The organism is Chryseobacterium shigense (genome assembly GCF_900156575.1).
Taxonomy (GTDB): Bacteria; Bacteroidota; Bacteroidia; order Flavobacteriales; family Weeksellaceae; genus Chryseobacterium; species Chryseobacterium shigense.
The window spans coordinates 519,043-634,385 of record NZ_FTNY01000001.1; the positions used below are offsets into that span (position 1 = coordinate 519,043).

The following is a 115,343-nucleotide window of genomic DNA, read 5'->3' on the forward strand; positions in this document are numbered from 1 at the left end:
GAATATCCAAAGTTGAAAAACTGATTGGGGGAATCTCCAAAACGTTGTCTTAAAAAATCCAGGCTAATAAGATATTTCCAGTAATGCTGTGCAGCAATTCCTTCCATATTGGTCATATCACCCGACTTTACATTTCTCTGATATTCAATCATTGGTTCGTGATAGTTTCCTAATTTCACTAAAACATTTTTCTGATTTTCAATCTTACATTCTATGGTTTGCTTCCAGAGTTGTTTTTTCAAAGGTTCACTGGCCTCCAGTTGATCTTTTACCCTATCAGAATGTTCTGTATGTCCATAAATTGGCAACATTATTCCAAGTGGTAAATGATGATTGTCACAACTGATTACCACCACATTATTTCCCATCATTTTCTGAATTAATTTATGTGAAATTGTTATTTGAAAATGATCCAACATCAGCAATCCCAAATCTTCAACAGGAACGCTCCCCTTCTCTGTCTTGGTTTCAGGACATAGGATTTTCATCTGCTCATCTTTGAGATTGAGATAGGCTGGATTGCCAATATAAATTGAGCGAGTGATCATTTTTATCAATTTTAATATTCGCCTACTTGAACAATTCTTCCAAGATGATTTAATCTTACTTTTACAATAGGCTTCAAATTATTGGAACTTTGAATTACTTTATATGATATATCTTTTAATTTTGAATTAACCTCTACACTGGTTTCTAAATGATGTCTAAACCAAAACCCAGAAAGTAATGACCCAAACTTCTGTACCCTAAACAAATTCTTAGAAATCAAACTCAAATTCTTATCATCAAACAAATCAATTTCTTTTGGATTGAAATCTTCAGACGGAAATAAAAACATTTCATTTTGCTTCATGGTAAAAAGAAACTTCCATCCTAAATCTTGGTTATAATCTTTATTAATAATGGTAAGGCCTTGATTTACTCTCTCAACGGCTTCATAGAAGCTCACCACTCTTTCCTGTAAGTTTCCATCTGCATCTTCATAAATAGCTACATGATGATTATTTCCTGTACTTACAAAGTCTGCAGCTATCTTTTTACCATTTTCGTCTAAAATCTCTTTTCCTAAATGATCTTTTTTATAATGTAAAGCCTCAGCATTATTAATTCCGGTAATTGTAACCGTTTTCACAACAATGCCTTTAGCCTTATTAAGCCAAATCGGATTCTTTTCCAAATCGGAAAAAGCTTCTTTAGAATTTCCGTTAAACGCTTTTAATCTTTCTGTTAAAATATCACGAATTCGTTTATCAGTAACCTTTTCAATATTTTTGTAATCTTTAAAATTATCAGGATTAACCACTTTTCTGATTGTATAACCTGTCTCATACCAAGCTAAACTGACAGTTTCAGGCAATTGTTCTGTTTTATCATCATTAAGAAATATCAGATTTTTTGAAATCACATTTTTCCCTGTAAATGCCTTTTTAGGATCTCCACCAAATTCCTGCAATCTTCCTAATAAAGCATTTCGGAATGTTTCATTCTGAACTTTATGAATAGTTTCCAGATCAAACTTTCCGGATATTTTTTCTTCTTTTGTTTTAAGGAATTTTGAACGTCCATAAATAGTTTCTTTATGAAGCTGTCCTCTCGGTGTCAGCTCTGTTTTTGCAACTACACTTCCCTTTTTCTTAATTTTATTAATGTTCTTAGTAACGACCTTATTTTTGGCTTTATGAGAAATCAGTACTTCATCCAAGTGCCTTTTAGCATCAACTCTTAAATTTTTAATCGGCTCAATAAATCTTCTTTCTTTTGAACCGTTTTTCTTTTCAATAACTTTTGTAATTGTGTTCTCAATCGCAAAAATATTTTGATGTTCCTTATGCTTTTCATCTTTTCTTGCATTCAGATAATTTAAGTATTGAATATGGCTATGCGTAGTAAAAGCAACAGTCAGAGCATCCATTGCATGATGGCGATGGTCGTTTCTTTTGGTCCAGTCTATAATTCTTTGTTTCTCTTCTCCTTTTGAATTAATGATCGTTTCGGTCAAACCTAATTTCTTGTATTTCTCCAGATTAAGCTCCTTCATTGTGTTGACAAGATTCCAGTCTTCCCGAAGCTTATCTGTTATTCTTCCTGAAGTAGAAACTACAGAATTGGTAATTCCAAAAAGTATTTCTTTAGCTTTTTTAGCGATATATTGAGTATTGCGCAAATCTCTTTCAATAAAACCATCGCCTATTTCGATGCCTTTTTTCTGGAGTTTTTCATATTTAGCTTTAGTAATAACTCCTTTATCATACAGCTCTTTGATAATATTAAGGAATTTTTCTAATTTTTCCTTTCCTTCAATTTCAAGATAATCGAAAGCCGTGAAATTTCCTTTTTTAAGATTTGCTCCTCTTGGAACTAAAACTTTATTGGAAAAACTGTCATCAAAGAATCGGGATTGTGGAATGATATGGTCTATATCATATTTCTCCGTGAATAAATTTTCTCTTTCAATCTTCACATCGGTGTATAAATCTTTATAGCCATTATTTGCTAATTCTAAGTATAATTTATATCGGATAATATCATTTCTTGAAGGACTTTTTATCCCAAATTCCCTTTGCAAAACCTCCGAATATTTCTGATGCTGTATAGTAGCCTTGTTAATTTCAGAAGTCATCGTAGCACGCTCTTCCGCATTAAGTTTGAGTTCTCGTGCAAGCTCTATTCTGATTTCAGCAAATTTGAAATGTTTAACAATATGCCCATCGTTATCTTTCTCACTATACTCATCAATTAAGAAGTTTACAAGATTGATCATTTGATTCAAAATCTTTTCAACGACTGGATTTCGTAAAGAATTTTTTGGAAGAATCTCTAATTGCTCTTTTAAAACTCTATTTTCTAATTGTTCTTTGGTCAATGAATTTTTAGAATGATGATAACCTGCATAATTACAAGCCACACTATATTTATGCTCCTTAATGTAAGGATAAATTTTTCGCATCGCCTTAGAACTCAGACTTCCATAATCCTGAGGAAAACCAATTTCAGCTAATATTTTGGAATGCTCTTTTTTCAAACCGAATTTCTTCTCCAACAATTCATAGAGTTTTTCGTTTCCAGAAGGAGAATCATCACCTTCATAAGAATACAATAGGTGCCAAAGCTGATAGGAAACCTGCTTTTCAAAATCACTTCCATCCAATTCAGGATTAAAATCCAAAATAGAAGTATTGATTCCTAATTCTGATAGTTTTTCTTTGACGAATAGTTTTATAGTTTCAGCAGAAGAATTGATCTTAGCCACCTTAATTTCATCGTCAATAGTTAATTTAAATTCTTTTGGAAATTCAATCCCCTCATTTGCTATAATTCTCAGGAAAGCATTATATAAATTCTCATTGGTATTATTACCTTCAATATCTTTAAAATTAGTTTTCCATTCTTTACCGGAGTACCCAACAATATCTAAAACTTCTTTTGCTGAAAGTCTTCCCTTAGTATTAACTTCATTGAAAATGGATTGTTTAAAATCTAAATCAATAGGAAAAATTTCTTTTGATTCTATATTTTGAAACTGTAAATTATTAAGAACCTGCCAGATTTTGAACTCCTGAAATAACGGAGAAGACTTTGGTGCTACTTTTAAACCAACTGTTTTCTTTTTTGTTTTTCCGCTTTCTGCTATTTCGATTTCTCTGTTTTCAAACTCACAAATACTGATTAATCCTTTTTGAGATTTGAGCTTTCTTTGATAAAAAATAACAATATCCCGAATTTCCTCCTTTAACTCTTTGGTCAATTCCTTATGATATTTTGATTGAATTTCCCATATTTTTTCAAATTCATCCAAATAATCCTGTCTGTAGAAAACCTGATTTTTAAGCTTCGTATGTGGATTTATTTTTAACTGGTGATATAAATATTCTCCAACAGTCTGATTATTGAAATACAATTCTTTGCTCCTGTCACTGATCGCGCCGAGATAACCACTGGAATTATTCAGATTACTGTTAATTTCCTGAAAAACAACAGCCAGACTTTCAAAATCTGATTGTTTTCTTACCGCTTCACTTCTCCAAAAGTATTTTTCTGATTTTTTCTCCTGCATCGTTCCGGTCTGCTTAATGCCTACAAGAGAAAATGGAATCTCTAATTCTTTCCAGGTTGCATTTCTATTCTTACCTCTAAGTCTTTCATAAAGTTCATTTGTGAAAATTTCAGGATTGAATTGTTTCTGAAAATCCCAGACTTTATCAAATTCCGCCTGTAAATCTGAACGGTAAAAATCAGGCAGTTGTTTTTTGCCCTGTTGTAAAAGTTGATATGAATATTCTCCGGGTGTCAAATTCTCTTCATACAATTTTTTGGCAACAGCCATTCCGTCTACGATCTGTCCATCGTCATCATTTTTAGCTTTACGGCTGCTTTTATATCCTCTTTTCTTATTGATAAGAAGCAGAACTCTGGCCAATTCTGAAAGTTCTATTTTTTCTTTTGCTGCCTTTGCTCTTAGTTCCTGAGTTTGAAATGTTGAGTTTTTGCCAACTTCTGCAAGGAGGTCGGTTTCTCTAAAAATATTGTTTTTCTTTAAAACATCAATAAGGTTGGACCTTCTTAACTTAAACCTCTGAAGATTTCTTCTCGCACTTCTGGCTAAAGTTCTTCCGGCATTGGTTGTAATCGGTTTTCCCTTTTCAAAATTTAATTGTTCATCAACAGTTAATGGATTTACACGAACTCCCAGTTTGATAATTGTATTGTTTTCAGAATTTTCAGAATCCTCCTGAACGTAAGCCCAGCCAATTGATGAAACTCCCAAGTCTAATCCTAAAATATTTCTAATCATAAGTATCAGTTTTTTAAAGCAAATAAAAATAACAAGAAAAAAATTATTAAAAATGAGGTTTTCCGTAAATCAACTATATAATTTTTCTCTTATATTTGTATCAATAATTTTGAAAAGCAATTCACAATAAGGATTATTCCGTTGTGAAAACATTCAAGGCGGGGCAACTCGCCTTTTTTCATTCCAAAAATGCTATTTTAGCCATCCGAAAACAAAATAATGACGACCGTAACCTTTATACAGCAACAGCTCGATATACCCGAAAAGAGCATCAACAATACCCTTCAATTACTCGCAGAAGACTGCACCATTCCGTTTATCTCCCGTTATAGAAAGGATAAGACCGGAAATCTGGATGAAGTTCAGATCGAGCAGATCTCTAAAATCAGCAAACAGTTTGAAGAAATTATCAAGCGAAAGGAAAGCATCCTGAAATCGATTGAAGAACAGAATGCCTTAAGTCCAGAACTCAAGCAGAGAATTGAAGAAAGCTTCGATATTCTGGAGCTGGAAGACTTGTACCTTCCATTCAAAAAACGCAGAAAGACCAAAGCGGATACAGCCAAAGAGAAAGGTTTGGAACCCTTAGCAAGGATTATTATGAGCCAGAAAAGCAATGATCTGCCGTTTCTGGCTTCCAAATACCTGAACAGTGACGTTTCATCTGAAGAAGAAGCACTTCAGGGCGCAAGAGACATCATGGCGGAATGGATCAATGAAAACATGTACGTTCGTAAAAACCTTCGCCGACTGTTTCAGCGCAAGGCTGTGATCACCTCTAAAGCTGTCAAGGCTAAAAAAGACGAAGAAGATGCCCAGAAATTCTCACAATATTTCGAATGGGAAGAAAATCTGAACAGAATCCCTTCTCACAGGCTTTTGGCAATGCTCAGAGCCGAATCTGAGGGCTTTGTGAAAGTGAATATTGGTATTGATAAAGATGAAGCCGTTGATTTTGTAGAAAAAGCCATCATTAAGTCCAATAATGAAAGTTCGGAACAGATCGCTATGGCCATTAAAGACAGCTACAAAAGGCTTTTAGAACCTGCTATTTCCAATGAGGCTTTACAGGAAGCCAAAGAAAAAGCAGATAAAAAGGCCATTGAAATATTCTCTGAAAACCTGAGTCAGCTGCTGCTGGCTCCGCCTTTAGGAGAAAAAAGGATTTTAGCCATTGATCCGGGTTACAAAAGCGGATGTAAAGTGGTCTGCATTGACGAAAAAGGGGACCTTCTCCACAATGAAACCCTCTACCCTCACGCTCCGCAGAACGAAAGTGGAATGGCGATGAAAAAAATCCGTTCTATGGTGAATGCCTATCATATTGAGGCCATATCCATCGGAAACGGAACAGCGAGCCGTGAAACAGAATTTTTCATTAAAAAAATTGCTTTTGATAAGCCTTTGCAGGTTTTTGTGGTTTCGGAAGCGGGAGCATCGGTCTATTCTGCAAGTAAGATCGCAAGAGACGAGTTTCCGTCTTACGATGTGACGGTGCGTGGAGCGGTTTCTATCGGAAGAAGACTGTCAGATCCGCTGGCAGAATTGGTGAAAATTGACGCCAAATCGATTGGTGTGGGGCAATATCAGCACGATGTAGACCAAACCCGGTTGAAAAACGAACTTGATTCAACGGTGATGAAATGTGTGAATTCCGTGGGAATCAATTTAAATACAGCCAGTAAATCATTGTTGAGCTATGTTTCCGGAATCGGAGAAAAAATGGCGGAAAACATCGTTAACTACCGTACTGAAAATGGTGCTTTTGAAGATAGAAAACAACTGAAGAAAGTTCCAAGACTGGGTGAAAAAGCTTATCAGCAGGCGGCAGCGTTTGTAAGAATTGCCAATGCCAAAAATCCTCTGGACAATTCTGCCGTGCATCCGGAAGCTTATGGAATTGTAGAAAAAATGGCTAAAGATTTAGGCATTAAAACCAATGAATTGATTGCCAGTAAAGAAAAAACAGCTTTGGTAAATCCTGAAAAATACACCACAGAGGAGATCGGAATTTTAGGGATCAAAGATATTTTAAAGGAGCTTGAAAAACCAGGCTTAGACCCCAGAAAAGCGGCCAAAGTGTTTGAATTTGATCCTAACGTAAAAAGCATCCGGGATTTGAAACCAGGCATGATTCTTCCCGGAATTGTTAATAACATTACCGCATTCGGGTGTTTTGTAGATATGGGAATCAAAGAAAGCGGGCTGGTTCATATTTCTCAACTGAAGGACGGATTTGTCTCTGATGTGAATGAAGTAGTCAAGCTTCATCAGCATGTGCACGTAAAAGTGACGGAAGTAGACGAAGCCAGAAAAAGAGTCCAACTAAGCATGATTCTGTAAGTCACACCTGATCAAATATAATAAACCCAAAACAATACATTTTGAGCTATAAAAATTTAATTTTCGATTTAGACGGAACGCTCTGGGATTCCAGAGCTACCATCATTAAAATCTGGAATCAGGTTTTAAATAAATACCAATTGATCGATAAGGATTTGAAGCCTGAAGATATGGACCAGTACATGGGATTACTGGCCGATAACATTTTAAGAGCTATCGTTCCCGGCATTTCCGATCAGCAGGTTCATGAAGTTCTTTCCGAAATCATTCAACATGAAAACAAAACCCTGCACCTTGAAGGTGGTATTCTCTATGACGGAGTGGCAGAAACCTTAAAGAATTTAGCAAAAGATCACCAACTTTTTATTGTGAGCAATTGTCAGGACGGCTATATCGAAGCATTTTTGGAATACTACCAGTTCAACGATCTGTTGACAGACATTGAATCCCACGGACGGACTAAAAAGCCGAAGGCAGAGAACATTCGGCTGATAATGGAAAGAAATCATTTAAGCATTGAAAACTCAGTTTATATTGGGGATACGCAGACCGATTACGATTCTGCAAAAGCCAACAGCCTACCTTTTATTTTCTGTGAATACGGCTTCGGAAAGCTGAGTACAGAAGATTACAAACCTTCCGTTTCAAAGTTTTCTGATCTGGAATTTTGTGTTTAATCTTCTATTTCTGAATCTTAATAAAATTAAGTCGGGAACTCGTCAGAACTATGAAAATATCACAACTCAAGGACAGAAGAATAATCCACAGGCCAACCCGTCAGTTTGATGAATTTGGATACAGGATTTATAATTCTTTTGAATATGATTTTCCCTACGAAACGACTTATAAAGGCAACGAAAGAGAAAGACTTTTCGCTAAGCTTATTGATATATTGCCCTTCTTTCTTATTTTCTTCTTTCTGTTTGGAAAAATAGCAATGATCAGCTTTCTGTATTCCATTCCGTGTGTCATTATTTCGGGGAGTCTATGCGAATGGTATTGGGGAACGACTTTAGGAAAGGCTATATTTAAAATAAAGGTAATTGATGATTTTGGAAACTTTCCCAGCCTGTTATTATCTTTAAAAAGAAACTTTTTGTGTCTCGCCAATTTCTGGCCTGTGTTTATAGATTATGTCCCACCAGCCAATCATGCATGGGAAAAAGAATTTACTGAGATGCATTTCAGCATGAATATCAACAACAAAATCTGTAAGACTTACATCGTTAAAGAAAATAAAAGGCAGGAAATAAGAAATCTCCTTTACCTACAAAAAACAAAGGCTGTACAATAATAATCTGTACGGCCTTTTATATTATAAAGGATTATAACAAAAGCAGAATTACGGGTCAATCATCCTATCAATCTCAACATTAATCTTAGTCTCAAACCCAATGTCTCATATCTGGTGTCTAGTATTTAACGTCTATCCCCACTATCTATACTCCTTAGAATCCCTCCTAGGTTCCTTAGCTTCCGGCCATTGTACCGTTCCGCCTTTATCGTCCTGAGGCATTACTCTTCTTTCTCTGCTTGTCAATTCAGGATCTTCTGAGGCCATATAGGCCAATGCAGCCGTTAAAACCACATTATTTTTCACCTCATCAAAAACGATTTTGTCGTAAGTGTCTTTTGTGGTGTGCCATGTATAACCGAAATACCCCCAGTTCAGAGAGCTCAGAGAAAATCCCGGTACTCCCGAGGCTACAAATGAAGCATGGTCAGAACCTCCGCCACCTGGCATTCCAGGGAAATCTGTTTTAATCTGATCTCTAACGGTTTTAGGAACTCCATTGAGCCATTTTCCAATATAACTATAAGAATCTACGAATCCCTGACCACTGATATTGATCACGCGCCCCGTTCCGTTATCCTGATTGAACACCGCCTGAGTTCCTTTCATAATCTGCGGATTATCTGCAACGAAGCCTCTTGATCCGTTTAATCCCTGCTCTTCACTGCCCCAAAGTCCTACAACGATGGTTCTCTTGTTGTTCGGGTAATATTTTTTCAGGATTCTCATCGCCTCAAGCATGGTAAGGGTACCTGTTCCGTTGTCTGTGGCGCCCTGCGCTCCGTCCCACGAATCAAGGTGAGCAGAAAGGATCACATATTCTTCCGGCTTTTCCTTTCCTTTGATGATTCCTATCGTATTAAAGTTTTTTGCATCGGGAAGAATCTTAGACTGTGCTTCTACTTTAATCTTGGGCTTAGCTCCATTTTCTGCCATTCTGTAAAGCATTCCATAATCCTCTACCTCAATGTCGATCATTGGGATCTTTGAGGTTTTGGCCCCAAAAATTCTGTTGGCACCCATAATTCCCGTCCAGTTGGAAATAGCTATTCCGGCTGCTCCGGCTTTTTCCAATGCTTCAGGAAGCGTATTATTATCATAGCCGATATTTTTCACATAATCGCGGAAATCTTTGGAAGCCTGTTCTTTTTCTGCTTTCAGTTTTTCGTACAGCTCCGGCGTGGCAAATTCTTTGATCTGCTCGTCAGAACGTCCTATTTTCTGGTATTGTGCGATAAGTACTATTTTTCCTTTTGCGGAAGGAAGCCACGCATCAAATTCAGCTTTAGTAGAAACTTTGGGAAGTACTACCACCTCTGCTTCCACTGCTTTTTTAGTGGCGGGGCTCCAGGCAAGCTGTGTTGCAGCCAATGATTTCACACGAGGATACGTCATATCTACATGCGTAATACCCCGCTGCCACCCTTTCCATGTTCCGAACTGCTGAAGGCTGGATTCTATTCCCCATGAACGGAGTTTAGCAGCGGACCATTCATTCGCAGCCAACATCTCCGGAGTTCCTACAAGGCGAGGTCCGATACCGTCAAGAAGCTCATACGCCATATTTTCAAGCTGAGAACTGTTGTTGATTTCATCTACAAAGCTTTTTACAATAGGGTCAAGTTTTTCTTTCGGATCTACTTTCACCTGAGCCCATGAGAACTGGGCAGCCAGCACAACTGCCGGAACAGCAAAAAATCTATTTATCTTCATAACATATATTGAATGCTTAAAGATAAAAGAATTTGTGGGAATGAAGAAGAAAACGGAGCGTTAAAAGGGGAAATTTGGTGATTTGATAATGGAATGTTGTGGCTCCATGTAAAAAATCACAGTGGCTCTTTAAATACAGAGTTCAAGAGAAAAATTACAACGAATGATTACTGAAGATCAGATCAAAAAAAAGCCGGCTCACTGAGCCGGCTGGAGAACGAATTATTTTTTAGCTTCGTCAACTGAAACTTTTCTGAATTCTTTGAACAATTTGCTAAGTTCTAAAGCTGATTTACGAGCTCTTGTACCTGCAGCTTTGTTTCCTTTTTCTGCTTGTTGGTTAGCCTCACTTGCAAACGCTTCGAATTCAGCGTTGATTTTTTCAATTAGTTCTTTCATTATTTTTAAAATTTAGGGTGCAAATATAGGTTTTATGGTAATTCCAGCCTAGCTCCGGATAAAAAATTTTGGTTCCAAATGCTATTTTTTTCTTTTTTTCCTCCACCGAACCGTCATTTTTTACGTTTATGTTAAAAATTCCGATCTTTTATTAGACCTGGTCGCTCTTTATAAGGATTATTCAAGGATTATATCATCCATTTGTCTTGTACATTTATTCTTATTCCAAAATTCTATGACCGTCATATATCCCTCATTGCAGCTGCAGGCCTTTTGCGGGTCAGAAAATGCAGAAGATTTTAAAACCGGATGCCGCTTCTTATCCAACCGGTAAGATTCATTAACACTATATTGACTTATCACTTGTTTATAACTTTCATCACCATCAAAATACTGATATTCTTCAAACAGAATATCGTTTTTATAAACTGACGAGAGTACCCGATCGTAATTGTGTTCTGTGTATTCGTAGGTATATTCATCAAATTCATTTCCTCTCTGGTGGAAAGAATAAGCCACATCACCGTTTTTATCCTTTAGATAATACCGAACTTCATAGTCTGGATCATTTTCTTTGTCGCTTCTGTAGAAGGAAAGATACTTATTCTTAGGATCGGGGCTGACTTTATCGGGAGAGAAACTTTCTATCTTTTCTGTACCTCTGTATACCGGATTCAGTCCATCATTAATGAAATACAGCTTTCTGTTATCTTCTTTCTTCTGTGCATAATAAAAATTTCCGTCATAGCTTGTTTCAAACTGCACTTTTTCCTCACATTTAAAATCAACTGTATTGGCTTCAAAAAATCGGGGCAACCGGATTCTTTCCAGGTCTTCAAATCTTCCGTATATGGCAACTGGTTTTTATATCACAAACCCATTATCAGAGCTGGGAAATTTGATCTCAGAAATCAATTTCTCATTATTAATACAGGTGGTTTTCAGCGATTTAAAAACACATTCCACCCCATAAATATATCGCTGTCCGAAAATAAAAACCGGGAATAAAGCAGCTAACAGTATATTGACTTTCATACCTCCTAAAATACAAAAAAGTATGCTTCAAACCGACAATCTTACAAAACCGTCTGCTTCCTGAAATTGATGCTTCCCATGAAATAAAACAACAAACTGAACAGCAATAGCGGACCCAGCATCGCCAACCAATGGATTGTGCTACGTTCATTATAATATTCCAGCTGAAATTGATTCCAATCGATGCTTCGCGTAGGTTCATTCGAGAAGATTTTGGGATAAAAGAAAAGTCTTTTACTTTCATGGAACCTTTCTGCTGCCTGTATAAACCTCAACTGATCAGCCAGTCCGGAACCCGTAAGATCACTCAACTGAACCTGTACGTGCAGCCCCGGAACAAAGTAAGAAAGCGTCCGGCTCATTTCTTCTCTTTTCCAAAGCTTGGCTTTCAGCTGATCCGACTGAATTTTAGATTCATCATCTCCCATCTGCTGCATGGCATAATACCAAAGCCAGTGGAAACTTTCTTTCGGAAAGCCATAAGACCGGAACTGAGGATAGTGTTTATAAAATTTTTCCAAAGTCGGCTTCTGATCGGTATCCCATTTTTCATGATAAGCTTCCCTCTGCCCGATGGCGGTATCCAATGCTTCCGGAATCGGGTATCGGCTTAAAATAAAATGATTGAGAACAGCCGGAAGGATAATCGTCAGGGTAATCCAGAAAGACAAAAGACCTGCTGCCCCTGCTCTGGAACTTTTATTCCAGGAAACGACCCAGAAACTTAAAGAAAACCATACAACAATATAGAAGAGCGACACTAAAACAAAACCTGCCAGTGCTCCATTAATAGTTAAATTCAAAAGAGGAACCGCCAGAATGATCAGCAACAGCAAAACCCCGGCAATAGCGGTAAAACGGACCACAAACTTTTTAAACAGAATTCTGAAAGGCTTTTGTGACTGTACAGACAGGAGAATCCATGTACTTTCTTCTTTTTCTTCCGACAGCAAATTATAGCAGAAGGAAATAATCACCAGCGGAAACAGAAAAATGATCACAAAACCAAGATCCAAGCTCCCCAAAAGCAGGCTGACAGGATTCTGAAGATCGGTATCATACTTCTGTCCTTCCAGATTTCGGATGGTCAAACTCCGGATGGAAGGATTAACATCTCTCTGCCCGATTGATAATGCATTCAAAGGATCTGTATGATTGACCAATCCAAATTTGAGATAATACAGCAAAAGTCCCAGATCTTTTTCTATATATCCCGTATATCTCTGAATATGCTCCTTCTGATACACTGCTGTTTGCTCAATATTGGCTTTCTGCTTATCTACAAACTGCCTTCCCACAAAAATACTGACGAGTCCTGATAATAACAGGAACAGCATTCCCAGATAGGCAGACTGGGAACGAATGAAGTTCTTAAATAATAAAAGGTACATGATTAATTTATTTTTAATGTTTTAGACATAAAATGAAGGATAATAAGAAGCCCTACAACCCATACCAGAAGGGAAAGCACGGATGCGATTTCATTCTGAAACAGATCCGTCTGACTAATGAACCGATAACGGAAATCAGGAAGCTCTTTCCAGTGATCTCTGCTTATGGTATAGGGCTTATCATCTGCCTGCTGCTTTTTATTGCTGATATTTTCCATCTGCAGCTTATTCATCAGCTGGGCCAGTTGGTACCTGTAGTCTTCCACCTGTTCCTGATAGCTGATATAAGAATTAAAATCTGATCCCGTAAGGGCGGTTGACAGGTCTTTAACGGCCTGAAAAGGATTAACAAAAGCGAGTGAACGGTTCACGCTGTTCTGTTGTTCATAAATATCAAGCTGTTTTTGCCAGTGTTTATTATAAATTCCTGAACTTATCTTTTCTCCTTCCGCCATGATATACCCGCTATAATTGAAAGGCAGTTCTTCTACTGTTTTCACCTGATAAGCCTGCAGAAGAGAATCTTTTATTCCTTTATAATAGATATCATTCGGATTGTGGCTGTCTCCGGTTTTTACCAGCTCATTTTCCACTTTGGTGTCAAAATCGATCTTTGACGGAGCCGGATACAGATATCCCCCGAAAGCCTGCGCAGTTCTCGGAATAATAACGATAAACAAAAGCCACAAACCAATCAGCCTGACTAAAGAAGATTTTGAAGTTTTGCTTATGGCAGAAACCATTACGCAGACACTGCACACAATAAAAAAGTAGATAAAATAAGCTGTTGCTATCCAAAAAAGGCGTAAAAATTCATCAGTGGTACTTTTAAAACCCATCAGAGAAAACCACATAACGGCAGACAGCATCATGACAGGTACGAAAACAAGACTGACCAGTCCAAGAAGTCCCAGTATTTTCCCCGCCAGCAGTTCTTTCCATCGGACTCCCTGACTGAGCAATACTTTCAACGTATTGTTTTCCCGTTCTGCCGAAATACAGCTGAACCCCAGGAAAAATATAAATAAAGGAATCAGGGTTTGTAGGATCATTGCCGTACTTACCTCCCCGAAACGCAGCATGCCGGATGAAAATCCCGCTTCTGAAAAATTAACGGTATTCTGCTTATGAGCTTCCAGAAATACTGAATTTCCCATATACCGTTCCAAACCATAATCAAAAAAGCTTAAAGGATATCTTGCTCTGAAAATCAAATAACCGTAATGGGCCATCCGGTGAGGATGTTTGTCCGGTTTTTCTTCCCACTGCTGGCGCACATCTACCTGATGTTTAACTCTGATATCTTCCTGCACTTTATAATCTTTCCAGCCTGTGTAGGCTGCAAATGCAAACAGCACACTCAGAATGAACAGAAGAAAGATCACTGCTCTGTTCTGTAATGACTGTTTCCAAAGCTGTATGGAAATCAGACGTATAATATGTATTCTCATATTCATAGATTTAAAATTTATAGATTGCTGTGAGCATTGCATTTCTCGGAGCTCCGGGAAACAGACGGAGATAATTTTGTGCGCCCAGCCAGTAAGTCGTGTTAAAAAGGTTGTTGATATTGAGAGATATTCTCACGGGTCCCTGCTTTGGGGTATAATACACCGCAGCATCAAAGAGGGTGTATTCAGGAACCAAAAATGAGCGGTTATACATCGGCACTTTATTGCCACTGTACTGAATGCCCACTCCTACCGCAATATCTTTTAGAAAAGAAGAGTCTCCAAAGCTGTATTTCTGCCAGATATTGGCGCTGTGAAAAGGGGTATTCTGTTTTCTGGCGCCTATCAGTGCGGGATCGGTATCGTCCATAATTCTTGCATCATTATACCCGTAAGATGCAAATACCTGCCATTGAGGGATGATAGTCCCGGTAATGTCTACCTCAAAACCGCGGCTCCGTTCCTGCCCTCTTGTTACCAGACGGTCTGGTTCAGCGGGATCATTGGCATTCAGCAATATATTCTGCTGGCGGATCTCATAGAAGGCTAAATCAATGTGGATCTTTCTATGAAAGAAATCAGCTTTCATCCCGATCTCTTTGGATTGGCTCCGTAACGGTTCAAAGGCTCTGCCTTCAGGAATAACAACCGGAGCCAGTGAAGCCGTATTCGACTGTGGCTGGAAGCCTTCAATATAGGATGCATACACATTGATGTTTTCATTCACATGGTATGTAAGACCAATTCTGGGGATCAGTTTGCTGTCTTTCACAACGATTTCATTATTCTCTTTATATCGGGTAATATCCTGAAACCATTCCTGTCTCAGACTTAGAAATAGATTAAAACGGTTCCATTTGATCTGATCCTGAATGTACATTCCGTTGGAACGTATCAAAGCAGGGGTCAATGCAATCTTTGAAAATACGTACTCTTCAGGATTTTTAATACTGTAAACAGGATTAGCCAGATTAAAGTGCTCTACATTGGGTTTCGGCATGGTAATCCCGTTGATTGTTACCATTTGATAGGCATCTGCATTCTGGGGATTATAGGAAGAAGCCGTCTTTCCATCCTTCAGAAGATATCCCCTTGCGGTATTTTGTGCCCTTCCTTTGTATTTATGGGTACTGATCAAATCATAACCTGCCAGGATTTTATGTTGAACAGGTCCCGTGTTAAGATTGAATACCAGATATGCATTGAGATTATCCGTATTCCAGAACTGATTTCGCTGTACCATCTGCATCCCGGCCAGTGTTGGAACAGGTTGATTATTGGCATCAACGGCAAAAGCATTGGTTGTTCTGTGCTCCTGAAGATCTTCCTTCCATGTCTGCTTCATATAGGAGGCATTAATGCTGATCTTATCATTAATACGATGGGTAAAATTGGACATGATGATCAGCTCCTTTGATTTAAAATAGTCATTCACCGCTCCCAGGTTGAAACTTACAGGGGTACTCTTCAGATCTGTCATTCCGTTTACCGCCCCGAAAATAGGCTGTCCCCTATCTATTTTTCCATTCAGATCGCTGTAGATCATTTCTACATTGATGGCTGTCCGATCATTGGGGATGTAGGAAAATGAGGGAGAAATCAAAACACTTTTCTGAGACTGTACATCCCTGAAACTCTGAGCCTGTGCATACCCGGCATTCAGTCGGTATAAAAGAGTTTTCTCCTTATTCAATGGTCCTGTAAAATCGAGTGAGCTTCTTATGGTGCTAAAGCTTCCTACGCTCATGCTGATTTCTTTTGCTGCTGTTTTCAGCGGTTTCTTTGTAACCAAAACGATGCTTCCTCCAGGATCTACACTGGAAAGAACAGCACTGGCCGGGCCTTTGATGACTTCTATTTTCTCTAGATTGGTCGTAATGGGCTGCATAAAATAATACTGCCTTGTACGCATTCCGTTAATGATGGTGCCTTCTTCATTCTGCGCAATTCCGCGGATGCTGAACTGGTTGTAGTAGCTTACGGGAGTTACACTGCTGGCCATTTTTACAGCATCACCAAGTTGAAAAGCTTGTCTGTCGTTAATCAGCTCCTTACTCACCGTAGAAATTGAAAAAGGAATATCCTTATTCTGAACCCCAATTTTTGTCGCTGAAAAAGAGTAATCACTATGGTATTTTTTTGATGCTCTGCCTATAATTTCTACTTCCTGAATGTTTCCTGCCTTATACAGGTGGACGAAGAGTTTTTTTGATAAAAATATGCTGTCTGCCTCTATGGGTTCAGCATGGGTTTCATAGGATTCGGCACTGACATTGATTTCATAGATCCCGGTTTTGACATCCGGGATGCTGAAATTACCATCCTGGGACGTTGTCTGATAGGTGTTATCGTTATTTTTAATGATGATTCTGGCATTTTTAAGCTTTTGCCGATTCTGGCCAACCACTTCTCCGGATAATGTCTGCTGCGCACAGACCTTCACACCGGCAGTAGCCAGTGCAGCTGTGATATACAAATACTTCATGAGTCTGCCTTTAAATGGTTTCCAGATAAATTGTCTGCAGCTCATCTGCGGTAACGGATCTGGCATCAAGGGTGTGAACCAAACTGCCTTCTTTCATAATGCCTATCCGGGTTCCCACATTCACAGCATTGAATATATCGTGGGTAGCCATCATAATGGTTTTACCTTTTGCTGCAAGCTCTTTGCAAATCCGTGTGAATTCGGCAGTAGCTTTCGGATCAAGTCCAGAAGTAGGCTCATCCATTAAAATAAGGTCAGCATTTTTGGCGACAGCAATAGCAATGGCCACTTTCTGCCGCATCCCTTTTGAATAGGCAGAGAGTTTTTTGTGATGGGCATCCTGCTGAAGGCTTGTATTCTCCAGAAATGTTCCCAATTCTTCTTTGGAATAGCGAAATCCGGCCATCTGGCTGAAAAAATCCAAATTTTCAATCCCTGTAAGATTAGGATACAGCTGTACCACTTCCGGAATATAGGCTATAAAATTTCTGGTTGTTTCTCCATTGACCTCCACAGGAACTCCATTGATAAGGGCTTGACCGGAAGTTGCTTTTAAGAATCCTAAAAAGAGATTAATGGTCGTGGTTTTACCGGCTCCGTTTTGACCGAGCAGACAGAAAATCTCTCCTTTCTGTACGGATATATTGAGGCCGCTTAGTGCAGTGACATGGTTGTATTGCTTACTAAGCTCGATTGCTTGTAATATTGACATGAAAATGTATTATGTAATTAAATAATTAAAATTGTTCAGCCCGCAAATGCAGGCATAGGATATTTAAAATTATAATACAGCCGGAGGACCTCTATCCGCTAAAGAAAAAAGAGCATAAGAAAATAGAAATTCGGGAGAAGAAGAAATCCTCCCGGTGATTTTTGTTAAGGCAAAGGCAACCTTGTACATTTCCCCCGTCCCTTCTTCACCCAGAAGTTTATGGTGGCAGATCGGACATTTGGTGTCACATGACGAAAAGGCCTTTTTGAAGATCTTCCCATGATCTCCTTTCGACTGCTGAAAAGAATTTCCTGCATTCTGACTGTGAAGAAAATGATGGTGGAGATATTCTGCCGGAGAAACCGCAAAAGCATAGACAGCAATGAATATTGCCGTTAAAAAGTTTTTAAAATGCCTCGTGATTCTCAATAGATAGATGTACTGATTGATATTGAATTCTGCGAAATTAAAAAATATTTAATTAACGGAAGGCTTTACTCAGATCAATTTTAAAATTTTTCTATTATGAATAGATTTTAACTGTACCGCATGGAGATGTAAATTTCAGGATCGCAATCATCAAAAAGCTTTATTTCTCTTTCCGGCTTTTACTACTTTCTCTTTAGAGCACTCAGCTCTTTTGCTTTTCTCCCTGCATTTTCCAACAAGACAAGGCTTTCCGGAGTAATACGGTCTGCAAATACGATCCGGAAATGATGGGCATACTCCTCTGTCAATGAAAATGTATTGCCTGGAGTAAACAGAATCCTGTTCCGGTCACAATAGTCAAAGAATGCTTTCATATCCGTTCCTTCCGCCAGCCTTCCCCAAATACTGTACCCTCCCTGAGGAGGATGAAAATAGGAATCTTCCGGAAAGTTTTTCCTTAAAGCATTCAACAGTTCAGCAGCCTGTAAATTGAGTTTTTTCCGGAATGAACGAAGGTGTCTGTTATAGCTGTTTCCCTGAAGAAGTTTCAGCATCAGCTCCTGATAAACAGGGGAAACCGATCTTCCTAAAGCAAATCTTGCCTTTTCCGAACGGGAATAAAAACGTCCGGTATCCAGCCAACCTAAACGGATTCCGGGTGCCAGTGTTTTTGAAAAAGATGAATAGGTCATCACAAGCCCGGAATGATCAAAGCTTTTGATGCATCGCGGTCTTTTTTCACCAAAATAAAGATCCCCATAAATATCATTTTCAAGAACCGGGATCTGGAATCTGGTAGCCACCTCCAGCAAATCTTTTTTGGCAAAATCAGTCATTGCAATACCTGTAGGATTATTGAAATTAGGAGTTACCACAATGGCATGGATATCATTCGACCTACAAACTTTATTCAAATAATCTGTATCAAAACCGTTTTGATAATGAACAGGGATTTCGATTGTTTTAAGTCCCAGGTTCGTCACAGCTTCGAGAACTGAAAAAACACAGGGACTCTCCACGGCTATAATGTCGCCGGGTTGGGTGACCGCTCCCAGGGCAATGGTTAAGGCCTGTAATGCTCCGTCTGTAATGATCAGTTCCTCAGGATTGAATAAACACCCATGCGCTGCCATCTGGTTGGAAATCTGCATTCTTAGCTCGGGCAGACCATTGGACGGATAATATCTCAATAATGCAGCTCCTTTTTCACGGATGACTTCCTGCATGGTTCTTAGGATCAGTTTTTGAGGGATCAGAAGATCTCCCGGTGCTGCTGCATTGAAAGAACTCACTTCAGAAGGTTTGTTTCGTGCTGAAGTAAGCATGACATTTTCCGCAAATACAGGATCTCTCACCACCTCAGGCAGATCTGTTTTGAGTTGAGAACCATTATTATCTGTGGAATAAGCTACAAAATATCCCGATCGTGGATGGCTTTCTACCAATCCTTTCATCATCAGATCATCAAAACCACTTTGAACAGAACTTGTGCTCAAATGGTATTTACTTTTGATCTCTCTCACAGAAGGCAATCGCTGTCCATGACTCAGAATTCTGTTTCTAATCTGATCTTCAATAACTGAAGTGAAAATTTCATATTTGTATGATTTCATGCTTATCTTATCCATCTGTACCGAACAAATTTACAAAATAAACAACTGTACCGATTAAATTAATGATCACTGTATCCCTTAGGAAGGCTATAATCTTCTAAATTTGAATAAAAAAGATTCATGAATATAATTTCAAAATTTACAGTGGGTTCTGAGGAGGGAATTTCTGATCTTATTAACATCATCGATGCTTCAGTTTACGCATTACATAAAGGACTTGTTCCTGAAACGGATATCAAAAAATATATTGAAGAGGAAATTGATCCCAGAAAGATGATCAATGATCTGAATGACCTCTCCAATCAGCTCATCATTACCTACGCAGATAATCAGCCTGCAGGTTACAGCATCCTTAAAAGCGGGTTGAGTCACCCTGCTCTGCCTGAAGAAAAAAAAGCTACAGAGATGAGTTTTGTGATACTTCCCGAATTTGACTCTCCGGAAACCAGAACATCACTTTGGAAAAAAAGCAAATCTGCAGCCAGTTTCACAGACGTTATCTGGATCAATATAATGGCGCATGATCCTCTTTCTGATTTTTTAAAAGAGTCGGGATTTTCTGTAGCTGCTGACGCTACAGCCGGACCTTTTCAACTGGCATCACACATTCTACAATTAGAAATCAGTAAAAATTAGTTTTTTAAAGAAAAGCGCCCATTTTTGGTCCTTTTACCTGCCCTTATTTTCACCACACAAAGCCAACGGTTTTCTTGAAAACTTAAGTGAACTTTTTCTTCGCAATTTATTTAACTTAAAAATAACTAAACTGTTCAAAAACTTTTGTGACTTTTGTGGTGAATATTCAATCTCACGCAGATTTCATAGATAACAAAGATCATAAAGTATCAAGAAAATTTAAACACTTTAGCACACTTTAGTTCAAAGTTTTAGAAACCTAGAGAAAGTAAGTAAACTTTAATAGAAAATCAATGATTTTCTTGAAAACTTAAGTGAACTTTTTCTTCACAATATATTTAACTTAAAAATAACTAAAGTGTTCAAAAACTTTTGTGACTTTTGTGGTAAATATTTCAATCTCCCTCAGATTTCATGGACAACACAGATCATAAAGTATCAAGAAGATTTAAACACTTTAGCACACTTTAGTTTAAAGTTTTAGAAACCTAAAGAAAGTAAGTACCCTTTAATAGAAAATCAATGATTTTCTTGAAAACTTAAGTGAACTTTTTCGTCGCAATTTATTCAACTTAAAATAACTAAAGTGTTCAAAAACTTTTGTGCTGAAAATTTCAATCTCTCCAAGATTTAACGGATGTAGATCATAAAGTTTTAAAAACCTGTGTAATTGGAAAAGGCTATTCAAAGGAAATTGAGAAAAACTATTTTACCCATTATCATTTCCCTCACAGAAAACAGATGTGCATTAACAGGGGTTTCCGTATCTTTGATTTTTATAATTTCTATATTATGAGTGATCAGCTGGAAACCATTGAAGATTATTACAAACGTCTCAGGAAGAATCAGATGAAAATGTTTGATTCGGATGATTTTGAAACGGGAAAGTCCCATTTCAATGTCTCTATGCGGAAATATTGTAGTTTTAAAAGCCCTTATAACCGCCGTGATTATTATAAAGTAAGCTTTATCCAGGGAAAGGGTACTTTTCAGTATGGTGCTCATGAATTGTATATTGACCGTCCTGCGCTGTTTTTTCCTTCGCCTCATATTCCGTATTCGTGGGAATGTGACGGGGATCTTCAGGAGGGGTATTTTTGCCTGTTCAATCAGGAGTTTTTTAATGGAAATACTGAATTCAATTTATTTAAGAAGACTTCTCTGTTCAAAGAATGGAGTAAACCTATTGTTTTTTTAACGGATGAACAGACGCAGCTGGCCACGCTGTATTTTGAGCAGATGTATAAGCTAAACAATTCGGCGTATCCCTTCCGGTGCAGCAGTATCAAAAGCCATCTGGCCTCTGTGATGCATCTTGCTCTGGAAAATCGTGTAGATGATATCAATCCTAATGAGCTTCCTGCCAATATCCGTTTATACCGTTTGTTTGATGAGCTTCTTAATAAACAGTTTCCATTGGATTCCCCGGCTTATCCGCTGGCTCTGAAAACGGCTTCTGATTTTGCGGAGCATCTTAATGTCCATGTTAACCATTTGAATTCATCTGTAAAATCGGTAACACAGCTTACTACGACTCAGATCATTAAAGAAAGGGTGTTTGAAGAATCTAAAAATCTGCTGAAATACACCAACTGGGATATTGCTGAAATAGGATATACCCTTGGATTCGACCAGCCCTCTCATTTCAACAATTTCTTTAAAAAACATGCTGAGGTTTCTCCGCTTAAATTTAAAAACACAATTTAAATCTTTGATTTTTGTAATTTTTACTTTGTCTTTTAAAATTCAACTGGGCATTTCTTAGTCTATTTTTGCCTGGTAAAATAACGAACGAATATGTTGTTGAAAGAAGCATCTGAGAAAAGAATCAGATTAATCACCATTATGGCTTTTGTGTCGATCCCGCTTTCGGGGTTTGTCACTGATATTTATTTGCCCTCATTTCCATCGATGGCTCATGAAATGCAGGTCTCTGAAAAAGATATCCAGATCACTTTAACATCTTACTTACTGAGCTATGGGATTTCTCAGCTGTTTGTAGGTGGAATTCTTGATAGCATCGGGCGTTACCGGCCTAAACTGATTGCCTTATTTTTTCTGATTATCAGCAGTATCCTGATTACAATGACAGACAGCATTCTATTGATCTGTCTGCTCCGCATTCTTCAGGGCGCAGCTGTTTCCATCCTTGTAGTATCTACCCGGGCTATTTTTGTGGATCTTTATGATTCTGAAAAGGTGAAACATTATCTGAGCTATTTCACCATTGTCTGGTCGTGCGGACCTATTCTGGCCCCTTTTCTGGGTGGATATCTTGAAAAACTGTTTAACTGGCATGCGAATTTTTATTTTCTTGCTTTTTATGCGGGAGCTTTATTTCTGTTTGAATGGTTTTTCAGCGGTGAGAGCTTACCGGAGAAAAAGAAACTTAATCTTTCTGAGAACATCATTCTTTACAAAATGATGCTTAAAAACAGAATCTTCATGCTTGGCATCTTTATTTTAGGACTGAGCTATTCTATTGTGATGCTTTTTAATATCACAGGGCCTTTTATTATTGAAAACACGTTTCACTTTACGCCGGTAGTTATTGGGTACTGTACCCTGATATTGGGATTTTCATGGATGATCGGAGGTTTTATAGGAAAACGGAGGCTTAAGCTTGACTTTAAGGACAGGATCTTACAGCCGATCATTTTACAACTGGTACTGATTGTGGGCCTGATTGCCACCAGTTTTTATGCGGAAAGCTTATTCATTATGGTTCCCTTTGCCTTTTTCATTCACATTTGTTCGGGAATTCTGTTTACGTCATTTTTCACAACAAGTATGCTTTATTTCCCTAAAAATGCCGGAACAGCCGGAGGATTGATGGGCGGACTGGTCTATGTGATCACTTCTATTACAAGTTTTATCATATCTGTCAGTGGAAACGTGACTGAACAGGGCGGCCTGGCCTGGCGCTACCTGGCGATTGCCATTATTCTTTTAGGAATTATTCTGGTGATGTATCAGGCGGTTAAAAAAGAAAAAGCAGAGAATTGATTCTCTGCTTTTTTTATGCTTATCAGATTTTCTCATTCATCCGGATAGGGTAATTTATTTTTATCTAATTTTAGGTACCTGTTACGGTAAGATATCTCTGTTAAAAAAGTAGTATTTTATCCACGCAAAACAGATCCGAAAAAAATTCAGGGACATGAAAAAATATATACTCTTAATCCTGCTATTGCCTGTACATCTTGTTATATTCGGGCAAATTCAAACCGAAAAGACTTATAAAGCGATCATCAGGCATCGCTGTGTAGCAACGACCAATGGAGCCTATGACGTCTATATCTTTCATGAAATACTGTTTAAAAACGGCTCTGCTTTTATAAAAGTATATGCGCTTCCTGATATGAATCTAAAAGGAGACAAAAAGGATCATCAGTCTAAAAAATATCCCTATAAAATAGTCGGTAAAAAAGTATACATTGACGGCTATGAATATTCACCGTTACTTGTTGACAAAGCAAAAATGATGACCTTTGATGGCAAAGTTTTTAAATTAAATCATTAATCATCATCTTTCGAAAGAAATTTTATCTTTAACAGAAATACAACCACTGTAAAATCAAAAAATAAAAAAGGCTCATGAGCTTACTTTTCCGGTAGCTTTACTACTATTGGTTACTGCTATCAATACATTGCGTCCTGTACTCCTTCTTGCGTATCACAATCATTGTTATGATCGCTGCCTTAGTCCTTTTTGCCGGGTGAGTAGACAAAAACAGAGCGGCAAACGATATCGGATAATGATATTTCCCTCTATTTTATTAACCTAAATAATTCATTTAATGTAAAAAAATACAAAAATAAACAGGACACAAAAAATCAGTGAAAGTATTATTAAATTTACAAATGACTTATTTTCAGTAAACTTCAAACAGCAATTGAATGACCTTTTAAATAAATATTGATTTACAATAAATTACAGATCACAAAACACAAATTACCTTTAAGTCATTACGGTCCCCAGATCATTACAAAGAAGTTTATCAGCTTTATCATTTACAATAAAAGTGGTTTAATTTTCGTATATTTATAAAAATATCTATTAATACTTTATAAAATGAGTTGTAAACATTCATAATTTTAAAATAATATAAAATGAAAAGTGTTTACATAGGCGAAAGCGATGGGCATGAAATCGGCAGTATACCGATGAAAACGATGAGTATTGCGTACTTAATTCTGGTACATCGCCTCCCTAATCAGTTTAAAAAACTTTTTACAGCCATTTACGAATCTACCAATTTTTATCTGATCCATATTGACAAAAAAGCGAGTCAGGAAATTGGCGAAGAGATCAGAACTTTCTTGAAAAATTATACAAATGTACATATCCTTGATAGCGAAAACGTCATTTGGGGCGGATACAGTATGGTACAGGCTGAACTGGACGGGATGCAATACCTTCTCAACATGCATGCAAAATGGGACTATTTCATTAATTTAAGCGGACAGGATTATCCTCTGAAATCACAGAAAATAATTAAAGAGTTTCTATCTAAAAACAACGGTAAAAGCTATATCAAAATAGCCGACCAGAAAAAATCAAGACCTGAAACCATGAACAGAATTGAAAATTATTTTGAGGAACTGGAGGATAAAATTTCAGATAAAACCCACAAAAGAACTTTCATGAAAGATGTGGTTCCCTATATTGGTGGCCAGTGGATGATTTTAACCAGAGATTGCTGTGAATTTATCACGAACAGTACGGAAGTGAAAAAGTTTGAGGAGTATTATCTGAATACTTTGATTGCTGATGAATCTTTCTTCCAGACCGTTTTGATGAATACCACATTTACAGGTACTCTGGTAGATGATGATAAGAGAGCTATTATCTGGATTCCGGACGGGGATATCAAACTGCGTCCCAAGACTTTCACAAAAACCGATTTGGATTTTCTTCAGAAAGGGAATCATCTTTTTGCCAGAAAGTTTGATGATAATGTAGATCATAGCATTATTGACTCTATTCAGGTGCAATATGATATGCCTTTTAAAACAATTGTGAAGATGATCGATGTAAGAAACATCAGTACAAGTGGGTCTCACTTAAACTAAAAGCCATTAAAATTATTATATGAACCCTAACCACTTTGCGGTTAGGGTTTTTTGTGGAAATCATCAAAACACAACATATCCAATTTTGGATATTTATTCAAAACAGGCTTTCCCATAGGGATGTTTTTTTAAAAAAAAACTGCCCATTATAAAAATTCTGATCTGCAACAGAATTACACTATTCACCAGCCTAAAAAATAGATTTGAGGGACGAAATAAATCGCTTTTACTATCACTGATGAACTATTCATTTGATTTCCATCAAAAAACACCTGGAAAAACAAGTCACAAAATGGTATAATTTAAGAAAAACCATAAACCAAAAGGAAAAATTATTGAAAACAAATAACCGAATACAAAAATTCAATTAAAATCAAAATAAGCGCGTATTTTTTATTAATTACACAATATAAAACCTAAATATTTCGTAAATTTGACAATAATGAAACTCGAATGTAATCATTTTTATGGAGATGAAATTGTAGTGTGATGAAACCCATTAAAAAAAATAAAAAATGAACACAAAAAGTAATTTTTTTAGAATTATGAGTTTAATTCTAATTCTTTTCGTAAGTACATCTTGCGAGAAAGCGAAAGACCAGCCAGTCCCTTTTGATCAAGAAGACATGATTGATGATGAGTTTTTAACTGAAAAATTTCAATCTCAATTGACGCCTGATTTTGTACTGGACGTCCTTAAAAAAAGAAACAAGGAATTTGTGGATGAGAAACTTACCATCCGTAATACCTCAGAAAGAATAAGAAAAGCTTCCCTTGGACAATATCCGGGAGCCGTTGTTCTTTCATGTCTAGATTCCCGTGTTCCTGTTGAAGATGTTTTTCATTCCGGAATCGGCGATTTGTTTGTAGCCAGGGTTGCAGGAAATATCAGCAATGAAGATATTATAGGAAGTCTTGAATTTGCCTGCAAAGTTTCCGGTGCAAAAGTAGTGGTGGTTTTAGGCCATGAGCATTGTGGCGCCATAAAATCTGCGATTGATAATGTAGAACTTGGCAATATTACAGCACTTTTGGCCAAAATAAAACCGGCTATTGACGCTGTAAATAATTTTAAAGGAGAAAAGAGCTCTAAAAATCCCGGGTATCTGGAAGCGGTAACGCAATCCAACGTCAAAGAAACCATTTCGAACATAAGAAAGAACAGCTCTATCCTGAAAGAAATGGAAGAAAAGGGTGAAATCAAAATTATTGGCGGAGAATACCATATGGAAACCGGCAATGTAGAGTTTATCAACTAATAAAATTGATACTGAAATCATAATTACAGCCCTGTCCGCATCCGGTCAGGGCTTTTCATTTCTGACCACAAAAAAAGCCTTCCCGGGAGGAAGACTTAAAAACACAAATGATGAAAAAAAATAATTTTTTCAAGCCAAATATAGTACATTTTTCACTCCCGAAAAGAGTGGCATTAGGACTTTATGATTTTTTTGTGACTCCAACATTTCAGTACTTTGGCGTCGTTATACTAAATAAAACTGATCAAGTTTTTCTTCACAAAGCACCTTTACGACCTCTATCCATCGATCTTCATCATTCAGACAGGGAATATAATGAAAGTGCTCTCCTCCGGCATGCAGAAACTGTTCTTTTCCTTCTACAGAAATTTCTTCCAGAGTTTCAAGACAGTCGGAAACAAAGGCGGGACAGACAATAGCCAGGTTTTTGATCCCCTTTGAAGGAATCGTTTCTAAAGTCTCATCAGTATACGGCTCCATCCATTTATCTTTTCCTAATCTTGACTGGAAAGAAATGATCGTCTTTTCTCTCGGCAGACTCAGTTTTTCAATCACTTTTTTTGTCGTATCAAAACACTGGTGACGGTAGCAGAACTGATGGCTCGGATTGGTTTCTCTGGAGCAGCAGTCATTAAGGTTACAAGTTTTAGTGGGATCCGTTTTGTAAATATGTCTTTCGGGAACTCCGTGATAGGAAAACTGCAGGGCGTCAAAATTTTCAGGAAGTTTTTCCTTGATACTTTCCGCCAGACAGTTGATATAAATATCTCTATGATAAAAAGGCTGAATATAATTGATCCTTACTTTTGGAAATTTCTTTTTTCTTACTTCCTCGGCTTTTTCAATGACAGATTCCGTTGTACTCATGGCATATTGCGGATAGAGGGGAAAAAGCACGATTTCAGAAACCCCCTGATCGACTAATTTCTGAATTCCGGTTTCAATACTAGGTTCAGCATATCTCATGCCTATTTCTACAGGGACATCTACAACTTTCTGGAGCTTTTTCTGAACTTTTTCAGTGATGACAATCAGTGGAGAGCCTTTATCTGTCCAAACGGTTTTGTAAGCTTCTGCAGATTTTGCAGGCCTTGTATTTAAGATAATTCCACGGACGAGTAAAGCACGAAAAATCCAACGGTAATCTATTACCCGTTCATCCATTAAAAATTCATCAAGATACTCCTTTACATCCTTTACCGCTGTAGATCTTGGTGACCCAAGATTTACCAATAAAATTCCTTTTTTAGCCAATGTTCTTTATTTTAATTATGAATGATTTTATAAATTGATCTTGTCAAGGGTTCAATTCAATGCTTTTTTATACGTATCCAAAGCTCTTGCTCTGGCAAATTTGTGCTCAACCAACGGCTGCTGTATCTCTTTACCCGGAAGCCATTTTTTGATGTATTGCCAATCTTTATCAAACTTTTTGGTCTGCTCTTCAGGATTGAAAATTCTAAAATAGGGAGCGGCATCGCAACCACAACCTGCGGCCCACTGCCAGTTTCCATTATTAGCCGAAAGATCATAGTCCAGAAGCTTTGTGGCAAAGTAAGCTTCTCCCCATCGCCAGTCGATCAGAAGATGTTTGGTCAGGAAACTCGCGGTAATCATTCTTACCCGGTTGTGCATGAAGCCTGTTTGATTCAGCTCGCGCATTCCTGCATCTACAATAGGATAACCTGTTTTGCCTTCACACCATGCTTTGAACTCTTCTTCATTGTTTCTCCAGGGAATGTCTTCATATTTTTTCTTAAAACAGTGGTTGACGACATGAGGAAAATGAAAAAGAATCTGCATGAAAAATTCTCTCCAGATAAGTTCACTAAGCCATGTTTCACTATGTTGAAGGGCAAATTTCACACACTTTCTCACAGAAATAGTTCCGAACCGAAGGGCAATACCAAGATGGGTGGTATGATCCATTGCTGGAAAATCCCTGTATTGCTGATAAGAATCGATGATTTTTTTATCCAGTGAAGGCCGGGTAAATTCGATGCCTGTCTTTTTAAAACCAATGTCATTAAGGCTGAGCATTGTTTTATGGTCTTCCAATGATTCAAAATTGCCAAAATCAACGGGATAAACTTCAATATCGCCTAGGTTTTCTCTCCATCTCTTTGAATAGGGAGTATAGACCGTATAGGGAGACTGATCACTTTTCAGAATATCATTTTTTTCGAAGATCACCTGATCTTTGAAGTCTGAGAATTTCACTCCGCTTTTTTCAAGAAAATCAGCCACTTCCTGATCTCTTTTGATCGCCTGTGGCTCATAATCTCTGTTGCAGAATACGGTATCAACCTCAAAATCTCCGGTCAGCTTTTTGAAGGTATCCAGTGGTTTTCCGTAATAGGTTTTAAGTCCGCTTTGATGGCTTTCCAGTTCTTTATTAATAGCATCAAGTGCCTGATGAATATAGTCTACTCTTTGATCTGATTTATCCTCCAGCTTTTCCAGGATTTCGGCATCAAATATAAAAACCGGAATCACTTTCAGTCCGGCCTTAAGCGCATGATACAAGCCTGCATTGTCTTCAAGCCTGAGATCTCTTCTGAACCAGAAAATATTAATTTTGCTCATTTCTTTTCAATTTTTGAAATAAATAAATGTTCCACAGAATCATTTCATAACCGTAAACGGTATCTTCTATTGGAATAGTCAGCATTCTGATTCCCATAAAATCCTGAGGATTGTAGTTGACAATCGGGGATTCAAGACCTGTGCCGGTAAGGATACCATTCACCAGGAGAAATCCGGGCATCAGCACCAGATAAATGAATGAAGCTTTGCCGATCCACCTTGATTTTAATACAAAATAAAGCGTGAACATACTTACCGCTGTGGATAAGAAAGTAATAAATGTATAGATCTTATCCTGAAAATAAAAAGCAATTCCCAATGCTGAAACAATGGAGATGATCACAAATATTTTTTCCGGCAGCGGTTTCCAGTCCAGTTTAAAAAATTGATCCAGACAGAAATACGTGAAAATACATGAAAAAGGAATACAGAAGAAAAACAGGATCTCTTCAATGGGAAGATGGTACACCCGGATTCCTAAAAGATAGGCATCATTGAACCACCACACTCCCCTTTTGGTAAACCAGATATCCCAAAAAATGAAAACAAGAGCCACAACAAATGCTGCCTTTAAAAAAGCAGGAAAATGCCTGTTGAATTTTATTTTAGGATGAAATGAAAAAACAAAACAGATGATGACCGTAAAAAAATTAATCAAAAGATAGGTGTAATGGAGCATGATCAGGCTTTATGTCGATTAAAATACATTTTAAAATATTTGATGGGAACCCACAAAAATCCGAAACACTCTCCTTCTTCTTTTCCGGTATGTTTATGATGCTGCTTATGGGCACGCCTGATGGCTAGTAAATATGGGTTTTCTGTATTGCGCAGGATTTTAAGCCGTTGATGGATAAAAATATCATGCACAAAAAAATAAGCCATCCCATACAGAGCGATTCCTACCGCAATATAAAACCAGAAATTAAAATTCTGTACCGTTCCGTAATACATCAGAAGAATCGTCGGCAAGGCAAAAATGAGAAAGAAATAATCATTTTTCTCCATAGCCCCTTCATTGCTGTGATCGTGATGATCTTTGTGCAGCATCCACAGAAACCCATGCATGATATATTTATGGATGAGCCACGTCATGCCTTCCATAATGAAAAAAGTACCTACTACAATCAGGAAATTCATTACTTTATTTTTTTATTGAAGCGTTCTTCTAAAACTTTATACCTATAGCTGAACACATGCTCAAGCTTTTTTTTGACAAAGATGGCATGGGCTATTTCACCCAAAAATCCCAAAGGAAGTTCATAATCTACTGTGTCCTTCATCAAAACTCCCTTTTCATTAACGATAAATTCGTGGTGGTGATTCCACAGCTTATAAGGTCCTTTTTTCTGAAAGTCTGTAAAACTCCTTTGAAAATCAACCTGGGTGATTTCGGTTTTCCATTTCATTTTTATACCTAATATTGGGGAAACATAATAGTCAATAATCATCCCTTCATAAATCTCATCATCCATCATTTGGGTCAGGACGATAAAATTCATATCCTTCGGTGTGATTTCCGAAAGGTTATTGGCAGAAGAAAAAAAAGTCCATGCTGTTGCGATATCGCAGTTCAGCTGCTGTTCCCTGTAAATTTTGTGTATCATTCTATTCTCTGAGATTTATATATTGGTGAGCTTACAGAAGCGATGCTTTATACTGTACATAACTGCTCATCATTAAAGATATTTTTTTTCCGTTGGAGATTCTTATTCTCTGGTTAATCATATTGCTGGCAGAAGTTCGCTTAATTTTCCGGAACAACGAAACATAATACCGATAAGCCAGATACACCCCGAATTTCGCAGAACCCGGAAGTTTCTTAATTCCTTCCAAAGCGATTTTAAATTCTTCTTCAATCTCTTTTTCAATATGAGATTTCACGGTATTGTCAAAATACGAAATATCGACATTCGGAAAATAGCAACGTCCCAAAACCTGATAGTCATCTTTCATATCCCGGAGAAAATTCACTTTCTGAAAAGCAGATCCCAGAATCATGGCGTATGGTTTCAGCTTCTCAAATTCTGCTGTATTGCCTTCTGTAAAGATATGAAGACACATCAGACCTACCACTTCAGCAGATCCCACAATGTATTCTTTATATAAATCTGAGTTATAGTCAATTTTCTGAAGATCCATTTCCATACTTTTCAGAAACTGATGAATAAGGCTGTAATCAATTTTGTATTGGTGTACCGTCTCCTGAAACGACTGTAAAATAGGATTCAGGGAGATTCTTTCTTCCAGCGCTTCAAAAGTTTCCGCTTTGTATCTTGATAAAAGTTTATGCTTATCATAATCATGAAAGCTATCCACGATTTCATCTGCAAGACGGACATATCCGTAAACCGCATAGATCGGATTTCTGATTTTCGGGGAAAGCGCCATTATTCCCAGAGAAAAACTTGTACTGTATTGTTTAGTTGTTTCTCTGCTCACTTTGTAAGAAAGGTCGTCAAACAATTTTTTCATAATTAATATATTTTACTGGCTTCGTTTGCTGCTATTTTTCCGGAAATAATGGATGGCGGAACGCCCGGACCAGGAACTGTAAGCTGGCCTGTATACAAGAGATTCTTTATCTTTTTATTCCGGATGGAAGGCTTTAAAACAGCCGTTTGTGATAAGGTATTCGCAAGACCATAAGCGTTGCCTTTGTAGGCATTATAATCTTGTTGAAAATCATTAATGCAATAGCTTCTTTTATATTCAATTTTTGAAATAAGATCTGAAGTTCCGGTATGTTTTTCCAATCTTCCGATCATTTCATTAAAATATTTTTCTCTCATTTCATCAAAATCTTCCATTCCGGGAGCCACAGGCATTAATAAAAAAATATTCTCACAGTTTTCGGGAGCGGTCCCTTGATCTGTCTTGGATGGGCAACACACGTAAAACAAAGGCTTGGTAGGCCATTTTTTGTCTTCATAAATTTCCTGGGTATGAAGTTCCAGATCGTTTTCAAAAAAAAGGGTGTGGTGCTTCAGATTGGGCACTTTCCCTCTAATTCCCAAATAGTAAATAAGACATGAAGGAGCAAAGGTTTTTTTCTCCCAATATGATGCCTTGTAGTTTCTATATTCCTCAGGAAGAAGCTGACTTTCTGTATGATGATAATCGGAAGAAGCAATGACAAGATCAAATGTCAAGACTTCTCCATTTACTATTAAAGCATTGGCTTTACCGTTTTCAACCGTTATTTTTTCTACATTTGAATTAAAGTGAAAATGAGCACCCTGTTCTGATGCAATCTGCATCATCGCATCAGTAACTTTTGAAAAACCGCCCATAGGATACCAGGTTCCCAATTTATATCCACCGTAATTCATCAAACTGTATAATGCAGGAATATTTTTTGGGGCAGCGCCCAGAAAAATCACCGGAAACTCCATTAGCATAATCAGTTTTGGATGACTGAAATATTTTCTTACAAACTGACTGAAATTGGTCAGTAGATCCAGCTTCAAAGCATTCTTTGCCATTTTGGGTGAAATAAACTCAAACCACGAATGGCAGGGTTTATTCACAAATTCTTTCATTCCGATTTCATATTTGATCTGAGCATCTTTCATGAAGTCATCAAGCTTTTTTCCGGCTCCTTTTTCCATGCTTTCAAATAAAGCCCTCATTTCCTCATACCGGTCCGGAATATTCATCACACCGTCTGAAAATACCATTTCAAACTGAGGATCCAGCGGAACAAGCTCATAAAAATCAGCTGACTTTTTTCCAAAATCCTCAAAAAATGCTTCAATAATATCCGGCATCCAATACCAGCTTGGCCCCATATCAAAAACATAGCCCTGTTCGGTACGAAACTTTCTTGCTCTGCCCCCTACGCTGCTGTTTTTTTCAAAAACATGGACTTCATTCCCCTCTTTTGCCAGGTAGGAAGCTGCAGATAAGCCAGAAAAACCTGAACCAATGACGGCTATTTTTTTGTTCATGATCAATTTTTTATGAATGAATACTCTTTACTGATGACTTCAATAAGGTTTTTAGCATCAATATTGCGAGTGAATATCGGATGGTGAAATTTTTCAAGTTTGTCCAGAATACGGATCAGCTGCATTTTTTCAGAATAACTAAGATCTCCGGCCACAATGTTGGTTGCCGTTCTTATTTTTCTCATCTGATTTTCCAAAGATGCAATGCCTGAACTTGTAATCTGTATTATTTTGGTTCTTTTATCTGTATCGGAATCCGACTGCTCTACCAAACCGAGGTTGATAAGCCTGTGGATGATCAACATTCCTACAGACTTTTCGTGAACATTTTTCTTAATAAGCTCCATTTTGGTCATGGCGCCGAATGTTTTTAAATTAATCAGATAAATGAAGTCTTCCTGTGTCGCAAAGTCTGAATCTACAATAGCTGATTTTGAATACGATTTGGCGTACCTGTTCAAATGAACCAGTGAAGTACTGATGGCGCTTTCAGCACTTCTTCCATTCTCTTTACCAGCCCAATAGGGTTCATTGGCGTCATGATTTAGTGTCAGAGGCTCCTTGCTGCATAGCCACGCCTTAAAACCTTCAACATCTGAAGGGTAAGAATTTATCTTATTCTCTTCATCAAATTCCTCAAGCAATCTGATAACATCTTTTACGACTGAATAATTCATCTTGTTAATAATTAGTACACAAATATACTAATTAAAACAAAATAAAGATTATATATAAACTAAATTTAATACTATAATTTTATTTGTATACAAAACATAGGTCAAATAAGCTCAGAAGCAGCAAGAAACAAAGATTGCCTAAAAAAATAACCCTCTGTTTTATATAAGTATAAGTAAACGAAATGCTAATCAACTTAACTTGAGTTCCGGATAAAGTAGTTTTGTGTATTAATACACTATTAATTAGTTACAGCTCCAGGAACTAAGGTTGTAATTTTAACAATCTTAACAGCGACCCAGATATCTAAAATCAGCTAAACTGAAATCTTACAGGTAGAAAATAAATTATAAAAGCCTCAATCGATTATATTTGAGGTTTTTTAAAAACAGTGGTAAGTTGGTGCATTGCATGCAATTTCTAGCCATTGAGTTTCGAAATATCCTGTTTAAGGGTACCCGTACTTAATCCTGACGGTACTCCCGCCAGCTTTTTAAGCATTCCCTTAAAAATTATTCCGTGAAATGGCAAAACGGAAAACCAGTAAAGCCTTCCCGATATTCCGTGAGGTCTGAATACTGCTTTCTGCCAAAGCTTTCCTCTATACAATTTAAACACAAGCCATGCTTCACCAGGCAATTTCATTTCTGCAAAAAGAATCAATTTTCCTTCTTTACGGTCAGCGTACAATACCCTCCAGAAATCCAGCGCATCGCCTTCATGAAGCCGTTGCGGATGTGTTCTTCCTCTTCTCAGCCCCGGACCTCCTACCAATACATCAAGAAAACCCCGGATCTTCCACAGACCCTGCCCGTACCAGCCGTTATTGCCTCCCAGACTAAATACCCTGTCAAGACATTTTTCACGATCGTCATAGGCGATACTTCTAAGATCGGTAAAACACCCAAAATGAGGAACTTCCATAAACTCTTTCAGGCTGGCATCTCTTCTGCTGCTGATGAAACTGTCTTTCCAGCTGGAAATAATCTCATTGGCCTGAATTTTAGCCAGCGTTCTTCGTAAAGCTGTTTCATAGGAGAAAGGTTGAATTCCCGTAATTCTTTTAATCTCAGAAAGGCTTTCGGGTCTGCATACAACTTCAATTTTCATACTTCCCACCAATGCTGAGGCAAGATTATACGAGGTAGATGTAATAAAGTACAGCCAATAGGATGACAGCTTGGGAGTCATGATCGGTAATGTATAAATATATCTTTTCAGTCCGCGTACTTTTGCATATTCAGAAAGTATCTGTTTGTAGGCCAGAACGTCATCACAGCCGATATCAAAACTTTTGTGATAAGACTCTTCTTTAAACAAAACAAATATCAGAAAATCCAGAACGTTGGCAATTCCGATAGGCTGACATTTGGTATCGAGCCATCTTGGAGCCACCATCACGGGCAGCTTTTCTACCAGATCTCTTATGATTTCGAAAGAAGCACTTCCTGATCCGATAATGATCCCCGCCCGGAGAACGGTAACGGGAACTTTACATTCCATCAGTGTTTTTTCAACCTGATATCTGGAACTGAGGTGTCTGGATAATTCTTTTTCGTTAACCAGCCCTGAAAGATAGACAATATGCTCACACTGCGTTTTTTCTATAATATGTGCGAAATTTTCTGCACATACTTTTTCAGAATTCTCATAATCATCCGTATTGCTCATGGAATGCATCAGATAATAAGCTCCGGAGATATCTTCAGGTATATTAACAAGCGTTTCAGATTTCAGAAAATCTACTTCGATGACATCAATGAGTGATTCATCGATGTCCAGACTTTTCGAAAAGCGACTTGCATCCCTGCAGCAACATACCACCTTGTAGCCTTGTGCAGCAATAACGCTTATCATTCTTTTGCCGATATATCCGGTAGCTCCTGTAAGCAATATTTTTTTCATGAGTTCTTTATTATGAGGGTTATTTGACCATCCGTTTTACTTTTTGATAGCTCCCTGTTACAGTTTTTCAAGAAGATGACCAAAATAGTCTTTCTTGGTGATCAGGTAATCTTCGTTCACCTCATTGGAATCGATTTCCAAAGGAATTCTTTTGTCCAGTACGATTCCTGTGTTTTCGAGAGATTTCAGCTTTTCCGGATTGTTGGTAAGCAAATTGACATGATCTACTTTTAAGACCTTAAGCATTTCTATAGCTACATCAAAATTTCTGCCATCAGCAGGAAGGCCCAGTTTCAAATTCGCTTCCACAGTATCAAAACCTTCTTCCTGCAGAGCATAGGCTTTTAATTTATTGATGATTCCAATATTCCTTCCCTCCTGTCTGAGATAAATAATGATTCCTCCATTTTCAGACATAAATTTCATGGCGGCATCCAGTTGCTGTCCGCATTCACATTTTTTGGAGTGAAACACTTCCCCTGTGATACATTCGGAATGAAAACGAACATTAACGGTCCTGCTGAAATCGGTATTCTCTGCAACCCAAACCAGATGAGGGCTCCAGTCTTCTTCATTTTCAGAAAAAGCGTATACCGTGAACATTCCAAAATCGGTAGGTATATGAGCCTGTGCTTGTATCTTCAACATAATTTATTATTTAAATGATCAACATAGTACAAATTTATACTTTATTTTTATTAAAAGTAAAATAAATTACTAATTTTGTAATAACTAAATTCTATCATGAAAGAAGAAAATGCAGCTACCCACGAAATGATATTGGAGCTTTATGGTGATTATATCCTAAATCACAGCGAAAGACCCAAGAACATTTACCTTTTCGCCAAAGACAACGGATTTGATGAAAAAGACTTTTACCATTACTTTTCAAGTTTTGACCAAGCTGAAAAGGAAATGCTGGATCACCTTTTCAGAAAATCGCTGGATCTTACCGCTGAAATCAGTGAATCAGGGGAAATATCTGCCAAAGAAAGACTGCTCAACACCTATTTCATATTCTTTGAAAACCTTACGATGAACAGATCTCTGGTTCTGATGCTTTTAGGGAAAGAAAAAATACAAGGCATAAAAGTCCTGCAGAACCTCCGCGAAACTCACCGCCAGTTTGTGAGAACTCTTGATTTCAACACCTGGGAGATCTTTGAAAAAGCGAAAGGAAATATCCGGAATTTCAACGAAAAATCAAGACAGGAAGTGCTATGGCTTCACTTGGTTTCCTGTATAGAATTCTGGAAAAAAGATTCCTCTCCGGATTTTGAAAAGACAGATCTTTTCATAGAGAAAACGGTAGATACAGGCTTAGAACTGATCGACAACGAGCCGTTGAGAAAAATGGTTGATCTGGGAAAGTTTTTGTGGAAAGAAAAATTTAAAATAAGCTAGGATGAAAACATTAGATACAATACCTACCGGGAAAATTGAAAGAACAGGCAGCCTGCTGAAAGCTGGAGCCAAAGTGGGTGCCAATTACCTGAAATATTACGGAAACAAAATCACCAAAGACGAAGAACAGGCGCGAAAAATCCTGAATCAGGATAACGCTTCAGACATCTACGACTCGCTGAAAGAACTTAAGGGTTCTGCCCTGAAAGTTGCCCAGATGCTGAGTATGGAAAAAAATATGCTTCCGGTAGAATATGTAGAGAAATTTTCTCTTTCACAGTTTTCTGTTCCGCCGCTTTCGGGCGCTTTGGTGAAGAAAACATTCCGAAAATATTTTGGAAAAAATCCTGAAGATCTTTTTGACGAATTTTCTTCAGAGTCCGTGAATGCAGCAAGCATAGGACAGGTTCATAAAGCAAAAAAAGGCACCCAAAACCTTGCCGTAAAAATACAGTACCCTGGCGTCCGTGAGAGTATTTCCAGCGATTTGAAAATGGTAAAACCTATTGCCATGAAAATGTTCAATATCAAAAAAGAAGGTTCGGAATCTTATTTTCAGGAAGTGGAAGATAAATTGTATGAAGAAACCAATTATCACCTGGAACTTGAACGAAGTCAGCAATTCTCTGAAAGTTGCAGCCATCTTCCCAATATCCTTTTTCCAGCCTATTATCCGGAATATTCCTGTGAAAAAATCATTACGATGGACTGGATGTCCGGATTGCATCTGTCTGAGTTTACCCGTCAGCACAATGCTCAGCAGGACCTCAACAAAATTGGGCAGACGCTGTGGGATTTCTATATGTATCAGATGCATGTTTTGAAAAAAGTACATGCAGATCCGCATCCCGGAAATTTCCTGGTTTCTGAAGATCAGAAATTATTGGTCATTGATTTCGGATGTATCAAAGAAATTCCAGATGATTTTTACATCCCTTACTTTGAGCTAGCTAAAGAGGAAAATCTGAAAAATCCACCAATATTCAGGGAAAAGCTTTACGCCCTTGAAATCCTACGTCAGGAAGATAGTCCCGAAGAAAAAGAATTTTTCGCCCAATTGTTTTACGAACTTCTTGAGCTGTTTACCCGACCTTTCAACCAGGAAACATTTGATTTTTCCAATGAAGCGTTTTTCAGAGAAATTGCAGATCTCGGACAAAAGTATTCAAAGATCAGCAACATCAAAGGAATGAACACCAACCGGGGATCAAGACATTTCATTTATCTGAACAGAACCTTTTTCGGACTCTATCACATGATGCATGATCTGAAAGCGAAGGATGTTGTCATCAATCATTATCTGAATTTTGTAAAACCATAAGATATGCCATCCGGATTGCCATCAAAAATATGTGAAAGCTGCGGCCTTCCATTCAACTGGCGCAAAAAGTGGAAAAAGAACTGGAGTGAAGTTAAATATTGCAGCGAAAGATGTCGGAAAAACAAAAAACAAAAAGTCTAACAGTAGCACAGAAAGACCGTATCATCGAAATGGCGTGGGAAGACCGGACACCGTTTGAGGCGATTGATTTTCAGTTTAAACTGCGCGAATGTGAAGTGATCGAACTGATGCGTTCGGAGCTCAAACCTTCAAGTTTCAGACTTTGGAGAAAACGGGTAAACTCGGGAGTAAGCCAGAAGCACAGCAAAAAAAGGAGTACGGAAATCGACCGGTTCAAATGTACCAGACAAAGATTGATCAGTAACAATAAAATTTCAAAACGATGAGTCTCTCCGGCTTACTCAAAAGAGCATTTAATCTGTTTTGAACGTACCAAAAAACCATTATTAAAAATATGAAAAATATAGTCATTATAGGATGCGGCAAAGGAATCGGGCTTGCTACAGCACAATTACTCTCTGAAAAACACCATATTATCGGTATTTCAAGGAGCAGGAGCCCTGAATTACAGAATCTGAACATCACATTTCATGAAATGGAGGTCATCTCCGGAAATCTGGATGATATTGACTTTCCTGAGGTCATAGACGGGTTGGTGTATGCCCCGGGAACCATTAATCTTAAACCCTTCAACCGCCTGACGCCAGATGATTTTAAGCATGATTTTGAGATCAATGTTCTTGGAGCGGTGAAGTGCATCCAGAAACTCCTCCCGAGTCTTAAAAAATCAGGAAATTCATCAGTTGTTCTCTACAGCTCGGTAGCAGCCAAACTGGGAATGCCTTTTCACGCGTCTGTTTCTGCCAGTAAAAATGCAGTAGAGGGCCTTACGAAAAGTCTTGCGGCAGAGTATGCTGCTCAGAAAATAAGAGTGAATGCCATTGCTCCTTCATTAACGGATACTTCTCTTGCATCACAGCTTCTTTCGACTCCAGAAAAGCGGGAGGCTTCCTCTAAAAGACATCCGCTTCAAAGAATTGGAAGTGCAGAAGAAATTGCAGAGATGACCGCGTTTTTACTTTCTGATCAGGCTTCATGGATAACGGGCCAGATCTTTGGAGTGGACGGCGGAATGAGCAATATCAGGTTGTAATTTTGAACAGGAAAACAAAACTTATATCTTTACCCCAAATTATCCTATGAATACTGATTTTTTTATTGATCTGCTCCTGCAAGTAAAGGATTTTGAAAATTCGGAGGCTTACAAACCCAATTCCAAAGTGGAAGATTTCCGTACGTGGATGAATGATAAAAAATACAGGGAAGAAAGTCCGACCAAGCTTTTAAAAAATGAAAAACATAAGGTTTCATTTACTGAAAATGAGATCTGTAAACAAATCCTGCTTCTCAGCAGATACTCCAAGCAGCTGATCAGAAAAGGATTGGGGGATTTTCCCGAGCTTGCCAATGAAGAGTTCACGTATCTTTACCGCCTGAAAGACGAGCGTGATCTGACGAAGATTCAGCTTATAGAAAGAAACGGACACGAAAAACAGACCGGAACGCAAATCATCAAACGACTTTTGGAATATGGCCTGGTTGAAGAAAAAAATGATGTGGAAGACAAAAGAAGCAAAAGACTGAACATTACCCCAAAAGGCGAAGAAATTTTTCATCAATCCGTTGAAAAAGTAAATATCACTTCTAAAATTCTGTCAGGAAAATTAGAAGATGATGAAAAAAATGAACTTTTACAAATCCTGAAAAAACTGAATGAATTCCATGCTCACCTCTACCAGGAGCATAAAAATTCTGATATAGACAAGATCATTCAATTTGTAAAATAAGTTAAAAACATCATCTATTCTGGTCTTTGAATTCCTCTACATCAGGGATTAACTGGTAGTCAGGTTACTATTTTAATTGCAAATTAACCAATACAAAATCCGGTGATTACAGGTAAAATCGGTGAAAATCATTTTAAAGTGCTACAGATAACCGGATAGAGTGCATCTTATTCTATTTTGAGTATCAGGATACTGTAACACCAAAAAAATGGCCTATCAAAGCAGTAATTCCCATGGCAACCGTTCCCCAGAAACAGATTCTCAGGACTGCAATTCCGATCTTCGAGCCTCCTGTTTTAGCAGAAATTGCTCCCAAAATCATCAGAAAAACAATTGAAAATCCATATTGAAAGTATACCATCTGACCAATTGGGGCGACTAATGAAACAAGAAAAGGCAATAACGCACCCAAAGCAAACGATCCAAATGAAGCCACCGCTGCCTGCAAGGGTTTTGCCTGAGTCATTTCATTGATTCCCAACTCATCATGAGCGTGGGCAGCTAAAGCATCATGGTCCGTAAGTTCCGTAGCAACCTGTAAAGCCGTCGCTTTACTTACGCCTCTTCTTTCATAGATTTTGGCGAGTTCTTTTAATTCTATTTCGGGCATTTCTTCAAGTTCTCTCTTCTCGCGTAAGAGATCCGCTTTTTCGGTATCTTCCTGTGAACTTACCGATACATATTCTCCCGCAGCCATGGACATGGCCCCCGCAATCATTCCTGCCAAAGCAGCAAGGATAATGGTATTCCGCTCCGGTGACGCAGCGGCAACTCCAATCACAATACTTGTGGTTGACAATAAACCGTCATTAGCCCCCAAAACAGCTGCACGAAGCCATCCTACTCTATTGACGTAATGTTTTTCTAATGGATGATGCATAATAAAAAGTTTAAAAAAGATCTAAAAGTATCTCTTAGGGAGAATTTTTGATGGTGATAAAGGAATCATGATGTACGCAATCTGTACTGTTCTTTACAAAGTCAGAATAGTCATCCATAAAGACGCTTACAAAAATTGACTTTTACATTCATTCAAAATTATGAAATGTTTCATTAAGAATGGTTTTAAATAGCTGATATTAAACCGAAAACCATTATTTCGTTATCCATTTTATAGTGTTGAAAATAAAACAGAATCTTCCTCTTTCTACAGCGCGTAATATTTCAGAAACGATCAGGCCTTAACGCGATCCTGAATAAACCAGCTTAAAAGAGCCTATTCCCTTTCCTGTTATTTAAAATAAAATTCACTAAAACCCTCTTGGATACAAGATTTCCTTAAAGTATTTCAAAATAATCAGAAACAAATTAAGTAGAAATACTGAATGACAGCTACCACATTCTGATTAATTTTGAGTCAACAAAAACTGATAACTATGGACCTCCTAAAAAACAAACATCCATTTCTGTAAAAGGAGAAGGGTTCTACAAGGGGATCTAAAATGATGTGACCGCTACGAATTCATCATTGATATCTCCTCTCGGAAACACGGACCGGATTCTCTGTCAATGAATTACAGTCAACAGGTTGGGCAGAAACCTATTACACTCCCATTGATAAGTAAAGCCCAAACCCAATCTGGCTTTTAGATCGCCGGGAAGATGAATGAAAATGAAAACCTGAAACGCCATCTATGAATCAGCCGTCGGATGCCCGGTCGAATGGAGATCCCACTTACGAATACACCAATTTACAACCATAAAAACTATATATCATGCTTAAACGTAACAAAGAAAGTCTTGAAACAGGGGATCAGTTATTCCGTAAAGGTTCAGGCGAAAATCAAGGTGCGCTCACACAAATCATGTCCGGATATTCAAAGCTTCTTATTGATGATCCTGTCATGCCTTTTAAGGAGGAAAACCTTCAGGAAATAGCGAGCAATGTGGATTATGGGGTGCTAGAGGCACTTGATGGCACGTGGGTAAGTTATAATGCCAATTACAATAAAAATATAGGCGAAGCTTCACTGGCCGGCGGAATCCATACAACGATCATGCCTTCACCCGGTACCAACTCCGGCACGATCCCGGGGAAGTTCAGTTTTGATTGTGAGGAGTATATCGAAAAGCTTACTTTTTCTCTGGTTCCCGGCGGTGTCCGTAACCGTGGCGGTGCGAGTGAACTGTTTTGTGGTGCAGTGAAATATGAGCAAACGATTAAAAGTGTCAACAAGGAAGCAGGACAGCAAAATTTACAATATGAATCCATTCATGAGGAAAACGGAATGTATCTTTGGCTGAGTGATGTGTACAACCATGCCGCAACCAAAGAATCAATAGAAAAAGACCGTGGGATTCACGCTTTTTCTGACGAGGATTTTAAAAAATACGGCTATACGGGAGAATACAGAGACGAACCACTGGTTCAGGTAAAAGATGAAAATGGTACGCCCTCGTATATCCTGTTAAGCGGCTTAAAGGAAGGACAGGAATACTTTGAAATCATCCCTGCCCAGGAACTAAAACCGGGTGATGGTATCAAAGGTCCCTATTTTATTCCTGACTACTCTATTTCAAGAAGCGGCGTTATTCCTCATGGCAGTACCATTACTTTATTGGGAGATATTGCCCCGAGCGGTACCCAATACCTAATTAATGGGGCACCCCAATTCCCGTATGGGCTACCTGCCTGGCAGACTGATCATCTTTCTATTTCAAAAACCATGGGAGGAGCTGGGCATGAGCCTATCAATCTTGATCTGCCTGCACCGGAATGGGTTCATGAAACACTGACCGATAAAAATGATGAGGGTTCAAATAAAATTTATACACAGCGAATCCTTGCCAATCATTTATATCCGTATTCTGTACGACCGGATTTACGATTAAGAGATACGCTAAGCGGGCAGAATGTAAGCAATTATGTCTTTGTTCAAATGTCATCAAAAATGAAACAGGTGCGCAGGGAGGGATTTTAAATGTTCCTTTTGTGAACCGTTTTGTTCCTACCGTTGAGGTGGACTTCCGGATGTGGATTGAAACGGTGATTGAAAATGGAAAAGAAATCATTCAGCTGCAATACGAGCAGATTGTATTTTTTGAATTTGATTTCGGAAATGACGGAGGTACGACGAGCTGGCCTCATATCCAGGTAAATACCCTTCGTAAACTGGAGGATATTCCTGAAGATCAGAGAAAGGTCATTGAAGAGCAGTTCTTTGATAAAAAACCGGATATGGCTGTGAGAGACGATCATGCTAATCCTGCAGCAGGATGTCCTTACCACAATGGATAAGGCTCTCTAAATATAAAAAAAGAGGCACACATGGTTGCCTCTTTGTTATTTCTACTCAATTAGCTTTACAATAAAAGCTCAGATACAATCCATTCTTACTACAGATTTTCATAGGTCTGATCGATTAAAAAGGACACTGCTTTTTTGATTTTATCACGGCCCTCTTCCGTACTCAGGTCTATCCCACAAAAGATGCTCCCGTTTACAGAGGAATACATGTTCAGATAATAAAGTCCGGAAATGATGATAGCGGTTACAGCCCGAAAATCCTGCGTCCGTTCTCCGAAATGAGGCTCAATGATGAATTTAAAAAGACCTTCTCCGTTTTCCTCCTGCATATTGGTCATTTTGGTTAATGACTTTCTGGATTCAGATAAGCGCCACAGCAATAATTTCTGTACTTCCTTGTTCTTAAATACATAATCAAATTGCTCCAGTAACATGGCTTCGGTAAATAATCTCCCACCGCTTTCCAAATCCGGTGCCATTTTTTCGGTCGTTACGTTACTCCAATAGTCCTTAGACCGGATGTATTCGTCCATAAGACCGTTAATTCCTCCAAAATAGGTATAGATCATTTTTTTATCTACCCCTGCGGTGGCGGCAATATCATTTACCTTTAATCCTGCATATCCTTTCGTTTTCAGAATTTTTCCAACCGCGTCCAAAAATTTCTTTTTACTGCGTTCCTTGTTTCGGATACTGCCTGCTGCTGATTTTCTTTCCATGATTAAATATTCAATAATACAAGTTTATGAAATTTTTTATAATTTTAGACACTTCGTAGTGTCCTATTTTGTATATTTGCAAAAACTAAGCCATTCTATATATATTTTAAACACTAATTAAGTTGAAAAAACTAAGAACAATTCTGGTCGCATTATTGCGTATGTATGGGCACAAAAGCCTTCAGATACAGGAAAAATAAGATTTTCAATCCATTCCTTTATCCCCGGATAATAGGGTGCTGAGAAGTAAAACGATTTCTTTTTAAAGAATTCACTTTTTTTTCTGGTTCCGAAGATTGTACAAATGATGATGAATAGAATAATCGATCTGAACTCCAAATTTCGGAAAGGATCAGTAAAGACAACTTGCACAGCATTATCTCAAAAGCTGCAGAAGTTGATCCATGAAAACTGAATGATCCAATCGTAAAATGGTTCCCTCAGTTTATTCTCTCAGTTTAAGAATGCTTCTGAAATAACCATACGAAGCAATTGAGAAGTGATGGTTTGAACACACTTATGATGAAGCTTTGAAAAAGCGAAAATGTGGTTGTACCCGTAAAATAAAGACAATTTCGAGCTCACTAAGGTAAAAACACTTAATGTACAGCAGCGTTAGATTTCTAATGTTGCTGTTTTTTTTTAAAAGCGCTTCCGATCGTTCACTATACGATTGAAAAAATAAAAAATAGCTGACGTGATTTCTACTGACACCCTCTTGTCACACTTCTCCTCTACTTTTGTGAAGTAATTTAAAATTTTCAAAAAAATGAATTTAGTATCAATACGGATCATCACTGCCAACATCGAACGTTTGGTGAATTTTTATGAACAGGTAACAGGGATTCAGGCCATCCGGTATACTCCCGATTTTGCTGAACTGAAAACAACAACTGCAACCCTTGCTATCGGAAGTACCAGAACACTACAGTTTTTCGGTGGAGACCTCATAGCACAGCCTGCTGAAAACCGCTCTGCGATTATAGAATTTTTGGTCGATGACGTAGATCAGGAGTTTGAGCGTTTACAACATTTGCTCTCTTCTTCTATAATACAGGAACCAACCATGATGCCATGGGGAAACAAATCATTATTATTCAGAGATCCGGATGGCAATCTGGTGAATTTTTTCACCCCCATGACAATAGAATCTGCAGAAAAATTTTTACCTCATCAGGAATAACATATTTTCTACAGTAACCGTTATGGACAATATTCTTTAAGCCATTATTTATTATTATGTAAGCTAAGTAAGGCTCGGATTGATCATCCGGGCTTTTCTCATAAATAAACATTCTGGTTTCCGGCAATTCGCTACTTCTACATGGTATATTTTTCATTTTTCAAAGTCATAAGCTACACATTCAGGGACTCAACACCCTATTTTTGTCTTCATATATCAATTAAAAGATCAAAATTGTAAAATAATTTCAATTATAATGTAAATTGGAACAAGATTGGGAAGTGATATTATATATTCATTTTTTTAAGATGGTCTTTGACCCTTAACCCCTGTAAAAATATAAGATGGAAAAAAAACTACCGAATAAAGAACCCGGAAAAAAAAAGAAAACGGTATTGATCACTATAGGGTCCATCCTTTTTCTAATGCTTATTTTTCCTTTTGTGCTGAATGCTTATCTTAAAAATAAATTGCCACAACTGGTTAATGAAAAAACACCCTACCAAATCAGTCTTAAAGATTTCAGTCTTAATCTTTTCAGGGGGAATATTTCCGCCCACTCAATCCATATTAAAACCAAACCGACTCAAGATCCTACGGTTACTCAAATTAACGGAAGCATTAAAAGTCTGCGTATAGAAAATTTTGGAATCTGGAATGCTATTTTTAACCAATCTTATCATATCAGGGAGGTACAGCTGATTGATCCTACTATGAAAATGGTACTCGGTCAGCCCAAAAAGAAAAAAGATTCAGCACAAAAGAAAATGAATTTTAGCGTTGAAAATATTCTGATGACCAATGGGAATTTTTCGGTAAAAGACAAAAACAAAAAAGATCTCGTTAACGGAAAAAATGTAAATATCCTTCTTACGGAAATTAGGTTGAACCCAAATTCATCAAAATTACCTGTTGCATTTAAAGATTTTAAAATGGATGCGCATGATGTCCTCATCACCGTCAACGATTTCTATCAGATTTATGCCGGTACTATTGACGCAAAAAACAAACAGCTCCATATTTCTGAATTTCATCTGAAACCGATTGAAAGTCCTGCACTCTACAATGCTAAAAATGTCTTTGACCTTAAGATCAATAAGCTTGCTGCAGACAATTTCAGTATTAACCGGGATTCTCTGATCATTGAAAATGCCCAATTTATAAAACCTCAGCTGATCGTTACTTCAACGAACAAAAAGGAAGTAAAAGAAAATCCGAAAGAAATTAACCTTAAGATCGGGATCAAAAATCTTGATTTTGGACAGGGTTCGGTTCTTGTTCAACACAGGGATAAAACAAAAGTGGCTTCTGTAGATCACTTTCATCTGAATTTAAAGGATATTGTTTTCGATAAAAAAACGGTCAAAGAGAAAATCCCTTTTGCCTTTTCTACCCACAATATAGAATTTGACAACATCTATTTCAAATCTGATGCTTTACAGGCCGTAAACATCAAAAAAATAAGGTCAAACGATTCTAATATCTTACTGAATGATGTGGAGTTTAAAGCTATTGGTCAAAGCGCTACAAAAGATCTTTTTAATATCAAAACCGAGAAAGTTGAGATTCTGAATAATACTTCAAAATTTGCAGGACAGCAATTGCAGCTACAGCTCGGTAAGATCAACGTACATCATCCAAGTGTAGAAATCATTGCAGCGACCCGTAAAGTGAAGTCTCCTAAAAAAACAAATACGGCAACTCCGGATCTGCTGGCTAACCTTGGTTCGCTTCATATTATCGACGGGACTTTTATTCAGAAACAAGAAGGGCGTGAGAAAGTAAAGGTGGGAAATTTTAATGTAGAACTTCAATCAGTTACCACCAACAAAGATATCCTTAAAGAATCTATTCCTTTTCACGTTAAAAATCAATTCATCACGGCTAAAAGCATCGATGTAGACGCCGGAAAATATTACCGTCTGAAAGTGGATCAGGTAAAAAATACCGGAAAGCTGACCGCTGTAACCAACTTTGCTTTTCTTCCTAAATATTCAAGAGCTCAGTTTAACCGTTTAATTGCCGTTGAAGAGGACCTTTATACCATAAAGGCTAAATCGATCATGATTACGGATAAAAACTCCGCATTGGGAGGAAAAACAAGTATAGATCTGGATCAAATCATTTTTGACGGTATCGACTGTAATATCTATCATGATCTTGCTCCACCGGATGACATTGGTGTGCGTTATATGTTCAGCAAAAAGCTCCGTGACGTAAAATTCCCCTTATATATCAAACAGATCGATATCAGGAATTCCAAGCTTTCCTATGAAGAAGTCGCTGAAAAAGCAAATATTCCCGGTAAGATCACCTTTGGGGATTTTAATGCTAAAATAAAGAATGTGAACAGCGCCAAAATGAAAAGTAAGCCTACATTGGTACAAGTGGATTCAAACTTTAATTTTTTTGGAGACGCTCCTACGGATGTACACTGGCAGTTTGATGTGGCTAATAAAAATGATGACTATGCCATCAACGGTACCATCAAAAATCTGTCTGTAGACAATGCCAACCTGTTTGTAAGACCTTATCTTAATGTAAGTCTCGACGGCCAGATCCAGTATTTGAAATTTGATTATAAGGGTAACAGCACTACTATTGGTGGAAATTTTTACTTTAAATACACGGATATGCATGTTAACTTTTTAAACAAAAATACAGGTAAAGAGAAAAAAGTACTGAGTGCGATTGCTAATATTTTCGTTAAAAATGATTCCAAAGGTGAACCCGATCATGTAGAAGTGGATGTGAAGCGTGATCCCAATAAAAGTTTCTTCAATACTTTGTGGCAGGGAATTATGGAGGGACTTAAAAAATACCTTATTTAATATACATCAGAAAAGCACAGAACTGGAAGAGGAAACTAAAACATTGTGAAAATGATCTGTTTTTCACCCTACTACCTTCCCTCTTCCAGCCTCAGGCTTCGTTATTTTATTATTATTTTTTTGAGATAAAACTGATGGCTTCCTGAACATTTTTGTCAGCCAGCAGGTCATGAAAATTATCCTGTCCGGACACCGCAATATCCGGAACGATCTGATCATAATACTTCCCGTTTCTGTCTGTATCCAGGGCAACGCTTAGAATCAGTGTCGAACTGAAAGGCAATGCTACATCCACATTAGCGGTGGTCATTCCAAAGGTTTTTTCTCCTATGAAAACAGTATCAGGTCTTCCCTTAAAAGCTAATGCCGTTACTTCTCCTGAACTTGCCGTTAACTGACCGATAATGACGGCTACTTTTGCCTGATCCAGCAGTTCACCTTCAGGATCTATAGAAGACGTTTTTTTAGCATTGCTTAAATACTTTCCCTTTTCCAGTTTCACTTTACTGTTCTGTTTCTGATTGCGATCAACAGTCCCCCAAATATCGTTATCTCCAAGGAAATCATATAGAGAGAGCAGCATAGGGGCAGAATTCCCGCCTGTATTAAAACGCAAGTCAATAATCCAGCCTTCCAGTTTATTTTTGGTTTTTACAGCTGCGATCTGGTCATACATAGGCTGAGCCGTTTTGTGGGTATTCTCAGCACTAAAATCCAGAGATTTGATCCCGGGCATGAGAATATAGCCCCATTTTCCGTCCAGAACTTTCACTTCAAAGCCAGGTTTTGTCGCGTATTTCTCCTTCCATTGCTCGCTTAAATGGTCTGTGGATGCTTTCAGAGTGGTTCCGTATACTTTATCTTTATAAATGATCTTACAATGGGTGGCTTTAATTTTCCCAAACAATTTCCCGCTCTCTGCTAACGAACTTTTAAAATCACTGTATCCTTTTAAATTCTGATTGGTTTCCATTCCAACGGCTTTCCAGTCTACGTCTTTTTTATAAACATAGTCAGATTTTAGCAGGGTGAGCAATTTATCATAGAATACTTTTATACTATCCTGTGATGTCATTGCTTTCTGCGCATTCAAATGAAATGATACACTGCAAATACCAAGCAGTATCCATAATTTTCTCATATTTTGTTTTCGTTATTGTTTTCAGATCTAATATAATTAAAAAATACATTCTGTAATCTGTTGTAAATTTTGAATTTTTGTTTCTTTTGATTTCACTCTGGTATTTGGATAACTTTTACGTCATCACCCTGGAAACCCAAGACAATCCATTTTTTTACCGTAAACAGCCTTTAAGTAGTGAAAAAACAAAAATATTTCAATAAAGAATGCGTACAAAAACATAAATAATTAATAATCAACCATTTAAATTTATTTTTAGAATTAGCAATCGATTATTTGATTGCTTTTTGGTTTTTTGGTTTGGGTATTTTTGCTTCGGTATTTTGTTGATAAGCCCCTTCTGAGAAAAATAAGGAAAGAAAATTATCCTGTAGTTATAAAATCTATTACGCTAGCTGAAGTCTACCTACAATACGCTCATCAGCTGATGATCAGAACATTCCGGATAAAAAACATGAATCTGATCAAACAAATAGATCTTGTAACGTAGAGCGAAACGATTTCTTTTGCAGTTTAATTTTTATTTTACTTTGATTTATTTTAGCTTATGGGTAAATTTGTATAAAATTTAAATTAATGAACTTTACACTTGAGCTCAATACACAGAAACCAGGTTCTAATATTGTATTCAACACTATCGTATTTGATTCGTTCAAGGTTAATATAGTTGAAAGGTATCTGGGCAGGATGAATTTTCATCCAAAATTATCCTATGTCTTATTTAAAATCAGGACTTTGGATAATGAAATCATTAAAACAAGAGAAGGAAATTCAAGGGTAAAAATCAAAGGAGATCATTTTGAAACTTATCAAAAACTGGTACAGGTTTTAAATTCGTATGATTATAAAAACAGGCTGATGAACAGGCAGGAAGCGGATCAGGATTATGTACATTTCATTTTGAGTCTGGTTTTGGCGAATTATCAGCTTAATTAACTGTTTTTTTTAGTAATACAGATCAGACAGCCGGTTTGGAGAAGCCCCAGAAGTTTGAGGTAAAATTGATGACTGACGAAGAGGATTATATAAGGATAAGTCTGCCGAAGGAAGATCGCCTATGAGCAGGAATATGCTGAATATGCGATCCGGAAATTTGAAAACAGGCCAATCGTGAACTGAAAACCTTTGCGATCAGGAAATAAACAGGGCCCTCTTCCTCGAATTAAAGGAAATTGAAAGATGGATGATAGTGCAGGACTTAGTATTTCCTACTGCTATGTCCAAATAATGAAGTAATCTTCTGATGAAGAATAAATCCGGATTAGGGGTTGAAAGTCTGGTCGACACTCCATAAAATTCATTTTTCAAAAAAATAAGTAAAGGCTTCCGGGATATTCCGGAAGCCTTTTTATAAGGTCTGATCCGTTGGACTCGGTTTATTTTCGAACGAAAGCAATGGCATCCACTTCAATGAGCATATGATCCAATGCTAATTTGGGTACAGGAATCAGTGTACTTGCCGGAAATGTATTCTTTTTCCATGTCTTATGCATTTCCTCTGTCCATATTTGAAGCTTTTCCTGATCGTGATCAACGATGAGTATGGTGATTTTAAGAACATCGGCAACGCCTGCTCCATATTCCGCAAGCACTGTTTCCAAATTTTTCAGAGAATACTTCACCTGAGTTCTAAAATCTTCAGAAAGGCTGTGTTTTAAATCCTCTCCGCCACTCTGTCCTGAGATGAATACATATTGCCCTTCACCTTCAGCGGCCGTGGCATGAGAAAATGCAAACGGAGTGGGATCAAAAAGAGTTTTTGGATTTTTATTGATAACGTAGGTTTTGTTGGTCTGTTCCATGATTTTATTCTGATTCTTATTTTGTGAAAAGATAAGACCTCCTATGCAGAGAGCGGACATACTCAATAATAAACGTTTCATGCTATTTTCTGTATTGAATTAATAAAGCAAATGTAGATTTCAAAATTTTCAGAATACTCAACATATGTTGAGGTTCTTACTTTTTATTGGCTGTACATTCGCTGAATTTTTATTCTGAGCCTGCAAGAGAAACTGAGGTTAAAAGTGAAATTAAAAAAAACTAATATCAAAAATGGACGAACCATTAGAAATGATTCGTCCATCTAAGGGTCTTCAAAACATCTATTTTCTGAGGACCTCTTATAGTACAAGTTTAGCCTTTAGCTTTCTCATCTGTAAAAAACTGAAAACCTTCTTTTGGCTCAATAAGCTGCATTGGATAAAGTGCAGGATTGTATTCTCCGTTGAGCACCTCATTCAATGCATGTTTTTTTGCTTCCCCGAAGGCAACCACCAGTATGTTTTCTGCTTTATTGATCAACGGGGCCGTCAGGGTGATCCTGAACATCTCCTGAGACTTCAGATAATAAGCGGAAACCCACTTTTCTTTTTCCTCTAAAACGCTTTCACCAGGAAATAAAGAAGCGGTATGCCCATCATCTCCCATCCCTAACAGGATGAAATCAAAAATGCCCTCATTTCCAAGAATATTTCTAATCTTCTGTTCGTATTCTTTAGCATACTCTTCCGGAGCTATGCCGTCTTTATACATGGGGAATATTTGTTCTTTATTAACAGGAACTTTATCGAAAAGAGCTTCAAAAGTCATCTTTGCATTGCTTTTTTCATCATCTAAAGAAACCCATCTTTCATCCACCCAAAAAAAGAACACCTTATTCCATTCAATTTTCGCTGCATACTCTTCAGAGGCCAGCAAGTTAAAAATAGCTTTAGGAGAAGAACCTCCACTTAGCGCAACTACAAAACGGCTGTGCTTCTGAATAGATTTTTGAGAAAGATCCACAAAGGTATCTGCTGCCTTTTTATAGAGTTTCTGTAAATCATCAAATACGGTAATATTCATTTTTCGTCTCTTTAAAATGTTAATGTTTTATACCCAGTTATGCCCCTGTCTTTCAACCAGCGCAATGCTTTCTTTCGGTCCCCAGCTTCCTGCTTCATAATTTGGAAAAGAGGAATCTTCATCGTTTTCCCAGGCTTCCTGTATTGTTTTTACAACATCCCATGCTTCTTCTACCTGATCTGAACGCATAAATAAGGTAAGATCCCCTATAAGCGCGTCCAGCAGCAATGTTTCATAAGCTTCAGGAGTATCTTCCTGACAGGCGAAATTATCAAAGATCATCTCCACCGGTTTCAAAACTAATGAAAGACCTGGTTTTTTTGCCATAAACTGCAGTCTGATATCCATCAATGGCTGAATATTAATAATCAATCGGTTGGCTGACAAATGTTGTGAGCTTTCTGAAAATGTGGAATTCGGAAGCGGCTTAAACTGAATGGTGATATAGGAATGCTTTTCTTTCATTTTTTTTCCGGTACGAACGTAGAAAGGAACTTCCTGCCATCTTTCATTATCAAGATAGAATTTTACTGCTGCAAAAGTTTCTGTATTGGAATCCCGGGCAATCCCGTCTTCCTGACGATAACCTTTAGCCTCTACCCCGTTGATCATCCCTTTTCCATATTGACCTCTTACCGCATAATGATCAACCTGATCAGCTGAAATCCTACGAATGGATTTAAGGACATCTACTTTCCGGTCTCTGATTTCACCCGATTCCAGAGAAGCCGGCGGCTCCATTGCCACCATACAAAGAATCTGTAATAAATGATTCTGAATCATATCCTTCAATGCTCCCGTCTGCTCATAGAAAGCACCTCTTGTTTCAACACCTACTTCTTCAGCAACCGTAATCTGTACCGATTCTATATGTTTATGGTCCCATAAAGGTTCGAAAATAGAATTGCCAAACCGGAATGCCAATATATTCTGTACCGTTTCTTTTCCAAGGTAATGATCAATACGGTAGATCTGTTCTTCCTCAAAAGTCTCTGCCAGTAAGCTGTTCAGCTCTATTGCCGACTGTTTGTCATGGCCAAAAGGTTTTTCAATGATGATACGATCTTTTTTGGCATCAGAAGCTAATGACGTATTCTTGATATGATTGGAAATCGTGGACACAAAATTAGGCCCTATTGATAAATAAAATAATCTGTTGCCCCTCGTTCCGTATACGGTATCAAAATCCTCTAATTTCTGATACAGATTCTTGTAAGAACTTTCCTCATCCAGCTGATGCTGAAAATAAGTAATATGGGCCTGAAAACCTGCCCAATCTTCTGAAGTTACTTTTTTTCTTGAGAAATGCTCAAGATTTTCTTTGATGTAATTTTTAAAATATTCGTTGGTATTATCTGCCCTTCCCAGTGCTAAAATATTAAAACCTTTAGGCATTCTGCCATCGATATATAAATTATAAAACGCCGGAAAAAGTTTTCTTTTTGCCAAATCTCCTGTCGCACCAAAAATTATGATAGTCGTTGGCTTCAAGACTTTATTGTCATTCATTGTTCCGGATATTAATTTTTTGCAGTTTCCCAAGAAGTATGAAAAACCCCTTCTCTGTCGATTCTCTGATAAGTGTGTGCTCCAAAATAATCCCGCTGAGCCTGAATAAGATTCACCGGAAGGGATTCTGTGGTGTAGGCATCAAAATACCCTAAAGCGGTCTGAATGCCCAGACCTGAAATTCCGTTTGAAGCAGCAAAAGCAGCTGTTTTCCGTAATGAACTGATTTTTTCATTCACGATCACTGCAATATCTTTATTAAGTAAAATATTCGACAGATGAGGATCCTGAGTATATGCTGAATAGAACTTTTCCAGCAAAACGGAACGGATGATACAACCTCCTCTCCAGATTTTCACGACATCTTTTAATGGAATCTGGAAATCATATTCTTCAGAAGCTTTCACCAATAAAGCCAAACCTTGTGCATAGCTGATCAGTGTAGCCAGATATAAAGCGTCTCCCACTTCTTTAATGAATACTTCTGTATTTTGCGGGGTTGAGATTTCATTTTTAGGATATAGCTGAGAAGCCTGAACTCTCTCTTCTTTATAGGCTGATAAAATTCTTGACGTAACGGCAATATCAATCGTAGGGATAGAAACACCAATCTCCATAGCTTGCTCAGAAGTCCATTTTCCGGTGCCTTTTGCTCCCGCTTTATCTAGAATCTGATCGACAAGATAGCCGTCCGTGAATGAATCTTTCTGTTGGAAAATATCTCTGGTAATCTCAATGAGAAATGAGTTCATTTCCCCATTATTCCATTCTCTGAAAACTTCGTACAGCTGTTCGTTATTTAAATTGGCTCCTCTTTTTAACAAATCGTAAGCTTCACTGATGAGCTGCATAATGGCGTATTCAATTCCGTTGTGCACCATTTTCACATAGTTTCCCGCGGAATCTTTCCCCATGTAAGCGGTACAAGCCTCATTATCTACTTTTGCAGAAATGGCTTCCAGCATGGGTTTAAGAAGATGGAAAGCTTCCAAATCTCCTCCAGGCATAATGCTGGGTCCCTTTCTAGCTCCTTTTTCTCCTCCGGAAACTCCCATTCCCATAAAGTGGAGATTTTTTGATGCTAAATCGGCAATACGTCTGTTGGTATCTTTGAAGTAAGAATTTCCTGCATCAATAACAATGTCTCCCTTGGTCAAAAGCGGGGTAATGCTTTCCAGAACGGCATCTACAGGCTTTCCTGCAGGAACCATCAGAATAATTTTCCTGGGAGTTTCCAGGGCAGATACAAAATCCTCTAAAGTACCTGTACCTTTCAGTTTCATCTCAGATGTGGCACCCTCCTGTAGTTCTTTTATTTTCTTATCATCAAGATCAAATCCTGCAATAGAAAAGCCATTATCAGCGATATTATAAAGAAGATTCCTCCCCATCACTCCGAGACCAACCATCCCGTAATTATATTTATCCATTTTTATTGATATTTATATGAATTCTATTTTACGGAGTATAAAATTACGGAAATGCTAATGAGTAAAAAAATAAAAGAACGGAAAAAATTTCCAGCCTGTTTATATATTGTTCATTTATAACATAATAGCCTGATGACATATTCATAATAATTCAGATGTTTTTTTACATCGGTCACGGAAGTATTTGCTTTAATAAGGTAGTTTAAATTTTTAAGGCTTTGTGATTCCTTCTTGCTTTTCTCTGTCGAATTGTTATTCGTACTATTTCATCTTGTTCAAAAGCTTCCTACTCCTAATTTTAAAAAATGAAAACTCAGAAGAATTTATTTGTTTATTCAAGTCAGTCCGAGACTGTTAAAATGAAGAATCTTATGTTAACAAATCGTAAATTTAAATACTTAGCAAGTAAAATAATAATTAATTAAAATAATTTCCTTTTTTTAACGTTATATTTGCATATTTTCCGGACATAGGCCAACAATTAAATCTTATCAACTTCCTATTTAGTTTACGGTAATTTTCTGCATAAACATTTGATCCTGACACGGATCACAAAAAACAATCCTTATGAAATTATTTTCAGTATTAGAAATCAACACGTTACTAAAAGGTTATATCGTAGGTAGCACTTCGCATTCCGTTTCCTCTCCGGAGCAAATAGAACTTGCCGGTAATCACCAAATTACTTTTATAGGCAATAAAAAGTATGAAAAACTTTGGGCCAACAGTAAAGCTTCCGTAGCTGTTGTGAATAACGACATTTCCATTGAACCCGGCACAAACAGAGCATTTATAAAAGTGAATAATGCTGATCTTGCCATGTCTCAGATCCTGGAATTGTTTGCTCCTCTTTACCCACAGTTTGACTGCGATATTCACCCTTCAGCATCGGTACATCCAACTGCGATTGTAGGTAAAGGTACCCGTATTGGTGCAGGAACTTATATAGGACCTAACGTCCAGATTGGTGACAATGTAACGATTTACCCTAATGCTACGATTCTGGATAACAGTATTGTGGGCAAAAACAGCACTGTTTGGAGCGGTGTTGTGATCAGAGAAAACTGCCAAATTGGTAGCCATACGATCCTGCATCCCAATGCAACAATCGGCGCTGATGGTTTTGGATTTACGCCATGTCCTGAGAGGGGATTGGCTAAAATTCCACAAATAGGTAATGTTATCATTGGCAACTGGGTGGAAATTGGCGCGGGTGCTTGTGTAGACCGTGGTAAGTTCAGCTCTACGATTGTCGGTGATGGCTGTAAGATTGATAACCTGGTCCAGATAGGTCATAATAGCGTATTGGGCAAATTTTGTATTATGGCGGGCAATAGTGGTCTTGCCGGTAGTGTTACCTTGGGCAACGGTGTTATTATTGGCGGAAGCGCTTCTATTAAAGATCACGTGACCATTGGCGATGGCGCTACTATAGGGGCAGGATCGGGTGTTGCAGGTGATGTACCTGCGGGTAAGACCTATCTTGGTTACCCTGCCGCTGAAGCGCGTACTACCCTGAAACAATGGGCTGCGCTTAAAAAACTTGCTGCCAGCAGTTAAGTTTTTTAAATAAAGAAGATATATATAATAAATACATACCCTACAATCTAACAGCTCCATTGGACATCCAATGGAGCTGTATTTTTTATATGCAGACGAACAACCTTTACAGGCAATGATCAGTTTCCAAAATTCACAAAATGAGGAATGTCTGTCGCAAAACTATTCATTGGAAGAATATTATTCCGGTTGCTGTTAAAATCAAAAACGGAATTATTATCAAAAGGAACGCGAGGATAGTAGGTGAAAGAAATTTGAATTCTGTTGAAAACCAAAAACGGATTATTGATTAATACCCCTACTCCAATTTTTGTATTGGCAGTGGTTTTCAGCAATTTGTCATCAGGCATTCCCAACCAGCCTACTGCCGCAGTTAAGTAAGGACTGAAATGGAAATTTTTCCAGGTTTTATTAACAAAAAGCTGAAGCTGATATCTTAAAACCAATTTTTTAGTCCCGATATAATCTGAATCGAAAACAGGAAATTCGTCTGTCGCAGAAAGATTAATTCTGTCTTTATAAGAATAATTATGTTGTGGATTTCCCAATGCTAAAGTGGGAGAAAAGAAGTGTCTTGCTTTGGCAAATTTCCAATCCATAAGATTCGTAAAATAAGTTCCCTCCAGGCGAAAAGACTCACGATTCGGGCTGTCTTCATTAAAGAATCTTCCAAACTGAGCTTTCACATTGAAATAGCCCAGCTTTATAAAATCACCATAAGACGCAGAAAGTCCCACATAAGGCTTCACGCTGTTACTTCTGGACAAAGCTCCAGCCGTTAAGTTGACTGAACTACCGTAAGCAATATCCTCCGGCAAATCATACTGGAAAATATTTTTCTGAACCGAGAAATTTCTGTGAATATATCCTATCGACATCAGAAAACTGCTGTAAGAGCTAAAATAGTTATACTGGTCTATTCCTGGACTGTCTTTGTACTGATAGTTCTGAATTCTTCCGATCAGGGCAATATTACTGTTGACCCTCTCTTTTGAATCTGATGAAACGGGAATTTGATATCCACCCCACAAATCCTGGCTGTATACCTTGATCTGAACTTCCGGAAATTTGGTATCGGTCTCTATCGGAAGTAAAACATTTCGCATAAAATATTCAAAAGTAAGTCCACCGGCCCATTTCGTCAACGGTGAGAAGAAATCTCTTCGGAAATTGAAATTGATTCTTTCATTTTTCAAAAAATCTCTTTCTCCCAAAATCTGAGCATTGATGTAAGAACCAAAAAGGTTGTACGCGGTATAGCTTCCCAAAAGATAATCCTGCTTTTCTTTAGAATCGTTTCTGTAAAGCAAATCTAATTCGTGTCCTAATCCCAATACATTTTCTTCGGTCACTCCCAGACCAATCTTACTTCCTGAATAACTGACTCTCGGCTTTAAGCTCCATGAATCGAGGACTTTCACCACGACATCAATAGAATCTTTTCCGGAAGCACTGTCTGAGACGCTGATATTAACCCTGTTGATAAAGGGCATAGCTCTGAGCAAACGTTCGGATTCATAGAGTTTTTGAGCATTATACTCTTCCCCTTTTTTAAAAAGCAAATAATTATTAACGGTCTTATCTCTTGTATTCGCATGAAGATGATTGGTGAACCAATCGTACCATTTGGTTTTCTCTTTTTTATCTTGCGAACCATATCCAAACGGGTCAATGGTTTCTATCCGGACATTTCTGATGTGTTTTCCATTATAAGTCTCCTGCGACAGTTTCTCCGTTGTTGTTCTTACGGATGCAGAGTCCGCTTCCCTACGGAATATGAAACGGTGAATGAATTTGGTCACCTTCGTCTTATCTGAGAAATTTTCTATTTTATAATAGAGTGAATCTTTTTTCTCCTGTGCATTGAGAAGGATAAAGCCCCCTAAAAAGAAAATTAAAATTGCAAAAAGCTTGTTCATCATAACCAAAGAATTCGATAAAGCTTTTCATATCAATTTATACGCCAATAGGGATTAAAAACGAGGTTTTAACGGAAAAAAATAAACCAGATACCACAGCTGAATTCTTATTTTTCATATCACCTTTATGAGTAATCAACTGAATATGAAATTATTTTATATTGAAAACTCAATATTTTTGATTTATAAATGGTTATGAATCATTTAAAATATGATTAATGGAATCATTCATTATACAGACTTCATTTTTTTGGTCTTATTATTGAATAAGTTTTACTACCAATTCAGTTTGTTGGGTTTCGATCAGTTCAGAGGATTCCAAGAATTCCTTACCATACTTATCCTCCATCTCAATAGAATAGTCAGCAACTGAAATAAAGCTTAATCACTAAATAATACGATTATGGAAACTAAAGAAATTTCAAGAATTGCTCTTGGTACATTTTTGATCACCGCAGGTATTGGCCATCTTACTTTCGCTAGAAAAGAATTTCAGGCTCAGGTGCCGGATTGGGTTCCTTTAAAGAAAGATGATACCGTTATCTATTCAGGAATAGCAGAAATACTTCTAGGTACGGCCATTATTGCCACTCCAAAAAAACACCGGAAAACTGTAGGTAAATTGGTCGCCACATTTTTTGCTGCGGTTCTACCCGGAAATATTGCTCAGTATAAAAACAGAAGAGATTCTTTTGGCCTTAATACCGATAATCAAAGAATGGCGAGACTCTTCATGCAGGCTCCCCTGATTGCATGGGCGTTGAAATCTACGGATGAGTAAAGCCACAACAAAAGAGATTCCAAGATCGCTTCTTTTTGAAATAGCTGAACCTTATATCTGAAATTTTTTTAAAAAAAAACGGACCAATCACCTATTATCTTCCTGAAAGGTAAATGTAAGGAATACCGCATCTATTTTGGACACCAAACGGTGACTCAAGTTGCTGTATTCAGGTGAAAAGGTAAAGGAAATTAGTCCTCCGAATCTGCAAGTCTGCTCTCCATACACTGGCTTCATGCAAAACTGCTAATGCTAATGAACTTTTGAAATAAAATAAAAAACGCTAACATCTAAACAGTTAGCGTTTTTCTATTGACAGGTACGGATTATAAATCTACAATATCATTATTATGATCAATCAACATTATGAATAAAATCAACCGTCACAAGTTCAAAATCAAGATCATATGACATTTCAGCCTTAAATTTATCCATTAAAAGCAGCCCAAAACTACTGTCAAAATTTCCTACAATGATATTGACCTGATAAGGCAAAAAAATCTGATTCTGATATTTTTTTAAGATGAAAATCTCACTAATACTTATAGTATCACTTTCTTCTATTTTGTGAATTTTAAGTGTTTCAGTAAATTCATGAACTGAAGACACATTACATCCCTCTATATAATCTAGCAGATCTTTTGTTAATTTTTCAATACTAAATATAGATTCTATATCTATAAAAAAATTATTATAAAACTCGTTTTTGATCATTATTTTGGTTTAACATAAAGTTCTTTAAATACAACAGTCTTAATGGTCTTAGTGTTTTTACCACTTCCAATAGTAACAGACTCATAATCTCCCAAAAGTCTATATTTGCCATTTTTACTATTAATTTTCAACTCATACATATGTCCATTAATACCTTTTCCTTTAAGTGGTTTAATGCCTGCACTTCCCTTTTCATTTGTTACAGTTCCTTTCTCCATTGCAGCTAAAAACTCTCCCAGTAAAGCTTTATCTGTTTTCATTAACTTACTAAAAAGTGATTTCCTTATCCATCCTGTACCACAATCATTATGGGCTAAAATCTCTTTTTCAGAAACATAATAATTATGATTTTCTTCTACTTCAAAGTTATAAACTTTTTCAACCTTATTTTGGCTTACTATAGAAACAATCTTTAAAAATTTTCCTTCTTTACTGTACAACTTATCATTAACATTCAAGTTTTTTGCCTCTATCCACTTTCCTTCTATATAAAATGGATGCTCTGGTGTACATTCAATTTTTAATTTTTTTGTTTTAATTACTATTATTTCGGATGATACATTTGTCGAAAGCGTTATCACTTTCTTTAATTCTTTTTTGTTGTTTACTTCATCATAAGACCAAACTAAATCTCCTTCTTTAATATCTTCGATTTTTTTTAGTCCCTCAGATGTAGAAATCAGCGTTCCGGATACGAAACATAATTTTGTTGCTACTCCTGTTCTAATGTTAGCTTTTCTTGTTACATACAATAATCCAGCAGTTCCAGCAACATATCCCCATCCTTCTGGAGTTTGTAAAGCTTCACTAGCATCATCATATGCTTGCCCATTTGCCAAATAACTTCCTGTGCTTTGTGCTTGATCATTCATCTCACGAGCTGTAGCAATCATCTCAGAAGGAGAGCCAAAGTTCATTTTATACGAAGTTTTAGCTTGCCATTTTAATGATTCGTAAGCATCACCGACAGATCTACCAACTCCTATGAAAAATTTAGTTATGGTTTCTCCTGCTTTCGTAAGATCTTCAATTCTTCCACCTCCTGAACCATAGCCGAGGGCAGGTGATAAAGTCTGTTTCCCATTGGGGTCTACATATGCAATGGGATTTTGATAGGTATAAATATATGGGTTTAAGTTCCCCCAAAAATAGACCCCTCCATTATGTTCTCCATCTCCATAAAACTGGGTTTCCATTACAGGATTGTAGACTGCCAAAGGATCTACACCATACCAAATACTCAATCGTGGGTTAAAGTATCTCGCTCCATAATAATAAAGCCCTGTTTCGCTGTCTAATTCTTTCGCATTAAACTTATAGGGGTTGACGTAGGTCGTTGGTTCCTGCTGCTCTACCATGGTCTCTCCAAAAGGTAAATTTAAGAAAAACTGCGTAGGTTCCGCATATTCATTGGTAACATAGGTTGCTGTGCCTAAGTGGTCGCCATGCAGGTAATAAATACCACCTACAGGTGCCGGAGCTCTGGCAAATTCCTTCTCTATTTCCGTTTTTTCATAGCCAGCTTTTGACAAATAGGTTTTGAAGTCGGCATCAGCGGCGGATTGTTTATCTTTAGGATCCGCACCTTCTTTGCTACCCGCAGATGTTGCCTGTCTGCTATTGAAAAGACTACCCACATCGGCAAGTCTGCTTGCTATACGTTGGCTTCCTGCAAAATAATGCTTGGTAAGCATACCATCTGATGTGTACACAGCATAAGGGTTAGGATACACTTTAAAGTCATTAAAATGAATACCATTATCTATCATCTCACCATTTTGGTACAGCTCTGTATCCTTACGAAGATTTGCTTTGATGGTGCGTTCCCCTTTGTCGTCATATACATAATACTGGAATGAACCTATTTCCGGCGTATGTACAGCCCGTAGCCTATCCTGCTCATCCCAGAAAAAATCAGTAGGTCCTGTTTGAAGCGTTGTATGACTCACCACATTTCCGTTGCCATCATATTTAAAATACTCTCCATTTCCAGTATTACTATCTATAATTCTTTCTACCATGTGAGTACCATCGATATAGGAATACCTATTTTCATAAGTATTATTCACGTTGATTATCCCGTCCTGCTCATGATGCTGTCTTTTGTTTTCTATACCGCTGCCCATCTTATAAGATAATTCGGTATTATACATCGAGGTTATCGTTCCTACAATTGGATTAGGTGGTAAACCTTCTTTTCGTCCTGGCGCAGCGTTACCTGAAGATCTTATAAGCCTGTTCAGAGTATCATACTCATAATTAAAAGCATAGTTTCCTCCAAAGCCGGTATTGGTTGTCTGGCTGGTGTTCTCAATTCCTATTATATTGCTTGCGTAATCATAGTGGTAAGTACCATCCAATAACGAATTACTGTTAGCATCTACCAAAAGATGGTTTTTTAATCTTCTCATACCCGGTTCGTAGGTAAAGGTAGAAGATGTATCATTACCGAAAACAATATTTGTACGCTGCTCATAATGATCATACTTAATCGATTTTACATATTCATAACCATTTTCATTGAATATTTTTTTTAGATTTCCACCTAAATCATATTCATATTGTACAATTTCGTCATCGGGATATGTAATATTTAGGATTCTGTTCCAATTGTCATATCGATAGGATGTATTGAAATGAAGAGTAGGCATATAAAATCCATAGATAAATCGATCTTCATTATTAAGTTCACCCATTTTTCCATACTGGTAAGATGATACTCCTGTTCCGTCCTGTTTTTGAATGATTCTACCGGCAGAGTTTCCTGTTGTGCCATAAGTATATGATACATTTGCAGGATTTGAACCTGTTGGGATATCCGGTAGGTCGATGTTTGTTAATCGGTTGTAAGAATATTTATAATGGATAGGAGTACCTCCGTTATTGTTAAGATTGTTGTTTAAGACATGGGTAAGCTGTCCTGCTTTGCTATACGTGTAGGAAGTCTCACCCCGGTCTGGATGGGCCTGACTTATTCTTCTTCCCCCCATATCATAGCTAAAGCTGGTTCCCAAACCTTCAGGATCCACAACATTCATGATCTCCCCTATTTGGCTGTACGAGAATACTGTGTTTAAAACCTGTCCCGGCAAATGATTTCTTGTTTCTACGGTTTTCCCTTCAGCATTGGCGAAAACTTCTGTTCTCAGCTCTGCTGATGCATTCTGCATTTGGGTCGTTTCTGTTTTAAATGTACTGTTCTCTATGAAGAATTTGTTATCTACAGAATTACCGTCTTCATCGGCAGAAGAGACTGTTCTGTCTTTATAATCATAACCCGCATAAGTAAGGTGCTGAGAAAGTGTGAGGGTCAGTTTATTATTTAATGTTGCATTTTTATTTTCGAAGACCGGATGGTATTGTACAAGCGTTCTTCCCAAATTGTCATTAATCGCCCTTCCTGAAACCGACATTTTTTCTTCGCCGTCGATCTCTATATCTTTTTTCACCTGTATAACTTCACCTGTAACGTCAGCAAAAGAAATGGTTTCAATATCGTTATTCGGATGATACGGATCAAGATGCTTTGTTGTTGCTGTGAAAAGATATAATTTGCTTCCATTACTCTGTGTCACCGGGGTATTGTAATAATCATAATTAATGGTATTAACCTGTGCCTGCCAGTCATTAGGACTAATTATCCTAAGCGGTCTTCCATATCCGTCATGCTCATAGCTCATTTTATTACCCGTAACATCGGTAGATTCTAAAACCGTATCCATCGTAGGGTCATAGGTAGCATAAGAAGACAGGTTAAAAACAGGATCCTTTACCTGAATTACATATTTACCCATAGGATCATAAAAATATTCCAGTTGGGATCTTTCATTAAATTCATTAGGAGGATACTTAACGGTTTTTATATTTCCAAAAGGATCATACGTAATATCTGTTTCAGCAATCTCTCCTGAGGTAAGCCAGACTTTAAACTTAGAAATATCTCCGGTATTGAAATTTGTAATCTCTGTTGAGCGTTTACGCAGCGGATTTACAGAACCTGTTCCCGGATACACTGTGATCGTGCTAGGAACATTCAATATATTATTGAGATTCGTATGATAAGCAATCACACTGTTATAGCTTGAAGACGGACTTGTGTACTGGTATTTGGTAAGCTGCCCTTTGTTATTATAGAATAGCTGGCTTTGTGTAGAAATTGAATTCCCGTTTTCGTAACTGGTTTTAGTGGAACCAGACAATAATACGCGGCCCATTTTCTTACCTTCTGTTCCGCCCACATCATAGGTTTCAAACTGAGTGGAAGGCAACTCTATCAGCTCACTAATGGTCTGATTAAAATTATAAAGTTTATAATTGTTTACAGCAGAGGACAACAGATTGGATGTCCCTGCTCCACCATAAATTTCTGTAGACTTTAATAAACCGCGAACAAAATAATTTTGATTATAAAAGTTTTGAACAGTTGTACGATAGATTGTAGAATTATCTGACATTTCGTATATCTTAACTTTTCCAAATCCATATTTCTCGCGTTCTCTTCTGTCGTATCTTGAATTTTCATAGTCAAATCGTCTGATCATATCTTTGCCACCTGTACTCAAAGTATAGGTTCCGGAGAAAGCATCAGGATTCGGCATGGTTACTTCTGACATTACCAGCTTTGCCTGCGGATCGTTGTAGGACGGTTTAGAGAATCCGTAGTTAATCGTAAAAGCGGTCCCAAGATTTACAGGTGTAGAAAGACTGTAGGACTCTGCATATGATACTTTTTTAAGCTTATTGGTCTTTCCGATCTGGGAATAGTATATTTTTAAGCCATCATTGGTATTAACCACAAGATCAGGAAGGCCATCGCCATTAACATCTCTTAAGCCCTTATTGATTTCAGATACTGACAATCCTACGTTTGCAGTAAGATCTGCTCCGAAAGGTTTTAAGTATAAAAGTGTAATACCAAAAATTGTAATTGCCGGTATATTAATATAGAATCCTCCGTTTAAGTTGGCATAACCACTGTGTGTTTTTGATTCTTCCGCAAGGCTGACATTCAGGCTCTGAGGATTACCAAAGCGATTTCCCAGATTGTATTTTACATTGGTCTGTCCGGTATTTTCATCTACCTGGACAATATCAACCAACCCATCACCATTTACATCAAGAAATGATCTTTTTGAAGTAGCGCTGGAAGATCCTCCGCCAACCCCACCAGAAACAGCGATCCCCAATTCAACTCCCTGAACTGCATCAATGACAGAGTTGATACCTCCGCCAATTCCAAAGGATGAAGAATGTACAGGTTTTGACACAGGCCCTTCAAATCCGGCAAATGATCCTGTTGATCCTGGAATACCGCCATTAACCAACCCGGTTCCAAAGTTAAGTTTGTATGAGTTTCCTTCAATTTTATCCGGCAAACCGTCACCGTTTATATCCATCCAATATTCAGTTGTCTTATTGTATGAGTTCGGATAATTGGATGAACCAACATTCATAGACCATGAAACAGATGTATCTCCGATTACAGGACCGTATCTCCCCACCGACTTGCTTCCTGATGCCCCAAATGCCTTAGATTTCGAGTTCATAAAGTCGTCTGTTCTTGTAATCACTCTGTCGATTCCTTCGATACCACTTTGTGCTCCTTTCAAGCCTCCTAAAATACTCGTTTGCTGGGATTGTCCACGATACAGCATATCAGGATAGTTATCCCCATTCACATCAAAAAAGTCCTGTGTTTGGATATTTCCTATATTTCTCAGCTCTGAAATAGAATTGGTGAAATTGAGCCCGATGGCTATTCCCGCATTTTTTGTTTTAGACTTGCTTTTCTGTTTTTTAGAAATGGCAAACATTCTTGTATTAGGGTTGTTGGCGACTTCAATATCATCAGTATCGGTATCACTATCTAAAAACGGAGAGGTTGGCGTTTCATCATCTTTGAAACTGCCTTTTTTTGAATATTGCTCATGAAACAGCTGATTAATCCATTTATGTTCTGTTATCTTTTCGGTTTTATAAGCATTTAACGGTGTGAAAGGAGATGCTGCACCAAATACCTGATTATTGGCATAGTTATTTTGAAAATCATTGGCAAGCTGATCTCCCATACATTCCCCGTATTGTTGCGCATTGGTAATCCCTGCACAAGCTGGAAAATTTAAATTAAACTGAAAAGGATTTTCAAGCGTTGCATCATTAATTAATGCCCCATACTGATCTTTAGGGGTATTGGGATTGGTAGTATAGGCCGGGGCGGTGTTCCCGCTAGGTCCTGTCGGGATAATGATACAGTCGTTTTCCTTGCGTGGCTCACAACCGGGAGTCAACGGAGGTTGCTGATTCGTACTTCCTGGCCCAGGAACAATATCCTTCGCTTCATTATAAAGGAATTGCCCCCAGTTGTGATAAACCGCACTTATCCCGTTGTACTCACCCGTATTTATTGATGTTTCGGTGGTATGATTTAAAAGAGAGTTGCCTGACTGATTGTAAATGTTAAAAATATTATTGTTCAGCTGCAATTTAAGGGCTTCATAGGCAAGTCTGTCTTTATTAGTGTCACAGAAAATTAAGATATTCAGTTTTTCCCGATCATCAATTGTACCCACCGTAGGATCACCATGATAAAAAGGTATTGGGTCGTTACCACTAATGAGGTTATGATCTATTGTAAACTCTTTTAAGGTACCATTAGATATTTCTACAATTCTTTTATCAAGAAAAAGCCCCTTTTTCTTGATCACGTACATAAATCTACCGGAAACCGAAGGACTAAAGCTAAAATTCTTATTAATAGAAATAGAATAATCATCGTTACCCGATGGTAGATTATTTAAAGTAGAAATATCAAATTTATTTTTCAGGTCTCTGATATGATAAGACGGATATTGTGCCACAGCATAGTGTCTGTGGGAGGCATTAGGATATCCTTCTACCAAAATATCATTCCATTCAATTTCTTTATTGATGTGTGAATCTGTTTCTACCAAGAATTTTAAATGCCATGATTCGTCCGGATCGTTAAGAGCCGGTACGGAATAATTAAGATCCACCGGAGAAACGGTTACAGGCTGTCCGGGAGATGGACCCAGGATTTCTTCATAAATGACATTGCTGATCGTCTGCTGATTCTGTGCAACACTGATATCTTCCTTAATGAGAACGATAGAATATTTTACTCTGTCGGATAGTGTAGGTATTGTAAATTCAGGAATCGTAATATGAATATGAGCCGGTTCAGTAAATTTAAGTGATTTCGTCAGATTATTCAAAAAGAATTGATCATCATAATTTGTTTGATTAGGCCAATATCCATCCTGTTCCTCAATAAATTCATCGTGTAGCGGGCTTCCAATATTATCGGTATAGGTAACGATAGGATTGGTGTTGACAATATAATTCGTTCCGGATCTTTTGTGTAATCTGAAATATATTTTTTCACCGGACTTCACATAAATTCTGGAAGAATTGGCTACTCCCAGTGGTGTTCCCGGATAACTATTATACTGACGTATCGAAATACCCTGACTTGCAGTACTGGTAAGCTCCTTTAAATATAATCGGCAATTTTTTGAAGCAATAGCAGGGTTTTTAATCTCTATCGAATAGACCGCTTTCGCAGAATTATCCTGACCAGGCTCAATAGCCACTTCATCCGAAATTTCTACAAATCCGTTTTTCGGGGCAATCCAAACTTTGACTACGTCATTTTTAGGCTTTACAGGGTCAATATCATCAGGATCTTCAGGCTCTGTATAGGGCTGAGGATCATTATCAGTGATGACCATATTTTCCGTTAAATCACTGGTAATAACCATTTCCTGAACATTTCCGTTTCTTCGGTTAAACCATACTTTATCATCTTTAATGACATCCGGTAATCCGTCAAAATTGGCATCCATCATATAAATAGGAGTCTCATTTTCACTTTCGGAATTAATATATGAAAAATCAAATCCTATTTTAAACCAGTTAAAAACAACACTTCCTCCCAGATTCCATGTTGTCCCTTTTGAATAAGAAAAATTACTGTTTAGATTTCCTACCGGCTGCTGTGCACTGTTAAATACCAGTTTCCCATTACTATCAATGCTTCCCGGAATCAACTTAATACCATTATCGCCATTTCTTTTGCGATATAAAATATCTGATATGCCATCACCATTGAAATCTACTAACTCCTGCCCTCTTTTTATCCGAGGATATGAAGCACCGCCAAACAGGGATAGCATAAAGTTTTTCACTCCTCCCAATTGAGGTCTGAATAATGCCAGACCACCTCCTGTTCTCAAAGACCATCCCCATTCAAAATTATTATCTGCACTTATTTTGGAAGGGGTTGTTATGGAACTTACAACATCAGAAAAAGCGTCAGTATCAGGAGTTGCCACAGTTGTAGCAGCCCCGAAAACTGTACTATCGCTATGGTATTCAAAATTATAGTCAAATGCTGCACCATCGGTCCTTGGATTCACGACCTTCAGTTGCATTTTGCTTAGAACGCTTTTCTGAAATATCCCGGGATTATAGGTAAAATTATAAGACCTTATATGGAGCTGCTGGTTATTCGCATTTTTAAAATCAACATTTATTTTGGTAAGTAAATAAGGCTCTATTCTTTTGAGGATGCCTTTGGTATTAATCTGTTTATCCTGTCTTGGAGTATCATTAAAAAATGTTACAATATAAGGTCCTTTCTGACCATTCCTTCCGGAGTAAAAGATTTTATCAATATGGAATACCCATCCCGCATTAAGGTTCTGATCATCTCCTGTAAAGTTATTGATGGATTGGTTTTTATATTCGTAAATAATGTTATTTCCATGAACATCCTCCGTCTTCCATATTCCCCATTGAATGATGTTTCCATTGTAATTCTTCAACACGGCATTGGGGACAAGCGTAGACTGATCACCACCATAAAAAGTTTTTGTACCGTCTGGAGAAGTAATGATCCATCTGTAGTCCGATGGACTGCTTCCGTACCTTTCAATTTTAGTAAAATCGTGATTTTTTCTTATATAAAAAGTTTTAGATCCTGATCCGTTTCTGGTCTGTTGAGTGGTATCAAATGTCCCATTTGGATTCACTTTATTATGTCTGTGAGGCAGATAACCATCAGGATATATTAACATTTCTCCATCGATTGAGTAGAGTTCAGTTTCCTGTCCGGCTGTAAAAGCCGGAGTTCCCCATCTTGTATCTACCAATATAGATGATAAGCCTCCAATATTCCAGCCTTCTCCCATCCAGCCATTTCCGCTTCCACTGCTATAGTTAACAGATAAGGAAGGCTGCATCCCCGAAACACCTGCCGGCAATATTAATGGATAATTGATATTTGCATCTCCTGTCTGACTTGCTGTAGGAGCTTCCATCAAGGGAGCACTCACGGGATTTGCAGCTTTCAAACCACTGATCGTAGTTGGTTCAAAAGAATTAAGCTGTGGTGATTCAGGAACTGAAATAACACCATTGATATAATCACCTTCACCCTCACCCTGAAATGTTATCGTTTTATTTTTCTCATCTACTTCTGCCGGTCCTGCTATTTTCCATTGTCTCCTGCCATAGTCAAATGAAAAAACCTTGATTTCTTTGGGAGAAAACAATCCCAGTCTCTTTTCATCATAAGGAATGGTCATCTTAACTTTTTTATTCAGCTTTCCTGAAATTACAGAAAAACGATACGCTGATTTGTTCAGTGTAACATTTTTTAGCCCGTTGGAGACAGAAGGAATATCTTTTTCTCTCAGTTTTAAAACTTCAATATAAGCAGCCTCAGAGGTCTCCTTTTCTATTTTCAAATTTAAATCTTCATACTGAATATCAAATTCTCTGTCATTGGAAATTGTTAATCCTTTGGAATCGAAATAATTATTATTTGAGACTTTAAATGATTTTGTATCTGCAGGAATCTTGTATGATTGAGTCATTCCATGAGCTGTTATTGAAAAATTTCCAGTCAGTTTATCTTTATCTGATAACTGAACTATTTTTTCAAACTCTCCATGTTGAGTACTAAAGTCAGTACCGTTAATATTCAGACCTGTTGATAATTTGCTGAATCCTTTTACATATAATTGATCCCCGGACAACATGGAATTCACAGCCAGTTCACCAGATGCTTTTTTAGTTTTTTCAAAAACGATCTTCAGATTTTTAACCTTATATTTTACACCATCTCCAGGAGCGGTGAACAAAATGGTATTGCGTCCGTTTTTAATAAGCTCCGAACTTAATTCTTCTTTCTGATGGCTCCAGGCTGCATGAGGCACAATAATTTCACCACCCATTGCCAGATTATGATTAATAGATCTTGGTACAGACTGGTGCGAGGCTAAACCAAACAGATCATATTCTAGATAAGCACTGGTATTTTCCTTATGTAAGGCAGGAATATCAATGGTAAAGAAATTATCTGAAATCCTGTCCTCTTCCTGATCTGAAAATACTCCAACCGTCCCTTCTTTTTCTTTAGCTGAATAAACGTTCAGGATATCCGGAGTCTTTTCTTCAGAATCGAATTCTAAATCAAATGCATGATTTAAATTTAAACTCTCTGAACCAACATACGCATCAGAACCTGCTGAATGCTGATCTTCATTTTTTATATCAGCCTGGATTTCAGGAATCACTTTATCTGAATAAGGGGCTGGCTGGTCTATTTCCTTTTTATCGGTCAGCTTGCTCATCAGGTGTTTTCTCCATTCCCGAACTTTATACCGGTCTTCTTTTGTAAAGCTTGCGAAAACAAACATGGTTGCAAAAAAACACACGATTAGGGCTGACTTCTTTCTAAAAGGAAGTTTTAATGATCTTATTTTCATGATTTGGTTTTTAGTCAACGATTACTTTGAATGTTTTAAGTACTTTTCCGTTTTGTGTTACACTGATCAGATAAGAGCTTTGGATCGCAAGAGAACTGCTGTATGATCTCGAATGACGGTCTATTTTCTCTAATTTCACCAGTCGTCCTCCACCATCATAAATAGCAATGGATAAGTTGTCCATTTCAGGAAATTTCACTGTAAAGTTTTGTCCTTTTTTAACAGGATTTGGATACAGAACAATCTGATCGAGATCCAATGAAACTTGGTTTTCATGAATTGACGAGCCGGAATTGGTCTCATCATCTTTCTTTATATCCCGCAGAGGGCTTACCGCGAAGGTAAAATGACTGAGAATTTCTCCTTCTTTTTCTTTATAGAAATCTACTGTATTGAAATCTACATAATTTTCGTTTTCGATGCCCTGCACCTTCGTTAATTCACCTACTGAGTTTTTTAGGAACATCCAATAAACAATAGGAAGCGAATCGGGATTGATGGTCTTTTTATTGATCCTTATTTTATAATTAGATTTAGGAATGGTAGAGCCTATAAAATTAATTTCCCAGTTTCTTTCCAGAACCTTAAAGTTTCCTTCGGCCTTCATCGTCATTGATTTGTTATCATCAGACCACATTACAAAATTATTATGATCGAAAAGACTTGTATTTTCTACGTTGGTCTTTTTAATATCCGTTTTCCCAATTGTTAAAAATTGATCTTCCTGATTCGATGATTGTTTTTGATACAGCTCGTTTCCGTCATCTCTTCCCAATCCGGTAGGTCTGTACTTGAATTCCTGATGTTTTTCGGGATCCCAGATTATTTTTTCATCACTCCCATAATACTTTCCTTTCTCTAAAGAAATCCCATACTTGATGGACAGATAAGAATGGATTTTATTTAAGTCCATTTTTTTCGCCTTTCTTGGAATGAAAATCAATTCATAAAGATTGCGGTCCTCAACCTTGATTTTGATGCTGTCGGGTTTTCCGTCTCCTTTTTCAGAATTTTTAGTGAAGGTAAAAAAGCTTGGCCTTTTACGGATTTTGACATTCTTATCCGAAGCTTTATTTTCATAAACATAGTTACTCAAAGAGATCTTCTGACCCTCGTTATCCCATATTTTTTCATCCTCCTTAAAACTATGGACAAGACTTAAGGTATGACTTTTATTTTTGCTGTGTTTAAGGTATTTTTTAAGGATTTTATCCTTAATTCCATAATGGAAGTTGAGCAGATTCTCATCTTTCAGGTTGGAAACTTCACGAGCTGTCAGGCTTGACTTTTCCCATATCTGGACATCAGAACCCACCAATTGAGAATAAGCACTGGTCGAATACAATACCACCAGTACAGCTACCGTTTTACGGCACAGATATTTTGACATAATAATTAGAATTATGTGAAACATTAGAAAAAAGAAACTGTGGATGTACAATTTTAAGTTTTAAAATTGTAATGATAGTTTTTGAAAACTATGGACTTGTGTATTGAAGAAATAATTTTGTTTTCATGGTAGTGTATTTTATGGTTTTAACTCATTTGATATTTCAAAAGTATAAAAAAAAACAATATATCGTAAAAAAATATCAAAAATATTAACAAATAATCAACATGCTGATTTTCAATATTTTAATCTCAATCATTATTAATATGCAAACTCTGGCTATAAATTACTGCGTATTTCCGGAGTGAATTAACCCTAATAAAAGAGCCAAAAAACGAACTCTAAGACATCTGGCTACAATTAAAATTACGAAGGATTAATGCCATGTATATTTTTTTATTTTCCTGTTGAAAGTTTGAAAAATGCTGTCTATCGCGTGAATGATCAGGCGAAGACTAGTAAATAATTTCCTGGATTGTTTCATTTTCAGGTATTTGAAAACAAGCTAGTCATAATGACTTTAAGCAAATACAAAAAATACTTAAAAAAAATAACCCACTGTAAAAACAGCAGGTTATTGATGTAAAAAGGTGACTTCGGAGGGGTTCGAACCCCCAACCCTCGGAGCCGAAATCCGATATTCTATCCAGTTGAACTACGAAGCCTTTTGTATGAGTAATTGGTCATCAATAGGGTAAACACTACCGATTACCAATCACTCATTTTTTTATTAGAAAGTAATTTTCACTCCTCCCACAACCTGTGCGCCCAAGACTTTATAGCCTTTATACGTTTGGTAGTTTGAGTTCAGAAGATTGTTTCCGAGTGCAAAAATACTGAAATTTTTGTGAAATTTGTACTCTGCGGAAAGATTTAAATCAGCATACCCCCCAACTTTATCATTTTTGTTCTCTGTAGACTGGTAAACAAGGTTTGGATTCGCAACGCCTTCGATCGCGAAAGAGTTTGTGGTTCTGTCACTTGCAAAGATTCCTTTGAACCCTAACAGTAGCTTTTTATCCAGCATCGTATATTTTGCTCCGATGCTCGCATTCACTAAAGGAACGTTATAAATATCCGCATAATTCTTCAGATCGTACTTTGTAAACCTTACTTCTCCGTCCAAAACAAGATTTTCAAGTGGGAAATACTGTACGCTTCCCTTAATATCACTTACATTTCCATCATCATAAACAGCAGAGAATGTATTCGCAAAATTATAAGCAGAACGGTTCAAGGTATAAACATTGTCGAAAAGATTGTTCCCCTGGAAGAACATAATATCCCTCATTTTTCCGTAACCTGCAGAGAAGTCGTATTTAAACGTTTCGTCGATGTCTCCACGTAAACCGATGTAAAAATGATATTGCGTCTCCGTTGGCTTTAAAAACTGGTCAGAAAGAATGAATGGATTCGCCTGAAGAAGATCTCCGTACGTATTAAGCTTTAATCCACCGTCTACCCCACCGTAGAATTTAAATTCCTTAGCGGCAGCCACCTGAAATTCAGCCTGTGGAAACCAGTAAGTTTTGTTATTTTTCACTTCTCCACCTAACGCATCATTTGAATTTTTAGCATTCAGGAAAGAAAACCCTGATCCTAACATTAAGTAAGAATCTCCTTTTCTGAAGGTTACTTTTGGAGTAAGGCTTGTATTAAAGAAATTGGAAGAGTTTTTGTTGACAATCGCAAAATCCGTTTTCACCGCTTCTACCCCAACGCCTAAATCTGCATTCAGAGTAATTCCTGACTTCCCGATCTCCACTGCATGCTTTGAAAGATTGGCCAAAATGGAAACCTGATTTTCCTGTGCATCAAAATGATCTTTCAGGAAAGATGATTTTACCCTTACATCATTTAAGATCTCATTGGAATAGAAATCATAATATCCGTTTACTTTGAACTGGTTGACTCTTTGCTTCAAATCTACATCCGCAGCGGGAGTCAGTGCATAAATTCCGTAGTATCTGTTATTATCCAATGCATATTGGGCATTCAAATTGAATTTTCCTTTTTCACCGTATGAATTTAAGTACGCTCCAATAGCCGTAGAACTTTGCTTGGAATCCCAGTCATATTCTTTTTTCAGACCTAAAGTGGAAAGGAAATGGAAATCCGCTCCTACTTCCAGTTTGTTATCAAGGGTTTTAGAAATATTGGCATCACCAAGGATTTTCCCAAAGTTCCCCATTCCAAATTGTAAATAGTTGTTCTGAGCTGTTCCTTCAAATTTTGGAGTGACATCCTGTCCCTGAATCGTCGATGTTTTAAAATCCGAAACCGCAGGTACATCTGTTATGGTGTACTTTACGGGGTTCTGGGATTTTTCTTCCGGCGGATAATTTTTGATGGTTTCCACAGAGGTCTTCTTCTTCTCGATCTTCTTCACCTCCGGTTCACGCTTCTTATTAAGAATCAGTTTTTCCTCCTTGATCTGGGAGAACGCAAACTGCGAAAACCCTAAAAATAATATGGATAATAATTGAATTTTTCTGTTCATTGCTCAATATTTGTATTAATGTATAATGTCGGATATATAATGCATGTATTGGATTGTACTTTGTACTTTATACATTTTACTTTTTACTTTTTACATTGTACTTTTTACACTATACTTTGTACATTACACTTTATACATTTTACTTTTTAATCTGCTTTTTAACCTCTTTTGCTTCCGCTACAATCTCTGGGAAATCTTTGTAGTTCTCAATGATCTGGTCACACGTATAGCTTGCCTGATAATTATCTTTCAGCCCAACATAGTTTTTAGCCATCAGCACCAAAGCTTTAGCACCCCAATAATCTTCAGAGGCATAGTTATTGGCTAATTTAAAGATCGTCTCATTGGAAGACTTGAATGCTTTTCCTTTGTTCTGATAATAAGCCTTTGCATACAAAGCTTCTGCGGCTACCGATGTATTGGACGATTTTTCAAGAGAAGTATAAGCGGACTGCGCGTCTTTATCTTTCCCTGAATTCATTAAGCTTCTCGCTTTGATCACTTTCGCAGTTTCAATAACGGCTGCAGAGTTTTTCGTGTTGGCAATCACAGCATCTGCCAGTTTTTCAGCCTGAGAGAAATTTTTCTCACCGGCGTATAATTTCATCAGCTCTACATTAGCATAATTTTTAATGCTGATGTCTGAAGAATTTTTGATATTTTCCAGATACTTTTTAGCTTCCGCTGTATTTCCCTGAGCCACGAAGATCTGGGCAAGACGGGTCTGCGCATCATCCTGATAGTCGTTCTGTACCGACGCTACTTCCTGAAGAACAAGAAGCGCTTTCGTAGCATTATTGGTTTGATAATAGCTTTCTCCCAACTCGTATTTAGCCTGATAAAGACCTTCTCCGGTAGGATTCTGCGTTAAATATTTTTCGTAGTAAGAAATCGCATTCTTGTAATCTTTCTTCGTGAAATACTGTTTTCCGGTCGATAGATTAATTTCATCGATTTCAGAAGCCGCTACATTCACCCCGATATTTTTGGCAAAGCTTTCATATCCGGAAACGTCACCGTTTTTCGTGAAAATAGGTTTCGCAGCCTGAACGATCTTATCGGCGTACGCTGTATTTTTATACTGCTCCCCTAATGATTTAAGTTCAGAAATTGCTTTATCACTTTGATTCTGATCAATATAATTCTGTGCTCTGTAAATCGATGCATTCGCAATAAGATCTTTATCCGAAGAAGTTTTGATCACTTTCGCAAAATAGTCATTGGAGTTGGCAAAATCATCCTGTGCGGAATAGGCTGTTCCTATTTCATACTGGGCATCATCATAATATTCAGAATCCGGATATTTGGATAGAAGATTTTTAAGATTGGTGATCTTCGCCTGCGTATCGCCTTTAAATCCTAAAGCCATCGCTTTTTGGTATAAAGTATAGTCTGTGGCATCTTCATTTTTATCATAAATGGCAATCGCCTCGTTCAGGTCATTATTCGCGTAGTGAATATCTGCCAGACGAAGTTCCGCATCATTTTTAAATTCAGGTTTCGGATTGCTCAGATACTGCTTGAAATACGTCTGTGCCTGATCGAATTTTTTAGCTTTAAAATAAGCATAGCCCAAATCATAAGGCAACTGCTGTTTTTCAGGGAAAGTTTCAGTAAGAAGTTTCTCATAACGGGCAATGGCCGAAGGATAGTTCCCTTTCTGGTAATACACCTGTCCTAACCAATATAAGGCTCTGCTATAAAATTCTTTATTGATATTAAATCCTAAACTTCTTAGGAAATACCTTTCCGCTTCATCATAGTTTCCTTTGTTGAATTCTTCCGTTCCCAATAAGTAAGAAACCTCCTGATCCACTTTATTGATCTCAGGCGTAGAATTCTGAAGCCTGTCAATCGCGTTCAGCGTTTCTTTATAATTCCCGGAATATAAATAAGATTTCACAAGAAGCGATCTCATTTCCGGTGCATTCGCATCATTCTGATGGTCATTGATATAGTTTTGGATCACCCCGGAAGGACTTTCAAACGGGTTTCCGATATCGTAACTTAGTTTGGCGTATTGTTCATGAGCCAGTTTTTTAACCTTAGCATCATAATTCATCTGATAAGAAGAGCGGAATGCCGAAAGAGCTTCCTGCTTTTTATCAACCGCCAGATAGGCATTTCCTAACTGATAGTAGGCATTTTGCGCCAGCGCTGAATTGCTGTTGACAAGCTGGTTGTAATAAGAAACCGCTTCATCATATTTTTTTAGCTGAGCCGCCACAAATCCCATTTCATAAAGATCATTTTCAGAAGGGTTCTGTTGTACGCTCAGGTAATCTTTCAGGTGAGGATAAGCCGAAGTATAGTCATTTTTCATGAAATAACTTTCACCGATGATCTTATGAACCTCTGCTTTATAAGAATCTGAAATGCTTTCGTTCAGTAAAGCTGTTCCTTCAGAAATAGCCTGGTCATAATTCTTGTCGTTGTAATACATCTGTACATAGTAAGGACGTACCAGTTTAGAGAATTTAGACTGATCTTTCACAGAATCAAAATACTGGAAAGCTTTATCATTCTGACCACTTGAATAATACAAATGCCCAAGCATATAAGCGATGTCTCCTTTTTGGGATTCATCAGCCGTTTTATATGCTTCTTCCAGAGCATCAGTCGCTCCTTTCGTATCACCGGTCATGAATTTAGCGTACCCTAGTTTCAGGATGTATTGTGTATTTTCTTCTTTTGAAAGCTGATACTGATTCACTTTTTTCAGTGTCTCTAATGCTTTGTCAAAATCTTTTTTTGCTAAATAATAATCTGCCAACGGAAGATTTGCCTGAGCAAAATACGCCGAATTCGGATATTCTTTCATGAAGGCCGTCAATCCTTCTTCCGCATGATTTTTCTGAAGAATCACCCCGATCACATTATCAAAAAACTGCGCCGCTTCTTTTCTGGATCTCGACAAATTCTGATTATAGAAATATTGTCGTGCATATTCGAACTGAGAAGCATTGTATATTTTGGTCTGATAAAGATTTTCTGCGAGATTGAACCTGTAATTTTCCTGCTGTGTAAAGTACTGTGACTGTTGCGCTTCGGAAACTCCGAAATAAAGTACTGCAGCTGAGAGAAGTATTTTTTTTGAATTCATTCTTTTTCTGAATAAAAAGATTAGTCTATATAAGGTAACGAAAATATTAAAAACTTATTGTCTAAGCAAGTTTTAAAGGTTTAATAACATAAATTAACAATTGACTCCATATCACTCTTTGATGATAAAAAATGATTACTTTAGTATGATAAAACGTGAATAGAGATCAAAAAAACATCATTAAAACAATAAGGTGATAAAATCCTCATTTTTCACCAGCTAAAAACATACCAATACATGAAAATTAAAATACTTTTAGCATTAATAGTAGTCAATCTGATACAGGCTCAGAAGTTTTACTTTCCCAGAAACGCGGTCACCGACTCTGCTGTCCTGGAAAAACAACTTCCTTTGCTTGCCTCAAAACTGATGACACAGCCACCGTTGATGAAACTTAAGAATACCAACAGGCTGGCTTACCTGGACAACCTTTTCCGTTTACAGATCGTTGCCCGTGATTATAAAAAATCAATCGCTACCTTATCGGATTACCGTAGTGAATTTGCTGCTCACAACATGGCCGGCAATAAATTCATTGCCTATGAATTTTACAGTGGCGCGAAAATAATGGAGACGAAAGAAAAACTTAATTTCCATGATGCCCTTCAAAAAGCATTCAATAAAAAATATGAAAGCCTGCCGGATCAGCTGATCACTAAAGTAGGGATCGCAGTAGACGGAGATGTCAATGCATCAAGAAAACTTCTGAAGGAAACATTGGACAAACAGAAGGATAAGGACAGCATCGACTATGGATCGGCACTGGCTTTATGTAAAAATTATCTGAGTTATAAAACATTTTCAGGAATCAAACCTCAGATTATAGAATTAGTCGCATTAAAAGACAAAGAAAAATTCATCACCGAAACCAAAGATCTGAAAACAAGAAATGGAAACACCCTGACGATCACCGTGATCAGAAAAAAGGAAAACACCGCTCCCCTTCCCGTCATCCTTACCAATAATATCTATGCAGGACCCATTGATGCTGTTTTCGGCAAAAGAGCAGCGGTCTATAATTATGTAGGTGCTGTGGTGAATACCCGTGGCAAAAGAAACAGTAATGATGAGAACAATCCTTTTGAGCACGAGTCACAGGATATTTATGAAGTGATCGACTGGGTCAGTAAACAACCCTGGAGCAATGGAAAAGTAGGGATGATCGGAGGAAGTTATTTAGGCTTCAGTCAGTGGGCCGCGGTCAAGAAACTGCATCCGGCCTTAAAAACAATTGTCCCTCAGGTAGCAGTGGGAATAGGAATAGATTACCCTGCCCAAAATAATATATTCATGAGCTATATGCTCCAGTGGATCAACTATGTGACGAACAATAAGCTTACGGATGAAGCCGATTTTAATAATTTCAAGAAATGGGATTCTATTAACACCGCATGGTACAAAAGCGGAAAATCATTCAGAGCTCTGGATACCATAAGCGGTAAACCCAGTAAGATTTTTCAAAGATGGCTGGATCATCCAGGCTATGACGCCTACTGGCAAAAAATGGTTCCCTATAAAGAAGATTTTGCCAACATCAACATTCCTATCCTGACGACCACAGGATATTATGACGATGACCAGATCGGTGCTCTATCCTATTTTAAAGCCCATCACCAATATAACAAAAATGCCAATCATTATTTGGTTATTGGTCCGTATGACCATGGCGGCGCCCAGAGCTTCGGATATACTTATATTAATGGTACACCAATAGATCCTGTAGCAAGAATAAGCATTGACGATCTGGCTTTTTCATGGTTCGACTACATTCTGAAAGACGGCAAGAAGCCCGCTCTGTTAAAAGACCGCATCAATTTTCAGGTCATGAACACCAATACCTGGAAACATGTTCCGACCTTAGAAAAAATGCATACTTCAACCCTTACATTTTATCTTCAGGATCGTAAAAATACTCCATCGGTCTTTACTCAGCCTGCACAGAAAAGCTTTGTGAATCAAACGGTTGATTTTAAAAACCGGGATCAAAAAGACACCTATCATTCAGTAAGTAAAACAGACAGTATAAAAACCACCAACTCCGTGTATTTTGAGAGTGAAGTTTTAGACAAAGATCTTATCATCAGTGGAAATCTGGCAGGATTTTTCAAGGTCTCCATCAATAAGAAGGATTTTGATACGGACACCTATTTGTATCAGGTAAACCCCGGGGGAAAGACCTTTTTATTATCAACACACATCGTAAGAGCAAGCTACGCCAAAGACAATGAGAAACGGCAGCTTCTTAAACCGGGTAAAGAAGAGCAGATTCCCATAAAAAATTCAATATTCATAAGTAAGAAAATTGAAAAAGGAAGCAAACTCGTCCTGTTGGTCGGGGTTAATAAAAACCCAAGCTGGCAGATTAATTACGGAACAGGAAAAGATGTAAGCAATGAAACGATCAAGGATTCCGGTGAACCGCTGGAAATACAATGGTACAATGACAGCTATGTTGAAATACCTATTTATCAAGAATAAAGGCATTTACCCTTTATAACCTCAGCCTTTTTAACGAAATATTATGATTACATCCAACACCAAAATAAAAAATGATTACATTTGCTTTTTTTCAAACTCAAATATAAATATTGAATGAATCAACTTTTCAGAAGGAAAAACTATTCAGAAACAGATACATCTACTAGTCTTTTAAGGGTTTTAGGTGTTTGGGATATCGTTTTTTTTGGTATTGCGGCCATTATTGGAGCAGGAAGTTTCAGCAGCTTAGGTGAAGCAGTTTTCAGAGGGGGGCCCGGAGTGATTCTACTATATTTGATTTGTGGTTTTGCCTGTGGTTTCACCGCATTATGCTACGCCGAATTTGCCAGCCGAATTCCTACAGCCGGCTCCGCTTATACGTATGCTTATGCCAGTTTCGGGGAACTTATCGCCTGGGTGATCGGATGGGCGCTGATCATGGAATATTCTTTTGGGAATATTTACGTGGCCTTTTCCTGGTCGGATTATTTCACCAGCTTTTTAGAGCGCTTGGGCATGCATATTCCGGACTACCTTACCTGCAGCTACACGGAAGCCCGAAAAGCTTTCCAGAACGGCTCCGAGAATAAAGAACTTTTAAGTGCTTGGAATACGGCACCTTTGATAGGCAATTTAAAATTTATTCTTGACCTTCCTGCATTGGTGATCAATGGCCTTATTACGTGGCTTTGTTATGTAGGGGTAAAAGAAAGTAAAAACTTCAACAATTCTTTAGTTATTTTAAAACTGGCAGTCATTGTTCTGGTAATTCTTGTAGGCTTTGCTTATATTAATACAGAAAACTGGACGCCTGTAAATCCAGAAACGCATGTCGCCTCATTCATGCCCAACGGTTTTGCCGGAGTTATGAGTGCGGTTTCCGGGGTTTTCTTTGCTTATATTGGTTTTGATGCGTTAAGTGTTCTTTCCGAAGAAACAAAAGATCCTCAGAAAACCCTTCCGAAAGGGATGATCATTTCTTTGGTACTTTGTACGGTAATTTATATTGCTTTAACATTGGTTCTGACAGGAATGGTTGATTACAGGAAGTTTGATGGTATCGGAGATCCGCTTTCATTCATCTTTGAAAAATCAAATGCAAACGTAGCCTGGATGGAACTTGTGGTTTCTTTCGTCGCTATCGTTGCCATCACCACCGTGTTATTGGTATTCCAGATGGGGCAGCCAAGAATCTGGTATGCCATGAGCCGTGACGGGCTGATGCCTGAAAAATTTAAAACGGTACATCCGAAATATAAAACACCTTCATTTGCTACGGTCGTTACAGGTATTGCAGTAGGGGTTCCTATCCTATTTACAGATAAAACATTCATTCTTGACTTTACAAGTATCGGAACCATCTTCGCTTTCGTACTGGTTTGTGCAGGAGTTTTAATGCTTCCTGCAAAAGAGAAGATTAAAGGCAGATTCCACCTTCCTTATATTAATGGTAAAATCATATTCCCGGTAATTTTTATCGGCGGATTAATCGGTTTCTATATCTGGCAGCCGGCATTTTTCAATAATCTGACCGATTGGAGTGATCCTAAAGAAGGTGAATTCCGAGCTTCTATTTGCGTTTTTATTATGATCAACCTGGTGCTATGTGTCTTTACCTTTATTAAAAATTTCTCTTTAATTCCTCTGATTGGTTTAAGCTCTTGTTTATACCTTCTGACAGGAATGAGTCACGAAAACTGGTTCTGGTTCGGACTTTGGTTCGCTTTAGGTCTTATTATCTATTTCTGCTACGGCTACAGAAACAGTAAGCTTAGGAAAGAAACAGCTTTAAAATAAGGTTTATCCACGATATACTATAGTAAAAGGCAAATTCGCGATGAGCAATTTGCCTTTTTGCTTTTTCAAGTTTTAGCCTTTTCATCAAAATCGGCAGAATTATTGCATAGATTTTACCAGGAATTATAAACTAATCAGCCATGTCAGAAAGAATAAAAACGTATCCGGAATTTTATCAGTTCTATCTTACCGAGCACAGCAAAACAGGAACAAGGATCTTTCATTTTATAGGAACACTTCTTGTATTTCTCGTGATCTGGTATGTCATCAGTTCGGGAAAAGAAAGATTTCTATGGTACATTCCTATCTTCGGGTATGGCTTTGCCTGGTTCAGTCATGCCGTTATCGAAAAAAACAGACCTGCTACTTTTAAGTATCCTCTTTGGTCGCTGATATCAGATTTCAGACTGTTTTTTGAGCTGCTGATCGGTAAACAAAAATTCAGAGGGATTGCTCCCGCGCCAAAAGAAGCTGAAAATACCGAAGCTTCAAATTAATCTATCATTTTTAAAATTTAAAAAAAATTTCAACATTTAAGTTTTTTTCAGTTGAATAAGTAACGTTTAGAAACATACTTAAGTAAAAAAATCAAAGATTTTTATAGATAACTTCTTCAGGTTTGTCTGAAAAAAATTTTGAGTTGAACAGTTAATTTCAAAATTTCCGGACAGAAATGGTAATTTTTTGGATTTTGTCATTTTCATTTTGAACCAGATTATTTTTCCTATCGTTTGGCATTGATGCTCTTTCGTTAAATTTTTACATGGGGTTAAATTAAATCATTAAAAACTAAAAAATGAGAGAAAAACGACATGAAAAACTTCGGCATAGTAATTGCGAACTAAGCTTTAAAATAAAGTTTATGAAAATTATAGCAACCATTTTAAAAGGAGTTGTTCCTGCAGCAGCATTATTCGCAATGACCCAATGTACCACTACGGCTAGTACTGCCGGAGCTGACGAAAAAACGTTCATCGTAGGACCAGAGACCGCTGACTGTACCGGAGTAGCCCCGATGAAATGTTTGCAGGTAAAAGAGAAAGCGTCAGAAAGCTGGACCAATTTCTACACCAACATTGAAGGATTTACCTATGAACCGGGATATGAATATGTTTTGAAAGTAAAAACAGAAAAGATTGCCAATCCACCAGCTGATGGATCTTCTATAAAATATACACTGATCAAAGAGGTTTCTAAAACCAAAAAATAATACCAAGAACTCCCGGAAATTTCCGGGAGTTTTTTATGTTCAATTGCCACGGATTCAGGCATTCTTATGTCTTATTGATGATCACTCACTTCTGCTTTCTATCTTGATTATTATTTTTATAGCTATCGACTTGTCGTAGATTTATTTAATGCAATATTGTTTCAAAAATAAAGATTATATTTGTTACTGCAACAATATGGCATTAATTATATTGTAATTTTTACAGAAAACATGAAACAGTCGAGAAACACAGTAGCAAGAACGGAAATAACAAGACTTATCCACGAATCCGGAATAGCTTTGTCTCATGCAGAATTGCAGGTTTTATTGGATGGACTCTGCGACCGTGTAACGACTTACAGAGTACTGGAAAGATTAATGGACGAGGGCATCATCCATAAAGTGGTAGACATTGACGGTACCATAAAGTACGCAGAATGTCATACCTGCACCACAGAAATTCATCATCATGACCATCTTCATTTCAGTTGTGAACAGTGTAAAACGGTGACTTGTGTAGAAGATGTTGAACCCAAAATTAAATTACCTGTAACTTATAAAGTTCATAAAATTAATCTGACGGTATCGGGAATTTGTCCGAATTGCCAGTAGCTATGTGATTGAAACACAGATAACACTAATCTTTTTCACAAATGGCCCCATATTTCGATTGCATTTGTGATATTGGTGAAAGTATTTGTGCTAATGGTGGTTATAAAAAATCAACTACTCTTTTGACGCAAAGTTTTAAAATAAAAAACTGTTGACGTTTAAGATGGGCAAAGAATTATGGCTTCGCCATCGATGAAGCGCCCTTTGATGCAGACGCTTCATCGAATCAATTGAAGATTGATTTTTATCTTTGTATTCCTTAAATTATTCCGTGTTACAATAAAGCTTTGCGTTGATGGAAACACAGATAACACTAATTTTTTTCACAAATGACACTAATGTTTCAATTGCATCTGTGATATTGGTGAAAGTATTTGTGCTGATTGTGGTTATAAAAAATCAACTACTCTTTTGACGCAAAGTTTTAAAATAAAAAACTGTTGACGTTTAAGATGGGCAAAGAATTATGGCTTCGTCATCGATGAAGCGCCCTTTGATGCAGACGCTTCATCGAATCAATTGAAGATTGATTTTTATCTTTGTATTCCTTAAATTATTCCGTGTTACAATAAAGCTTTGCGTTGATGGAAACACAGATAACACTAATCTTTTTCACAAATGACACCAATATTTCGATTGCATTTGTGATAATTGTGGTTATAAAAAATCAACTACTCTTTTGACGCAAAGTTTTCAAATAATAAGCTATTGACGTTTAAGATAGGCAAAGAATTATGGCTTCGCCATCGATGAAGCGCCCTTTAATGCAGACGCTTCATCGAATCAATTGAAGATTGATTTTATATTTGCATTCCTTAAATTATTCCGTGTTACAATAAAGCTTTGCGGTGATGGAAACACAGATAACCCTAATCTTTTTCACAAATGACACCAATATCCCTGATATAATGGTGATATTCCTGTCTTTTGTGCTAATTGTGGTTAAAAGAGATATTGATAAAATTAAACCGTCATTCCGATATCGATTCCTTTAATTTTTCGGTAAAGATCCGTTGCAAAATTGTCGGTCATTCCTGAAACAAAATCAATCACGCCAAGTACTTTCTGATAGTCCGTTCCTTCTTCATAAACAAATTGTTTCGGAAGCAGTTTCAGGGCTTTTATATCATAAGATTTTCTCTCGTGTGCTGGTTTCATGATCGAAGGAATGAAATGATCGAGAAGTTCATACATTACATTATATCCTGCATTTTCGATTTCTACAACGGCTTTATGGTTATAGATTTTTTCAATAGAGAACGCTTCAATGTCCTGAAGAGCACGATTTTCGGATTTATAGATATCCAGCAGTCCGTTATCAAGATTTCCCTGAAGAATGGTTTCAAAATTATTCTTGTAGATTTCAAGTGATTTATTGATCAGGGCATTGATGGCTTTTGCTCTCAGATAGGATATTTTCTCATTTTCATTGGAAATAGAAGACAGCTTATTTTTTACCTTGTCCATATCACTGCTTTCAGATTTGATCAGTTCAAAAAACAGGTTTTCACAGTCTGACGTGGATACAATTCCCAATCGATGGGCATCTTCCATATCAATAATATTATAACAGATATCGTCCGCAGCTTCTACCAGCCAAACAAAAGGATGTCTTTTGAATATATAAGGTTCTTCGTTTTCTATAATTAAATTCGTTGCTTTGGCAATTTCAAGGAAAATGTCTTTCTCATTCTGAAAGAAACCGAATTTCTTCCTGTGAATAATTCCTTTTTTCTTGGCTACAGCTTCACACGGATATTTTGCAATACTGGCAAGTGTAGAAAAAGTCAGCTGAATTCCGCCTTCATCTTTTCCCTGCTGACGCTGAGCCAGAACTCTTATCGCATTGGCATTTCCTTCAAAATTCACCAGATCAGCCCATTCCTTTTCATTGAACTTTTGCTTCAGGTCTTTTTCATTTCGCTCAAAGTAGCTCGCAATCGCATCTTCTCCTGAATGTCCGAAGGCAGGATTTCCTACATCATGACATAAACAAGCCGCAGCAATCACATTTCCTAAATTATGAAGATAGAAGTTTTTTGAATCTTCTGTAAGGTCATTTTTATACGTATCAAAGATAAATTCACCAATAATACTTCCCAAACTTCGGCCTACTGACGAAACTTCCAGTGAGTGCGTGAGCCTGTTGTGCACAAAAACACTTCCGGGAAGAGGAAAAACCTGAGTTTTATTCTGTAGTCTTCTGAACGCCGAAGAGAAGATAATTCTATCGAAATCTCTCTGAAAATCAGTTCTTGAAGCTTTAGTATGCGGATTGTTTCCTGTGCGCTGATTCGTGTAAATCTGGTTTAAATTCATCATTTTTCAAAATTACTCCAAATTTTATTTTTACGGAATAGTATTTGAACTTTTATTGAAAAGCAAAGCCATGCCTGAAGGACCATCCATACTTTTAATGAAAGAAGACCTGCTGCCTTTTGTCGGAAAAACCGTTACAGAAGCCGGAGGGAATGCCCAATTTGACAAGGAACCACTGATGGGGCAAACCCTTCATGAGATCCGTACTTTCGGAAAGCAGACTTATCTTGTTTTTGATGAGTCAGCGATCCGTATTCATTTATTGATGTTCGGGTCTTATGGCATTGACGAACAGACGAAACCTGACAAAAGCTTACGTTTATCACTCTTTTTCAAAAAAGGAAGCCTGTACTTTTATACCTGTTCTGTAAAATCTGTAGATCTGGAATTTCTAGATACTATAGATTGGGAAGCGGACATTATGAGTGATCTCTGGAATCCTAAAAAAGCAGAAAAAAAAATGAAATCCAAACCTGAGATGATGGTCTGTGATGCCTTGATGAATCAGGATATTTTCTCAGGTGTAGGGAATATTATTAAAAATGAAGTGCTGTTCAGAATCGGTGTGCAGCCTGAAAGTTTAGTAGGAAATCTGCCCGCGAAAAAATTAAAGGAACTGATTGCTGAGGCGAGAAATTACAGTTTTGACTTTTTGGAATGGAAGCGTGAATTTGTTTTAAAGAAAAAATGGCTCGTTCATTCAAAAAAGGTTTGTCCGAAATGTGGAGAAAAACTGGTCAAAAAACAAACCGGGCTCGGAAAAAGAAGAAGTTTTTACTGCGAAAAAGACCAGAAGCTTTATTAAAATAAATATTTGAATTTAAATCAATAGTAAAATTCGTGAAATGCGTAAATTTGGTTTAAATAATATATATAATGAGCGATACCTGGCTAGACCGATGGAATGAAAGATACAGCAGCGATGAATTTGCCTACGGCATAGATCCCAACGATTATTTAAAAGAACAGCTTGAAACGCTCAATCCAGCAACAATTCTTTTTCCTGCAGAAGGAGAAGGAAGAAATGCTGTTTTTGCCGCAAAGCTTGGCTGGAAAGTGTCTGCTTTTGACATCAGTGAAGAGGGGAAAAATAAGGCCTTACAGCTTGCGAAAGATAATGATGTAAAGATTGATTATCAGGTGGGTGAGCTTGAAGCATTGGACTTTCATACGGAACAGTTTGATGTGATCGCCCTTATTTACGCTCATTTTCCTGCGGATATGAAATCATTCCTGCATAAAGTTCTGGACCAATACCTGCGCAAAGGAGGTTTGATTATTTTTGAAGCTTTCAGTAAAAATCATCTTGAATATGTGACAAAAAACGAGAAGGTAGGCGGACCGAAAGATATCGAATCCTTATTTTCAATGGATGAGATCAAAGCTGATTTCCCGAACTATGAAGTCATTGAACTGGAAGAAAAAGAAATTGAACTTCATGAAGGGCTTTTTCATAACGGAACCGGATCAGTGATAAGGTTTACAGGACGAAAACTATAAAAAATAATGACCGAAAACTTTGACAGAACCAACCCGGCAGAAGCAGTACGCTATTTCAGATACTGTATTGTAACCGGTGATTTGAATGGTGCCTTAGGCTGCTTCGATAAAGATGCAGTCTATATTGAACGGGACGGACTGGAAATAAAAGGACTGGAAAACATACAAAAGCCTTTGGAGCATTTGTGTAACTGGAAACCTGATATACAGGGAAACAAGCATAAACTTACCATCGTTGGAGATCTTGCGGTATGGGTTGATAAATGGACTTTAAAGGCTACTTCACCCGATGGAAATTTTATCGAAATGGATGGAGCAACAACCTGTATGATGAAAAGAAATGAGGAAGGAATATGGCTATGGTTGGTAGATAACCCTTTTGCCGGACAAGTATTTGAAGATTAAATGAAACTACAGAAAAGGGCGGAACTATTAATGATTTAAGCATCGGGATTTAATGATCCGCCTGAGTACCTGACGAAAAAAGCACTTTTATACACTTCTCCCAGAGGAATTTCCGAATCATGGATGTAAATATTATGGTTGTCGAATGAGTCGATATACTCAATGTTGACGACATACGATTTACTTACCCGTACAAAAGAATCTGATGGGATCTTCTGGTGGATGGTTTTCAGATTCATGGCAGTAATCAATTTTTGATTCCGGGTATGAATAACAACGTAGTCTTTTAAACCTTCAATAAATTTGATATCTGTAAAGTTGATTTTATAATACCTCCTGTCTGCTTTTATAAACAGGAAATCTTTGGTATTGGATTCTATTGTGTTTTTCACCGTATCTTTAGACAACAGTTCTTTATACAGAACGGCCTTATGGAGTGCTTTTTCTAACCGTTGTTTTTCGATAGGTTTCAACAAATAATCTATGGCGTCAAGTTCATAACTTTTCAAAGCATACTGCGAATAGGCTGTTGTAAAGATGATCAGGCTGTTTCCCGGCAGCATTTCCGCAAATTCAAGTCCTGTTACCACCGGCATTTCAATATCGAGAAAAATAAGATCTACGTCATGGGTTTTAAGAAAATCAAGGGCTGAAGGGGCATTGGAGAATTCTCCCAGGATCTCAGTCTTAGAAGTTTCATGGATCAGCGAGCGCATTTCGGCTCTTGCTAACGGTTCATCATCTACGATTATGCAATTCATACAGGAATTTTTAAATGGACGGTATATTCTTTTTCTCCGGAAGTGATATTCAGTTCAAACGCGTTCGCATAGAGCAGTTCAAGTCTTCTTTTGATATTGGCGAGTCCAAGGCCTCCATACTGAGCATTAGAAACCATCAGACGATAGTTCATAGAATTGGTACAGGTAAAGCGAAGGATTTTATCTTCAATCTCCATATTTATTTTCACATAGGATCCGGCACTGCTGATATCTACACTGTGTTTCACTGCATTTTCTACAAATGTGGTAAATAAATTGGGAGGAATAAAAGTACTTTTAACGTTTCTGTCATGGGTTTCTGCATTGATCTCAAAGGAAAAATTATCTCTTCTTATTTTTTCCAGATTAAGAAAATTAGATAAAAAGTCGATCTCGGACACTAAAAGTGTTTTCTCTTCCCCGTTTTCATACAGCTGGTACCTTAAAAATTCCGATAGCTTGACAATAACAACGGATGCTTTTTCCGGATCTGTTCTGATAAGTGCTTTTACATTATTCAGCATATTAAAAAGAAAATGGGGATTGATCTGGTTCCGGAGCTCATTCAGCTCCATCTGTAAGGTAAGGTTGTTGAGTTCCGTTATTCTTTTAGAATCATTGATCCATTTCTGCAAAAGCTTTACCGTAGTAGTGGTCATAATGATAGGGATGCACATCAGTACACCTTCATAGATGCTGCCTTTTTCGCCTTCCCTTTTGAGGTTTTCCACTCTGAAATCTTCGAAGAAGAATTTAAAACTGTAGCCGATCATATTCAGCCCGCACACTCCCATTACAACAAGCAATATAAGATAGGTAACATATCTGGTTTTAAAGAAGAACTTCGGGACCAGAACGTAGATATTAATGTATACCATCGCAATAAGTACCATATATACAAAAAACAGGACGTAATACTGGTAGATCCCTGAATACCAATGCCAAAACCGGGCACTGTACAGCAGAAAGAAAAAGAATATCAGAAAGAGCACATGCCTGCGGATCCTGAACCGGTCTTCCACGAGAAAGTCCATAACAATGGTTTCCTTAAATCTTTCCGTACCGTTTTTCATAGGATGCTAACGATTTTAATACAGACAAAAATAGAGAATAACGTAAAGAATACCTATTATATTATACCAACCCCGCATTTTTTTATACGAATTTAAAAGCTGGAAGGTTTCGTATAAAATAGGAGCGGTTTGGTATAAAAACAAATCGGTGCGGTGTTATTCTCTCTTTCTTTGTCCTGTTCAATTTTTTTATGCTTATGGAATTAGCCGTTTTTCAGGAACTCACCGAAGAAATCACCTTAGAATGTTTTTATATGACCGAATCCCAGCAAGAGGAGAAAGTAATACAGCTGATTGATCTGCATCATTTTGTGGAATGCTATCAATCTCCTGTTAAAATTCTAAGTTACATCCACCACCCTATTAATATCATTGAAGAAAATGGCAGGAAGAAAGGGGTTTTATTTTTTGATCTGAAGCATTCTAAGGCTTTTGACTGGAATATTTTTGAAGAATTTAAAAGAAGGAATTTTCTTAAAGAACTCTGGTTTGTCTTTGTAGAAGAAGACCCCATTTCTGATACCGTCCGCCATACCGATTTTATTATCGAAAACAGCCTAGAGATATTTTATGACAAAATATTTCTCTTCAATTTTTTTCAATCCGTCATTCAACCTTTAAAATAAAACCATGAAAACACTGAGAAGAGTTCTTGTTCCCCTTGCGATGTTCCCGTTAAAGAATATCGCCTATTCCCAAAAAAGAGACAGCATCCCATTGAAAGTGAGAGCATTTATTGCGGATAAATTCCCGCAAAGCCGGGATCTTAATATTGAATTCAGCCAGACCGCACCATTTCAGTTTTCGTCAAAACTGGACGGAAAAGACCTGCCTGACAATAAAATGAAAAGCTTTCAGCAGTTGAAAGCGGGCGCTAATATTTATTTTGTAAAAAAGAAAAACTGGTTGCTGAGTACTTCTTTGAATTACCGGTACACCGCTTTCAATACTGAAGAGCCTCTTATTCCTGACACGGATAAAAAGAACGATTTTCACTATCATTCCGAAGCCGTTAATTTCAGTTATTTCTCGAAATTATTCAATAAAACAGCCATCTACACGGCAACCGCTTCTGTAGATGGTAGTGATCAGCATTTTGAAAGAATCCGGGGGATAGTCACCGCTTCCATTGTCCTGAAAGCGACCCCGAAAACAAAAATGGTGGTAGGTCTTGCCGGTTTCATCGATCCAAGTTCCCAGGTTCCCCTACTTCCTATTTTCACTTATGAAAACAAATTCAATAATGGATGGGTACTTGATATCCTGCTTCCTAAAAAGCTTTTGATCAGAAAGGATATTTTCGCCAACGGCAGAATTTCTCTTGGAACGGAAATGGACAATACCTCTTTTTATACATACAGAAACAACAGAACGTATGAATTCCGTCAGCTGGAGATTAATTCCGGGGCTATTTATGAGCATAATCTTGGCAGCCATTTTATAGGAACATTGAAGACGGGAATCAGAGCGGTACCACGTGCCCGGGTTTTTGATAAACAAGAATCCTTTAAAGACTATATTTTTGAAGCCAGCTATCAACCTTCATTCTATTTTAATGTCGGAGTATCTTATAATCCTTTTGGAAAACCCCGGGTGAAATAATTTTAAATTTCCGAAGAAAATAGTTACAATCTTTTGACTGTTTTTTTAATTGAACCATTAATTAAGGGTTGATAAGATGATCATACAGATTGGTACCACTTGAACAAAACTATCTCTAATGAATGTAAAGAATTACTTTTTTCAATTCTTCAATTCTTCAATTCTTCAATATTTAAATCAAAATCCTTAATGTGTCCCCATCTTTGAAAACACGTTAATGACGATCACTCCAATGACAATGAGGGCGATTCCAATGATGGCAGGCCAATCGGGGACCTGCTTAAAGGCAATAATTCCAATCATCGTTATAAAAACGATACCCACTCCAGACCATATCGCATAGGTTATTCCTACAGGGATCTGACGCAGGGTAATACTTAAAAAGTAAAATGCGGCAGCATATCCTATGACGGTCACTACAGACGGCCAGAGCTTTGAAAATTCTTCAGATTTTTTCAGAAAAGTTGTTGCGATGATCTCAAATATGATCGCTAAAGCAAGAAAGACATAACTGCGTCCCATAAAAGGTCTGTTTTTACAAAAATAGGAAAAAACAGCTTCTTTTCATGCTAAAAAGGCTGATAAAATCCCGGTAATATCACCTGATGATAAATACAAAATAAACTACATATCGCCCTCTATCTCAATCCTTTCCTGAACGATTACCGAAGAGCATTCGAACGGCAAAAAGGCTCAAAATAAATCTATATTCGGTGACAATTAATTCAATACTTTGTTGCAAAGTATTAAAATTGCTTACATTAGATTGGCTTAAAAAAGTCTGACAGTCATCGTTTGAAACTTGTCATTATTTCATTCATAGGTGACAAAATTTTCAATTTTATGACACTTCTTCTTTCGGCCTTGAAAAATATTAGAATAAAATTGGTTCTCAAATGATAAGTTTTATTAACATCCTATTTCTTTCTCTCTCCAAAATCTGACGTTTAAAAACAACGCTAAAAGTGATTAGTATGCATCGCATTTCTTATTTTTTGTTTTATCAAGTCCAATATAGAAGTGCTCAAACCTTTACCGATTTTTTATTTTTTTGCAGATAAGACAATAAAGATATTAATAATTTCCTAAAAACATATTAATTTTTTGTAAACAAATACTTGCCTAAAATTAAACTTTAAACCACATAACACACTGATATACATCATAATTATTTGCTTTGGCACGTGATTTGAAAGTTGTAATATTGCAATTAGAAAATTGATAAAATAATCACAAATAACTAAACAAAACAAAAATGGTAACTTACATCGGAATCGCAACATGTGTAGTAGTATTCGCTTCTTACTTTATGACAGTAAAAAGAGAACAAAGAAACTAAGTTCTATATCAAGCTCATCAGCCTATAGAACATCTGTATTCATTATATTGTTTATGTTTTTGATCTGAACGATCAGATTCTGCACTTTTACTCCATTGAGTAAAAGTGCCCAAAAACATAATCCAAAAATTAAATTTCATAGCAAATTTTATATATCCAAATAGTCAAGCTGAGCTTTTGCTCGGCTTTTCTTGTTCAATAGGTGGAAACTCTGCCTTAGACTGCGTTCTTCTACCTATTCCTTTTTGACCTCTTTCATTTCTACCCTGGCCTACTCTATTATTCCATTTCAGGTCCCCGGCTGTCATTCAATAAAGCCTTATCTTTGTGTTGATAAGAATCTTTTTAGTTTTTAATATGAATCTGTACAATCTCATCATTCAGGATAAAGAGGAAGTAACCCTTAACGATGTATTTCTCGGCCAAAACAACAGAGACCAGCTGACCCAGCTTATTAAAGAGCACACGTACGTCAAAGAACTGCAGGAATACGGCCTTCCGGTAAACAACAAGATCCTTTTGCAGGGAAAGTCAGGTTGTGGGAAAACCATGACCGCAAAAGCCATTGCCAATGCGTTGGGTAAAAGTATCCTGATCTTAAATCTCAGCAATATCGTCTCTTCCCGTATTGGAGAAACCTCACAGAATATTAAAATGATCTTTGACAAAGCTGCCCGGGAAAGATCGGTTCTTTTTCTGGATGAACTGGACCAGATCGGAAAAGCCAGAGGGAGCGATGATAAAGATGTAGGTGAAATGAGAAGGTTGGTGAATACACTGATCCAATTGATTGATTATTATCCCGAAAATGCCCTTCTACTGTGCGCCACCAATCATGCAGAGATCATTGATACTGCTTTGCTGAGACGTTTCCAGCTGAAGATCAACTATGAAATGCCTTCTGATGAGTTTCTGGATAATTTCTACGATGATCTTCTGTCTAAGTTCCCTGAAGACCTTAGAACTATAGACCGAAAATACCATATCTCTTTTGCTGAAGCGAAGGACGATGCTTTTACCTCCGTAAAATCAGCACTCATCAAAAAACTGGAATCCCAGACCATGACAACACAGCCATGAAAGAAAACATTCTCCACAATCTTGAAGTCATCCATAACAGAATAAAGAAAGCGTGTGAAAAAGCCGGAAGAAATCGCAATGAAGTAAGATTGTTGCTGGCTACCAAAACAGTTTCTCCGGAACTTATTAAAATAGCCTTAGAAAACGCACAGACGCTCATTGCCGAAAATAAAGTTCAGGAACTGAAAGAGAAATATGGGGCACTGAAAGACACACCGCATGAAAATCATTTTATAGGACATCTGCAGACGAATAAAATCAAGGATATTTTAAAATATGACGTGGTTTGTGTGCAGTCTCTCGACCGTATGGATCTGGCGGAAAAACTTCATCAACGGCTTTTAGCTGATGGAAAAACCCTGGAGGTTCTGATTCAGGTGAATACCTCAAACGAAGAAAGTAAATTCGGAATACATCCGGACAAAGCTGTTGAACTGACTCGGAAAGTTTCGGAATTCAGTACTTTAAAGATCAAAGGTCTAATGACGATCGGATTTTTCAGTGCAGAAACAGAGAAAGTACGACCTTGTTTCAAACTCCTGAAAAACCTGCAACAGGAAATCATCAAACAAAATATTCCCAATGTAGATATGAAGGAACTATCTATGGGAATGAGCGGTGATCTGGAAACGGCCATTGAAGAGGGAGCAACGATTGTAAGAGTGGGAACGGCTGTTTTTGGGGCGAGGGTTTATCCGGATCACTTTTACTGGAATGAAGGGGTTTGAAGTTGGAGGACTTGAGGGTTTGCTTGTGGAAGTTGTGTTGTTTGTGAAGGAGATGGGTGTTATTTATGTTTATATTTTTTTCCTCCCGATTTTACAGATCTGAAAAGATGTTTAAATAAGCATCTGTTTTAGTTTATTTATTCTCATTACTTCTATATTTTTTTTTCAAAAACAGAGGACTTATATTCAAAAAACAAGAAGTCTTCCATATAATCATTAAAATTTTACGTTAAAAACGTTAATCTTCTCATTGAAAAGAGATTAGATCAGTTTTATTGATAGATTTACCGGACACAAATACACTCTGATGATGAAACAAAATACTCTGATTTCTCTCCGAAAATCATTCGGAATATTGTTCTTTATTTTAATCGGTTCATTACTGTTGATGGACTGTTCGAAATCTTCAACAAGCAATGAAAGCGAAACGATTAAGGCTACTTTCTTAGTGACCTGCATCACCATTGCTGCAAGTTTCAGTATTTTCTATCTCTCAAAAAAAATCAGGAGGAAAGAATAAAGATCAAACTTGTTCCCAACAGTTTTCCATTTTCCCTTCACCGGCAGTTGATTTGGGGATTGTTTTTGGGAGCAATTGTATTAATTTTAGCGAAAAAAAATGAAGTAATATCAAGAATGCTTATTGAAAATAAGGGAATAGAGACGGATACATTTTATATCCATCCATTCAAATTGAACTTTGGAGAAATTGTTGTTTTGAATTTATTCGGTAGAGCCAGCTTCTACAAAACAAAAATGTTTCTTAAAGACATTTTTTGCGGCAGGATACCACATGAAAACATAATTATCCATCAAAATATGACATTTGTAGAGCATTTTTTTGAACCTGCCATCAGAAGAATTTTTCACCCTGTGACGGTTGGAGAATATTTAAAAAAGAATGCAAATCCGAATAGTCCCTATACAACAAAAATTTATGAGACCGAATGGATCAATGAGAAAACAAAAGTCAATAGACTTTTTGGAAGTCCCAGAAAACAACTCTCCTTATATTCCACGCTTTCCAAGACTCAAAATATCGTTTTCGATTTATCTGGAGAAGGTCCGCAAGGAGCCGAAGAAACTTACAAAATAGTGAAAGACATCGTAAAAAATGGAGGCTCAGCAATTTTACTTGATAGTTTTGATGATATGAAAAACGACTGTACGAAATATATCGAATTGCAATGGAAAAATCTGAATTCTTGAAATATCAGCCAAAATCTAACTATTGATTTCATCAGGCATTGAATTAAACATTGCTTTTCAGTGAATATTTGTTTAGTTTTAGCCCCATCTAATCTGAAGCAGTTTATGACATTGCCTAAACCCTTATTGCAACGGTAAAAATGTAATATTTAAACACTTCTGAATGTCCTATATAAACTAGACCATGAAAAATTTAAAAGCCGCACTAATTTCGTCTTTATTCGCCTTAACCACCCCATCAATATACGCCCAAAATTGCGACTGCACCAAAAACCTGCAATGGGTAAAACAAACTTTTGAAGGAAATGATGCCGGTTTTGAATATGCCTTAAAACAAAAAGGTAACCAAGCTTACGAAGCACATCATAAAACGATATCCGAAAAAGTAAAATCAATAAAGACCCTCAGTGAATGCACTCCTGTTTTGTATGAATGGCTTACTTTTTTTCGCTCCGGTCATGTGGCCATCAGACCCCTGAAACAGGAATCTCCAAAACAGAGTGCCCCCGAAAAATCAAATAACGAATTTGCTCATTGGGAAACTCTGCCGGTAGAAACACAGGATTTCAAGAAGTATCTGGACAAAAAGAAAACGTCCGACTATGAAGGAATCTGGTATACGGAACCTTATACCATTGGAATAAAAAAGAAGGGAGATCAATATGTAGGATTTATCATAGAATCCGGTGCAGAAACCTGGACAAAAGGACAGGTGAAACTGAAACTCAATTCTTCAGACGGCAAAATGAGTTCTGTCTATTATATGCGTGATCATTCGGGAGTGGAATCCAAAGAGATCACCTTGACCGGGAAAAATCATTTACAAATCGGAGATTTCAGTCTTTCAAGAGTCTATCCGAAGATGGAGGACGACCCAAAATATACGCAGTACTTTAAGTCGATAAGCGCTAATGAACCCTATATCGAAAAATTAAACGAAACCACTTTTTATTTAAGAATCCCGTCTTTTCAGGCTTCCCAGAAAAAGAAGATTGACAGCGTGATTGCTGCCAACAAAGATAAAATTCTCTCGACTGAAAACCTGATCATTGACATCAGAAACGGAACCGGAGGAAGTGATGCCAGCTACAATAATATTCTTCCATTGATTTATACCCAACCGATAAGAACCGTTGGTGTAGAATATTTATCTACAAAACTGAACAATCAGAGAATGCTGGATTTCATCAACAAACCTGAATACGGGTTTAATGAAGAGAATAAAAAATGGGCCCAGGCTTCATTTGATATACTGGAAAAACAGCAGGGAAAATTCGTCAACCTCAATGACCACGTAGTGAGCATTACAAAATATGACACCATTCATCCTTATCCGAAAAATGTGGGAATTATCATCAATCAGCGAAACGGAAGTACCGATGAGCAGTTTTTGCTTGCCGCCAAACAAAGTAAGAAAGTGAAGTTATTTGGAACCACTACTTATGGTGTTTTGGATGTTTCCAATATGTATTATGTTCCTTCGCCGTGTAAGGAATTTGAATTAGGTTATTCGCTTTCAAGAAGTATGCGTATCCCCGATTTTACGATCGATGCAAAGGGATTGCAGCCTGATTTTTATCTGGACAGAAGCATTCCGGTGTATGAGTGGACGGATTATGTGAATGGTGTGCTGAACGGAAAGTAATAGTGATTTCTCGTGTAAAATAATAAACCCTTTTCTGTTTTGAGAAGGGTTTTTATGTATACTATAATTATTTATTTCATTTAGGCTTGAATTAAAAATTGTTTTTTATTCAGTATTTCTTTATTTTTGACCAAATTATGGGTTGAATTTACCATAATTATTAATAAAAAAACTAAAGTCAAAATTATACTATAATAATTTAAATTACTTAATATGAAACTTGAAGAATTAAGTGAAATCTTAAAAGATAAATATCAAAATGCTCCTAAAAATGAACGAGTAGTGAATATTCACATTTTTGGAATTGAATACGGCGAGATAATAAAGAAAAACAATTACAAGGTTTCCCAAATTATAAAACTTGCAGAGATGAAAAAATCTTATACCGTCGAATTAAGTAAAGGAATAAAGCTATCTCAATTTGCTAAGCTTAAAAGTAGTACAAGATAGTGCGAAAATTTATTTGAAATAATATCATTTATATGACAAAAAGATACTCTGTATTTGTAAGTTCAACTTATGAAGATTTAAAGGAAGAAAGAAAGGAGGTAATACAGGCACTGTTAGAACTAGATTGCATACCAATTGGAATGGAACTTTTCCCTGCTACTGATGATGATCAATGGACTCTAATACAGGAACTTATAGAAGACTCAGATTATTATATTTTAATTATTGGAGGTAGATATGGATCTATGAACAAGAAAGGTATTAGTTACACTCAAATGGAATACGAATACGCTGTTTCAATAGGTGTTCCAGTTATATCATTCATTCCGAAACATCCAGATCAAATTGTTACAGGAAAGACTGATAAAAGTTCAGAAAAAGAAAATAAACTTAAAGAGTTTAAGACACTTGTTTCTGAGAAGATGATTAAATTTTGGAATACTCCTGAGGAATTAGGTTCTGTTGTAAGCAGAAGTTTAGTGAAATTAATTAAGAGTAAGCCTAGAATTGGGTGGGTAAAAGCCGACCAAATCAGTTCTGATCAAGCTAACTTAGAAATATTAGAGCTTAAACAAAAAGTTTATGAATTAGAAGAAAAATTAAAAATTTCGCTTGAAACGGAAAATTCCAACTTAATTCAAGATAATGATTTATTTAAAGTTATGTACGTTTATAAGCTTAATGGTATAGGCAGATATTTAACTGATTTTATGGAAATACCATTCAACAATTTGTTTTCAAAAACCTGTTCAATATTAATTGATGAAGGAAAAGAAAGTGAACTTAAATCTTTTATAAGTGCATATATAGCACACCTATTACTAGAGAAATCACCAGAGAAAAAGGATATTAATATTATTGATGATAACTTTATGTCAATAATTATTCAACTAAAAGCCTTAGGATTAATTGAAAAAAGTATACGTAAAAGATCCTTAAAAGATTCTGGCACTTACTGGCAACTTACTCCTAAGGGTGACACTTTAATTACAAATCTAAGAGCAAAAACAAAAATTCCAAACTCTTCAGATCTACCACCTACAATTACTTAAGTCCCCACGCTGATCTCACCTCCCTGCATTCTATGATTAAAAGCAAATAAATCAATGGAAATTCAGATTATTCATCTTAAAAGCTTTTCCTTTTAATTCAATTAAAGATCCCAAAAAACTACAAATCAATCAAAATATCAAGGAAAAGAGGTTGTTTTTCTATACTCACAACAACAAGCCCCTAGTATCATTTTAAGTTTCTCTTAAAAAAAATCTCATATTTCTGAAAGGGATTTGTTATATCTAGAAAATTTTACACTCCACAAAGTCTCAAAATTCTGCCATATAAAATAAATCGTAAAGTTTTATATTTTACGGTTGTTTTTTTATTAAGCATAATTGGGCAAAAACCAAATATGAACAGGGATTTGTGATCATAAACCAAGAATACCCTCACATCATTTGCTATTTACCGCATACAGAAGTCTCATTAAAACAGCACACCCGGCATATTTTTTGCTCGTAAAACATTAAAAACCAAACAAATATACCTATGATTAAAAAATTACTCTTTAGCTGTCTCTTCATGACAGTAGTATTCTTGTCTTCATGTGAGAAATCTCAAAATACATCATCAGCACAAGACAGTGAACTATCCATTAAAACAGTATCAATGGTAACTTTTGGAGCCATGGCTGTTGCACTTCTTGTAGCCTACAGCTACCGAAGAAGATAAAACAAGATCAAAAATAACAAAAAAAAACACCCGTTTAGAATCTAAACGGGTGTCTTATATTAGGGTAGATTATTACATATAAGCTTCAATAGGCTCACAAGTACATACTAAGTTTCTGTCTCCATAAGCTTCATCAACTCTGGATACGGAAGCGAAGAATTTGTGGTCTCTTACCCAATCCAGCGGATAAGCTGCCTTTTCTCTGCTGTATGGTTTATCCCAAGAATCTGAGATCACCAACTGTTCAGTGTGTGGAGCGTTTTTAAGGACGTTGTTCGCCTGATCTGCTTCTCCATTAGCAATCTCATCGATCTCTTTTTTGATAGAGATTAATGCTTCTGCAAAACGGTCGATTTCAGACTTGCTTTCAGATTCTGTAGGCTCGATCATCAATGTTCCGGCTACAGGGAAAGAAACGGTTGGCGCATGGAATCCATAATCCATTAGTCTCTTCGCCACATCAGCTACTTCAATTCCTAAAGTTTTGAACTGACGGAAATCTACGATACATTCGTGAGCTACTCTCCCTTCAGTATTTGAATATAAAATAGGGAAATGTTCTGCTAAAATTTCTTTCAGGTAATTTGCATTCAGGATCGCATGTCCGGTTGCCTTTTTCAATCCATCTGTTCCTAACATCTTGATGTAAGAATAAGAAATGTTTAGGATCAGACCTGATCCGTAAGGAGCAGCAGAAATACCATCGATGGCTTCTTTAGAACCGATTCTGATATTCGCATTGGAAGGAAGGAAAGGAACCAGATGCTTAGCCACACAGATCGGGCCTACTCCAGGACCTCCACCTCCGTGAGGAATCGCAAAAGTTTTGTGTAAGTTCAGGTGACAAACGTCTGCTCCGATGTTTCCAGGACTTGTGAATCCTACCTGAGCGTTCATGTTGGCACCGTCCATATATACCTGTCCGCCGTGCTCGTGGATCAAGCTTGTAATTTCTTTAATATTCGCGTCGAAGAATCCGTAAGTAGACGGATAAGTGATCATTACGCAAGATAAATTCGCAGAATTCTGCTCTGTTTTAGCTTTTAAGTCTTCGAAATCTATTTCTCCGCTTTCAAGATTTTTAACGACAACAATTTTCATTCCTGCCATTGCTGCAGAAGCCGGGTTGGTTCCGTGTGCAGACTGAGGGATCAATACTACATTTCTATGGCCTTCACCTCTTGAAATGTGATATTCTCTGATCACCATTAATCCTGCATACTCACCCTGAGCTCCGGAATTGGGCTGAAGAGAAGTTCCTGCGAAACCAGTGATTTCAGCTAAATCTTTCTCCAGTTCTCTGATCATTTCCTGATAACCTCCAGCCTGGTCCACCGGTACAAATGGGTGAACAGCTCCCCAGTTATCCCACGAAAGTGGCAACATCTGAGTCGCAGCGTTCAGTTTCATGGTACAAGAACCAAGAGAGATCATTGAATGCGTTAATGATAAATCTTTTCTTTCCAAACGTTTGATGTAACGCATCAATTCCGTTTCAGTATGGTATTTGTTGAATACGCTTTCTGTAAGAATTTCGTCTTTTCTTAAATTCTCCTCAGGAATGCTGTATCCTTCTTTTATTTCTAATTTGAAAGTCTGCTTGTCTTTGAACTGAGCGAAAGAAGCCATTAAATAATTTAATTTCTCCAAAGTTGTGCTTTCGTTGATCGCAATACTTACCACTCCTTCCGTGAAATAGTTCAGGTTAAGTTTGTGATCAAGCATCATTCTCATCAATCTTCCTTTCTCATCTTCACTCATCGTGATTTTCACAGTATCGAAGATAGGCTCTTCTACGGTCTGGTAACCTAATGCCTTAAGACCGTTTTTCAAAGCGTTGGCTTTAAAGTGGATCTGATCTGCGATATAGTTTAATCCTTTTGGACCGTGATAAACGGCATACATTCCTGCCATTACCGCAAGAAGTACCTGTGCAGTACAGATATTGGAAGTTGCTCTTTCTCTCTTGATGTGCTGCTCTCTCGTCTGAAGCGCCATTCTCAATGCACGTTTTCCGTACATATCCTGAGAAACTCCGATGATTCTTCCCGGAATGTCTCTTTTGTAGTCTTCTCTGCAAGAGAAAAATGCAGCGTGAGGTCCTCCGTATCCTAATGGAATACCAAATCTCTGAGAAGTTCCAACGGCACAGTCAGCACCCATGGAAGCAGGAGATTTAAGTTTCACCAAAGCCATCGGATCACAAGCGACAACCACCTGTAAATCTAATTTTTTATAGTCTACAATATCTTCAGTATAGTCTAAAACGATACCGTTTTTACCAGGATACTGTAATAAAACACCATAATAGCTCTCGTCCAACTGATGGGTTTTGTGGTCTCCTTCCACGATTTCGATTTCTAAACCTTCCGCTTTCGTTTTCAACACTGAAACGGTCTGAGGTAAAACAAGATCGGAAACGAAGAATTTGTTGGCATTGGCTTTCTTCTGATCCTTCGTTCTGTTGTTGAAGAACATATGCATCGCTTCCGCAGCCGCAGTAGATTCATCCAGAAGAGAGGCATTCGCCAGTCCAAATCCTGTAAGGTCACATACTACCGTCTGGAAATTAAGAAGAGCTTCCAGTCTTCCCTGTGCAATTTCAGCCTGATAAGGAGTATACGCCGTATACCAGCTAGGATTTTCAAAGATATTTCTCTGAATAGCTGATGGCAAAAGTGTATTGTGGTATCCAAAACCAATGTAGCTCGTATAATCAGTATTCTTCGATGCCAAATCTTTCGAATGGTTCAGCATTTCGTATTCTGAAAGCGGTGCAGAGATCTCAAGATCTTTCTCTAATCGGATAGAAGAAGGAATGGTCTGAGAAATTAGTTCTTCAATACTTGAAACGCCCAACCTTTCCAGCATTGCCTGTTTATCGGCTTCATTAAGGGAAATGTGACGGCTCACAAACTGTTCTGTATTCATTTTTATTTATTAGATTTTGTTTGTAAAAAAGATTCGTAAAATTACATTTTTTTAAACGATTGTACAACAGTTCAAAATTGCTGAAACAATAGTCAAAATCTCTTATCCTTTTTAAAAAAAATGAAAGAGAATGCTTTTATTGATTAAAATTGAATCAGGTCTTTTTCAGAGTTGATTGCATATTATTTTATTAAATCAATAATTCTGTTCATTTTATCTTTACAATATGGAAAGCTTAAAAGACTATGGCTGACATTTGATCAACAGAAATCTTCAAAATCTCCCGCTTGAATCTGAAACCTCAATTGATAGTCCTAAGTAAGAATACAATATTGCCGTTTTCAGGTCTTACTTAACTTCATTTTTGGGAGATGAATAATCCTAAAATCAGCTTTTTTTATCAAAAATAAAGAGGTAAATATGGACTGAACCTTCTGAACAACAGGCAATGTAAGTTTTATGAAATTTTATTAATTATATTTATTCTAAATTAATATATTTGCAACATGAATATGATTGTCCCATTTAAAGTACCGCCTTTAGCTCCTGTATTTGCATTCAATAATGAAGAGATGTATTGTGAAAAGAAATCTTGCTGCAAGAAGTTCAAGAAAGGGAAACGATGCAAAAAATGTCCTGGAAGAAAAAAGCTGGCTTAAACTAGCCGAAATTTCTGAATAAAAAATAAACAGCTAGCGCTAATATAATCACGCCCCAGATCAGCATCATGATTTTTGGCTGTCCGGATCTGTTCATTCTGGTGATGGGCTGAGGCTTAAACATTTCCTCTACGTTACTTTTGAACTGAGCCGCATCGTTATCAAAGACTTCAGTAATGGTAATTCCCTGAACGACCGTTTTGTGAAGTAAAGAATTCGTTACATGAAGCAGCAACTGAAATTTGCCGTCCTTAAATTCTGTAATCTTAAAAATCCGTTCTCCAAAAGGTTTTTCTAAACCGAAAGGCAAAACTTTCACCACATCGGCATTGCTCGTTTGCCAGTTAATGATGATCTCCTCCCCTTTTTTCGCATGAATTTTATTCGCTGTAAACGTTTTGATAGAAGGTGGAATATTATATCGGAAACTTTTCTGATGATTTTCTAAATTCTGGTCGTAGGTACGTCTTCTTTCAGAATCACTCAATATTTCATAAGCTTCCTGAATTTCACGAAAACGTCCCGCAAAGAAATCATCGTTGTCATTCTTATCGGGATGGTATTTTAAAGACAGTTTTCTATAGACTTTCTTGATGTCTTCTTCTGAAGCATCCGGTGTAATCCCGAGAAAATAGTAGTAATCTTTCATTGAGTTATGCAAAAATAAAGAATTATTTTTTTTCGGGTTTATTCTTGACGTTTTTTTTAACACGGATAACACCAATTTTTCACAAATGGCCACAACTCAATGACGGAGAATGTTTGTAGCTCTACATTATTTTTATTGTAAAGACTGCAAAGCTTCTTTGACAAGCTTCTTTCTTTTAAAGTTCGCAAGGGCGTTCCACTCAGCAAAGAGGAAAGAAAACAGCTGCATTTCTGATGGCTTCAGGAGTCTAAGCTATCAGAAATACTGCTGAAAAAAATTCCGTCTCGGGAAGCTTTGCTTCCCGAGACGGAATTTTAACAATTTCAATTGAGTATTTTACTTCTTACGCTTCGCAGGTATTGTCCTTTTTGCAGCATCTTGAAGTGAATTCTTTTTTGAATTTCCCCTTCAGTTCCTGATACTGCTCATCATTCATTTCTCTGATCTTATCGGCAAGACCGAAAGGTGATTTTTCTTTGATTCCGTATTCACTAAATATACCTTTGATAAATCTTTTTCTTTGTATCGCTTTTTTAGCGATTAACGCTACTCCCACAACGGCTAATGCTCCAAGAGCTCCTTTTAATGCTGAATTTTTCATTTTTCCAAAATTTTAAATTTTACTACTTCTTGTTTTTTATATAGACGAATGAATTTTAATTTTACTTTACTACTTCTTAAAAATTTTCAAATTATTCGTTGGTTCTATTATGCCTGTTAAAGAATCCGCCTGCACATTTTTCTCTCCAGACTTCTTTAAATTTTTCTCTTTCTTCAGGAGAAAGTCCTTCCATTTTCTCCCTCATTTTTCTTTCCTTAAAGTCTCTCATTCCTTTTCCAAAATGGAAACCTCCAAACAGGATCTTACTCAAAATCAAAATCCCCATTGCCTGCCAATACGTGATTGATTTCACGCCTAAAATATCAGGAAGCAAACAATTCCAAAGGGACATGACGATCCACGTAACGCCCAGTAAAATCAGTGGCGGACATAAGAATAAAAGAATCCAGCCTTTTTTGTGTTTATTATGATTCATAACTTTCTTTTTTACTAACTATTTAAATCTTCGTATAATCTTCTCAGTCTGTTTCTCAAATGCTTCACAGCATAATTTTTTCTACTGATAATGGTCTTTATATTTTCGCCCTGTTCATTGGCTATTTCTTGAAGTGTTTTGTCGTTTAATTCATTTTCAACGTAAACGAGTCTTTGTTTTTCGGGAAGTTCATCCAGTGCTTCAAATAATTTTTTCCAAATTTCATCCTGAAACATTTTCACTTCCGGACCTGCACTGTCATCCAGCAATAAGATATCCTTAATAGAAAAACTTCCGTCTTCATCTTCATACACGAAATCTTCAAGATTCTCGGTTTTTTTCTTACGATACTTGTCTGTGATTTTATTGGCCGTTACTCTATATAACCATCCGCCAACGTTTACAATCTCAGAAAGATTGGTAATACTGCTGAACTGATACCAGACCTCCTGCAGAATATCTTCCGCATCTTCGGTGTTTTTCACTTTCGGACGAATATAAGACATTAGCTTTCCTCCGTACTTTGAAACGGTTTGTGAGATGATGCTTGCTTTCTCCTCCTGTGGCATTGTTATTTCTTCGACAACCTCCATATTGCTATGACGATCTGCCTTTTGGTTTTACTTTAATAAATTTAAAAAAAATTATCGACTGTTAGAATTTTCTTTTGTAGAGCGGGTTTCGCGGTGCGAGTTTGAGGATTTGAGAGTTTGAAGGTGGGAAATGCAAACCGGACTATGAAAATAAGATCCGGGTTGCGAGTTGATAGATATGATTTTTGACTATTCACAGGCAAAAATGATCTTGCCTTAATCTCACTCAACCTAAGCCTCAAACTTAATCTGATGTCTGAAATTTGAAGTCTAGCATCTTGATTCTTCACTCTATCACAAAAAAAACGGAAAGCATTCCACTCCCCGTTCCTATGAATTATAAAAATTGATATTATTTTTTGTTGAAATTTTCCGCAAAGAATCCCATCATATATTGATACAGTTCTATTCTGCTCGGCTCTTTTCTGAATCCGTGGCCTTCATCGTATTTTACCAGGTACGGAACCTCAACTCCTTTAGCACGCATGGCTTTTACAATCTGATCTGATTCATTGATATTCACTCGTGGATCATTAGCGCCCTGAACTACAAATAACGGCTTCCTGATCTTGTCAATATGGAATACCGGAGATACTTCTTTTGCAATTTGAGCTTCTTTGGGATCGTCCAGGTTATACCATATTTCTTTGACCATTTCTTTGTAAGGTTTCCAGTATTCCGGGAAAGATTCAAAGAAAGTGAAGATATTGGAAACTCCTACATAATCAACGCCACAAGCATATAAATCCGGAGTTTTAATAAGTCCCATCAAAGTTGCGTACCCACCGTGGCTTCCTCCGTAGATGGCAATTTTATTCTGATCAATCCAGCCTTGTTCTATCACATATTTTACTCCATCTTCCACGTCATCCATGGCTTTACGTCCTATCTGTTTGTAGCCTGACTGCTGAAATTCTTTGCCATAACCACCGGAAATTCTGAAATTCACATGCAGTGTCGCATATCCTCTGCTGGCAAAAAGCTGATCTTCAGGATTGAATCCCCAATTGTCCCTGATTCCCTGTGGACCCCCGTGAGGATTGACAATTAACGGAACTTTCTTCCCATTCACCGCATCTTTAGGCATCGTAATATATCCACGGATCGTAAGGCCATCTCTGCTTTTGAATTCAATAGGCTTCATTTCAGCCATATCTTCTTCTTTAAGCTGGGGCATCAGATTGTAGAGAAGTTTTATCTGTTTAGATTTTGTGTCATATTCATAATACGTTCCGTACAATGTATCGCTTCCCACGACCACTAAAAGTTTGTTTTCATTGTCATCTGAGGAAACAACAGAAAATTCTTTGTCTTTGAATTCGGACTTTAATTGATCGTGAACGTCTTTGTAGAATGTACTTACCGGAATGATCTCACTTTTAATGCCGTTGTAGCTTATATAATCCAGCTCATAGTTTCTGTTTTTACGGGCAGTACTTATAGAACTGACATCATATACAGGATTGGAATATACTTCTTTTATAATGGCATTTTTCTTCAGGTCATACAGCACGATTCTCTCTTTATCACTGTCTAAATTGGTAACTACATACGCTTCGTCTCTATTTTTGGAATGGCCATTTAATCCTATGATGCTGAAGGTATTTTTCCAGTCAGTTGATTTGATCAGGTTAAATTTACCGGTATCCAGATCTTTGTAATACGTTTTTGTAGTCAATCCATTTTCCAGAACGGTATATCCTCTCATATTTCCTTTCTTGTCAAAAATATAGCCGTCAATAGGGTTATTAACGTCTTTATTTTCAAAAAGCTGGGTCATTCCCCCCGTATTGAAATTGATTTTATAAGGCTCGAAAATCTGTTTATTGTTTTTGTTCAGGGCAACGATAACAAATTCTGTATCCTTAACGATATCAGCGTAATTTAAGGTTACCCCATCAAAAGGAGTCAGGTCCTTAAGATTTTGTCCGTCAATATCTACAGCATACATGTGGGTATTTTCATTACCTCCTTTATCCTGCGTGTAGAACAATCTTTTTTTATCCAGCCATCCGTAATTTCCGATAAGGTCATCTTTTTCTACAATAGCTTTTGTAATTTTCCCTGTTTTCAGTTCTTTTACATAGACGTGATTCTTTTTGTCTTTATCTTTTTCTTTATAGGAAAGATACTGCCCGTCAGGAGAAATTTTAAACTGAGAAGCATTCGGTCTGGCAAAATAATCTTCTACCTTGTACTTGAAATTTCCTTTATCATAGGAAATTAATTTATCCAGAGTTTCTTTGGAAGAAGGAAGCGTAGGGTCGCCCGGCAGTTTCGCCGTTGAAGTCTGTGCATTGATCATAATGGCTGATAGTACGATTTGAGCCGTACCAAAAATTTTAGTATTAAGATTCATAACTCATGTGATTTGATGTTTAGGGGTTTGCTTACCAGGTAAGTCTTCTCTTAATAGGACATCCTTACAATCAAAATGTTACATCCATTATAAAACATTTATAAAAAAAATTATAATATAGATTAAAATTAACAAAGCCGGAAGATTACTATAGGTAGTATCAGATCAGTAATTTCTGGTGTTACCCTATATTTCTTCAGGCTTTAAGCTTTATTAGTTTAGTACAGAAACAAGATTCTCCTAAGAACTCAGGCTAAATATATTCCAAAATATAAAGTCCACGCTATCAGAATAATCTGCATGGGGATTCTTTCACGATAGAGATACTGCATTCCCGGACCTGTATAATCTGCTTTGAAAATATTGATCTTTTTCTTTGAAGAATTGATGTTCGCAATAAAAACCAGAATATAAAAAATAATCAGGAGTATCGCGGTCAGTTCACGTATTGAAGGGATCATCAGACCTATTCCGGCAGCTATTTCAAGAACTCCCGTAGCATAGACCCAAAACATTTTACCGGGAACAACGTCGGGAATCATCATTGCCATTCCTTTCTGAAATTTAAAGTGCGAAAACCCCGTAAATACTATGAAGACGGCCATTCCCAGATTCCCTGAAAATAAAAAATCAGGTTTTCCCTGAAATATAAAGGTTCCCAGCAAAGCAAGAATAAATGTTCCGAAAAGGATGGATAATAATTTCATATGGTTGTTTATTATAAAGGATTAAAAGAATAAGGCATATGTGCACGATATGACAAAAAAACCTTACAGGATGTTGAAACCCATAAGGTGGGTTTTTATTAAGCAAGGTACGGATTATTGGGTTTCGGCAAGAGTTTTCACCACTTCCAATCCTTTCGTAAATCCCGTATTCAGATGTTCTCTCCATTCCTTTTCAACCTGTACCTCAGTATGAAGTTTGGTTTTTCCATTCAGATCGATAAGAATATATTTTTCAAACGAACCACTCCAGTCGATCACTTCTTTGCTGTGTATATCTTCATGACCATCTTTATCTACCATTCCCAGATGTTTAAAAATAATCTGGCTAGGCTCATCTATACTGTCAATAGTAGACACCATTCCTTCTCCTTCAGCATTCAGGAAGTAGGTTTTTCCTCCCACTTTCCAGTCGGATTTCATGACACTTCCGGGACCGAAAAACTGAGTCCACTCGGTATAGGTTTCAGGATTCCAAAGAACGTCCCAGACTCTTTGCAATGAGGCGTTGATGACAATTTCGTAAGATAAGGTTTCCATATTTTAAAATTTTGTGGTTGGTCTTTTACAATTGATTTTCAGAAAGATTTTTAACAATGCCCAAGGCTGTCGGGAATTTCTCTTTAAAAAACTCTTTAAATTCTTCAGGGGTCTGAATTTCTATTTTTAAAATTGTCCCCGTTTCCGTTTCTTCTAAAATATAGGCTTCTGTAGCTTCGCCCCAGTCCTGCTCTGTTTCCACACCATTATAAATCTCTCCAAGATGCAGGAATTTCATTTCTTCATGGGCTTTATTCTTTTCTACACGACTGTACATTCCGTTATTATTGGGATCAAAAAACTTCATCGTACTTCCCTCTTCAAAAGTCCCCTGATAAAAGGAACCTTCTGTAAATGCAGTGGTCCACTGTCTATAGGTCATATCGCTCCAAAGGACTTCCCAAACTTTTTCCGGCGCTGCATCGATTTGGATCTCAAAAAATATTTTTTGCATTGTTTTTTTTATTTAGATGTTTGATTTTAGATAAAAGATGATAGATGATAGACTAATAGATAGATGTGAAAAGTACCACTAATAATTATTTTCACTCATAACCCATAACCCATAACCCATAACTAATAACTCATAACTCATAACTCATAACTCATAATTTATAACTTATAATATCTAATTCACCTTTTAATTTGGATTGTAACCTTTTCTGGAGGTCATCAGCCAATCTTTTCCCTAAGCTCCATCAAACAGCAAGCCGAAAACTGAAACATAAAAAAGAAAAAGGGCTGAAAGCTGAATTTATTCTTCCCCTTTCAGCCCATTGACCTTAAGAATTATAAGCTTCTTCCAGATCCTCTATTACTATTTTCTGCATTTTCATCATTGCCTGGACTACTTTCTGAGCCCTTGACTGATCTGAATCGTTCATTAACTGGATCAGCCTTTTGGGAACAATCTGCCAGCTCAGTCCATATCTGTCTTTTAGCCAGCCACACATGCTTTCTCTTCCGCCACCTGAAATAAGGGTATTCCAAAAGTGATCGGTCTGTCGCTGATCATCGGTCATCACCACAATAGAAACGCCTTCATTAAAATCGAATGGATGATCATAGGAGTTATCCATACAGAAAAAGCTATAGCCGTCAATGATAAAATGACCGTGCTGTATATTTTCAGCAGGCTCTGATAGGGGCTGTTCTCCTGCGCCATCTCCATATTTAAGAATGTTTCCGATGCTTGAATTGGGAAAAGTTTGGGTATAAAACTCCATGGCTTCCATTGCTTTTCCATTGTTCTGATGGATAAACATCAAGGTAGGAATGATTTTCTGCGATTCCGGCTTTTCTCCCAGAAACAACTGCCAGTTAACGCCGTATTTGTCCTGTACCCAACCATACTTTTTACTCCAGAAATAGGAATCCAGAGCCATGAGGGCTGTTCCCCCATCGATCAGTTGATCCCAATATTTCTGCACCTCATCTTCTGTTTCACAGATCACCATCAGGGAAACCGATGCGTTCTTTTTAAAATGAGGACCTCCGTTCAGCAACATCAGTTTTTGTCCGAACAGTTCAATATTCATGACTACAGGAGTATCTGTCGTGATTTTTCCGTTAAACACCTGACTATAAAATTCTGCGGCCTCTTTAGATTCTTCATCAAACCAGAGACATGGGAAAATATCGTTATTCATACAATTAAATTTGGGGGTTGAAATATATCGTTTTATGCATACTGCAGGCCAATGAAATCCGCAGTAACAAAAAGTATCGGGTCATTAAAATTATGAGTTTTTGAACGAAACGTGATGTTCCTTCATATGACTTTTCAGTTTTTCCATGGCATTCTTCCCGAAACCATGAAGCTGCATGATCTCTTGTTCGGAATAGTCCGACAGTTTCTCAAGAGAATCTATTTTTTCTTTTTCCAACGACCTTCTCGCCGGTAGTGCAATAATGCCATAGAGGAAATCATTGCTATTCACCATATGAACAGCACCAATGGAGCTTAAACACTTTGCCATTATTAAGAGATTGATCATGGCTTCCGATGGGTATTTTAGTGATTTTCAACGTACTTGTGAAAATTATTGAGAATAGCATACCAGCCTTCTCTCTGCATTTCCACAGAATTTTGTTTTTCGGGATCGAAAATCTCGGTCACTTTTGTAGTATGATCATCGATCTTGTCAAAGATAATTTCTACTTTACGTCCGTCTTCCAAATGATATTTAATATGGGCATTGGGAATAATTTCATCATAAATTGCTTCAAAATCAAAACCGAAACTTTTATCTTTTGCTTCCATTCTGACTTTTAATTTCCCTCCTACTCTCAAATCATTTTCGGCACTGGGACATTCCCAGGTTTCATGCGCAAAATTCCATTTCGTAATATGTTTCGGGTCATTAAAATAATTCCAAACCTTTTCTACAGGGGATAAAATTGTAATATCTATCTTAATAGGATCCATAATTCTGCTTTTTAATGTTGAAGTAAAAAGGCAGTCCGGGTTTGAACTGCCCTTATAATTGAGTTAAATATAAGATTATTTTGTGTATTCTTCATTATAGTTCACCATCCAATGAACGCCATATTTATCCTGAAAGCTTCCGAAATAGTCTCCCCAAAACTGATCTTCAATGGGCATTTCCACATTTCCGCCTTCCGAAAGCCCTTTGAAAAGACGGTCTGCTTCATCTCGGGATTCAGGGAAAATGGAAACATAATTATTATTTCCTACATTCAGGGTCTGTCCGAAACTTGGAACAATATCGGAAGCCATCAAAAGGTCATTGCCGATCGGGAGTGCAACGTGCATTACTCTGTTTTTTTCTTCCTCAGATAAATTTTCAGTTCCGGGAGCGTTACCCATTTTATGAATTTCACCAAGAAATTCTCCTCCGAAAACAGATTTGTAAAAGGTGAAAGCTTCTTCTGCTTTCCCGTCAAAATTGAGGTATGGATTTAGTTTAGCCATGATTTTTGATTTTTTAAATTACTATTAATGATTTTTATATTGTTGTTTTTAAATGCTAACATAAAAGTATTTACAGCTCTGCTGTTTTAAGAGCGCAAGGGCGTTTCACTCAGCAGAGGATACATTTTTTTAATGAAATGATTAAGATTTAATCAAGCTGTTTTTAGAATATCAAAAAGAGATTAATTAAACTCAAAGGTTAAAATGATTCATCTTCACTCAACTTACAATCTTCACATCATCTTAATGGTTTAAAAATTTTACCACTTCACTGACGGTCAGGTTGATCATATTGGAATCTGTATTTCCTTCAAAATCAGCCATCATGTAGGAACCGTGGGTTGCTGGCAGAATCATCAGCTGAGAATCCGGAATAAGTCTCCACATTTCTACGATATGTTCCGGTTTCATAACGTCTTTGTCTCCGCCGATCAGCAATGCAGGAACATCTATAGAGCTCAGAACCTCATCATCCCAATCTTTAAAAGTCTGCATTCTCTTACGGTCTTTATCGAAAAGATTTTCAAGTTTTGAAAAGTCCGGATTTAGATTTAGAAAATTAATTTTAAGAGGTTCCGGCATGGATTCCAGTGTGGCTTCTGCCATACTTTCAAAAAAGCCGTCCATCATTCCGTTTCTTTTATAAAATGCAGAAGCGATGATTAATTTTTCAGTTATTTCGGGATAAAGACGGGCCACCTGCATGACTGTATTTCCGCCGTTGCTGAATCCCCAGAAAAAAGCTTTTCCGATATGAAGTGCTTTTAAAAGGGCTGCAATATCATGGGCATCCTGTTCAAAAGTTTCAGGAATATCGCGGTGATCAGTCATTCCATGGTTCTGAAGATCAATTCCTATCAATTGAAATTGTCCTTCCAGCCTGGAAATTATTTCTTTAAAATCAAACAGCATCGAGGAGCCGCCGCCATGAATCAGTACGAGAGGTTTTCCCGAACCATACACTTCGTAATACATCCGGATTCCATTCACTTGTTGGTAGCCTTTTTCTTTCGGTTCCATATTAATATTTCAGATTTTCATCCATGTCGTATTTCATTCCCGGATAGCCAAGAATCCTTCTCATCAGGCCTATCTGTCCGCATAGATAATCTTCACGGCCAATAGACATTCCGGTAAAATTGAGTTTGGTTTCGCGAACAAAAGGAATATTCATTCCAATTTCAAACATCTCATCCAGCTCTTCATCCGTGACTTCCATCAATTTCTGAAATACTTTTGCAGAAATATCATGAAAATTTTTCTTCAGTTCATCCAAATCAGGATACTTGTAGTTTTCGTCCAGAGCTTTTCCCTGAAAGAAAAGATCGCTGTACGGATCTTCATCTCTAAGGCCTAAAACCCATCCCAAACTGTAGCGCATATTGACAAAATTTCCTGCCATCCAAACGATATGATTGGTTTTTCCTTCAATTCTTTTCACTGCATCTTCTTCGGAGATTCCATCCAGGACATTAAGAAAACTTTGGGTATGCATTCTGTATGCCGGAAGTATGATTTCCAGTTTTTTTGATTTTGGAGTGTCCATTTTTTTAAGTTTTTAGTTGTTTTAAAAATGATATCTTTCTAAGGAATATGAAGTCTGCTTCTTTGGCTAAAAAGTCCTATCTGAATAGTCTGCCAGATATTTTTACACCTATTTTACAGCACCGGGTTTTCCGAGAATTCTTCTGAGATAGCCTAATTGTCCGCTGTGGTAATTTTCATGAAAGGATAAAATGGCAATATCATTGATTGTTTCCGGATTAAAACGTTCAATGCTGATGAGCTTTGCTTCTAATTGATCCTGAGATTGCTGAAGATAAGACTTCAGTTCTTCAAAAGTGATCAGTTCCTCTTTTCTTTCAATGGGAACAGCTCCTCTGTTGTAGCATGAAAATTTCGCATTGTCCCATACAGATTCTTCTCCCAGAACATTTAAGAATGCATTTCTGATATAAATAAGATGTCCTAAGATCCAGTTCATGCAGTTGGCTTCTCCATTCGGAAAGATCATAGATTCTTCATGGGCAATGCTGTCGATATTCATTGAAATCACTTTGAAGTTACTGAATACCTGAATTTTTACGATTTCTATAGCATTGGATTGTGTTTCCATACCTTTATATTTTTATTTTAATTTCCTATGATTCAAGTGGATTGATTGAACCGGAGAATGTAGCCAATCTTCAATTTTTCCCACAGGATATCCGGATAGCCACAGATGGTTTGTTGTGACTTTCCAAAATGGCCGGGGGTTTATATGATGATTTTGTCTTTCCGGAGTAGATTAATAGAAAATATTAACCGATTCTCATTGTTTATCAGGCTGAATGGTATTTAAAATTACTCTGCGGGCATTTGAGAACGATCTGCAAACATCACATTCCAGCCATGTCCGTTAATGTCCCAAAAAGAATTATGATACATCCATCCGTAATCCTGAGGTTCCTCATGCTGGGTAGCTCCATTTTCCAGAGCGGTATTCACTACCTGGTCAACTTCTGCCCGGCTGTCAAGACTGATGGCAACAAGAACCTGTGTAGTATCGCCTTTTGGAACAGGTCTTTCGGAAAAAGTCTGAAAAGATTCCTCGGTCAGAAACATAACGTAGATCTGATCTTCTTTCATGACAACACAAACCGATTTTTCATTCGACATCTGCTCATTGATCGAAAAACCAAGTTGGGTCCAAAATTCTTTTGTTTTCTGTACGTCTTTTACGGGAAGGTTGACGTAGATCTGATTGATTTTCATATAATAATTATTTGATGTTAAACTTTTAACCAAAATTACCCAGCCTCCATGAAAATCAACTTGCCATAGGACAAGATTTAATTTTTCTTTGGATGGGAAACTATTTCTTTGCGAATACGGCTCAAAGAGGTATCGGTAACGCCCAGATAAGAAGCGATCTGCTTGAGCGGTGCAAACTGTACTACCTGTGATTTTTGCTCTAAAAGATTAAGGTATCTCCTGGT

96 protein-coding genes and 1 tRNA gene (2 of these 97 only partly in view) are annotated in these 115,343 nt (G+C 37.2%); 40 read left to right on the plus strand and 57 right to left on the minus strand.

The features are described 5' to 3' along the window. Together cas1 and cas9 are read right to left on the minus strand one after the other, a co-directional pair. Window positions 1-548, minus strand: the 5' portion of a protein-coding gene (cas1, locus tag BW964_RS02465) for a type II CRISPR-associated endonuclease Cas1 (protein WP_076504402.1). Its footprint begins 346 nt before the window's first position; the window shows 548 of its 894 coding nt (coding positions 1-548); it begins with the start codon at window positions 546-548; its stop codon lies beyond the left edge, outside the window. An 11-nt stretch (window positions 549-559) separates the two neighbouring features. Further along, on the minus strand, window positions 560-4,789 hold the full coding sequence (gene cas9, locus BW964_RS02470; protein WP_076505407.1) for a type II CRISPR RNA-guided endonuclease Cas9: 4,230 nt from the start codon (window positions 4,787-4,789) through the stop codon (window positions 560-562). Window positions 4,790-5,011: 222 nt separating this feature from the next. Here cas9 and BW964_RS02475 point away from each other — a divergent pair, with 222 nt between their 5' ends. Genes BW964_RS02475 through BW964_RS02485 form a run of 3 tightly spaced genes read left to right on the plus strand, consistent with a single transcriptional unit; the run spans window position 5,012 to window position 8,429 of the window. Further along, window positions 5,012-7,135, plus strand: coding sequence for a Tex family protein (locus BW964_RS02475; RefSeq protein ID WP_076504404.1), 2,124 nt, complete (start codon window positions 5,012-5,014; stop codon window positions 7,133-7,135). A 41-nt stretch (window positions 7,136-7,176) separates the two neighbouring features. Continuing rightward, on the plus strand, window positions 7,177-7,812 hold the full coding sequence (locus BW964_RS02480) for an HAD family hydrolase (RefSeq protein ID WP_076504405.1): 636 nt from the start codon (window positions 7,177-7,179) through the stop codon (window positions 7,810-7,812). A 50-nt stretch (window positions 7,813-7,862) separates the two neighbouring features. Then, complete coding sequence (locus BW964_RS02485) at window positions 7,863-8,429, plus strand: RDD family protein (RefSeq protein WP_076504407.1); 567 nt, start codon at window positions 7,863-7,865, stop codon at window positions 8,427-8,429. Window positions 8,430-8,570: 141 nt separating this feature from the next. On the opposite strand, the gene BW964_RS02490 is transcribed toward BW964_RS02485, so the two are convergent. From BW964_RS02490 to BW964_RS02530, 9 genes are all read right to left on the minus strand, one after another. Further along, a complete protein-coding gene (locus BW964_RS02490) occupies window positions 8,571-10,142 on the minus strand; it encodes a M20/M25/M40 family metallo-hydrolase (RefSeq protein ID WP_076504408.1) in 1,572 nt (523 codons plus the stop codon). Between the two features lie 222 nt (window positions 10,143-10,364). Beyond that, on the minus strand, window positions 10,365-10,541 hold the full coding sequence (locus BW964_RS02495) for a histone H1 (protein WP_073332466.1): 177 nt from the start codon (window positions 10,539-10,541) through the stop codon (window positions 10,365-10,367). 177 nt (window positions 10,542-10,718) lie between these two features. Next, a complete protein-coding gene (locus tag BW964_RS02500; RefSeq protein ID WP_123911969.1) occupies window positions 10,719-11,306 on the minus strand; it encodes a hypothetical protein in 588 nt (195 codons plus the stop codon). Window positions 11,307-11,617: 311 nt separating this feature from the next. Further along, window positions 11,618-12,967 (minus strand): DUF3526 domain-containing protein, encoded by a 1,350-nt coding sequence (locus BW964_RS02505; RefSeq protein ID WP_076504412.1) that lies wholly within the window; start codon window positions 12,965-12,967, stop codon window positions 11,618-11,620. Between the two features lie 2 nt (window positions 12,968-12,969). Next, window positions 12,970-14,418, minus strand: coding sequence for an ABC transporter permease (locus tag BW964_RS02510; protein WP_076505409.1), 1,449 nt, complete (start codon window positions 14,416-14,418; stop codon window positions 12,970-12,972). A 10-nt stretch (window positions 14,419-14,428) separates the two neighbouring features. After that, on the minus strand, window positions 14,429-16,903 hold the full coding sequence (locus BW964_RS02515; RefSeq protein WP_076504413.1) for a TonB-dependent receptor: 2,475 nt from the start codon (window positions 16,901-16,903) through the stop codon (window positions 14,429-14,431). A gap of 10 nt (window positions 16,904-16,913) precedes the next feature. After that, the gene (locus BW964_RS02520; RefSeq protein ID WP_076504415.1) at window positions 16,914-17,615 is read right to left on the minus strand and encodes an ABC transporter ATP-binding protein; all 702 of its coding nucleotides are present in this window, start codon (window positions 17,613-17,615) and stop codon (window positions 16,914-16,916) included. Between the two features lie 69 nt (window positions 17,616-17,684). Then, entirely contained in the window at window positions 17,685-18,044 is a 360-nt protein-coding gene (locus tag BW964_RS02525) for a hypothetical protein (protein ID WP_076504417.1), read from the minus strand. 182 nt (window positions 18,045-18,226) lie between these two features. Beyond that, window positions 18,227-19,672: an aminotransferase-like domain-containing protein gene (locus tag BW964_RS02530; protein WP_076504419.1), complete on the minus strand. Its 1,446-nt coding sequence runs from the start codon at window positions 19,670-19,672 to the stop codon at window positions 18,227-18,229. 105 nt (window positions 19,673-19,777) lie between these two features. Here BW964_RS02530 and BW964_RS02535 point away from each other — a divergent pair, with 105 nt between their 5' ends. From BW964_RS02535 to BW964_RS02560, 6 genes are all read left to right on the plus strand, one after another. Then, complete coding sequence (locus BW964_RS02535) at window positions 19,778-20,293, plus strand: hypothetical protein (protein WP_076504420.1); 516 nt, start codon at window positions 19,778-19,780, stop codon at window positions 20,291-20,293. A gap of 792 nt (window positions 20,294-21,085) precedes the next feature. After that, window positions 21,086-22,000, plus strand: a complete 915-nt coding sequence (locus tag BW964_RS02540) for a helix-turn-helix domain-containing protein (protein WP_076504422.1) — start codon at window positions 21,086-21,088, stop codon at window positions 21,998-22,000. Window positions 22,001-22,093: 93 nt separating this feature from the next. Next, on the plus strand, window positions 22,094-23,299 hold the full coding sequence (locus tag BW964_RS02545; protein ID WP_076505411.1) for an MFS transporter: 1,206 nt from the start codon (window positions 22,094-22,096) through the stop codon (window positions 23,297-23,299). 154 nt (window positions 23,300-23,453) lie between these two features. Further along, window positions 23,454-23,816, plus strand: coding sequence for a hypothetical protein (locus BW964_RS02550; RefSeq protein ID WP_076504423.1), 363 nt, complete (start codon window positions 23,454-23,456; stop codon window positions 23,814-23,816). A 590-nt stretch (window positions 23,817-24,406) separates the two neighbouring features. After that, on the plus strand, window positions 24,407-25,369 hold the full coding sequence (locus tag BW964_RS02555; protein ID WP_228432033.1) for a beta-1,6-N-acetylglucosaminyltransferase: 963 nt from the start codon (window positions 24,407-24,409) through the stop codon (window positions 25,367-25,369). 545 nt (window positions 25,370-25,914) lie between these two features. After that, on the plus strand, window positions 25,915-26,628 hold the full coding sequence (locus BW964_RS02560; RefSeq protein WP_228432031.1) for a carbonic anhydrase family protein: 714 nt from the start codon (window positions 25,915-25,917) through the stop codon (window positions 26,626-26,628). Window positions 26,629-26,853: 225 nt separating this feature from the next. Here the strand turns inward: BW964_RS02560 and hemH are convergent, their stop codons facing one another. The 10 genes from hemH to ribA form a co-directional block, all read right to left on the minus strand. Continuing rightward, the gene (gene hemH, locus BW964_RS02565; protein WP_076504426.1) at window positions 26,854-27,882 is read right to left on the minus strand and encodes a ferrochelatase; all 1,029 of its coding nucleotides are present in this window, start codon (window positions 27,880-27,882) and stop codon (window positions 26,854-26,856) included. Window positions 27,883-27,933: 51 nt separating this feature from the next. Then, complete coding sequence (locus BW964_RS02570; RefSeq protein ID WP_076504428.1) at window positions 27,934-29,214, minus strand: cryptochrome/photolyase family protein; 1,281 nt, start codon at window positions 29,212-29,214, stop codon at window positions 27,934-27,936. Further along, window positions 29,201-29,893 (minus strand): lycopene cyclase domain-containing protein, encoded by a 693-nt coding sequence (locus BW964_RS02575; RefSeq protein ID WP_076504430.1) that lies wholly within the window; start codon window positions 29,891-29,893, stop codon window positions 29,201-29,203. The genes BW964_RS02570 and BW964_RS02575 overlap by 14 nt, the downstream gene beginning before the upstream one ends. A 2-nt stretch (window positions 29,894-29,895) precedes the next feature. Beyond that, window positions 29,896-30,354, minus strand: a complete 459-nt coding sequence (locus tag BW964_RS02580) for a sterol desaturase family protein (protein ID WP_076504431.1) — start codon at window positions 30,352-30,354, stop codon at window positions 29,896-29,898. Continuing rightward, window positions 30,354-30,821, minus strand: coding sequence for an SRPBCC family protein (locus BW964_RS02585; RefSeq protein ID WP_076504432.1), 468 nt, complete (start codon window positions 30,819-30,821; stop codon window positions 30,354-30,356). Before BW964_RS02585 ends, BW964_RS02580 begins: the two co-directional genes overlap by 1 nt. A 31-nt stretch (window positions 30,822-30,852) precedes the next feature. Then, window positions 30,853-31,689 carry a phytoene/squalene synthase family protein gene (locus tag BW964_RS02590; RefSeq protein WP_076504434.1) on the minus strand — a complete coding sequence of 279 codons (837 nt, stop codon included), beginning with the start codon at window positions 31,687-31,689 and terminating at the stop codon, window positions 30,853-30,855. Window positions 31,690-31,691: 2 nt separating this feature from the next. Further along, a complete protein-coding gene (locus tag BW964_RS02595) occupies window positions 31,692-33,164 on the minus strand; it encodes a phytoene desaturase family protein (RefSeq protein WP_076504435.1) in 1,473 nt (490 codons plus the stop codon). A gap of 2 nt (window positions 33,165-33,166) precedes the next feature. Further along, a complete protein-coding gene (locus BW964_RS02600) occupies window positions 33,167-33,841 on the minus strand; it encodes a MarR family winged helix-turn-helix transcriptional regulator (RefSeq protein WP_076504437.1) in 675 nt (224 codons plus the stop codon). A 418-nt stretch (window positions 33,842-34,259) separates the two neighbouring features. Beyond that, window positions 34,260-35,744, minus strand: coding sequence for an SDR family oxidoreductase (locus tag BW964_RS02605; protein WP_076504439.1), 1,485 nt, complete (start codon window positions 35,742-35,744; stop codon window positions 34,260-34,262). Window positions 35,745-35,801: 57 nt separating this feature from the next. Next, window positions 35,802-36,392 (minus strand): GTP cyclohydrolase II, encoded by a 591-nt coding sequence (gene ribA / locus BW964_RS02610; protein WP_076504440.1) that lies wholly within the window; start codon window positions 36,390-36,392, stop codon window positions 35,802-35,804. Window positions 36,393-36,488: 96 nt separating this feature from the next. On the opposite strand from ribA, the gene BW964_RS02615 reads away from it, so the two are divergent. The 6 genes from BW964_RS02615 (at window position 36,489) to BW964_RS02640 (ending at window position 40,337) form a co-directional block, all read left to right on the plus strand. Next, a complete protein-coding gene (locus BW964_RS02615) occupies window positions 36,489-37,148 on the plus strand; it encodes a hypothetical protein (protein ID WP_076504443.1) in 660 nt (219 codons plus the stop codon). Between the two features lies 1 nt (window position 37,149). Next, window positions 37,150-38,469, plus strand: coding sequence for an ABC1 kinase family protein (locus tag BW964_RS02620; protein WP_076504445.1), 1,320 nt, complete (start codon window positions 37,150-37,152; stop codon window positions 38,467-38,469). Window positions 38,470-38,472: 3 nt separating this feature from the next. Continuing rightward, window positions 38,473-38,610 (plus strand): DUF2256 domain-containing protein, encoded by a 138-nt coding sequence (locus tag BW964_RS02625; protein WP_073332541.1) that lies wholly within the window; start codon window positions 38,473-38,475, stop codon window positions 38,608-38,610. Continuing rightward, complete coding sequence (locus tag BW964_RS02630) at window positions 38,580-38,876, plus strand: TIGR03643 family protein (RefSeq protein WP_076504447.1); 297 nt, start codon at window positions 38,580-38,582, stop codon at window positions 38,874-38,876. The genes BW964_RS02625 and BW964_RS02630 overlap by 31 nt, the downstream gene beginning before the upstream one ends. A gap of 68 nt (window positions 38,877-38,944) precedes the next feature. Next, window positions 38,945-39,643 carry an SDR family NAD(P)-dependent oxidoreductase gene (locus BW964_RS02635; protein ID WP_076504449.1) on the plus strand — a complete coding sequence of 233 codons (699 nt, stop codon included), beginning with the start codon at window positions 38,945-38,947 and terminating at the stop codon, window positions 39,641-39,643. Between the two features lie 46 nt (window positions 39,644-39,689). Next, a complete protein-coding gene (locus BW964_RS02640) occupies window positions 39,690-40,337 on the plus strand; it encodes a MarR family winged helix-turn-helix transcriptional regulator (RefSeq protein ID WP_076504451.1) in 648 nt (215 codons plus the stop codon). A 184-nt stretch (window positions 40,338-40,521) separates the two neighbouring features. Here the strand turns inward: BW964_RS02640 and BW964_RS02645 are convergent, their stop codons facing one another. Next, complete coding sequence (locus tag BW964_RS02645) at window positions 40,522-41,217, minus strand: VIT1/CCC1 transporter family protein (RefSeq protein WP_076504453.1); 696 nt, start codon at window positions 41,215-41,217, stop codon at window positions 40,522-40,524. A gap of 835 nt (window positions 41,218-42,052) precedes the next feature. On the opposite strand from BW964_RS02645, the gene BW964_RS02650 reads away from it, so the two are divergent. Next, window positions 42,053-43,258, plus strand: coding sequence for a peroxidase, FMP-type (locus BW964_RS02650; protein ID WP_228432029.1), 1,206 nt, complete (start codon window positions 42,053-42,055; stop codon window positions 43,256-43,258). Between the two features lie 11 nt (window positions 43,259-43,269). Continuing rightward, window positions 43,270-43,575, plus strand: coding sequence for a hypothetical protein (locus BW964_RS22690; protein WP_228432026.1), 306 nt, complete (start codon window positions 43,270-43,272; stop codon window positions 43,573-43,575). Window positions 43,576-43,673: 98 nt separating this feature from the next. Here the strand turns inward: BW964_RS22690 and BW964_RS02655 are convergent, their stop codons facing one another. Continuing rightward, complete coding sequence (locus BW964_RS02655; RefSeq protein ID WP_076504455.1) at window positions 43,674-44,303, minus strand: TetR/AcrR family transcriptional regulator; 630 nt, start codon at window positions 44,301-44,303, stop codon at window positions 43,674-43,676. A 769-nt stretch (window positions 44,304-45,072) separates the two neighbouring features. Here BW964_RS02655 and BW964_RS02660 point away from each other — a divergent pair. After that, on the plus strand, window positions 45,073-45,486 hold the full coding sequence (locus BW964_RS02660; protein ID WP_076504456.1) for a VOC family protein: 414 nt from the start codon (window positions 45,073-45,075) through the stop codon (window positions 45,484-45,486). Between the two features lie 344 nt (window positions 45,487-45,830). Beyond that, window positions 45,831-48,317 carry a DUF748 domain-containing protein gene (locus tag BW964_RS02665; RefSeq protein ID WP_076504458.1) on the plus strand — a complete coding sequence of 829 codons (2,487 nt, stop codon included), beginning with the start codon at window positions 45,831-45,833 and terminating at the stop codon, window positions 48,315-48,317. Between the two features lie 112 nt (window positions 48,318-48,429). On the opposite strand, the gene BW964_RS02670 is transcribed toward BW964_RS02665, so the two are convergent. Then, window positions 48,430-49,458, minus strand: a complete 1,029-nt coding sequence (locus BW964_RS02670; RefSeq protein ID WP_076504460.1) for a S41 family peptidase — start codon at window positions 49,456-49,458, stop codon at window positions 48,430-48,432. Between the two features lie 576 nt (window positions 49,459-50,034). Between BW964_RS02670 and BW964_RS02680 the strand changes: the two genes are divergently transcribed. Further along, window positions 50,035-50,394 (plus strand): prevent-host-death protein, encoded by a 360-nt coding sequence (locus tag BW964_RS02680; RefSeq protein ID WP_076504465.1) that lies wholly within the window; start codon window positions 50,035-50,037, stop codon window positions 50,392-50,394. A gap of 440 nt (window positions 50,395-50,834) precedes the next feature. Here the strand turns inward: BW964_RS02680 and BW964_RS02685 are convergent, their stop codons facing one another. From BW964_RS02685 to gndA, 4 genes are all read right to left on the minus strand, one after another. Then, complete coding sequence (locus tag BW964_RS02685) at window positions 50,835-51,341, minus strand: RidA family protein (RefSeq protein ID WP_228432024.1); 507 nt, start codon at window positions 51,339-51,341, stop codon at window positions 50,835-50,837. Window positions 51,342-51,594: 253 nt separating this feature from the next. Then, complete coding sequence (pgl, locus tag BW964_RS02690) at window positions 51,595-52,305, minus strand: 6-phosphogluconolactonase (protein ID WP_076504467.1); 711 nt, start codon at window positions 52,303-52,305, stop codon at window positions 51,595-51,597. 27 nt (window positions 52,306-52,332) lie between these two features. Then, on the minus strand, window positions 52,333-53,814 hold the full coding sequence (zwf, locus tag BW964_RS02695; RefSeq protein WP_076505417.1) for a glucose-6-phosphate dehydrogenase: 1,482 nt from the start codon (window positions 53,812-53,814) through the stop codon (window positions 52,333-52,335). Window positions 53,815-53,825: 11 nt separating this feature from the next. After that, window positions 53,826-55,244, minus strand: coding sequence for an NADP-dependent phosphogluconate dehydrogenase (gndA, locus tag BW964_RS02700; protein ID WP_076504469.1), 1,419 nt, complete (start codon window positions 55,242-55,244; stop codon window positions 53,826-53,828). A gap of 567 nt (window positions 55,245-55,811) precedes the next feature. Here gndA and lpxD point away from each other — a divergent pair. Then, complete coding sequence (lpxD, locus tag BW964_RS02705; protein ID WP_076504470.1) at window positions 55,812-56,804, plus strand: UDP-3-O-(3-hydroxymyristoyl)glucosamine N-acyltransferase; 993 nt, start codon at window positions 55,812-55,814, stop codon at window positions 56,802-56,804. 119 nt (window positions 56,805-56,923) lie between these two features. Here the strand turns inward: lpxD and BW964_RS02710 are convergent, their stop codons facing one another. Further along, on the minus strand, window positions 56,924-58,726 hold the full coding sequence (locus BW964_RS02710; protein WP_228432022.1) for a POTRA domain-containing protein: 1,803 nt from the start codon (window positions 58,724-58,726) through the stop codon (window positions 56,924-56,926). A 400-nt stretch (window positions 58,727-59,126) separates the two neighbouring features. On the opposite strand from BW964_RS02710, the gene BW964_RS02715 reads away from it, so the two are divergent. Further along, complete coding sequence (locus BW964_RS02715; protein ID WP_076504474.1) at window positions 59,127-59,504, plus strand: DoxX family protein; 378 nt, start codon at window positions 59,127-59,129, stop codon at window positions 59,502-59,504. A gap of 354 nt (window positions 59,505-59,858) precedes the next feature. Here the strand turns inward: BW964_RS02715 and BW964_RS02720 are convergent, their stop codons facing one another. The 6 genes from BW964_RS02720 to BW964_RS02745 form a co-directional block, all read right to left on the minus strand. Further along, on the minus strand, window positions 59,859-60,218 hold the full coding sequence (locus BW964_RS02720; RefSeq protein WP_076504476.1) for a hypothetical protein: 360 nt from the start codon (window positions 60,216-60,218) through the stop codon (window positions 59,859-59,861). After that, the gene (locus BW964_RS02725; RefSeq protein ID WP_084175527.1) at window positions 60,218-71,008 is read right to left on the minus strand and encodes a polymorphic toxin-type HINT domain-containing protein; all 10,791 of its coding nucleotides are present in this window, start codon (window positions 71,006-71,008) and stop codon (window positions 60,218-60,220) included. Before BW964_RS02725 ends, BW964_RS02720 begins: the two co-directional genes overlap by 1 nt. Window positions 71,009-71,018: 10 nt before the next feature. Continuing rightward, a complete protein-coding gene (locus BW964_RS02730) occupies window positions 71,019-72,398 on the minus strand; it encodes a T9SS type A sorting domain-containing protein (protein ID WP_076504480.1) in 1,380 nt (459 codons plus the stop codon). Window positions 72,399-72,989: 591 nt separating this feature from the next. Next, window positions 72,990-73,063: transfer RNA gene (locus BW964_RS02735), tRNA-Arg, on the minus strand. A 65-nt stretch (window positions 73,064-73,128) separates the two neighbouring features. Continuing rightward, window positions 73,129-74,898 carry a TonB-dependent receptor gene (locus BW964_RS02740; protein WP_076504482.1) on the minus strand — a complete coding sequence of 590 codons (1,770 nt, stop codon included), beginning with the start codon at window positions 74,896-74,898 and terminating at the stop codon, window positions 73,129-73,131. Between the two features lie 139 nt (window positions 74,899-75,037). After that, the gene (locus tag BW964_RS02745; RefSeq protein ID WP_076504484.1) at window positions 75,038-78,001 is read right to left on the minus strand and encodes a tetratricopeptide repeat protein; all 2,964 of its coding nucleotides are present in this window, start codon (window positions 77,999-78,001) and stop codon (window positions 75,038-75,040) included. Between the two features lie 237 nt (window positions 78,002-78,238). Here BW964_RS02745 and BW964_RS02750 point away from each other — a divergent pair, with 237 nt between their 5' ends. From BW964_RS02750 to BW964_RS02770, 5 genes are all read left to right on the plus strand, one after another. Next, entirely contained in the window at window positions 78,239-80,479 is a 2,241-nt protein-coding gene (locus BW964_RS02750; RefSeq protein WP_084175529.1) for a CocE/NonD family hydrolase, read from the plus strand. A 114-nt stretch (window positions 80,480-80,593) separates the two neighbouring features. Continuing rightward, window positions 80,594-82,276, plus strand: coding sequence for an APC family permease (locus tag BW964_RS02755; RefSeq protein ID WP_076504486.1), 1,683 nt, complete (start codon window positions 80,594-80,596; stop codon window positions 82,274-82,276). Window positions 82,277-82,416: 140 nt separating this feature from the next. Next, window positions 82,417-82,773: an Mpo1-like protein gene (locus BW964_RS02760; RefSeq protein WP_076504488.1), complete on the plus strand. Its 357-nt coding sequence runs from the start codon at window positions 82,417-82,419 to the stop codon at window positions 82,771-82,773. 365 nt (window positions 82,774-83,138) lie between these two features. Further along, entirely contained in the window at window positions 83,139-83,486 is a 348-nt protein-coding gene (locus tag BW964_RS02765) for a DUF4377 domain-containing protein (RefSeq protein WP_076504490.1), read from the plus strand. 231 nt (window positions 83,487-83,717) lie between these two features. Beyond that, window positions 83,718-84,098 (plus strand): Fur family transcriptional regulator, encoded by a 381-nt coding sequence (locus BW964_RS02770; protein WP_076504492.1) that lies wholly within the window; start codon window positions 83,718-83,720, stop codon window positions 84,096-84,098. Between the two features lie 963 nt (window positions 84,099-85,061). Here the strand turns inward: BW964_RS02770 and BW964_RS02775 are convergent. Beyond that, the gene (locus BW964_RS02775; protein ID WP_076505421.1) at window positions 85,062-86,417 is read right to left on the minus strand and encodes a deoxyguanosinetriphosphate triphosphohydrolase; all 1,356 of its coding nucleotides are present in this window, start codon (window positions 86,415-86,417) and stop codon (window positions 85,062-85,064) included. Window positions 86,418-86,487: 70 nt separating this feature from the next. Between BW964_RS02775 and BW964_RS02780 the strand changes: the two genes are divergently transcribed. From BW964_RS02780 to BW964_RS02790, 3 genes are all read left to right on the plus strand, one after another. Next, window positions 86,488-87,222: a DNA-formamidopyrimidine glycosylase family protein gene (locus BW964_RS02780; RefSeq protein WP_076504494.1), complete on the plus strand. Its 735-nt coding sequence runs from the start codon at window positions 86,488-86,490 to the stop codon at window positions 87,220-87,222. Between the two features lie 71 nt (window positions 87,223-87,293). Then, window positions 87,294-87,917, plus strand: a complete 624-nt coding sequence (locus BW964_RS02785) for a class I SAM-dependent methyltransferase (protein ID WP_076504495.1) — start codon at window positions 87,294-87,296, stop codon at window positions 87,915-87,917. 6 nt (window positions 87,918-87,923) lie between these two features. Further along, entirely contained in the window at window positions 87,924-88,322 is a 399-nt protein-coding gene (locus tag BW964_RS02790) for a YybH family protein (protein ID WP_076504497.1), read from the plus strand. A gap of 35 nt (window positions 88,323-88,357) precedes the next feature. Here the strand turns inward: BW964_RS02790 and BW964_RS02795 are convergent, their stop codons facing one another. Together BW964_RS02795 and BW964_RS02800 are read right to left on the minus strand one after the other, a co-directional pair. Next, window positions 88,358-89,083, minus strand: coding sequence for a LytR/AlgR family response regulator transcription factor (locus BW964_RS02795; RefSeq protein WP_076504498.1), 726 nt, complete (start codon window positions 89,081-89,083; stop codon window positions 88,358-88,360). Next, window positions 89,080-90,156, minus strand: coding sequence for a sensor histidine kinase (locus BW964_RS02800; RefSeq protein WP_076504500.1), 1,077 nt, complete (start codon window positions 90,154-90,156; stop codon window positions 89,080-89,082). The genes BW964_RS02795 and BW964_RS02800 overlap by 4 nt, the downstream gene beginning before the upstream one ends. 197 nt (window positions 90,157-90,353) lie before the next feature. On the opposite strand from BW964_RS02800, the gene BW964_RS02805 reads away from it, so the two are divergent. Both BW964_RS02805 and BW964_RS02810 read left to right on the plus strand, forming a co-directional pair. Further along, on the plus strand, window positions 90,354-90,782 hold the full coding sequence (locus tag BW964_RS02805; protein ID WP_076505422.1) for a hypothetical protein: 429 nt from the start codon (window positions 90,354-90,356) through the stop codon (window positions 90,780-90,782). A gap of 4 nt (window positions 90,783-90,786) precedes the next feature. Next, window positions 90,787-91,758, plus strand: a complete 972-nt coding sequence (locus tag BW964_RS02810) for a DUF6268 family outer membrane beta-barrel protein (RefSeq protein WP_076504502.1) — start codon at window positions 90,787-90,789, stop codon at window positions 91,756-91,758. A gap of 186 nt (window positions 91,759-91,944) precedes the next feature. Here BW964_RS02810 and BW964_RS02815 read toward each other — a convergent pair whose 3' ends face one another. Next, window positions 91,945-92,280: a DMT family transporter gene (locus BW964_RS02815; RefSeq protein ID WP_076504503.1), complete on the minus strand. Its 336-nt coding sequence runs from the start codon at window positions 92,278-92,280 to the stop codon at window positions 91,945-91,947. A 1,174-nt stretch (window positions 92,281-93,454) separates the two neighbouring features. On the opposite strand from BW964_RS02815, the gene BW964_RS02820 reads away from it, so the two are divergent. The 8 genes from BW964_RS02820 to BW964_RS02855 all read left to right on the plus strand — a co-directional run bounded on the left by BW964_RS02820 (window position 93,455) and on the right by BW964_RS02855 (window position 99,937). Beyond that, entirely contained in the window at window positions 93,455-94,177 is a 723-nt protein-coding gene (locus tag BW964_RS02820) for an AAA family ATPase (protein ID WP_076504505.1), read from the plus strand. Beyond that, window positions 94,174-94,905 (plus strand): YggS family pyridoxal phosphate-dependent enzyme, encoded by a 732-nt coding sequence (locus tag BW964_RS02825; RefSeq protein WP_076504506.1) that lies wholly within the window; start codon window positions 94,174-94,176, stop codon window positions 94,903-94,905. Before BW964_RS02820 ends, BW964_RS02825 begins: the two co-directional genes overlap by 4 nt. Before the next feature lie 307 nt (window positions 94,906-95,212). Next, complete coding sequence (locus BW964_RS02830) at window positions 95,213-95,425, plus strand: hypothetical protein (RefSeq protein ID WP_104669448.1); 213 nt, start codon at window positions 95,213-95,215, stop codon at window positions 95,423-95,425. A 299-nt stretch (window positions 95,426-95,724) separates the two neighbouring features. Further along, window positions 95,725-96,114 (plus strand): hypothetical protein, encoded by a 390-nt coding sequence (locus tag BW964_RS22300; protein WP_123911968.1) that lies wholly within the window; start codon window positions 95,725-95,727, stop codon window positions 96,112-96,114. A gap of 184 nt (window positions 96,115-96,298) precedes the next feature. Beyond that, window positions 96,299-97,759 (plus strand): S41 family peptidase, encoded by a 1,461-nt coding sequence (locus BW964_RS02840; RefSeq protein WP_076504511.1) that lies wholly within the window; start codon window positions 96,299-96,301, stop codon window positions 97,757-97,759. A gap of 213 nt (window positions 97,760-97,972) precedes the next feature. Further along, window positions 97,973-98,209: an HTH-like domain-containing protein gene (locus BW964_RS02845; RefSeq protein ID WP_076504512.1), complete on the plus strand. Its 237-nt coding sequence runs from the start codon at window positions 97,973-97,975 to the stop codon at window positions 98,207-98,209. A 32-nt stretch (window positions 98,210-98,241) separates the two neighbouring features. Further along, a complete protein-coding gene (locus BW964_RS02850; RefSeq protein WP_076504514.1) occupies window positions 98,242-99,261 on the plus strand; it encodes a DUF4062 domain-containing protein in 1,020 nt (339 codons plus the stop codon). 493 nt (window positions 99,262-99,754) lie between these two features. Then, on the plus strand, window positions 99,755-99,937 hold the full coding sequence (locus BW964_RS02855; protein ID WP_076504516.1) for a hypothetical protein: 183 nt from the start codon (window positions 99,755-99,757) through the stop codon (window positions 99,935-99,937). A gap of 72 nt (window positions 99,938-100,009) precedes the next feature. Here the strand turns inward: BW964_RS02855 and gcvP are convergent, their stop codons facing one another. From gcvP to BW964_RS02945, 18 genes are all read right to left on the minus strand, one after another. Further along, window positions 100,010-102,868, minus strand: coding sequence for an aminomethyl-transferring glycine dehydrogenase (gene gcvP, locus BW964_RS02860; protein ID WP_076504517.1), 2,859 nt, complete (start codon window positions 102,866-102,868; stop codon window positions 100,010-100,012). A gap of 660 nt (window positions 102,869-103,528) precedes the next feature. After that, window positions 103,529-104,176 carry a J domain-containing protein gene (locus BW964_RS02865; RefSeq protein WP_076504519.1) on the minus strand — a complete coding sequence of 216 codons (648 nt, stop codon included), beginning with the start codon at window positions 104,174-104,176 and terminating at the stop codon, window positions 103,529-103,531. A 343-nt stretch (window positions 104,177-104,519) separates the two neighbouring features. Then, window positions 104,520-104,777, minus strand: a complete 258-nt coding sequence (locus BW964_RS02870) for a hypothetical protein (RefSeq protein WP_076504521.1) — start codon at window positions 104,775-104,777, stop codon at window positions 104,520-104,522. Window positions 104,778-104,868: 91 nt separating this feature from the next. Beyond that, window positions 104,869-105,213, minus strand: coding sequence for a hypothetical protein (locus BW964_RS02875; RefSeq protein WP_076504523.1), 345 nt, complete (start codon window positions 105,211-105,213; stop codon window positions 104,869-104,871). Between the two features lie 14 nt (window positions 105,214-105,227). Further along, a complete protein-coding gene (locus tag BW964_RS02880) occupies window positions 105,228-105,806 on the minus strand; it encodes an RNA polymerase sigma factor (protein ID WP_076504525.1) in 579 nt (192 codons plus the stop codon). A gap of 352 nt (window positions 105,807-106,158) precedes the next feature. Then, entirely contained in the window at window positions 106,159-108,165 is a 2,007-nt protein-coding gene (locus BW964_RS02885; protein WP_076504527.1) for a S9 family peptidase, read from the minus strand. A 248-nt stretch (window positions 108,166-108,413) separates the two neighbouring features. Then, window positions 108,414-108,872, minus strand: a complete 459-nt coding sequence (locus BW964_RS02890) for a DoxX family protein (protein WP_076504529.1) — start codon at window positions 108,870-108,872, stop codon at window positions 108,414-108,416. Window positions 108,873-108,986: 114 nt separating this feature from the next. Continuing rightward, a complete protein-coding gene (locus BW964_RS02895) occupies window positions 108,987-109,430 on the minus strand; it encodes an SRPBCC family protein (protein ID WP_076504531.1) in 444 nt (147 codons plus the stop codon). A 25-nt stretch (window positions 109,431-109,455) separates the two neighbouring features. Beyond that, window positions 109,456-109,884, minus strand: a complete 429-nt coding sequence (locus BW964_RS02900) for an SRPBCC family protein (protein ID WP_076504533.1) — start codon at window positions 109,882-109,884, stop codon at window positions 109,456-109,458. A gap of 328 nt (window positions 109,885-110,212) precedes the next feature. Next, entirely contained in the window at window positions 110,213-111,079 is an 867-nt protein-coding gene (locus BW964_RS02905) for a VOC family protein (protein ID WP_076504535.1), read from the minus strand. 90 nt (window positions 111,080-111,169) lie between these two features. Beyond that, window positions 111,170-111,409: a helix-hairpin-helix domain-containing protein gene (locus tag BW964_RS02910; protein WP_228432020.1), complete on the minus strand. Its 240-nt coding sequence runs from the start codon at window positions 111,407-111,409 to the stop codon at window positions 111,170-111,172. A 35-nt stretch (window positions 111,410-111,444) separates the two neighbouring features. Further along, a complete protein-coding gene (locus BW964_RS02915) occupies window positions 111,445-111,858 on the minus strand; it encodes an SRPBCC family protein (RefSeq protein ID WP_076504537.1) in 414 nt (137 codons plus the stop codon). Window positions 111,859-111,933: 75 nt separating this feature from the next. Beyond that, window positions 111,934-112,365, minus strand: a complete 432-nt coding sequence (locus BW964_RS02920; protein ID WP_076504539.1) for a VOC family protein — start codon at window positions 112,363-112,365, stop codon at window positions 111,934-111,936. A gap of 243 nt (window positions 112,366-112,608) precedes the next feature. Beyond that, entirely contained in the window at window positions 112,609-113,385 is a 777-nt protein-coding gene (locus tag BW964_RS02925; RefSeq protein WP_076504541.1) for an alpha/beta fold hydrolase, read from the minus strand. A gap of 1 nt (window position 113,386) precedes the next feature. Continuing rightward, window positions 113,387-113,911, minus strand: a complete 525-nt coding sequence (locus BW964_RS02930) for a hypothetical protein (protein ID WP_076504543.1) — start codon at window positions 113,909-113,911, stop codon at window positions 113,387-113,389. Window positions 113,912-114,019: 108 nt separating this feature from the next. Continuing rightward, complete coding sequence (locus BW964_RS02935) at window positions 114,020-114,481, minus strand: hypothetical protein (RefSeq protein ID WP_076504545.1); 462 nt, start codon at window positions 114,479-114,481, stop codon at window positions 114,020-114,022. A 227-nt stretch (window positions 114,482-114,708) separates the two neighbouring features. Continuing rightward, window positions 114,709-115,119 carry a VOC family protein gene (locus BW964_RS02940; RefSeq protein WP_076504546.1) on the minus strand — a complete coding sequence of 137 codons (411 nt, stop codon included), beginning with the start codon at window positions 115,117-115,119 and terminating at the stop codon, window positions 114,709-114,711. Between the two features lie 77 nt (window positions 115,120-115,196). Further along, window positions 115,197-115,343, minus strand: partial view of a Crp/Fnr family transcriptional regulator gene (locus BW964_RS02945; RefSeq protein ID WP_076504548.1) — the 3' portion only. It continues 444 nt past the right edge of the window; 147 of the gene's 591 nt are visible here — the last part of the coding sequence; its start codon lies off the right edge, out of view; its stop codon occupies window positions 115,197-115,199.

Excerpts from the sequence above, each read along its gene's own strand:
- BW964_RS02805 (WP_076505422.1), top strand. The coding sequence starts at position 90,354 with ATGGAATTAGCCGTTTTTCAGGAACTCACCGAAGAAATCACCTTAGAA.
- zwf (WP_076505417.1), bottom strand. The coding sequence starts at position 53,814 with ATGAATGACAATAAAGTCTTGAAGCCAACGACTATCATAATTTTTGGT.
- BW964_RS02640 (WP_076504451.1), top strand. The coding sequence starts at position 39,690 with ATGAATACTGATTTTTTTATTGATCTGCTCCTGCAAGTAAAGGATTTT.
- pgl (WP_076504467.1), bottom strand. The coding sequence starts at position 52,305 with ATGAATATTACCGTATTTGATGATTTACAGAAACTCTATAAAAAGGCA.
- BW964_RS02750 (WP_084175529.1), top strand. The coding sequence starts at position 78,239 with ATGAAAATTAAAATACTTTTAGCATTAATAGTAGTCAATCTGATACAG.
- BW964_RS02855 (WP_076504516.1), top strand. The coding sequence starts at position 99,755 with ATGATTAAAAAATTACTCTTTAGCTGTCTCTTCATGACAGTAGTATTC.
- BW964_RS22300 (WP_123911968.1), top strand. The coding sequence starts at position 95,725 with ATGACATTTGTAGAGCATTTTTTTGAACCTGCCATCAGAAGAATTTTT.
- BW964_RS02935 (WP_076504545.1), bottom strand. The coding sequence starts at position 114,481 with ATGGAAACACAATCCAATGCTATAGAAATCGTAAAAATTCAGGTATTC.
- BW964_RS02795 (WP_076504498.1), bottom strand. The coding sequence starts at position 89,083 with ATGAATTGCATAATCGTAGATGATGAACCGTTAGCAAGAGCCGAAATG.
- BW964_RS02535 (WP_076504420.1), top strand. The coding sequence starts at position 19,778 with ATGAATATAATTTCAAAATTTACAGTGGGTTCTGAGGAGGGAATTTCT.
- BW964_RS02650 (WP_228432029.1), top strand. The coding sequence starts at position 42,053 with ATGCTTAAACGTAACAAAGAAAGTCTTGAAACAGGGGATCAGTTATTC.
- BW964_RS02845 (WP_076504512.1), top strand. The coding sequence starts at position 97,973 with ATGAAACTTGAAGAATTAAGTGAAATCTTAAAAGATAAATATCAAAAT.
- BW964_RS02555 (WP_228432033.1), top strand. The coding sequence starts at position 24,407 with ATGAAAAGTGTTTACATAGGCGAAAGCGATGGGCATGAAATCGGCAGT.
- BW964_RS02635 (WP_076504449.1), top strand. The coding sequence starts at position 38,945 with ATGAAAAATATAGTCATTATAGGATGCGGCAAAGGAATCGGGCTTGCT.
- BW964_RS02730 (WP_076504480.1), bottom strand. The coding sequence starts at position 72,398 with ATGTCAAAATATCTGTGCCGTAAAACGGTAGCTGTACTGGTGGTATTG.
- BW964_RS02800 (WP_076504500.1), bottom strand. The coding sequence starts at position 90,156 with ATGAAAAACGGTACGGAAAGATTTAAGGAAACCATTGTTATGGACTTT.
- BW964_RS02790 (WP_076504497.1), top strand. The coding sequence starts at position 87,924 with ATGACCGAAAACTTTGACAGAACCAACCCGGCAGAAGCAGTACGCTAT.
- BW964_RS02755 (WP_076504486.1), top strand. The coding sequence starts at position 80,594 with ATGAATCAACTTTTCAGAAGGAAAAACTATTCAGAAACAGATACATCT.
- BW964_RS02575 (WP_076504430.1), bottom strand. The coding sequence starts at position 29,893 with ATGCTCCATTACACCTATCTTTTGATTAATTTTTTTACGGTCATCATC.
- BW964_RS02870 (WP_076504521.1), bottom strand. The coding sequence starts at position 104,777 with ATGAAAAATTCAGCATTAAAAGGAGCTCTTGGAGCATTAGCCGTTGTG.
- BW964_RS02630 (WP_076504447.1), top strand. The coding sequence starts at position 38,580 with ATGTCGGAAAAACAAAAAACAAAAAGTCTAACAGTAGCACAGAAAGAC.
- BW964_RS02760 (WP_076504488.1), top strand. The coding sequence starts at position 82,417 with ATGTCAGAAAGAATAAAAACGTATCCGGAATTTTATCAGTTCTATCTT.
- BW964_RS02475 (WP_076504404.1), top strand. The coding sequence starts at position 5,012 with ATGACGACCGTAACCTTTATACAGCAACAGCTCGATATACCCGAAAAG.
- BW964_RS02580 (WP_076504431.1), bottom strand. The coding sequence starts at position 30,354 with ATGAATTTCCTGATTGTAGTAGGTACTTTTTTCATTATGGAAGGCATG.
- BW964_RS02655 (WP_076504455.1), bottom strand. The coding sequence starts at position 44,303 with ATGGAAAGAAAATCAGCAGCAGGCAGTATCCGAAACAAGGAACGCAGT.
- BW964_RS02560 (WP_228432031.1), top strand. The coding sequence starts at position 25,915 with ATGAGTTTAATTCTAATTCTTTTCGTAAGTACATCTTGCGAGAAAGCG.
- BW964_RS02830 (WP_104669448.1), top strand. The coding sequence starts at position 95,213 with ATGATGAAACAAAATACTCTGATTTCTCTCCGAAAATCATTCGGAATA.
- BW964_RS02885 (WP_076504527.1), bottom strand. The coding sequence starts at position 108,165 with ATGAATCTTAATACTAAAATTTTTGGTACGGCTCAAATCGTACTATCA.
- BW964_RS02925 (WP_076504541.1), bottom strand. The coding sequence starts at position 113,385 with ATGGAACCGAAAGAAAAAGGCTACCAACAAGTGAATGGAATCCGGATG.
- BW964_RS02900 (WP_076504533.1), bottom strand. The coding sequence starts at position 109,884 with ATGCAAAAAATATTTTTTGAGATCCAAATCGATGCAGCGCCGGAAAAA.
- BW964_RS02875 (WP_076504523.1), bottom strand. The coding sequence starts at position 105,213 with ATGAATCATAATAAACACAAAAAAGGCTGGATTCTTTTATTCTTATGT.
- BW964_RS02645 (WP_076504453.1), bottom strand. The coding sequence starts at position 41,217 with ATGCATCATCCATTAGAAAAACATTACGTCAATAGAGTAGGATGGCTT.
- BW964_RS02680 (WP_076504465.1), top strand. The coding sequence starts at position 50,035 with ATGAACTTTACACTTGAGCTCAATACACAGAAACCAGGTTCTAATATT.
- BW964_RS02490 (WP_076504408.1), bottom strand. The coding sequence starts at position 10,142 with ATGAAGATAAATAGATTTTTTGCTGTTCCGGCAGTTGTGCTGGCTGCC.
- BW964_RS02620 (WP_076504445.1), top strand. The coding sequence starts at position 37,150 with ATGAAAACATTAGATACAATACCTACCGGGAAAATTGAAAGAACAGGC.
- BW964_RS02820 (WP_076504505.1), top strand. The coding sequence starts at position 93,455 with ATGAATCTGTACAATCTCATCATTCAGGATAAAGAGGAAGTAACCCTT.
- BW964_RS02600 (WP_076504437.1), bottom strand. The coding sequence starts at position 33,841 with ATGAATTATTCAGTCGTAAAAGATGTTATCAGATTGCTTGAGGAATTT.
- BW964_RS02595 (WP_076504435.1), bottom strand. The coding sequence starts at position 33,164 with ATGAACAAAAAAATAGCCGTCATTGGTTCAGGTTTTTCTGGCTTATCT.
- BW964_RS02895 (WP_076504531.1), bottom strand. The coding sequence starts at position 109,430 with ATGGAAACCTTATCTTACGAAATTGTCATCAACGCCTCATTGCAAAGA.
- BW964_RS02725 (WP_084175527.1), bottom strand. The coding sequence starts at position 71,008 with ATGAAAATAAGATCATTAAAACTTCCTTTTAGAAAGAAGTCAGCCCTA.
- BW964_RS02605 (WP_076504439.1), bottom strand. The coding sequence starts at position 35,744 with ATGAAAAAAATATTGCTTACAGGAGCTACCGGATATATCGGCAAAAGA.
- BW964_RS02570 (WP_076504428.1), bottom strand. The coding sequence starts at position 29,214 with ATGAGCAAAATTAATATTTTCTGGTTCAGAAGAGATCTCAGGCTTGAA.
- BW964_RS02590 (WP_076504434.1), bottom strand. The coding sequence starts at position 31,689 with ATGAAAAAATTGTTTGACGACCTTTCTTACAAAGTGAGCAGAGAAACA.
- lpxD (WP_076504470.1), top strand. The coding sequence starts at position 55,812 with ATGAAATTATTTTCAGTATTAGAAATCAACACGTTACTAAAAGGTTAT.
- BW964_RS02770 (WP_076504492.1), top strand. The coding sequence starts at position 83,718 with ATGAAACAGTCGAGAAACACAGTAGCAAGAACGGAAATAACAAGACTT.
- gcvP (WP_076504517.1), bottom strand. The coding sequence starts at position 102,868 with ATGAATACAGAACAGTTTGTGAGCCGTCACATTTCCCTTAATGAAGCC.
- BW964_RS02785 (WP_076504495.1), top strand. The coding sequence starts at position 87,294 with ATGAGCGATACCTGGCTAGACCGATGGAATGAAAGATACAGCAGCGAT.
- BW964_RS02815 (WP_076504503.1), bottom strand. The coding sequence starts at position 92,280 with ATGGGACGCAGTTATGTCTTTCTTGCTTTAGCGATCATATTTGAGATC.
- BW964_RS02585 (WP_076504432.1), bottom strand. The coding sequence starts at position 30,821 with ATGATACACAAAATTTACAGGGAACAGCAGCTGAACTGCGATATCGCA.
- BW964_RS02495 (WP_073332466.1), bottom strand. The coding sequence starts at position 10,541 with ATGAAAGAACTAATTGAAAAAATCAACGCTGAATTCGAAGCGTTTGCA.
- BW964_RS02485 (WP_076504407.1), top strand. The coding sequence starts at position 7,863 with ATGAAAATATCACAACTCAAGGACAGAAGAATAATCCACAGGCCAACC.
- BW964_RS02530 (WP_076504419.1), bottom strand. The coding sequence starts at position 19,672 with ATGGATAAGATAAGCATGAAATCATACAAATATGAAATTTTCACTTCA.
- BW964_RS02615 (WP_076504443.1), top strand. The coding sequence starts at position 36,489 with ATGAAAGAAGAAAATGCAGCTACCCACGAAATGATATTGGAGCTTTAT.
- BW964_RS02780 (WP_076504494.1), top strand. The coding sequence starts at position 86,488 with ATGCCTGAAGGACCATCCATACTTTTAATGAAAGAAGACCTGCTGCCT.
- BW964_RS02505 (WP_076504412.1), bottom strand. The coding sequence starts at position 12,967 with ATGTACCTTTTATTATTTAAGAACTTCATTCGTTCCCAGTCTGCCTAT.
- BW964_RS02930 (WP_076504543.1), bottom strand. The coding sequence starts at position 113,911 with ATGGACACTCCAAAATCAAAAAAACTGGAAATCATACTTCCGGCATAC.
- gndA (WP_076504469.1), bottom strand. The coding sequence starts at position 55,244 with ATGGATAAATATAATTACGGGATGGTTGGTCTCGGAGTGATGGGGAGG.
- BW964_RS02910 (WP_228432020.1), bottom strand. The coding sequence starts at position 111,409 with ATGGCAAAGTGTTTAAGCTCCATTGGTGCTGTTCATATGGTGAATAGC.
- BW964_RS02520 (WP_076504415.1), bottom strand. The coding sequence starts at position 17,615 with ATGTCAATATTACAAGCAATCGAGCTTAGTAAGCAATACAACCATGTC.
- BW964_RS02745 (WP_076504484.1), bottom strand. The coding sequence starts at position 78,001 with ATGAATTCAAAAAAAATACTTCTCTCAGCTGCAGTACTTTATTTCGGA.
- BW964_RS02940 (WP_076504546.1), bottom strand. The coding sequence starts at position 115,119 with ATGAAAATCAATCAGATCTACGTCAACCTTCCCGTAAAAGACGTACAG.
- BW964_RS02880 (WP_076504525.1), bottom strand. The coding sequence starts at position 105,806 with ATGGAGGTTGTCGAAGAAATAACAATGCCACAGGAGGAGAAAGCAAGC.
- BW964_RS02510 (WP_076505409.1), bottom strand. The coding sequence starts at position 14,418 with ATGAGAATACATATTATACGTCTGATTTCCATACAGCTTTGGAAACAG.
- BW964_RS02670 (WP_076504460.1), bottom strand. The coding sequence starts at position 49,458 with ATGAGAAAATTATGGATACTGCTTGGTATTTGCAGTGTATCATTTCAT.
- BW964_RS02515 (WP_076504413.1), bottom strand. The coding sequence starts at position 16,903 with ATGAAGTATTTGTATATCACAGCTGCACTGGCTACTGCCGGTGTGAAG.
- BW964_RS02550 (WP_076504423.1), top strand. The coding sequence starts at position 23,454 with ATGAAAAAATATATACTCTTAATCCTGCTATTGCCTGTACATCTTGTT.
- BW964_RS02915 (WP_076504537.1), bottom strand. The coding sequence starts at position 111,858 with ATGGATCCTATTAAGATAGATATTACAATTTTATCCCCTGTAGAAAAG.
- BW964_RS02840 (WP_076504511.1), top strand. The coding sequence starts at position 96,299 with ATGAAAAATTTAAAAGCCGCACTAATTTCGTCTTTATTCGCCTTAACC.
- BW964_RS02775 (WP_076505421.1), bottom strand. The coding sequence starts at position 86,417 with ATGAATTTAAACCAGATTTACACGAATCAGCGCACAGGAAACAATCCG.
- BW964_RS02625 (WP_073332541.1), top strand. The coding sequence starts at position 38,473 with ATGCCATCCGGATTGCCATCAAAAATATGTGAAAGCTGCGGCCTTCCA.
- BW964_RS02920 (WP_076504539.1), bottom strand. The coding sequence starts at position 112,365 with ATGGCTAAACTAAATCCATACCTCAATTTTGACGGGAAAGCAGAAGAA.
- BW964_RS02865 (WP_076504519.1), bottom strand. The coding sequence starts at position 104,176 with ATGAAAGATTACTACTATTTTCTCGGGATTACACCGGATGCTTCAGAA.
- ribA (WP_076504440.1), bottom strand. The coding sequence starts at position 36,392 with ATGTTGAAGATACAAGCACAGGCTCATATACCTACCGATTTTGGAATG.
- BW964_RS02890 (WP_076504529.1), bottom strand. The coding sequence starts at position 108,872 with ATGAAATTATTATCCATCCTTTTCGGAACATTTATTCTTGCTTTGCTG.
- BW964_RS02710 (WP_228432022.1), bottom strand. The coding sequence starts at position 58,726 with ATGATGAACAAGCTTTTTGCAATTTTAATTTTCTTTTTAGGGGGCTTT.
- BW964_RS02720 (WP_076504476.1), bottom strand. The coding sequence starts at position 60,218 with ATGATCAAAAACGAGTTTTATAATAATTTTTTTATAGATATAGAATCT.
- BW964_RS02825 (WP_076504506.1), top strand. The coding sequence starts at position 94,174 with ATGAAAGAAAACATTCTCCACAATCTTGAAGTCATCCATAACAGAATA.
- BW964_RS02660 (WP_076504456.1), top strand. The coding sequence starts at position 45,073 with ATGAATTTAGTATCAATACGGATCATCACTGCCAACATCGAACGTTTG.
- BW964_RS02810 (WP_076504502.1), top strand. The coding sequence starts at position 90,787 with ATGAAAACACTGAGAAGAGTTCTTGTTCCCCTTGCGATGTTCCCGTTA.
- BW964_RS02905 (WP_076504535.1), bottom strand. The coding sequence starts at position 111,079 with ATGAATAACGATATTTTCCCATGTCTCTGGTTTGATGAAGAATCTAAA.
- BW964_RS02765 (WP_076504490.1), top strand. The coding sequence starts at position 83,139 with ATGAAAATTATAGCAACCATTTTAAAAGGAGTTGTTCCTGCAGCAGCA.
- BW964_RS02740 (WP_076504482.1), bottom strand. The coding sequence starts at position 74,898 with ATGAACAGAAAAATTCAATTATTATCCATATTATTTTTAGGGTTTTCG.
- BW964_RS02715 (WP_076504474.1), top strand. The coding sequence starts at position 59,127 with ATGGAAACTAAAGAAATTTCAAGAATTGCTCTTGGTACATTTTTGATC.
- BW964_RS02665 (WP_076504458.1), top strand. The coding sequence starts at position 45,831 with ATGGAAAAAAAACTACCGAATAAAGAACCCGGAAAAAAAAAGAAAACG.
- BW964_RS02685 (WP_228432024.1), bottom strand. The coding sequence starts at position 51,341 with ATGAAACGTTTATTATTGAGTATGTCCGCTCTCTGCATAGGAGGTCTT.
- BW964_RS02540 (WP_076504422.1), top strand. The coding sequence starts at position 21,086 with ATGAGTGATCAGCTGGAAACCATTGAAGATTATTACAAACGTCTCAGG.
- BW964_RS02850 (WP_076504514.1), top strand. The coding sequence starts at position 98,242 with ATGACAAAAAGATACTCTGTATTTGTAAGTTCAACTTATGAAGATTTA.